General features: G+C 71.4%; 96 protein-coding genes, 2 pseudogenes and 1 riboswitch (2 of these 99 cut by a window edge). Of the genes and pseudogenes, 69 read left to right on the top strand and 29 right to left on the bottom strand.

Going from position 1 to position 114,759, the window contains the following annotated elements; translation table 11 throughout:
- From ACIHIX_RS03900 to ACIHIX_RS03875, 6 genes are all read left to right on the top strand, one after another.
- On the top strand, positions 1-631 hold the 3' portion of the coding sequence (locus ACIHIX_RS03900; RefSeq protein ID WP_194081552.1) for a LacI family DNA-binding transcriptional regulator. 422 nt of this gene lie to the left of the window's left edge; only the last 631 of its 1,053 coding nucleotides appear in the window; its start codon lies beyond the left edge, outside the window; its stop codon occupies positions 629-631.
- 116 nt (positions 632-747) lie between these two features.
- Positions 748-2,103, top strand: a complete 1,356-nt coding sequence (locus tag ACIHIX_RS03895) for an endo-1,4-beta-xylanase (RefSeq protein WP_399949375.1) — start codon at positions 748-750, stop codon at positions 2,101-2,103.
- 73 nt (positions 2,104-2,176) lie between these two features.
- On the top strand, positions 2,177-3,223 hold the full coding sequence (locus ACIHIX_RS03890) for an LCP family protein (RefSeq protein WP_399949373.1): 1,047 nt from the start codon (positions 2,177-2,179) through the stop codon (positions 3,221-3,223).
- 68 nt (positions 3,224-3,291) lie between these two features.
- Positions 3,292-4,671: an FG-GAP-like repeat-containing protein gene (locus tag ACIHIX_RS03885; protein ID WP_399949371.1), complete on the top strand. Its 1,380-nt coding sequence runs from the start codon at positions 3,292-3,294 to the stop codon at positions 4,669-4,671.
- 128 nt (positions 4,672-4,799) lie between these two features.
- Positions 4,800-5,156 carry a YciI family protein gene (locus ACIHIX_RS03880; RefSeq protein WP_399949369.1) on the top strand — a complete coding sequence of 119 codons (357 nt, stop codon included), beginning with the start codon at positions 4,800-4,802 and terminating at the stop codon, positions 5,154-5,156.
- Between the two features lie 45 nt (positions 5,157-5,201).
- On the top strand, positions 5,202-6,482 hold the full coding sequence (locus ACIHIX_RS03875; protein ID WP_399949367.1) for an RNA polymerase sigma factor: 1,281 nt from the start codon (positions 5,202-5,204) through the stop codon (positions 6,480-6,482).
- On the opposite strand, the gene ACIHIX_RS03870 is transcribed toward ACIHIX_RS03875, so the two are convergent.
- Entirely contained in the window at positions 6,470-7,714 is a 1,245-nt protein-coding gene (locus tag ACIHIX_RS03870) for a methyltransferase domain-containing protein (protein ID WP_399949365.1), read from the bottom strand. The genes ACIHIX_RS03875 and ACIHIX_RS03870 overlap by 13 nt on opposite strands.
- A gap of 66 nt (positions 7,715-7,780) precedes the next feature.
- On the opposite strand from ACIHIX_RS03870, the gene ACIHIX_RS03865 reads away from it, so the two are divergent.
- From ACIHIX_RS03865 to groL, 4 genes are all read left to right on the top strand, one after another.
- The gene (locus ACIHIX_RS03865; RefSeq protein ID WP_399949363.1) at positions 7,781-8,668 is read left to right on the top strand and encodes a polysaccharide deacetylase family protein; all 888 of its coding nucleotides are present in this window, start codon (positions 7,781-7,783) and stop codon (positions 8,666-8,668) included.
- A gap of 5 nt (positions 8,669-8,673) precedes the next feature.
- Positions 8,674-9,378 (top strand): polysaccharide deacetylase family protein, encoded by a 705-nt coding sequence (locus tag ACIHIX_RS03860; RefSeq protein WP_399950061.1) that lies wholly within the window; start codon positions 8,674-8,676, stop codon positions 9,376-9,378.
- A gap of 204 nt (positions 9,379-9,582) precedes the next feature.
- Positions 9,583-9,891, top strand: coding sequence for a co-chaperone GroES (gene groES, locus ACIHIX_RS03855; RefSeq protein ID WP_031477499.1), 309 nt, complete (start codon positions 9,583-9,585; stop codon positions 9,889-9,891).
- Between the two features lie 121 nt (positions 9,892-10,012).
- A complete protein-coding gene (gene groL, locus ACIHIX_RS03850) occupies positions 10,013-11,638 on the top strand; it encodes a chaperonin GroEL (RefSeq protein ID WP_399949361.1) in 1,626 nt (541 codons plus the stop codon).
- Positions 11,639-11,705: 67 nt separating this feature from the next.
- Here the strand turns inward: groL and ACIHIX_RS03845 are convergent, their stop codons facing one another.
- Positions 11,706-12,410, bottom strand: coding sequence for an ester cyclase (locus ACIHIX_RS03845; RefSeq protein WP_399949359.1), 705 nt, complete (start codon positions 12,408-12,410; stop codon positions 11,706-11,708).
- 136 nt (positions 12,411-12,546) lie between these two features.
- On the opposite strand from ACIHIX_RS03845, the gene ACIHIX_RS03840 reads away from it, so the two are divergent.
- The 14 genes and pseudogenes from ACIHIX_RS03840 to ACIHIX_RS03775 all read left to right on the top strand — a co-directional run bounded on the left by ACIHIX_RS03840 (position 12,547) and on the right by ACIHIX_RS03775 (position 26,418).
- Entirely contained in the window at positions 12,547-13,242 is a 696-nt protein-coding gene (locus tag ACIHIX_RS03840) for a hypothetical protein (RefSeq protein ID WP_399949357.1), read from the top strand.
- Between the two features lie 99 nt (positions 13,243-13,341).
- Positions 13,342-14,580 (top strand): ATP-grasp domain-containing protein, encoded by a 1,239-nt coding sequence (locus ACIHIX_RS03835; protein ID WP_399949355.1) that lies wholly within the window; start codon positions 13,342-13,344, stop codon positions 14,578-14,580.
- Complete coding sequence (locus ACIHIX_RS03830; protein WP_399949353.1) at positions 14,573-15,820, top strand: acetyl-CoA carboxylase biotin carboxylase subunit family protein; 1,248 nt, start codon at positions 14,573-14,575, stop codon at positions 15,818-15,820. Before ACIHIX_RS03835 ends, ACIHIX_RS03830 begins: the two co-directional genes overlap by 8 nt.
- 27 nt (positions 15,821-15,847) lie before the next feature.
- Positions 15,848-16,611 (top strand): annotated as a pseudogene (gene gntA, locus ACIHIX_RS03825) (guanitoxin biosynthesis heme-dependent pre-guanitoxin N-hydroxylase GntA).
- Positions 16,608-17,384 carry an SDR family NAD(P)-dependent oxidoreductase gene (locus ACIHIX_RS03820; RefSeq protein WP_399949352.1) on the top strand — a complete coding sequence of 259 codons (777 nt, stop codon included), beginning with the start codon at positions 16,608-16,610 and terminating at the stop codon, positions 17,382-17,384. Before gntA ends, ACIHIX_RS03820 begins: the two are co-directional and overlap by 4 nt.
- Positions 17,381-18,412 carry an inosamine-phosphate amidinotransferase 1 gene (locus ACIHIX_RS03815; protein WP_399949350.1) on the top strand — a complete coding sequence of 344 codons (1,032 nt, stop codon included), beginning with the start codon at positions 17,381-17,383 and terminating at the stop codon, positions 18,410-18,412. Before ACIHIX_RS03820 ends, ACIHIX_RS03815 begins: the two co-directional genes overlap by 4 nt.
- Before the next feature lie 5 nt (positions 18,413-18,417).
- The gene (locus ACIHIX_RS03810; RefSeq protein WP_399949348.1) at positions 18,418-19,221 is read left to right on the top strand and encodes a GNAT family N-acetyltransferase; all 804 of its coding nucleotides are present in this window, start codon (positions 18,418-18,420) and stop codon (positions 19,219-19,221) included.
- The gene (locus ACIHIX_RS03805; protein WP_399949346.1) at positions 19,218-20,006 is read left to right on the top strand and encodes an MOSC domain-containing protein; all 789 of its coding nucleotides are present in this window, start codon (positions 19,218-19,220) and stop codon (positions 20,004-20,006) included. The genes ACIHIX_RS03810 and ACIHIX_RS03805 overlap by 4 nt, the downstream gene beginning before the upstream one ends.
- Positions 20,003-21,331 carry a hypothetical protein gene (locus ACIHIX_RS03800; protein WP_399949344.1) on the top strand — a complete coding sequence of 443 codons (1,329 nt, stop codon included), beginning with the start codon at positions 20,003-20,005 and terminating at the stop codon, positions 21,329-21,331. The genes ACIHIX_RS03805 and ACIHIX_RS03800 overlap by 4 nt, the downstream gene beginning before the upstream one ends.
- Before the next feature lie 13 nt (positions 21,332-21,344).
- On the top strand, positions 21,345-22,613 hold the full coding sequence (locus ACIHIX_RS03795; RefSeq protein WP_399949342.1) for an MFS transporter: 1,269 nt from the start codon (positions 21,345-21,347) through the stop codon (positions 22,611-22,613).
- Positions 22,614-22,771: 158 nt separating this feature from the next.
- On the top strand, positions 22,772-24,244 hold the full coding sequence (locus ACIHIX_RS03790) for a PLP-dependent aminotransferase family protein (RefSeq protein WP_399949340.1): 1,473 nt from the start codon (positions 22,772-22,774) through the stop codon (positions 24,242-24,244).
- A complete protein-coding gene (locus ACIHIX_RS03785) occupies positions 24,241-24,879 on the top strand; it encodes a maleylpyruvate isomerase N-terminal domain-containing protein (protein ID WP_399949338.1) in 639 nt (212 codons plus the stop codon). Before ACIHIX_RS03790 ends, ACIHIX_RS03785 begins: the two co-directional genes overlap by 4 nt.
- A 1-nt stretch (position 24,880) precedes the next feature.
- Positions 24,881-25,819: an acetylglutamate kinase gene (gene argB / locus ACIHIX_RS03780; protein WP_399949336.1), complete on the top strand. Its 939-nt coding sequence runs from the start codon at positions 24,881-24,883 to the stop codon at positions 25,817-25,819.
- Positions 25,753-26,418: a hypothetical protein gene (locus ACIHIX_RS03775; RefSeq protein WP_399949334.1), complete on the top strand. Its 666-nt coding sequence runs from the start codon at positions 25,753-25,755 to the stop codon at positions 26,416-26,418. The genes argB and ACIHIX_RS03775 overlap by 67 nt, the downstream gene beginning before the upstream one ends.
- A gap of 19 nt (positions 26,419-26,437) precedes the next feature.
- On the opposite strand, the gene ACIHIX_RS03770 is transcribed toward ACIHIX_RS03775, so the two are convergent.
- On the bottom strand, positions 26,438-27,211 hold the full coding sequence (locus tag ACIHIX_RS03770) for an SDR family NAD(P)-dependent oxidoreductase (RefSeq protein ID WP_399949332.1): 774 nt from the start codon (positions 27,209-27,211) through the stop codon (positions 26,438-26,440).
- A gap of 48 nt (positions 27,212-27,259) precedes the next feature.
- The gene (locus ACIHIX_RS03765; protein ID WP_399949330.1) at positions 27,260-27,943 is read right to left on the bottom strand and encodes an MOSC domain-containing protein; all 684 of its coding nucleotides are present in this window, start codon (positions 27,941-27,943) and stop codon (positions 27,260-27,262) included.
- Between the two features lie 80 nt (positions 27,944-28,023).
- Here ACIHIX_RS03765 and ACIHIX_RS03760 point away from each other — a divergent pair, with 80 nt between their 5' ends.
- Entirely contained in the window at positions 28,024-28,932 is a 909-nt protein-coding gene (locus ACIHIX_RS03760; RefSeq protein WP_399949328.1) for a LysR family transcriptional regulator, read from the top strand.
- 59 nt (positions 28,933-28,991) lie between these two features.
- On the opposite strand, the gene ACIHIX_RS03755 is transcribed toward ACIHIX_RS03760, so the two are convergent.
- Positions 28,992-29,324: a WhiB family transcriptional regulator gene (locus ACIHIX_RS03755; RefSeq protein WP_059192859.1), complete on the bottom strand. Its 333-nt coding sequence runs from the start codon at positions 29,322-29,324 to the stop codon at positions 28,992-28,994.
- Between the two features lie 381 nt (positions 29,325-29,705).
- Here ACIHIX_RS03755 and ACIHIX_RS03750 point away from each other — a divergent pair, with 381 nt between their 5' ends.
- From ACIHIX_RS03750 to ACIHIX_RS03735, 4 genes are all read left to right on the top strand, one after another.
- The gene (locus tag ACIHIX_RS03750; protein WP_003948568.1) at positions 29,706-30,317 is read left to right on the top strand and encodes a response regulator transcription factor; all 612 of its coding nucleotides are present in this window, start codon (positions 29,706-29,708) and stop codon (positions 30,315-30,317) included.
- 252 nt (positions 30,318-30,569) lie between these two features.
- Entirely contained in the window at positions 30,570-31,145 is a 576-nt protein-coding gene (locus ACIHIX_RS03745; protein WP_059192858.1) for a sigma-70 family RNA polymerase sigma factor, read from the top strand.
- 151 nt (positions 31,146-31,296) lie between these two features.
- Positions 31,297-32,805, top strand: coding sequence for an IMP dehydrogenase (guaB, locus tag ACIHIX_RS03740; protein ID WP_399949326.1), 1,509 nt, complete (start codon positions 31,297-31,299; stop codon positions 32,803-32,805).
- Between the two features lie 104 nt (positions 32,806-32,909).
- Positions 32,910-34,034, top strand: coding sequence for a GuaB3 family IMP dehydrogenase-related protein (locus ACIHIX_RS03735; protein ID WP_399949324.1), 1,125 nt, complete (start codon positions 32,910-32,912; stop codon positions 34,032-34,034).
- Between the two features lie 78 nt (positions 34,035-34,112).
- On the opposite strand, the gene ACIHIX_RS03730 is transcribed toward ACIHIX_RS03735, so the two are convergent.
- Both ACIHIX_RS03730 and ACIHIX_RS03725 read right to left on the bottom strand, forming a co-directional pair.
- A complete protein-coding gene (locus ACIHIX_RS03730; protein ID WP_399949322.1) occupies positions 34,113-34,601 on the bottom strand; it encodes a hypothetical protein in 489 nt (162 codons plus the stop codon).
- Between the two features lie 189 nt (positions 34,602-34,790).
- Complete coding sequence (locus ACIHIX_RS03725; protein WP_399949321.1) at positions 34,791-36,002, bottom strand: nucleotide sugar dehydrogenase; 1,212 nt, start codon at positions 36,000-36,002, stop codon at positions 34,791-34,793.
- A gap of 289 nt (positions 36,003-36,291) precedes the next feature.
- On the opposite strand from ACIHIX_RS03725, the gene ACIHIX_RS03720 reads away from it, so the two are divergent.
- Complete coding sequence (locus ACIHIX_RS03720) at positions 36,292-37,998, top strand: glycerol-3-phosphate dehydrogenase/oxidase (RefSeq protein ID WP_399949319.1); 1,707 nt, start codon at positions 36,292-36,294, stop codon at positions 37,996-37,998.
- Positions 37,999-38,093: 95 nt separating this feature from the next.
- Here the strand turns inward: ACIHIX_RS03720 and ACIHIX_RS03715 are convergent, their stop codons facing one another.
- Positions 38,094-39,137 (bottom strand): serine hydrolase domain-containing protein, encoded by a 1,044-nt coding sequence (locus ACIHIX_RS03715; RefSeq protein ID WP_399949317.1) that lies wholly within the window; start codon positions 39,135-39,137, stop codon positions 38,094-38,096.
- A gap of 282 nt (positions 39,138-39,419) precedes the next feature.
- On the opposite strand from ACIHIX_RS03715, the gene ACIHIX_RS03710 reads away from it, so the two are divergent.
- The 8 genes from ACIHIX_RS03710 to ACIHIX_RS03675 all read left to right on the top strand — a co-directional run bounded on the left by ACIHIX_RS03710 (position 39,420) and on the right by ACIHIX_RS03675 (position 54,196).
- Positions 39,420-41,468: a serine/threonine-protein kinase gene (locus ACIHIX_RS03710; protein WP_399949315.1), complete on the top strand. Its 2,049-nt coding sequence runs from the start codon at positions 39,420-39,422 to the stop codon at positions 41,466-41,468.
- Positions 41,469-41,643: 175 nt separating this feature from the next.
- The gene (locus tag ACIHIX_RS03705) at positions 41,644-44,451 is read left to right on the top strand and encodes a protein kinase (RefSeq protein ID WP_399949313.1); all 2,808 of its coding nucleotides are present in this window, start codon (positions 41,644-41,646) and stop codon (positions 44,449-44,451) included.
- Positions 44,452-44,593: 142 nt separating this feature from the next.
- Complete coding sequence (locus tag ACIHIX_RS03700; protein WP_399949311.1) at positions 44,594-46,249, top strand: serine/threonine-protein kinase; 1,656 nt, start codon at positions 44,594-44,596, stop codon at positions 46,247-46,249.
- A 64-nt stretch (positions 46,250-46,313) separates the two neighbouring features.
- Entirely contained in the window at positions 46,314-47,219 is a 906-nt protein-coding gene (locus ACIHIX_RS03695) for a serine/threonine-protein kinase (protein ID WP_399949309.1), read from the top strand.
- A 78-nt stretch (positions 47,220-47,297) separates the two neighbouring features.
- Positions 47,298-48,938 (top strand): serine/threonine-protein kinase, encoded by a 1,641-nt coding sequence (locus tag ACIHIX_RS03690; RefSeq protein ID WP_399949307.1) that lies wholly within the window; start codon positions 47,298-47,300, stop codon positions 48,936-48,938.
- Positions 48,939-48,996: 58 nt separating this feature from the next.
- Positions 48,997-50,649, top strand: a complete 1,653-nt coding sequence (locus ACIHIX_RS03685) for a serine/threonine-protein kinase (protein WP_399949305.1) — start codon at positions 48,997-48,999, stop codon at positions 50,647-50,649.
- A gap of 143 nt (positions 50,650-50,792) precedes the next feature.
- On the top strand, positions 50,793-52,406 hold the full coding sequence (locus ACIHIX_RS03680; protein WP_399949303.1) for a succinic semialdehyde dehydrogenase: 1,614 nt from the start codon (positions 50,793-50,795) through the stop codon (positions 52,404-52,406).
- 11 nt (positions 52,407-52,417) lie between these two features.
- A complete protein-coding gene (locus ACIHIX_RS03675; protein ID WP_399949301.1) occupies positions 52,418-54,196 on the top strand; it encodes a GMC oxidoreductase in 1,779 nt (592 codons plus the stop codon).
- Between the two features lie 78 nt (positions 54,197-54,274).
- Here ACIHIX_RS03675 and ACIHIX_RS03670 read toward each other — a convergent pair whose 3' ends face one another.
- Positions 54,275-55,303, bottom strand: coding sequence for an LAETG motif-containing sortase-dependent surface protein (locus ACIHIX_RS03670; protein ID WP_399949299.1), 1,029 nt, complete (start codon positions 55,301-55,303; stop codon positions 54,275-54,277).
- Positions 55,304-55,530: 227 nt separating this feature from the next.
- Here ACIHIX_RS03670 and ACIHIX_RS03665 point away from each other — a divergent pair, with 227 nt between their 5' ends.
- Positions 55,531-56,637: a hypothetical protein gene (locus ACIHIX_RS03665; protein WP_399949297.1), complete on the top strand. Its 1,107-nt coding sequence runs from the start codon at positions 55,531-55,533 to the stop codon at positions 56,635-56,637.
- Between the two features lie 558 nt (positions 56,638-57,195).
- Here the strand turns inward: ACIHIX_RS03665 and ACIHIX_RS03660 are convergent.
- A pseudogene (locus tag ACIHIX_RS03660) lies at positions 57,196-57,462 on the bottom strand (chorismate mutase); the annotation flags it as partial.
- Positions 57,463-57,802: 340 nt separating this feature from the next.
- On the opposite strand from ACIHIX_RS03660, the gene guaA reads away from it, so the two are divergent.
- Positions 57,803-59,380 carry a glutamine-hydrolyzing GMP synthase gene (guaA, locus tag ACIHIX_RS03655; protein ID WP_399949295.1) on the top strand — a complete coding sequence of 526 codons (1,578 nt, stop codon included), beginning with the start codon at positions 57,803-57,805 and terminating at the stop codon, positions 59,378-59,380.
- Positions 59,381-59,386: 6 nt separating this feature from the next.
- Here guaA and ACIHIX_RS03650 read toward each other — a convergent pair whose 3' ends face one another.
- Both ACIHIX_RS03650 and ACIHIX_RS03645 read right to left on the bottom strand, forming a co-directional pair.
- Entirely contained in the window at positions 59,387-59,860 is a 474-nt protein-coding gene (locus ACIHIX_RS03650; protein WP_399949293.1) for a pyridoxamine 5'-phosphate oxidase family protein, read from the bottom strand.
- A 42-nt stretch (positions 59,861-59,902) separates the two neighbouring features.
- A complete protein-coding gene (locus ACIHIX_RS03645) occupies positions 59,903-60,547 on the bottom strand; it encodes a hypothetical protein (RefSeq protein ID WP_399949291.1) in 645 nt (214 codons plus the stop codon).
- 178 nt (positions 60,548-60,725) lie between these two features.
- Between ACIHIX_RS03645 and ACIHIX_RS03640 the strand changes: the two genes are divergently transcribed.
- Positions 60,726-61,556, top strand: a complete 831-nt coding sequence (locus ACIHIX_RS03640) for a class II aldolase/adducin family protein (RefSeq protein WP_399949289.1) — start codon at positions 60,726-60,728, stop codon at positions 61,554-61,556.
- On the opposite strand, the gene ACIHIX_RS03635 is transcribed toward ACIHIX_RS03640, so the two are convergent.
- Positions 61,553-62,440, bottom strand: a complete 888-nt coding sequence (locus ACIHIX_RS03635; protein WP_399949287.1) for a DUF4429 domain-containing protein — start codon at positions 62,438-62,440, stop codon at positions 61,553-61,555. The genes ACIHIX_RS03640 and ACIHIX_RS03635 overlap by 4 nt on opposite strands.
- A 187-nt stretch (positions 62,441-62,627) precedes the next feature.
- Between ACIHIX_RS03635 and ACIHIX_RS03630 the strand changes: the two genes are divergently transcribed.
- The 3 genes from ACIHIX_RS03630 to ACIHIX_RS03620 all read left to right on the top strand — a co-directional run bounded on the left by ACIHIX_RS03630 (position 62,628) and on the right by ACIHIX_RS03620 (position 64,805).
- The gene (locus ACIHIX_RS03630) at positions 62,628-63,905 is read left to right on the top strand and encodes a hypothetical protein (protein ID WP_399949285.1); all 1,278 of its coding nucleotides are present in this window, start codon (positions 62,628-62,630) and stop codon (positions 63,903-63,905) included.
- Between the two features lie 58 nt (positions 63,906-63,963).
- Entirely contained in the window at positions 63,964-64,167 is a 204-nt protein-coding gene (locus tag ACIHIX_RS03625) for a hypothetical protein (protein ID WP_399949283.1), read from the top strand.
- Positions 64,168-64,268: 101 nt separating this feature from the next.
- Positions 64,269-64,805, top strand: a complete 537-nt coding sequence (locus ACIHIX_RS03620; RefSeq protein ID WP_399949281.1) for a TQO small subunit DoxD — start codon at positions 64,269-64,271, stop codon at positions 64,803-64,805.
- A gap of 22 nt (positions 64,806-64,827) precedes the next feature.
- On the opposite strand, the gene ACIHIX_RS03615 is transcribed toward ACIHIX_RS03620, so the two are convergent.
- The gene (locus ACIHIX_RS03615) at positions 64,828-65,079 is read right to left on the bottom strand and encodes a hypothetical protein (RefSeq protein ID WP_399949279.1); all 252 of its coding nucleotides are present in this window, start codon (positions 65,077-65,079) and stop codon (positions 64,828-64,830) included.
- Positions 65,066-66,601 (bottom strand): PspC domain-containing protein, encoded by a 1,536-nt coding sequence (locus ACIHIX_RS03610; RefSeq protein ID WP_399949277.1) that lies wholly within the window; start codon positions 66,599-66,601, stop codon positions 65,066-65,068. Before ACIHIX_RS03610 ends, ACIHIX_RS03615 begins: the two co-directional genes overlap by 14 nt.
- Positions 66,602-66,755: 154 nt before the next feature.
- On the opposite strand from ACIHIX_RS03610, the gene ACIHIX_RS03605 reads away from it, so the two are divergent.
- The gene (locus tag ACIHIX_RS03605) at positions 66,756-68,084 is read left to right on the top strand and encodes a PspC domain-containing protein (RefSeq protein WP_399949275.1); all 1,329 of its coding nucleotides are present in this window, start codon (positions 66,756-66,758) and stop codon (positions 68,082-68,084) included.
- Positions 68,084-68,785, top strand: coding sequence for a LuxR C-terminal-related transcriptional regulator (locus ACIHIX_RS03600; RefSeq protein WP_399949273.1), 702 nt, complete (start codon positions 68,084-68,086; stop codon positions 68,783-68,785). Before ACIHIX_RS03605 ends, ACIHIX_RS03600 begins: the two co-directional genes overlap by 1 nt.
- On the opposite strand, the gene ACIHIX_RS03595 is transcribed toward ACIHIX_RS03600, so the two are convergent.
- Positions 68,676-69,197: an ATP-binding protein gene (locus ACIHIX_RS03595; protein WP_399949272.1), complete on the bottom strand. Its 522-nt coding sequence runs from the start codon at positions 69,195-69,197 to the stop codon at positions 68,676-68,678. The two genes, ACIHIX_RS03600 and ACIHIX_RS03595, sit on opposite strands and share 110 nt — an antisense overlap.
- A gap of 143 nt (positions 69,198-69,340) precedes the next feature.
- On the opposite strand from ACIHIX_RS03595, the gene ACIHIX_RS03590 reads away from it, so the two are divergent.
- From ACIHIX_RS03590 to ACIHIX_RS03580, 3 genes are all read left to right on the top strand, one after another.
- Positions 69,341-70,138: a helix-turn-helix domain-containing protein gene (locus ACIHIX_RS03590; RefSeq protein ID WP_399949270.1), complete on the top strand. Its 798-nt coding sequence runs from the start codon at positions 69,341-69,343 to the stop codon at positions 70,136-70,138.
- Positions 70,135-70,323 carry a DUF397 domain-containing protein gene (locus ACIHIX_RS03585; protein WP_399949268.1) on the top strand — a complete coding sequence of 63 codons (189 nt, stop codon included), beginning with the start codon at positions 70,135-70,137 and terminating at the stop codon, positions 70,321-70,323. The genes ACIHIX_RS03590 and ACIHIX_RS03585 overlap by 4 nt, the downstream gene beginning before the upstream one ends.
- 237 nt (positions 70,324-70,560) lie before the next feature.
- The gene (locus tag ACIHIX_RS03580; RefSeq protein WP_399949266.1) at positions 70,561-71,445 is read left to right on the top strand and encodes a hypothetical protein; all 885 of its coding nucleotides are present in this window, start codon (positions 70,561-70,563) and stop codon (positions 71,443-71,445) included.
- Here ACIHIX_RS03580 and ACIHIX_RS03575 read toward each other — a convergent pair.
- From ACIHIX_RS03575 to ACIHIX_RS03565, 3 genes are read right to left on the bottom strand one after another with little or no spacing between them, the layout of a single operon-like run.
- The gene (locus ACIHIX_RS03575; RefSeq protein ID WP_399949264.1) at positions 71,435-74,245 is read right to left on the bottom strand and encodes a KGGVGR-motif variant AAA ATPase; all 2,811 of its coding nucleotides are present in this window, start codon (positions 74,243-74,245) and stop codon (positions 71,435-71,437) included. The genes ACIHIX_RS03580 and ACIHIX_RS03575 overlap by 11 nt on opposite strands.
- 5 nt (positions 74,246-74,250) lie before the next feature.
- Positions 74,251-75,978: a DUF4062 domain-containing protein gene (locus ACIHIX_RS03570; protein WP_399949262.1), complete on the bottom strand. Its 1,728-nt coding sequence runs from the start codon at positions 75,976-75,978 to the stop codon at positions 74,251-74,253.
- A 49-nt stretch (positions 75,979-76,027) separates the two neighbouring features.
- Positions 76,028-77,086: an NlpC/P60 family protein gene (locus ACIHIX_RS03565; protein ID WP_399949260.1), complete on the bottom strand. Its 1,059-nt coding sequence runs from the start codon at positions 77,084-77,086 to the stop codon at positions 76,028-76,030.
- Positions 77,087-77,575: 489 nt separating this feature from the next.
- Between ACIHIX_RS03565 and ACIHIX_RS03560 the strand changes: the two genes are divergently transcribed.
- On the top strand, positions 77,576-77,929 hold the full coding sequence (locus ACIHIX_RS03560) for a hypothetical protein (RefSeq protein WP_399949258.1): 354 nt from the start codon (positions 77,576-77,578) through the stop codon (positions 77,927-77,929).
- 13 nt (positions 77,930-77,942) lie between these two features.
- On the opposite strand, the gene ACIHIX_RS03555 is transcribed toward ACIHIX_RS03560, so the two are convergent.
- Positions 77,943-78,926, bottom strand: coding sequence for a tellurite resistance/C4-dicarboxylate transporter family protein (locus tag ACIHIX_RS03555; protein ID WP_399949256.1), 984 nt, complete (start codon positions 78,924-78,926; stop codon positions 77,943-77,945).
- 134 nt (positions 78,927-79,060) lie between these two features.
- On the opposite strand from ACIHIX_RS03555, the gene ACIHIX_RS03550 reads away from it, so the two are divergent.
- Complete coding sequence (locus ACIHIX_RS03550; RefSeq protein WP_399949254.1) at positions 79,061-79,645, top strand: hypothetical protein; 585 nt, start codon at positions 79,061-79,063, stop codon at positions 79,643-79,645.
- 6 nt (positions 79,646-79,651) lie between these two features.
- Here the strand turns inward: ACIHIX_RS03550 and ACIHIX_RS03545 are convergent, their stop codons facing one another.
- Positions 79,652-80,806 carry an NlpC/P60 family protein gene (locus tag ACIHIX_RS03545; protein WP_399949252.1) on the bottom strand — a complete coding sequence of 385 codons (1,155 nt, stop codon included), beginning with the start codon at positions 80,804-80,806 and terminating at the stop codon, positions 79,652-79,654.
- Positions 80,807-80,813: 7 nt separating this feature from the next.
- Positions 80,814-80,985: riboswitch (cyclic di-AMP (ydaO/yuaA leader) on the bottom strand.
- A 240-nt stretch (positions 80,986-81,225) separates the two neighbouring features.
- Between ACIHIX_RS03545 and pcrA the strand changes: the two genes are divergently transcribed.
- Entirely contained in the window at positions 81,226-83,715 is a 2,490-nt protein-coding gene (gene pcrA / locus ACIHIX_RS03540; protein ID WP_399949250.1) for a DNA helicase PcrA, read from the top strand.
- A 98-nt stretch (positions 83,716-83,813) separates the two neighbouring features.
- On the opposite strand, the gene ACIHIX_RS03535 is transcribed toward pcrA, so the two are convergent.
- On the bottom strand, positions 83,814-85,259 hold the full coding sequence (locus tag ACIHIX_RS03535) for a M23 family metallopeptidase (protein WP_399950058.1): 1,446 nt from the start codon (positions 85,257-85,259) through the stop codon (positions 83,814-83,816).
- A 225-nt stretch (positions 85,260-85,484) separates the two neighbouring features.
- Positions 85,485-86,354, bottom strand: a complete 870-nt coding sequence (locus tag ACIHIX_RS03530; RefSeq protein ID WP_399949248.1) for an esterase/lipase family protein — start codon at positions 86,352-86,354, stop codon at positions 85,485-85,487.
- Positions 86,355-86,767: 413 nt separating this feature from the next.
- Between ACIHIX_RS03530 and ACIHIX_RS03525 the strand changes: the two genes are divergently transcribed.
- Positions 86,768-87,184, top strand: a complete 417-nt coding sequence (locus ACIHIX_RS03525) for a cobalamin B12-binding domain-containing protein (RefSeq protein WP_399949246.1) — start codon at positions 86,768-86,770, stop codon at positions 87,182-87,184.
- 311 nt (positions 87,185-87,495) lie between these two features.
- Here the strand turns inward: ACIHIX_RS03525 and ACIHIX_RS03520 are convergent, their stop codons facing one another.
- The 3 genes from ACIHIX_RS03520 to ACIHIX_RS03510 all read right to left on the bottom strand — a co-directional run bounded on the left by ACIHIX_RS03520 (position 87,496) and on the right by ACIHIX_RS03510 (position 90,808).
- A complete protein-coding gene (locus ACIHIX_RS03520) occupies positions 87,496-89,148 on the bottom strand; it encodes a DUF5691 domain-containing protein (protein ID WP_399949244.1) in 1,653 nt (550 codons plus the stop codon).
- The gene (locus ACIHIX_RS03515) at positions 89,145-89,384 is read right to left on the bottom strand and encodes a hypothetical protein (protein ID WP_399949242.1); all 240 of its coding nucleotides are present in this window, start codon (positions 89,382-89,384) and stop codon (positions 89,145-89,147) included. The genes ACIHIX_RS03520 and ACIHIX_RS03515 overlap by 4 nt, the downstream gene beginning before the upstream one ends.
- A gap of 74 nt (positions 89,385-89,458) precedes the next feature.
- Entirely contained in the window at positions 89,459-90,808 is a 1,350-nt protein-coding gene (locus ACIHIX_RS03510; RefSeq protein WP_399949240.1) for an SWIM zinc finger family protein, read from the bottom strand.
- Between the two features lie 154 nt (positions 90,809-90,962).
- On the opposite strand from ACIHIX_RS03510, the gene ACIHIX_RS03505 reads away from it, so the two are divergent.
- The 7 genes from ACIHIX_RS03505 (at position 90,963) to sucD (ending at position 101,540) form a co-directional block, all read left to right on the top strand.
- Positions 90,963-92,093: an AAA family ATPase gene (locus ACIHIX_RS03505; protein ID WP_399949238.1), complete on the top strand. Its 1,131-nt coding sequence runs from the start codon at positions 90,963-90,965 to the stop codon at positions 92,091-92,093.
- A gap of 132 nt (positions 92,094-92,225) precedes the next feature.
- On the top strand, positions 92,226-94,733 hold the full coding sequence (locus ACIHIX_RS03500; RefSeq protein ID WP_399950055.1) for a DUF5682 family protein: 2,508 nt from the start codon (positions 92,226-92,228) through the stop codon (positions 94,731-94,733).
- Positions 94,734-95,247: 514 nt separating this feature from the next.
- Positions 95,248-96,411, top strand: coding sequence for a VWA domain-containing protein (locus tag ACIHIX_RS03495; protein WP_399949236.1), 1,164 nt, complete (start codon positions 95,248-95,250; stop codon positions 96,409-96,411).
- A gap of 162 nt (positions 96,412-96,573) precedes the next feature.
- Positions 96,574-97,431: a hypothetical protein gene (locus ACIHIX_RS03490; protein WP_399949234.1), complete on the top strand. Its 858-nt coding sequence runs from the start codon at positions 96,574-96,576 to the stop codon at positions 97,429-97,431.
- A gap of 168 nt (positions 97,432-97,599) precedes the next feature.
- On the top strand, positions 97,600-99,021 hold the full coding sequence (locus tag ACIHIX_RS03485) for a hypothetical protein (protein WP_399949232.1): 1,422 nt from the start codon (positions 97,600-97,602) through the stop codon (positions 99,019-99,021).
- A gap of 434 nt (positions 99,022-99,455) precedes the next feature.
- The gene (gene sucC / locus ACIHIX_RS03480; RefSeq protein ID WP_399949230.1) at positions 99,456-100,634 is read left to right on the top strand and encodes an ADP-forming succinate--CoA ligase subunit beta; all 1,179 of its coding nucleotides are present in this window, start codon (positions 99,456-99,458) and stop codon (positions 100,632-100,634) included.
- 21 nt (positions 100,635-100,655) lie between these two features.
- The gene (gene sucD / locus ACIHIX_RS03475; RefSeq protein ID WP_329335605.1) at positions 100,656-101,540 is read left to right on the top strand and encodes a succinate--CoA ligase subunit alpha; all 885 of its coding nucleotides are present in this window, start codon (positions 100,656-100,658) and stop codon (positions 101,538-101,540) included.
- A gap of 100 nt (positions 101,541-101,640) precedes the next feature.
- Here sucD and ACIHIX_RS03470 read toward each other — a convergent pair whose 3' ends face one another.
- The gene (locus tag ACIHIX_RS03470; protein WP_399949228.1) at positions 101,641-102,747 is read right to left on the bottom strand and encodes a helix-turn-helix domain-containing protein; all 1,107 of its coding nucleotides are present in this window, start codon (positions 102,745-102,747) and stop codon (positions 101,641-101,643) included.
- Between the two features lie 96 nt (positions 102,748-102,843).
- Between ACIHIX_RS03470 and ACIHIX_RS03465 the strand changes: the two genes are divergently transcribed.
- Positions 102,844-104,802: a DUF6350 family protein gene (locus ACIHIX_RS03465; protein ID WP_399949227.1), complete on the top strand. Its 1,959-nt coding sequence runs from the start codon at positions 102,844-102,846 to the stop codon at positions 104,800-104,802.
- Between the two features lie 3 nt (positions 104,803-104,805).
- Here ACIHIX_RS03465 and ACIHIX_RS03460 read toward each other — a convergent pair whose 3' ends face one another.
- A complete protein-coding gene (locus ACIHIX_RS03460) occupies positions 104,806-105,579 on the bottom strand; it encodes a hypothetical protein (RefSeq protein WP_399949225.1) in 774 nt (257 codons plus the stop codon).
- 266 nt (positions 105,580-105,845) lie between these two features.
- On the opposite strand from ACIHIX_RS03460, the gene purN reads away from it, so the two are divergent.
- Together purN and purH are read left to right on the top strand one after the other, a co-directional pair.
- Positions 105,846-106,469, top strand: a complete 624-nt coding sequence (gene purN, locus ACIHIX_RS03455) for a phosphoribosylglycinamide formyltransferase (protein WP_399949223.1) — start codon at positions 105,846-105,848, stop codon at positions 106,467-106,469.
- A complete protein-coding gene (gene purH, locus ACIHIX_RS03450; RefSeq protein ID WP_399949221.1) occupies positions 106,466-108,034 on the top strand; it encodes a bifunctional phosphoribosylaminoimidazolecarboxamide formyltransferase/IMP cyclohydrolase in 1,569 nt (522 codons plus the stop codon). The genes purN and purH overlap by 4 nt, the downstream gene beginning before the upstream one ends.
- A 184-nt stretch (positions 108,035-108,218) precedes the next feature.
- On the opposite strand, the gene ACIHIX_RS03445 is transcribed toward purH, so the two are convergent.
- A complete protein-coding gene (locus ACIHIX_RS03445) occupies positions 108,219-108,887 on the bottom strand; it encodes a hypothetical protein (protein ID WP_399949219.1) in 669 nt (222 codons plus the stop codon).
- Positions 108,888-109,145: 258 nt separating this feature from the next.
- Here ACIHIX_RS03445 and ACIHIX_RS03440 point away from each other — a divergent pair, with 258 nt between their 5' ends.
- The 6 genes from ACIHIX_RS03440 to ACIHIX_RS03415 form a co-directional block, all read left to right on the top strand.
- Positions 109,146-110,000, top strand: a complete 855-nt coding sequence (locus tag ACIHIX_RS03440; protein ID WP_399949217.1) for a bifunctional methylenetetrahydrofolate dehydrogenase/methenyltetrahydrofolate cyclohydrolase — start codon at positions 109,146-109,148, stop codon at positions 109,998-110,000.
- A complete protein-coding gene (locus ACIHIX_RS03435; RefSeq protein ID WP_399949215.1) occupies positions 109,990-110,457 on the top strand; it encodes a DUF3017 domain-containing protein in 468 nt (155 codons plus the stop codon). The genes ACIHIX_RS03440 and ACIHIX_RS03435 overlap by 11 nt, the downstream gene beginning before the upstream one ends.
- A gap of 220 nt (positions 110,458-110,677) precedes the next feature.
- On the top strand, positions 110,678-111,124 hold the full coding sequence (locus tag ACIHIX_RS03430) for a helix-turn-helix domain-containing protein (protein WP_399949213.1): 447 nt from the start codon (positions 110,678-110,680) through the stop codon (positions 111,122-111,124).
- A gap of 361 nt (positions 111,125-111,485) precedes the next feature.
- On the top strand, positions 111,486-112,703 hold the full coding sequence (locus ACIHIX_RS03425; protein WP_399949211.1) for a DUF2690 domain-containing protein: 1,218 nt from the start codon (positions 111,486-111,488) through the stop codon (positions 112,701-112,703).
- 346 nt (positions 112,704-113,049) lie between these two features.
- Entirely contained in the window at positions 113,050-114,039 is a 990-nt protein-coding gene (locus tag ACIHIX_RS03420) for a malate dehydrogenase (protein ID WP_399949209.1), read from the top strand.
- Positions 114,040-114,164: 125 nt separating this feature from the next.
- Positions 114,165-114,759 carry the 5' portion of a hypothetical protein gene (locus tag ACIHIX_RS03415; RefSeq protein WP_399949208.1) on the top strand. 350 nt of this gene lie beyond the right edge of the window, so 595 of the gene's 945 nt are visible here — the first part of the coding sequence; its start codon is at positions 114,165-114,167; its stop codon lies off the right edge, out of view.

Here is a 114,759-nt window from a genome sequence, read left to right as displayed (position 1 = left end):
GTCCCAGCGCGCCCTGCTGACCAGCCGCTCCATCCCCTTCGTCGTCATGGACCCGGCCGGCGACCCGGGCGCCGACGTGCCGTCCATCGGCGCCACCAACTGGCAGGGCGGCCTCGCCGCCACCCGGCATCTGGTCGAACTCGGCCACACCCGGATCGGCGCCATCAGCGGCCCGTCCCGGATGATGTGCAGCCGCGCCCGTGTCGACGGCTACCGGGCCGCGCTGGAGACCGCCGGGCTGCCCGTGGACCCGGCGCTGATCAAGAACGGCGACTTCCACCACGAGGCCGGCTACCGGCTGGGCCTGGACCTGCTGCGCCGCGAGGACCGGCCCACCGCCGTCTTCGCCGGCAACGACCTCCAGGCGCTCGGGCTCTATGAGGCCGCCCGTGAGCTGGGGCTGCGCATCCCGGAGGACCTGAGCGTCGTCGGCTTCGACGATCTGCCGGTCGCGCCCTGGGTGGGGCCGCCGCTGACGACCGTACGGCAGCCGCTGACCGAGATGGCCGAGGCGGCGGCGAAGCTGGTCCTCGACCTCGCGCGCGAGGAGGGTTCGCCCGCGGCGACGCGGGTGGAGCTGGCGACGAGTCTGGTGGTGCGCAGCAGTACGGGGGCGCCTCCGGCGGTCTAGCGGGCCGCGCGGTTCAGCAGGGAAGAGGCGTTGCTGTATTGACGGGTGTGCCGCGGCACCCCACACTGCCCCGAAGCCAATCGGTTGTTCGACCGAAACTTTCGGAGGCACCCGCAATGAGATCTCTGAGAACCGGCTTATCCCTGGCGTCCCTTCTGGCGACGCTGGGCACCCTCCTGCTGACGGCGCCCGCGGCGCCCGCGGCGCACGCCGCCGACACGCCCCTGCGTGACCTCGGCACCGCCAAGGGCAAGGTCATCGGCACCGCGGTCACCGGGTCCAAGCTCACCGGGACCTACGGCGACATCGCCGGGGCGCAGTTCAGTTCGCTGACCCCCGGCAACGCCATGAAGTGGGGCTCGGTGGAGCCGACCCAGGGCAGTTTCAACTGGGCCGAGGCCGACCAGATCGTGAACTTCGCCGAGGCGCACGGCCAGCAGGTGCGCGGCCACACCCTGGTCTGGCACAGCCAGAACCCGAGCTGGCTGACCAACGGCAGCTGGACCCCGGCCCAGCTCGGCACCCTCCTCGACAACCACATCGCCACCGAGGCCGGCCGCTACAAGGGCCGTATCGCCGCGTGGGACGTGGTCAACGAGCCGTTCAACGAGGACGGCACCTACCGCTCGACCCTCTGGTACAACGGCCTCGGCTCCGGCTACATCGCCCGGGCCCTGACCGCCGCCCGTGCCGCCGACCCGGCCGCCAAGCTCTACATCAACGACTACAACGTCGAGGGCGTCAACGCGAAGAGCACGGCCCTCTACAACCTGGTCAAGTCCCTGAAGGAGCAGGGCGTCCCGATCGACGGCGTCGGTCTCCAGGCCCACCTCATCCTCGGCCAGGTGCCGTCCACGCTCCAGCAGAACATCCAGCGCTTCGCCGACCTCGGCGTGGACGTGGCGATCACCGAGCTGGACATCCGGATGGCGCTGCCGGCGGACAGTACGAAGCTCGCGCAGCAGAAGGCCGACTACAAGGCGGTGACGGCGGCCTGCGTGGCCGTGACCCGCTGCGTCAACCTCACGGTGTGGGGCTTCGCCGACTCCGACTCCTGGGTCGACAGCACCTTCCCGGGCTACGGGGCGGCGACCCCGTACGACGCCAACTACGCGCCCAAACCGGCCTACTACGGCATCGCGGAGGCGCTGGGCGGGACGACGACGCCGCCTCCGACGGGGGCGTGCTCGGCGGCGTACAGCGTGCCGAGTCAGTGGAACACCGGGTTCACCGGGAACGTGACGATCTCCTGCTCGGGTGCCTCGCTGTCGTCCTGGAAGGTGACCTGGACGTACGGCGCCGGGCAGCAGATCACGCAGGCCTGGAACGCGACCTGCACCCAGACCGGCGCGGCGGTCAGCTGCGCCAACGCCTCCTACAACGGGACCGTCCCGGACGGGGGTTCGGTGACCTTCGGGTTCAACGCCAACTGGAGCGGGAGCAACCCCGTACCCACGGTGACGCTGGGCTGAGAAAAGTGAGATTTTCCGAAGAAAGGCGGCCGGGGCAGTGCCCTCGTAATAATTCGGACTTACGTTCCTCTCCGTGAACGGAGACGACGAAGGCAGACCAGTGGGCCGGCGGCGGTCACGCGTGCTGAAAGCCGCCGGCCTCACTCTCGCGGGTGTGCTGGTGGCGGGCGCCGCCGCGGGCGGCTGGGTGTACTGGCATCTGAACAGCAACATCAAGAGCGTCGACATCGACCAGGCGCTCGGTGACGACCGCCCGGCGAAGGCCACCGTGACGCCTGCCCCTTCCGCCTCCGCGTCCGCGAGCCCGCTGCCGACCGAAGCCGTCAACATCCTGGTCCTCGGCTCCGACTCGCGCAGCGGCAAGGAGAACCAGGCCCTCGGCGGCGGCGACAGCTCCGGTGCCCGCTCCGACACGGCGATGGTCGTGCACATCGACGCGGGCCGCACCGAGGCGACGGTCGTCAGCATCCCGCGCGACACCCTCGTCACCCGCCCGTCCTGCCCCCTGGAGGACGGCGGTTCCACGGCGGTGGCGTACAACGCGATGTTCAACAGCGCCTATGCGCTGGGCGGTCCGGTGTGCGCCGTGAAGACCGTCGAGTCGATCACGAACGTCCGCATGGACCACTACATCGAGATCGACTTCTCGGGCTTCGCGAAACTGGTGAACGCGCTGGGCGGGGTCACGGTCACGACGGACGAGAACATCGACGACCCCAGCAGCCACCTGACCCTGAAGGCCGGCACCCACCACCTCGACGGCAAGCAGGCCCTCGCGCTCGCCCGCACCCGGCACGGCATAGGCGACGGCAGCGACCTCGGCCGGATCGGCCTCCAGCAGAAACTGGTGAAGGCCCTGCTGGAGCAGATCTCCTCGACGAACCTGCTCACCTCGCCCACCAGGTTCTACTCCGTCGCCGACGCGATCACCGGCAGCCTCACCACCGACACCGGCCTCGACTCGCTGACCGAGCTGATGAGTCTCGGGCAGAGCCTGAAGGGCCTGTCGGCGGACCAGGTGAGGACGGTCACCATGCCGGTCCTCCCGGCACCCTCGAACCACAACCGGGTGGTGGCGCAGGAGCCGCAGGCGAGCAAACTGTGGAAGTCGCTGAGGTGACCACAACCCCTTGACCCGGCGGCGAGTCAGGTGCGGTGACTGTGTCGCCGTAAGTGAGAGGGTCGCCCATGTTCTCCCTTCGTACACACGGCCGTTGGGCGGTCCCGCTGGCCGCGGGCCTGCTCGCGCTGGGCGCCCTGCCCGCCACCGCCGCCCCGTCCGTCCCGTCCGCCCCGGTCCGCGACGACTTCGACGGCGACGGCTATCAGGACCTCGCGGTCGGCGCCCCGGATGCCACGGTCGGCGGACAGACCGGCGCGGGCTACGTCGTCGTCCTGTACGGCGGCCCGCACGGCCTGACCAAGGACCGGCGGACGGTCATCAGCCGCGCCACCACCGGCATCCCCGGCAGCCCCGCCAAGAACGAGAGGTTCGGCATCCAGCTCTCCAAGGGGGACCTGGACGGCGACGGCCGGGCGGACCTGGTCGTCGGCCATGTCTCCGCGACGCGTTCGGCGGTGGTGGTGTGGGGCGGCCTGTCCGGCGGTACGGCGATCCCCGCGTCGACCACCCAGGCGGGTGACTTCGACGGCGACGGCAAGCTCGACCTGGCCCTCTTCAGGGGCGGCCGGGCCCAGGGCGACGACCCGCTCGGCACGACGGCCACGGTGTGGACGGGACCGCTCACCCGCACCGGCAAGCCGGCGGGTACGCGCGGGCTGGACCGGGAGGGCCTCCAGTACGTCGACGTCCGGGACGGCGCGACGGGCGACGTGAACGCCGACGGCCGCGACGAGCTCGCGCTCCAGGTGTACTGCGGAGACGGCAGTTACTGCACCCGCTTCTACGTCGGCTCGCCCACGGGTCTCGCTCCCGCTCCCGGCGGTACGTTCCCGGGCGGGGGCGGCGGCCTGGCCTTCGGCGACTTCGACGGCGACGGCCACGACGACCTGGCGGTCGGCAACGCGCCGGACTCGTCGGTGACGGTGGCGGCGGGCTCGCCCTCGGGCCTCGCACCGAGCGCGACCTGGCAGCGGTACACCCAGGACACTCCGGGAGTGCCGGGTGCGTACGAGGACGTCGACTTCTTCGGCGCCTCGGTCGCGGCCGGGGACATCAACGGCGACGGCCGCGCCGACCTGGCGGTGGGCGCGCCGGGCGAGGAACTCGGGTACGACGACGGGGCGGGCATCGTCGACGTCCTGTACGGCACGGGTACGGGCCTGACGGGGACCGGCGCTCAGGCGTTCACGCAGAACACGGCCGGGGTGCCGGGGGCGGCGGAACCGGGGGACGGGTTCGGCGGCGCGGTACGGCTCCTGGACATCAACGGGAACGGCTGCGCGGACCTGGCGGCGTCGGCCGCGAGGGAGAACTCCCGTGCGGGGGCGGTGTGGTCACTGCGGGGCCGGCCGACGGGCGTCGTGACGGACGCGGCGTTCGTGGTCGGGGGGAAGTCGGTGGGGGCGCCGTACGCGAAGGCGGCGTTCGGATCCGAGCTGAACTGAAGGCCGGTGAGAGGCGGCTGTAAAAGATCTTCAAGAAAGTTCGGCGTGTGTGTCGATCCCGGTGTCTCCCGATCGACGCATGGTTGAGAGGCCGGAAAGGACCCGGCCCCCGACCCAAGGAGCCACCGATGCCCCGCTTCCTCTCCCTCGTGCAGATCGACGAAGCCAACGCCCCCGCCGAAGGCCCCAGCCCCGAACTGATGGAACGTATGGGCGCGCTGATCGAGGAGATCACCAAGGCCGGGGTCATGCTCGACACCGCCGGTCTGACCCCGTCCTCCCAGGGCACTCGCGTGCACTGGGAGGACGGGAAGATCTCCGTCACCGACGGGCCCTTCACCGAGGCCAAGGAGGTCGTCGGCGGGTACGCGCTCATGCAGTGCAAGGACAAGGCCGAGGCCCTCGAGTGGACCAAGCGGTTCCTCCAGGTCCACGAGGAGTACTGGACCGTCACCTGTGAGGTGCGGGAGATCGTCGAGGGCTGAGTCCGTCCCTGATCCTCCTTGGCGGGCGGCGCCCGCGGGTGTTGCATGGGGGCTGTGAGCCCACAGTCACAGTCCCCCGGCGACACCGATCCGCGTCACGCCATCGAGACCGTCTTCCGTATCGAGTCCCCCCGTGTCGTCGCCGGCGTCACCCGCGTCGTCCGTGACGTCGGCATCGCCGAGGAGCTCGCCCAGGACGCTCTCGTCGCCGCCCTGGAGCAGTGGCCGCGTGACGGTGTCCCCGACAACCCGGGCGCCTGGCTCATGACCGCCGCCCGGCGTCGCGCCGTCGACCTGGTCCGGCGTCGGGAGAACTACGCCCGCAAGCTCCAGGAGATCGGCCGCGAGGTGCCGCAGACGGTCCCGTTCGACGAGCCCGCCGACCCCGACGACATCGACGACGACCTGCTCCGGCTCGTCTTCACCACCTGCCACCCGGTCCTCTCCGCCGAGGCCCGTGTCGCCCTCACCCTTCGTCTCCTCGGCGGGCTGACGACGGCCGAGATCGCCCGCGCCTTCCTCGTCCCGGAGACGACGATCGCCCAGCGGATCGTCCGCGCCAAGCGCACCCTCGCCACCAGGAACGTCGCCTTCGAGGTGCCGTACGGCCCCGAACGCGAGGCCCGGCTCGCCGATGTCCTCGATGTCATCTACCTCGTCTTCAACGAGGGGTACGCGGCCACCGCCGGTGACGACTGGCTGCGGCCGGGGCTGTGCGAGGACGCGCTGCGGCTGGCCCGGGTGCTGGCCGGGCTGATGCCCAAGGAGCCCGAGGTGCACGGTCTCGCGGCGCTCCTGGAGTTCCAGTCGTCCCGTTCCGCCGCCCGTACCGGGCCCGACGGCGAGCCCGTACTCCTCAGGGACCAGAACCGGCGCCGCTGGAACCGCATGCTCATCGCCCGCGGGGTCACGGCCCTGACGCGCGCCGACGCCACCGCGGGCGGCGCGCCCGGCCCGTACGTCCTCCAGGCCACCATCGCCGCCTGCCACGCGCACGCCTACACCTACGAGGAGACCGACTGGGCCACCATCGCCACCCTGTACGGCCTGCTCACCGCCCGCGCCCCGTCCCCGGTCGTGGAACTCAACCGCGCGGTCGCGGTGTCGATGGCGGAGGGGCCGGAAGCGGCCCTGGAGATCGTCGACACCCTGGCCCCGCACCTGCTCGACTACCACCTGCTGCCCAGCGTCCGCGGTGACCTGCTGCACCGCCTCGGGCGTACGACGGAGGCGGCGGCCGAGTTCGAACGTGCCGCCGCCCTCGCCCGCAACGAACGCGAGCGGGAGCTGCTGCTGTCCCGCGCGCGGGAGGCTCAGGCGGGCTGACCGAGCAGCATGGTGGGGGCGCCGGCGACGCGCGTGAGGAAGACGGTCACCGCGGCCTTGCCGTGCGGTTTCGGCAGGGCCTTCTTGCGCAGTTCCTCCGGCTCCACCGCCGACCCCCGCTTCTTCACGGTCAGGATCCCGACCCCCCGCTCCCGCAGCAGCGCCTTCAACTTCTTCACGTTGAAGGGGAGTTGGTCGGTGATCTCGTACGCGGTGGCGTACGGGGTCGCGTGCAGTTCGTCGGCGGTGATGTACGCGATCGTCTCGTCGATCAGCCCGCCGTCCAGGTCCTCGGCCACCTGGGCGACCAGGTGGGCGCGGATGACGGCGCCGTCGGGCTCGTACAGGTAGCGGCCGACGGGGCGGACTTCTGGGTTCGGCAGCAGGGTGGCCGGTGAGGCCCAGAGGCCGGCCTCCGAGGGCAGCAGGACCGCCCGGCGTGCCCCCGGTGTCCGGCCCTGGCCGAACCACAGCACGGCCTCCTTCACGTCCCCGCGGTCCGAGATCCACTCGGCCTCGGCCTCGGCGGGGATCGCCTCGTGCGGGATGCCGGGCGCGATCTTCAGCACGCCGAGCGGTGCCTTGAGCGCGGCGGACACGGCCCAGGACAGGGGCGGGGAGTAGGCCTCGGGATCGAAGATGCGGCCGCGCTTCGACGAGCGCCGCGCCGGGTCCACGAACACCGCGTCGTACGGGGCCGTGTCGATGTCCGTGACGTCCGCCTCGCGCACCTCGATCAGGTCGGCGAGCCCCAGCGCCTCGGCGTTCGCCCGGGCCACGGCGGCGGTGAACGGGTCCCGGTCCACCGCCAGGACCCTGATGCCGGCCCGCGCCAGCGCGATCGCGTCGCCGCCGATGCCGCAGCACAGGTCGGCGACGGACCGTACGCCCAGCGCCTGGAAGCACTCGGCGCGGTACGTCGCCACACTCGTCCGCGTCGACTGCTCCACGCCGTTCGGGGTGAAGAACATCCGTGCCGCGTCCTCGTCCCCGAACTTCGCCACCGCCCGCTGCCGCAGCCGTGCCTGGCCGAGCGCCGCCGAGACCAGGTCCGCGGGGTGGTCGCGGCGCAGCCGGGTGGCGACGGCGAGTTCGTCCGCGGGGGCGGTGCCGCGCACCTCGTCGAGGAGGGCACGGCCGACGGGGGTGAGGAGGGGGGCGAGGTCGTTCACCGCCTCATTGTGGGCCAGTCGGTGGACCGTACGCCTCCGGCGGCGGTGTCGGCCCGGCATCAGGGCGGTGACCTGCGAGGATCCGGCGCCATGGGATCAGTAGTACAAAATGACAAAAGTCGGACCATGCGGGGTTCGACGGGTCTTCGGGGTGCACTCGCCGTCCTGGCCCTCGCCGCCGTCGCCTCCGGCTGTGGCGCGCAGGGTGAGAGCGCCAAGGTCCGTCCGGCGCCCGGCCAGCAGCCCCTGAAGGCGCCCCCGGCCCGTGCCCTCGACGCGTACGCCGGCAAGTTGCGCGCACAGGCGAGGATCGCGAAGCGCTGGGGACTGGCCCGGGCTCCGCTGACGCCGCCCGCCCCGCCCGCGAAGAAGCCGCACATCACCACCCGCAAGGGCTTCGAGGTCGACGGTCACGAGGAGCGGGGGCTGCCGCCCGTCTTCACCACGATCCCCACCGAAGAGAAGATCGTCTTCCTCACCATCGACGACGGCGCCGAGAAGGACCCGGCGTTCCTGCGGATGACGAGCGAGCTGAAGATCCCGTACACCGCCTTCCTCAGCAACTTCCTGATCAAGGAGGACTACGGGTACTTCAAGCGCATGCAGGACCGGGGCGTCGGTCTCAACAACCACACCCTCCACCACCCCTACCTGCCCGGTCTTTCCTACGGCCGCCAGAAGCGCGAGATCTGCGGCATGCAGGACGTCATCGAGAAGCACTACGGCAAGCGGCCCCAGCTCTTCCGGCCGCCCTTCGGCAACTACAACCAGGACACCCTGGTCGCGGCCAAGTCCTGCGGGGTGAAGTACGCGCCGATCTGGAACGAGGAGGTCTTCGTCGACCACTGGGAGTACCGCGAGTGGGACCGGAGGATCCACCCGGGCGACATCGTGCTGAGTCACTTCCGCGGCCGGGGGGAGTGGAAGGGCACGATGCCGGACATGATCCGACGCTTCCTCGACAAGGTCACGGCCGAGGGGTACGCGGTGGCGCGGCTGGAGGACTACCTGTGAAGGCCTTGACGGCCGCTCTGGCGCTCGCCCTGCTCCTGACCGGCTGCGCCCAGTCCGTCGACCCGATCGAACGGCTCGGCAAGAAGGCCGTGACGTACGGGGCGAAGGGGGTGCGGTCCGGGCCCGCGGCCGTTCCCGTCGTCCGGCGGGTCGCCACCTCCGAGAAGGTCGTCTTCCTGACGTACGACGACGGTGCCGAGCGGGACCCGCGCTTCGTCGAACTGGTCCGTCGACGGCGGCTGCCCGTCAGCATGTTCCTCACCGACAGCGTGGTCGGCCCGGGCTACGGCCACTTCGCGCGCCTCCAGTCGGTGGGCGCGTCGATCCAGAACCACACCCTCGACCACACCGCCCTGCGCGGCCTGCCCTACGCCGGCCAGCGCGCCGAGATCTGCGGCCAGCAGGACAAACTCGGCGCCCGCTTCGGCCTCCGACCCCGTCTCTTCCGCCCGCCCTACGGGACGTACGACAGCACGACCCTGCGCGCGGCCACGGACTGCGGCGTCGGGGCGGTCGTCCTGTGGCGGGCGGCGATGGAGGGGGACCGCCTGACCTACGCGTCCGGCACCCACCGCCTGCTCCCCGGCGACATCGTCTCCCTGCCGTCGACGGAGACGACCGGTCCGACACTGGCCGAGCGGACGACACGGCTGCTGCGGGAGATCGAGGGGGCGGGGTTGAGGGTAGGGCGGCTGGAGGACTACGTCTGAGGGGCGGGGCGGTGGCCCGACAAAGGGACGCGATTAGCAGTCCGCTTGACCGAGTGCTAATCGCGGTCATAGTCTCGGGTCTGGCACTCCCCCCTGGAGAGTGCCAATAGCGACGGGCAGGTCCGGCACCCGCGACGACGGATCGACCTGGTCGCCACCTCAGACAGTTAACCCCGTGAGATCTCCGAAGGGGGAGGTCGGATCGTGACGACCGCCAGCTCCAAGGTTGCCATCAAGCCGCTCGAGGACCGCATTGTGGTCCAGCCGCTCGACGCCGAGCAGACCACGGCCTCTGGCCTGGTCATTCCGGACACCGCGAAGGAGAAGCCCCAGGAGGGCGTCATCCTCGCCGTCGGTCCGGGCCGCTTCGAGAACGGCGAGCGCCTGCCGCTCGACGTGAAGGTCGGCGACATCGTGCTGTACAGCAAGTACGGCGGCACCGAGGTCAAGTACAACGGCGAGGAGTACCTCGTCCTCTCGTCCCGCGACGTCCTCGCGGTCATCGAGAAGTAAGACCTCCAAGCACATTCTGCTTTTGAGCTGCGCCCCGGGCCCCCGCGACCTCATGAATCCGGGCGTCAGGGGCGCAGTTCGCTTTTTCACCCACGTTTTCCGAGAGGGCTGAACCGCTCCCATGGCGAAGATCCTGAAGTTCGACGAGGACGCCCGTCGCGCCCTCGAGCGCGGCGTCAACAAGCTTGCCGACACGGTCAAGGTGACGATCGGCCCCAAGGGCCGCAACGTCGTCATCGACAAGAAGTTCGGCGCCCCCACCATCACCAACGACGGTGTCACGATCGCCCGTGAGGTCGAGATCGACGACCCGTACGAGAACCTCGGCGCGCAGCTGGTGAAGGAGGTGGCGACCAAGACCAACGACATCGCGGGTGACGGTACGACCACCGCCACCGTGCTCGCCCAGGCGCTGGTCCGCGAGGGCCTGAAGAACGTCGCCGCGGGTGCCTCCCCGGCGCTGCTGAAGAAGGGCATCGACGCGGCCGTCGCCGCCGTCTCCGAGGACCTCCTCGCCACCGCCCGTCCGATCGACGACAAGGCGGACATCGCCGCCGTCGCCGCGCTGTCCGCGCAGGACCAGCAGGTCGGCGAGCTCATCGCCGAGGCGATGGACAAGGTCGGCAAGGACGGTGTCATCACCGTCGAGGAGTCCAACACCTTCGGCCTTGAGCTGGACTTCACCGAGGGCATGGCCTTCGACAAGGGCTACCTGTCCCCGTACATGGTGTCCGACCAGGAGCGTATGGAGGCCGTCCTCGACGACCCGTACATCCTGATCAACCAGGGCAAGATCTCCTCCATCCAGGACCTGCTGCCGCTCCTGGAGAAGGTCATCCAGGCCGGCGCCTCCAAGCCGCTCCTGATCATCGCCGAGGACGTCGAGGGCGAGGCCCTGTCGACCCTGGTGGTCAACAAGATCCGCGGCACGTTCAACGCCGTCGCCGTGAAGGCCCCCGGCTTCGGTGACCGCCGCAAGGCGATGCTCCAGGACATGGCGGTCCTCACCGGCGCCACGGTCATCTCCGAGGAGGTCGGCCTCAAGCTCGACCAGGCCGGTCTGGACGTGCTGGGCTCCGCCCGCCGCGTGACCATCACCAAGGACGACACGACGATCGTCGACGGCGCCGGCAACTCCGAGGACGTCGTGGGCCGCGTCGCCCAGATCAAGGCCGAGATCGAGAACACGGACTCCGACTGGGACCGCGAGAAGCTCCAGGAGCGCCTCGCGAAGCTGGCCGGCGGCGTGTGCGTGATCAAGGTCGGCGCCGCCACCGAGGTGGAGCTGAAGGAGAAGAAGCACCGTCTGGAGGACGCCATCTCCGCGACCCGCGCCGCGGTCGAGGAGGGCATCGTCTCCGGTGGTGGCTCCGCGCTCGTCCACGCCGCCAAGGTCCTCGAGGGCGGTCTGGGCAAGACCGGCGACGAGGCCACCGGTGTCGCCGTCGTCCGCAAGGCCGTCGTCGAGCCGCTGCGCTGGATCGCCGAGAACGCCGGCCTTGAGGGCTACGTCATCACCTCCAAGGTCGCCGAGCTCGACAAGGGCCAGGGCTTCAACGCCGCCACCGGCGAGTACGGCGACCTGGTCAAGGCCGGCGTCATCGACCCGGTCAAGGTCACCCGCTCCGCCCTGGAGAACGCCGCCTCCATCGCCTCCCTCCTGCTGACGACCGAGACCCTGGTCGTCGAGAAGAAGGAAGAGGAGGAGCCGGCCGCCGCCGGTCACGGCCACGGCCACTCCCACTAAGGCTCCGCGAGCCTGAGTGAAGCCCCCGGTCCGCTGCGGCGGACCGGGGGCTTCCCCGTGTCCGGACTCACTGCTCCAGGTCGTCCAGTGCCCCCAGCTGCCCCATCAGCCCCATCCGGTCGTACTGCCACCAGCCCTCGGCGATCCTCCCGTCGGGACCGCACCGGTGGATGGTGGTGCCGGTCATGGACACCCGCTTTCCGGTCGCCGGCATCCCCATGAAGTCACCGGTGTGCGTACCGTGCCAGGTCCAGCGGGTGCACACCCGGTCGCCCTGGGCCAGCTGATCGTCGACGGTGAAGTCGAAGTCGAAGCCGGTCTTCCACGCCTCGACCTCTTCGCGCACCGCGTCCAGCCCGATCACGTCCTGATCGTTGGACGGATCATGATCGTGGTAGTCCTCGGCCAACAGCCCCTCCAGCGGCGGCGTCTCCTTCCCGCCCAGCGCCTCGAAGAAGCGGCGTGACGTGGCGGCGTAGAGCTGCTCGTCCCGTACGACGTCGAGATCCGTGAACGTCGGCATCTCGTCGCAGAGAGCGACCATCTCCTGGAAGATCTTGTCCGTCTCGGGCAGGTTCGAGTTCCGCATCGCGTCCTCGTACGACGGGAACTCCACGATCTGAAGGAAGTGCGACGCGTCGGAGCGGTCCTTGCCGACGAGGTCGTGCGTCGCGGTCCGTTTCCCCTTGGTCTGTTCGACCCACCGGTCCATCAGCCGGTTCATCTCGTCGAACCGGCTGGTCTTGCAGTCGATGAGCTGTACGAAGGTCATGGCACGCCTCCGGCCCCCTGGGTCCGGTAGTACGGGACCATTCTCCTCCCATGGGGCCACGATCTGCATATTGGCCCTGTGGCTCCACTCGCGATCAAGCCAGACTCATGACCGATCCAAGGAGGAGGAATCCGTAATGACGAAGCTTGATCGGTCCCGACTCGAGAGCCTGGCCGAGGAATTGATGGAGAAGCAGTTCCAGCGCGTCACCAAGCTGCGCGAACTGCACGCGGGCGAATGGACCGACCGGGACTACTACATTCGTCACATCACCGAGACGGTTCTGCGTATTCGGCTGAACAACGAGGTCGACACCTACGCCCTCTTCAAGGTCGGCTCGAAGGACGACAGCCTCGCCGCCAAGCTCGCCCAGTACCTGGCCGAGGAGTTCGGGCACGAGGGCATGTTCACCCGTGACCTCAACAAGTTCGGCTTCACCAGCGAGCAGCTGGAGGCCACCGACGTCTTCCCGGCGACCAAGCAGCTCATGGGCTATCTGCGCCTGGAGGCCGACAAGCGCGGCCCGGCGCCGACGACGGTCTGGGACTGGTTCGTCGAGTGGTACTCGGACCGCTACAACCAGATCATCACCAACAAGGCGGCCGAGGAGTTCGGCACCGAATTCACCCAGGGCACCCAGACGCACCTGGACTTCGACGAGTCGCACGACCATGACGAGCTGATGTTCCGCACCGTTTCCCAGGCGGTCGAGGGATTCGGCTCCGCGGAGCAGGCGTACACCGATCTCGCCACGTACATCGAGCTGATCGGTGATTACTTCCAGGAGCTCTACGACACCACCGTCGGCGCCCGGGAACTGGCCTCCGCCTGATTCGGCAGAACGTTTGACGGACGGCCCGGTAATTGCAGTTCAGCGATCTCGGAGTAATTCCGGGCCGTCCGTCGGGCAGAGCGGAGAAACAGAATCCCCATGTCTGCAACCAGAATTCTGGTCGTCGAGCCGATGTCCTCGGCGAACGGTCTGATCCTCGCCGCCCACGAACAGGGTTTCGAGGTCGTGGTGGCCTCCCACCACAGCGGTGACCGCACGATCCCGGACACCCTGCTCCAGCACGTCGACGAGCTGCTCGTCGTCGACACCAACGACGAGGCGGCGCTCACCGAGGCGGTGATCGCGGCCCACCGGCGGCGCCCGCTGACCGGCATCCTGCCCGGCTTCGAGTTCTACGTGGACAGCGTCGCCCGCCTCGCGCACCGGCTCGGTCTGCCCGGCCTCCCGGTGGACACGGTCGCGGCGCTGCGCGACAAGTCCGTCATGCGCGCCCGCGCCGAGGCCGCCGGTCTGCGCGTGCCGCGCTACGCGGAGGCGTCCGGCCTCGACGAGCTGCTCGCCGCCGCGGCGCACGTGGGCTTCCCCGCGGTGCTCAAGCCCGCGGCCTCGGCCGGCAGCGTGCACGTCAGCCGGGTCGACGACGAGGACGGGCTGCGCCGTGCCTACGACTGGCTGGTCTCCGACACCCGCACCGATGCGGGCCGCGGTCTGGACGGGCGGGTGCTCCTGGAGGAGTACGTGGCCGGTCCCGAGATCAGCGTGGAGGGGTACGTCACCGACGGCGAGGTCGTCGTCTCCGCCCTCACCACGAAACTGCTCGGCCCCGAGCCGCACTTCGTCGAGATCGGCATGGTCGTCCAGCACGAGACCGACCCGGAGACCCGGGCCAGGATCGAGGCGTACGTCGTCGACCTGTGCCGGGCGCTCAACCTCCCCCTCGGCATCTTCCACTGCGAACTGCGGCTGCCCGAGGGCGACCCGGTGCTGATCGAGATCGGCGCCCGGCTCGCCGGACACCGCATCCCGCACCTGGTGGAGCTGGCCACCGGTACCTCGCTGACCCGGATCATGCTGGCCCACTACACCGGCCAGGACCCCGCCGAGCTGGGCGCCTTCACGGCCCCGCGCGCCAAGACCGCCGCCATCCACTGCTTCACCGCGGAGGGGCTGGAGGTCTTCCACCGCGTCGTCGGCGTCGAGGAGTTGCGGGAGAGCGCCGATGTCCTGGAGGTCTCCGTCTACTACCGCGAGGGCGAGGAGGTCCCGCCCGCCGAGGACTTCCGGGCGCTGCTCGGCCATGTGGTCTTCGCGGCCGAGTCGCACACGGCGGCCCTGGAGCGCATCGCGGCGCTCGGCCGGGAGGTGCGCGTTGAGTAGCAGCCCCGGGGCGGCCGTCCCCACCTACCTGGTGCTCAACCGGTACGACGACGAGTTCGGCGAGTACCACCGCTTCGTCGAGCCGGGCAGTTGCCGACTGGCGTACGTGACCCTGCCGTACGGTCTGCCGGTCCTGGACCGTGACGGCGCCCTGGACCTGGTCGTCGCCGACGATCTGGAGTTCGACACGGTCCTGCCGATCGCCCGGCGCCTGGAGGAGCGGTACGGCGCCTTCGACGGTGTGGTGGGGCTGTCGGAGTACGACGTGCTCACGGCGGCGCGGCTGCGTGTCGAGCTGGGCGCGCCGGGCTGGCGACCCGAGTTCGTGACCGCCTTCCGTGACAAGCCGCGGATGAAGGAGCTGGTCGGCGCCGCCGGGCTGCGGGTGCCGAGGTTCCGCGACCTGGACGCGGCCACCACGGCCGAGGAGATCGCCGGCGAGCTCGGGCTGCCGGTGATCCTCAAGCCGCGCGACGGCTGGTCCTCGCGCGGGGTGGTGCGGGCGGACGACGTGCCGGCGCTGGCGCGTGCGCTGGCCGAGGTCGATCCGGCGGCGTACGAGTGCGAGGAGTACATCGAGGGCCGGGTCCTCCATGTGGACGGCATCCGGCGCGGCGGGAAACCGCACTTCGTCAGCGCCTCCGGTTATCTCAACACCTGCCTGGACTTCCTCGACGGCCTGCCGCTCGGCTCGGTGCTCCTCGACGCCGGGCCTGAGCGTGACCGGGTGACCGGCTTCGCCGACGCCTGCCTGGAGGCGCTGGGCCTGGACGACGGGCCCTTCCATCTGGAGCTGTTCGCCACCGAGCAGGGGGAGTTGGTCTTCCTGGAGGTGGGGCTGCGGCCCGGCGGCGCCGAGGTGGGGTTCGTGCACCGGGACCTGTTCGGCATCGACCTGTTCGGCGAGGCGTTCCGCGCCACGCTCGGGCTGCCGCCGCTGAAGGCCGCCGAGGAGTACGACAACACGCCGGGCGGCGGCTGGGTCAGCGTGCCCGAACCGCGCCCGCTGCCCTGCCGGGTGGTGTCCGTGACACCGCTGCTCGGCGAGGTCCCGGAGGTCTACGCGGAGGTCCTGCCGGACATCGGCACGGTCTTCGACGGCACCGGCGGCTACGACCACATCGGCGGCCGGTTCCGGCTGCGCGGCGCCGATCACGCGACCGTGCGCGAAGCGGCGCTGACGGTCATGCGGACCTACCGGGTCGTCGCCGAACCGGTACCGCAGCAGCAGGAGATATAGGCAGCAGGGGAAACAAGGGGGATACCAGTGCTTGGCACCAGCCGTCGTCCGACGGGGGAAGTCGGGGAGGGGTCGGCGGCGAACCCGCCGGCCGATGTCGCGGAGGACCGGACGGAGAACCCGTCCGAGCAGGCCGCGGCGCAGCTGACGGAGAAGCTGCTGGGGCCGGAGTTCTCCTGTGTGGCCGGCAAGAGCGCGCAGCTGCGCGGCACGCTCGTGCACCGGCACTTCGGCCGGCTCGCCGAGCCCGCCACGACCCGGGAACTGCACGCGGCACTCGCCGACTTCGCAGCGCGGCGCGAGGACATCGACCCGCTGATGGCGACGTTCGCGGCCACCTTCTCGGGACCGGCGGACACGGACGAGAACCAGTTCGAGGAACTGCTGTGGCGTCAGCTCCAGGCCCTGCACGACCTGGACACCGGGCAGTACCCCTGGGACCCGCTGGTCGACCCCGACCCGGCGTCCGAGCGGTTCGGCTTCAGCGTCGGCGGCCACGCCTTCTTCGTGGTGGGCCTGCATCCGGGCGCCTCCCGGATCACCCGCCGGTCCCGCTGCCCACCCTCGTCTTCAACTCCCACCTCCAGTTCGGGCGGTTGAAGGAGAAGGGCATCTACCAGCGCATCCAGGGCCAGGTCAGGGAACGCGAGCTGGAGCTCCAGGGCTCGCTCAACCCCAACCTGTCCGAGTTCGGGGCGGCCTCCGAGGCGGCGCAGTACTCGGGCCGGGCCGTCCCCGAGGACTGGATGTGCCCCTTCCACCCCGCCCCTCAGGAGAGCAGGACCCCATGACCAAGTGGACCGTGATCACCGGCGGTACGGCCGGGATCGGGCGGGCGGTGGCGGAGCGGTTCCTCAAGGAGGGGCTGCCGGTAGCCGTGCTCGCCCGGCGGGTGGAGCGGCTGGACGACCTGGTGGCCGCGTTCGGCCCCGAGCTGATCCGGGTCGAGCGGGCCGACGTACGGGACGGCGACTCGGTCGCCCTGGCCGTCGACGCCCTGCTCGCGGACGGCGGCGACATCGCCGCGCTCGTCAACAACGCCGGGCTCTCGCTCGGCCTCGGCGCCTTGCACGACGGGGCCGTCGAGGACTGGGACACGATGATCGACACCAATGTCTCGGGTGTCCTGCACGGCATCCGCGCCGTGCTGCCGGCGATGCGCCGCACCGGTGCCGGGCACATCATCAACCTCGGCTCGCTGGCCGCGGAGTACCCCTTCTTCGGCGGCAACGTGTACGCGGCCACGAAGGCGTTCGTCCACCATCTGTCGGCCAACCTCCGCGTCGACGTGCAGGGCACCGGCATCCGGGTGACCTGTATCGCCCCCGGCATGGTGCGCAGCGAGTTCGCGCTGGTCCGCTTCAAAGGCGACCAGGACCGCGCCGACGCGCTCTACGACGGCATCCGCCCGCTCGCGCCCGACGACGTCGCCGACACCGTGCTCTGGGCCCATCGGACGCCCGCGCACGTCAACGTCAACTATGTCGAACTCATGTCCATTGACCAGCCGTTCGGTCTCTCGCTGACCCGTCCGGCACCGGCACAGCGAAAGGAAACGCCGTGAGCTCCGTCAGGTCGTTCAACGACTTCGGACAGCTTGAGGAGATCGTGATCGGAAGTGCCGAGCACTTCCACATCCCGGACGCGGACGCCTCGCTGCGCCACTTCTTCGGTCTGCCCGAGGACCACACCGGCGACCAGGTCACCGAGGCCGACCTGGCCCGGATCATCGACGAGACCCAGGAGGACCTCCAGGCGCTCGCCGACACCCTGACCTCCTTCGGTGTCACCGTCCGCCGCCCGGCCCCGGCCGTGCACGGCTCCCCGCTGACCGTCGCCGACTGGACCACCACCGCCAACCACTCGCTGATGCCCCGCGACTGCCTCCTGGTGGTCGGCGAGAACATCATCGAGGCGCCGATGCCGGTCCGCGCCCGCTACACCGAGACCTTCCCGTTCCGCGGACTGCTCTCCGAGTACTTCGCCTCAGGCGCCAACTGGCTCGCCGCCCCGCGCCCCCGCCTCGCCGACGCGACCTACGCCTACGACGGCGACACCCCCGTACTCGCCGAGATCGAGCCGCTGTTCGACGCCGCGAACCTCCTGCGGGCCGGCCGTGACCTGTTCTTCAACGTCAGCAACACCGGCAACCGCACCGGCGCCGCCTGGCTCCGCCGGGTGCTCGGGTCCGAGTTCACCGTCCACGAGATCTCGATCTGCGACGACCACGTGGGCACCACCGTGCACATCCTGCGCCCCGGCGTGCTCCTCGCCAACGCCGGCCGCCTCACCCCGGAGACCATCCCGGCGCCGCTGCGGAACTGGAAGATCATCTGGTTCGACGAGCCCGAGGACGACGGCTACGGCCTCACCTGGCCGCGCGCCTCCACCTGGATCGGCATGAACATCCTCTCCGTCAACGAGGAGACGGTCATCGTCCCGGCCCGCCAGACCGAACTGGCCCGCCAGCTGGAGAAGGAGGGCTTCACCGCCGTACCCGTGCCCTACCGCCACGGGCGCACCTTCGGCGGCGGCTTCCACTGCTGCTCCCTGGACGTACGCCGCCAGGGTTCCCTCGAGTCCTACGTGTAGCGGCCATGCCCATCAACCTGAACACCAGCAAGGTGATCGACGTCGCCCTGAGCCGGGGCGGTGACGAGTTCGTCGACGTCCGGTTCCGCCGGGCCCGCGTCGAGGACGCCGAGGCGATGTACCGGCTGTCGCTGCCCTTCATGGACACCGGGCAGCTCCTCGTCCGTGAACGCGCGCTGTTCGAGACCCTCTCCGAGGACTTCCGGGTCCTGGAGGCCGACGGCGAGGTCGTCGGCTGCGCGGGACTGCGCGGCTTCGACACGCTCGCCGAGATCTACAACGTCGCCGTCGACGAGAACCGGCACGGCCTCGGCCTCGGCCGGCTGCTGCTGGCCAGCATGGTCGGCGCGGCCCACGCAGGGGGCTACGGGCAGGTGCTGGTCTTCTCCAAGACCACCTCCGCGTGGTTCGCCCGCTACGGCTTCCGGCCCGTCGACTCCGCCGGGCTGCCCGCGGCCCGCCTCGCCCTGGTGGACCCCGCCCGTGAGTCCGTCGCCCTGGGCCGCGCCACGGTCGGCGGCTACGACGGGGTGGAGGTCCTCGCGGCGCTGACCGAGCTGCGGATCACCTTCGACCGCAGCTCCGCCGAGTTCGGCTGGGACGGCTCCTACGACTCCCTGCTGCCCTTCGCCGACGACAACGGCGTCGAGACCAAGTCCCTGTGCTGGGCGGGCGTCTGCGGCACCTGTGCCGTACGGCTCAAGCGCGGCACCGTCCGCTACCACGTGCCGCCCCAGGGCGACCCCGACGAGGGAGAGGTGCTGCTGTGCATCTCGCAGCCGGTGACCGACCTGGTGCTGGACCTGTGAGCGCCGCGCTGCCCGTCGTACAGCTGTGGCGCTACCCCGTGAAGTCCATGGGCGGCGAGCGGGCGGACCGGCTGTTCCTCGGGCCCAGCGGGGTGGTCGGTGACCGTGAGTTCGCGGTCGTGGTCGCGGCCACCGGCCGGGTGCTCACCGCCAAGCGGGAGCCGCGGCTGCTGGACGCCACGGCCCGCCGCCACGAGGCCGGGGCCGAGCTGACCCTGCCCGACGGGCGGCGGTTCACCACCGCCGACCCGGACGCGGACGCGATCCTCGGCGACTGGCTCGGCCAGGCCGTGCGGCTGCGCCGCCAGACCGGCCGGGTGCACACGGTCGAGGAGTACCGCGCGGACCCGGCCGAGCCGTCGTCCCTGTCCACCTTCGACCTGCCCGCGGGCAAGTTCGTCGACGAGGCCCCGGTGCATCTGCTGAGCGAGGGCGCCCTGCGCGCGGCCGGCGCCCGTCACCCCGACGGCAGCTGGGACGTGCGCCGCTTCCGGCCCAACGTCCTGCTGGGCACACCGGACCACGGACCGGCCGAGGACGCCTTCCTCGGCACCCGCGCCGCGATCGGCAACGTCGTCCTCGACGTCACCCAGGCCACCCAGCGCTGCGTCATGGTGACCCAGCCGCAGCGGAACCTGCCCAAGGACCGCGAGATCCTGCGCTCCCTCGTGCAGGCCTCGGCCGGCACCTTCGGCGTCTACGCCACGGTCGCCCGCCCCGGCACCGTCCTGCTCGGTGACACCCTCGCAGCGGAGAACATCGGCGCGAGGGAGCTCGTGCCATGACCGACGCGATCACCCGGGCCTACAACGAGTCCGTACGCCCCGACTCCGCGGCGACCCTGCGCAGGGCACCCTCGCTCGCCGACTGGCCCGGTGAGTACCTCTCCCGCCCCCTGTTCGTGGCCAAGGACCAACTGCACGGTTTCGCGGCCGACCTCGACCGCATGCTGGCCCTGCTCACCTCCCTGCCCGAGCGGCTCTACGACGGTGATCTCGACGCCTTCTGCACCGCCCTGGGCCTGGACGAGCGGCGTGGCGCGGTGATGCGCAGGCTCGGTGGCGGCGCCCCGCCGCACGCGGGCCGGGCGGACGTCTATCACGACGGCACGGCGTTCAAGCTCCTGGAGTTCGGCATCGGCAGCGAGGTCGGCGGCTGGGACCGGGCCGGGGAGATCCCCCGGGTCCTGCTGGAACAGGACGACGCCTTCGCGTCCTTCGCCGCCGAACACGGCCTCGGCTACACCCACACCGGTCGTGCCCTCGCCGACGCGCTGCGCAAGGCGGGGGCGGCCGTGGCGTCGGGCGGCGACCCCGTGGTGGCGCTGCTCGAAGGGCCCGGCGGGCTCGACCGGTGGGGCGCGACCTGGCAGCCGCTGCGGGAGCTGATGCGGGGCTTCGGCCTGGACTTCCGGATCGGGGAGATCGGCCGGATCGCCTTCCGCCACGGCAAGCCGTACCTGGACGGCACCCCGGTCGACGTGGTCTACCGCTGCTTCGAGGCGGACCAGGTCTATCTCGACCCCGAGGCGATGGCCCTGGTGGAACCGCTGTGCCGGGCCCACGAGGAGGGCACCGTCGTCCTGTGGACCCCGCTGGAGAGCAACCTCTACTGCGAGAAGGGCTGTCTGGCCCTGCTCTCCGACGCCCGGTACCGGGACCGGTTCAGCGCCGACGAGCAGGCCCTGATCGACCGGGTGCTGCCCTGGACGCGGGTGCTGCACGGCGACGGCTTCCTGGCCGACGCGGAACTCGTCGCGCGCTGCCATGACCGCCGTACCGAACTGATCCTCAAGCCCAACGGGCTCTACGGCGGCAAGGGCGTCGTGGCCGGCTGGGAGACCGACGCGGGGGAGTGGTGGCGGGCGGTCCGCGAGGCCGCCGAGGGCGGCTGTGTGCTCCAGGAACGCGTCACGCCCCGGCCGGAACCGGTCATCGACCCGTCGACCGGCGTCGTGGCGGACTGGCAGGCGGCCTGGGGCTTCTTCTACCTGCCGCAGGGACACGCCGGCGCCTACGCCAGGGTGCTGCCGGCCGGGGACAGCGCCGTCATCGGCATCAGCGCCAACGACAAGACCCGGACGGCCGGCGTCTTCCACCACGCGACGTGAGGATCAGCCTGTCATGAGCGAGTTGTCCGTACCGGACGCGCCCGACGCGGCGGAGGCCGAGGCCGAGGGCAGGAGCGGCGCCCAAGGCAAGGGGATGGGACGGGAGTTCAGGCTCCTGTGGTCGGCCGACCTGATCGCCACCCTCGGCGACGGCGCGCTCGTGGCGGCGATCCCGCTGCTGGCCAAGTCGCTCACCAGCGACCCGAGCCTGGTGGCCGGTGTGGCCACCGCCCGCACCCTGCCCTGGCTGCTGCTGGCCCTGATCGGCGGCGCGCTCGTGGACCGCTTCGACCGGCGCCGGCTGATGGTCGGCGCCCAGGCCGCCCAGGTGGTCCTGGTCGTGGTGGTCGCCGTCATCGCCACCTTCGACCTGGCGCAGATCTGGATGCTCTACGTCCTGGCCTTCGGAGTGGGCTGCGCGGAGATCCTCTTCACCGGCGCCAGCCAGGCCCTGGTGCCCACCCTGGTCAAGTCCGACCACCTGGAAGCAGCCAACGGACGCCTCGTCGCGACCGCATCGGTTTCCCGAGAATTTGCCGGCCCGCCGCTGGGTGCGGCACTGTTCGCGTTCGCTATTCCGCTGCCGTTCTGGCTGAATGCCGTCGCGTTCTTCCTGTCATTGCTGCTGTTGTCTCGAATTCGCGCCACCGGTCGGCCGCCCCGCCCCGAGAAGCCGACCGCGATGCGCACCGAGATCGGCGAAGGGCTGCGCTGGCTGGCCAGGAACCGGCTGCCGCGCACCCTCACCCTCATCGCCGGCTCCGGCAACTTCTGCGAGTCGATGGCCCTCGCCACGCTGGTGCTCTTCTCGCACGACGTCCTCGGCATCGGTGACCGCGGCTACGGTCTGCTGCTCGCCGCGATGGCCATCGGCGGCGTGATCGGCGGGCTCGTCAGCAACCGGGTCGTGGACCGCTTCGGCGCCCGGCAGGTCGCCATCGGCGTGCAGATCGTGTGCCCGCTGGCCTGGCTGGCGATCGGCCTGGTGGGACGCGACCCGGTCACCGTGGTGGCCCTGTTCACCCTCTTCTCGATCGCGCTGTCCATGTGGAACGTCGTGTCCTGGTCGGTACGCCAGCGGCTCATCCCCAACGAGCTGATGGGCCGGGTGAGCGGCGCCGGGCGGATGTTCGCCTTCGGCGCGATGCCGCTGGGCGCGCTGGTCGGCGGATTCGTCGCCGACTGGCTGGGACTCGTCGCTCCGTGGATCATCGGCGGCGCCCTCTCCCTGCTGGTCGCGGTATTTGCACTGCCCGCTCTCCGCAAATGGGACGGTGCGTGACAACGTTGGCCGGAATATTTCCCGATCGTGAAAACTTTCCAAAAGATCTTGTAGTGGCGCTGTTCTCGGCCAAGACTCCCGCTGGCAGGAAAAAGAACCTGACTAGCGGGGGGACCGCAATGAGGGACGACGTTGCCCAAAAGGTGAACGCGGACCAATTGGCAAGACTGCTCGGCGACTGGCGACAGGGCACCGCGTACATGGACCTGGCGCAGGCGCTCAAGGCACTGATCCTGGACGGCCGCCTCTCGGTGGCGGCCAGGATCCCGGCCGAACGCACCCTGGCCGCGTCCTGGGGCATCAGCAGGAACACCGTGGCCTCGGCCTACCAGCGGCTGCGCGAGGAGGGCTATCTCCGCAGCCGGCAGGGCGCGGGAAGCTACGCGGCCCTGCCCGACGGCGCCGAACGGGCGCCGCGCGCCCTGTCCTGGGTGCCGGGTCAGGCCGTCGACACGCACATCGACCTGACCTGCGCGTCGCTGCCGGCACCGGAACCGGCGTTCAGTCTCGCCGTAGCCGAGACCGCGACCCGGATGGCCCGGCACTCCGACGGCCACGGCTACGACCTCGTCGGGCTGCCCGCCCTGCGCCAGGCCATCGCGGACCACTACACGGCCCGCGGCGTGCGCACCAGCGCCGACCAGATCATGGTCACCGTCGGCGCCCACCACGCCTGGGGGCTGCTGCTCCGGCTCCTCGTCCGGCCCCGGGAACCGGTCCTGATCGACAGCCCGACCTACCCCAACGCCCTGGAGGCCATCCGCAGCCACGGCGCCCGGCCGATGCCGGTCGGTCTGGACGACGCCGGCTGGGACGTCGACCTCATCGAGAGCGCCGTGCGCGGCACCCGGCCCGCCGTCGCGTACCTCATGCCCGACTTCCACAACCCCACCGGCCTCGTCATGCCCGACGCGGCCCGGCGCGCCGTCGTCGACGCGGCGCTGCGCAGCGGCACCTACGTGGTGGTGGACGAGACGCTCTCCGAGGTCAACCTCGACGCGGGCCCGCTGCCGCCCCCGATGGCCGCGTACGGCAGGTCGGGCGCCGTCATCAGCATCGGCTCGCTCAGCAAGACCGTCTGGGCCGGGCTGCGGGTGGGCTGGGTCCGGGCCTCCAAGTCGGTCATCTCGCGCCTGGTCGCCGTCCGCGGCCCCAGCGACCCCGGCAACCCGCTGGTGCAGCAGCTCATCGCCTGCCGCCTCTTCGAGACGTACGACGACCTCCTGCGCGCACGCAGCGAGGAACTGGTCGCCCAGCGCACCGCCCTGACCGACGTGCTGCGCGCTCAGCTGCCCCAGTGGCGCTTCACCGTGCCGCGCGGCGGACTGTGCCTGTGGGTGGACCTCGGCGCCCAGCTCAGCACCAAGCTCTCGCTGGCCGCCGGCAGACACGGCGTCCAGGTGCTGCCCGGCCCGCGCTTCGGCGCCGACGGCACCCTGGAGAACCGACTCCGCCTGCCCTTCGCCCTCGACGCGCCCACCCTCGCCGCCGGGGTCGCCCGACTCCGCGAGGCCTTCGACGAGGTCACAGCCGAGCCGCCCACCCCACCCCGCCCCTGGACCCGCACCCGCATCCCCGCGCCGCACCTTCCCGCTACGCGCGTCAACTCCACGGAAAGAATGCCCCGATGACCCGGATCACCGGCGCGTACCTCGATGCCGCGGACGTCGCGGTGGAGCTGTTGAACCAGCCTGCCGTCGCCGAGCGCTGGGAGGAGCCGAGTGCGCTGGCCGAATGGAGCGTCGGCGGGCTCGCCGGGCATCTCGCCTGGCAGGTCTTCTTCATTCCGGCCGTCCTCGACGAACCCGCCCCCACCCAGCAGGTCATCGGGCTCGACGACTACTACGCCCGCGTCCGCTGGATCGACGCCGGTCTGCACGACGAGGCCAACGCCCGGATCCGGCGCGGCGGGGAGGACGCGGGAGCGGAGGGCGTGAGGCCGCTGGCGGACCGGGCTGCCGACACCGTACGAGCCCTGCGCACCCGCCTGCCCGCCGAGCCCGACCGGGCCGTACGGCTGCCGGTGTGGGGCGACTACGCGCTGAGCCTCGACGACTTCCTGACGACCCGTCTGATGGAACTGGTCGTCCATACGGACGACTTGGCGTCCAGCGTCGGCATCCCGACCCCCGAGCTGCCCGGGCCCGCCGTCGAGGCGAGCGTCGGCCTGCTGACCCGGCTGGCCCTGCGCCGGCACGGCCAGTCCGCCGTACTGCGCGCACTGAGCCGTGCGGAACGGGCCCCGTCCAGCGTCGCGGCGTTCTGACGTGGACGACATCCCTGACCTCACCCCCTTCCGCGGCCGTACCGTCGTCGTCAAGCTCGGCGGCAGCGCCATGGCGGACCGGACCCTGCTGCGCACCTTCGCCCACGACGTGGCCCGGCTGCACCGCGCCGGCGTCCGGCTGGTCGTGACGCACGGCGGCGGCCCGCAGATCAACGCGCACCTGGAGAAGCTCGGCCTGCCCGTCACCTTCACGGCCGGCCTGCGGGTCACCACCCCCGAGACCATGGACGTGGTCCGCATGGTCCTCGCAGGCCAGGTGCAGCGCGATCTCGTGGGCCTCCTCAACGAGGACGGCCCGCTCGCCGTCGGCATCACCGGCGAGGACGCCCGTCTGCTCACCGCCGCCAAACGCCTCGCCGTCCTGGACGGCGACGAGGTGGACATCGGCCTCGTCGGCGACGTCAGCCACGTCGACACCCGCGTCCTGCGCGCCCTCACCGACAGCGGCCTGGTCCCGCTCGTCACCGGCATCGGCCGCGGCACGGACGGGCAGGTCTACAACATCAACGCCGACAGCGCCGCCGCCGCCCTCGCGGCCGGCCTGCGCGCGGACCACCTGGTGATCCTCACCGACGTACCGGGCCTGTACGCCGACTGGCCACGCCGCGACCGGATCGTCGAACGTCTGACCGTCACCCGGGCGGCGGAACTGCTGCCCACCCTGTCCGGCGGCATGGCCCCGAAACTCGAGAGCTGTCTACGGGCCGCCCGGGCCGGCGTCGGCCGCGCCCAACTCCTCGACGGCAGGGCGCCGCACGCCCTGCTGCACGGCTCCTTCGGCACCGGGCACACCGGGACCTCCGTCGTGCCCGACCCTCCCCACACCCCGCTCAACCACCTGGAAGACGACACATGCGCCTCATCACCTCCCCGTCCGCCCGCCTCCTCGGCCTGCACCACGTCCGGGTCTGGAAGCTGACCTCCGACCAGCCCCTGCTGCGCGCGGACGACGGTCTGAGCGCCGAGGCCGCCACCGGGGCGTGGGAGCGGGACGCCCCGGAACTGCCCGCCGGATACCGCAAGTTGCTCGCCGACCTCGGCTACGAGGGCACGACCCCCGCCGGTGAGCGGCTCCGCGAGGGCGTCCGCACCCGCGGCTGGCGCTCGCACGGCGCGGTGGTCGACGCGGTGAGCGTGGCGACCCTGCGGCACGGCGCGGGCATCGGACTGCACAGCCTCTTCAAGGAGGACGAGGGCAGCGATCTCGTCGTCACCCGGGCGGCCGGCACCGAGCGGATCGTCCCCGCCTTCTCCACCAAGTCCAAGCCCGTCCCGGCCGGTGACCTGCTCTACGGTCTGGCGGACCCCGACGGTGCCGTCGAGGAACCCTTCGCCTGGCTGGGCCGCCGCGACTGCGACGCCGCGAGCCGCCAACTCGCCCCCGACAGCGGGGAAGCGCTCCTCGTCGTGCTCGGCTGCCCGGGCGAGGACGCGGCCCACAGCGAGGCCATCGGCACCACGGTCGCGACCCTCCTCGCCGACCTCCGCCCGGACGTCACCCTGACGCCGGTGGCGTAAGCGGCCCTCACCGGGACCCTTACTGCGGGCCGTACTTGCGCCCCGTCCTGGAGGTGATCCCCCCGAGCAGCCCTCGGGGCACCACCTTCACCACGCCCATCAGCGCCTTGTACCGGGGGTCGGGAATCGACAACGTCTTCCCCCGGGCAAGGTCGCCCAGCGCGGACGCCACCAGCTTGTCCGCGTCCAGCCACATCCACCCCGGGATGTTGTCCGTCCCCATCCCGGCCCGCTCATGGAACTCGGTGCGCACGAACCCGGGCGCGAGCGCCATCAACCGCACCCCGCTGCCCGCCAGATCCTTGGCCGCGCCCTGCGTGAACTGCACGACCCACGCCTTGGAGGCGCCGTACGTCCCGCGCGGCACGAAGGCGGCCACGGAGGCGACGTTGACGACACCGCCCCGCCCGCGCTCCCGCATCGCCTCCGTCGCGGCCGACGTCAGCCGGAGCACCGCCTCGCAGTGCACCTTGAGCATCCTCAGCTCGTCGGCCATGGAGACGTCGAGATAGCGGCCCTTGTTGCCGAAGCCGGCATTGTTGACGAGCAGGTCGACGGGGCTGCGGCGGTCGGCGAGCCGGGCCGCCACCGACTCGATGCCCTCGTCCGTGGCCAGGTCCGCGGTGAGGACCTCCACCTCGACGCCGTGCCGGTCGTGCAGCTCGGTGGCCTGGTCGCGCATCCGCTGGGTGTCGCGGGCCACCAGCACGAGGTTGTGCCCGTCAGCCGCCAGCCGTCGTGCGAACGCGGCACCGATGCCCGCGGTCGATCCCGTAATCAATGCCGTTGTCATGGCGCAAGGTTAGTGACCCGGACCGACAGCGTCCGATTGCCGTCGGACCTAGCATTCCGCGTCCTTCGCCCCGTACTTCTCCACATACTCGCGCGCCGACCGGAGCACCTCCGGATGCAGCGCGTCACCCGCCGCCAACATCCGTGGCAGCAGTGCCCGCTCGGTGGTCGTCGCCCGGAAGGCCAGCGCGACCGTCACGTCGTGGTCGGGCCGGTGCACGATCTCGACCGGATCCCCTGCCCGCACCTCACCCGGCTCGATCACCCGCAGATACGCGCCCGGCGCCCCCTTGCGGGTGAACCGCTTCACCCACCGCTGCTCGTCCATGTGGCCCTGGAAGGTGCCGCACGGAATCCGCGCACTGGTGATCTCCAGCACCACCTCGGGCCCGATCCGCCAGCGCTCGCCGATCAGTGCCCCGGACACGTCCAGACCGAGGGTGGTGAGGTTCTCCCCGAACGCGCCGTCGGCCAGTGTCCGTCCCAGCTCGCGCTCCCAGTCGTCCAGGTCCTCGCGCGCCACGGCGTACACCGCCTGGTCGTCCCCGCCGTGATGCTGCCGCTTGCACACGTCGTCCCCGGCGAGCCCGCTCCCGCCGATCCCCTTCGGCCCGGGCGCCGCCACCCGCACGGGCCCCGCCACCGGCTGCTTGTCGATACCGGTCAGCCCCTCCGGGTTGTCCGTGTACGCCACGGCCTTCGCCCGGCCCAGGTTCACTGACAGAAGCTTCATGCACGGCACGGTAGGCGCCGGCCGTCAAAGCCGCCACGCATTATTCAGCGCCGTGTCAAAGGCTGGCTTATCCTCGAAGAGTGATCGAAGCCCGCCATCTGCGCGTCCTGCGTGCCGTCGCCGCCACCGGCTCCTTCTCGGCCGCCGGCCGGGAACTGGGCTGCACCCAGCCCGCGGTCAGCCAGCAGATGAGGGCCCTGGAGTCGTCCGTCGGCACCCCGCTGCTCATCCGCAGCGGCCGCGAGATGCGCCTGACCCAGGCGGGCGAGGCGCTCGTCCGGCACGCCGCCGGGATCCTCTCCGGACTCACCGCCGCCGAGGAGGAGGTCGCCGCCATCGCCGGCCTGCGCGCCGGGCGCGTGCGGCTGGTCTCCTTCCCCAGCGGCAGCTCCACCCTCGTCCCCACCGCCCTCGCCGCCCTGCGCGCCGCGCACCCCGGCACCCGCGTCTCCCTGGAGGAGGCCGAACCGCCGCAGTCCGTCGAGATGTTGAGGGAAGGTGACTGCGACGTCGCCCTCGCCTTCCGGTACGAAGGCGCCACGCGCGGCGGCGACGAGTGGGAGGACCTCGTCGTACGGCCCCTGTTGCGGGACCGGCTCGTCGCCCTCGTACCCGAACGGCACCGGCTCGCGCGGGCCGGGTCCGTCGCCATCGGGGACCTCGCGCGCGAACCCTGGATCGCCGGATGCCCGCGCTGCCGCGGCCAGTTGGTGGAGGTGTGCGAGGGCGCCGGGTTCACCCCCCGGATCGACTTCGCCACCGACGACTATCCGGCGGTGGTCGGGCTGGTGGGCGCGGGCCTGGGCGTCGCCGTGCTGCCGCAGCTCGCCATCGAGTCCGTACGGCCCCGGGGCGCGCGCACGGTCACCCTGGAACCGGCCGTGCGGCGGGAGATCGTCGCGCTGACCCTGCCCGACCTGGCCCAGGTGCCTGCCGTGGCGGCGACCCTGGACCGGCTGGAGCGAGCGGCGGGGCGCAAGCAGCCGTAGCCGTGGCCGCAGAAGCGAAGAGGCACGCGTACGCGTGCCTCTTCCGAAGAAACGTTCCTTCAGTTGTTCGAAGCGGCGTGTCCGCCGCTCGACGACGATGCCGTCACCAGGCGGTTGCGCGCCCGGCCCATGAGCTCTTCGCGCTCGTCCTCGGTCAGCCCGCCCCACACGCCGTACGGCTCTCTCACCGCCAGCGCGTGCGCCGCGCACTGCGCGCGCACCGGGCACCTCATGCAGACCTCCTTGGCCGAGTTCTCACGAGCACTCCGCGCCGCACCGCGCTCACCCTCCGGATGGAAGAAGAGCGAACTGTCGACCCCGCGGCAGGCAGCCAGGAGCTGCCAGTCCCACAGGTCCGCGTTCGGTCCGGGAAGGCGGGAGAAATCTGCCATTGCGTGACCCCTTGTAGCCGTTCTGCGGCGGATACGGTGTCCACGACCGTACATCTACGATCTAAGGAGATGAAAATATGACTCATTGCGAATCTAGCCTCAGACACCAGCAAAAGGGAAGAAATAGGGCTAAATGGGGCACCGGTTGTGATGAAACGTTGTGGGTCCGCCGCGCATGTCTGCACCGTGTCCGCACCCTCACGTAGAGTCCCGAAGACGGCGCACGGCCCCGTAACTCTTTCGAGTGACCGTCGTTGAGAGTGCGGAGGCGGTTGAAGCAACAAGTGCTCGGGCAGGCGTCCGGGACGGTCGACCGCACAGGTGACATTTCGTACCAGCCTGGAGGCTCAAGGTGACGTGCATCAGCTGCGGAGGGCGGCCATGACATCCGTCCTCGTCTGCGACGACTCCCCGCTTGCCCGAGAGGCGCTCCGCCGCGCGGTCGCGACCGTGCCCGGCGTCGAGCGCGTGACGACCGCGGCCAACGGCGAGGAAGTCCTCCGCCGCTGGGGTGCGGACCGCTCGGACCTGATCCTGATGGACGTACGCATGCCCGGACTGGGCGGCGTCGAGACCGTGCGGCGGCTGCTGTCCGCGGACCCCGGTGCGCGGATCATCATGCTCACGGTGGCCGAGGATCTGGACGGGGTCGCGCTGGCCGTCGCCGCCGGCGCCCGCGGGTATCTGCACAAGGACGCCTCGCGCGCGGAGCTGCGGGCGACGGTGACACAGGCCCTCGCCGACCCGACCTGGCGACTCGCTCCCCGACGACTGCGGTCCGCCGAGATGGGCGCCGCGCCCACGCTCACCGCGCGTGAGATCCAGGTGCTCGAAGGGATGAGCCACGGGCGGTCCAACGCGGAGATCGGGCGGGAGCTGTTCCTGTCGGAGGACACCGTGAAGACGCACGCTCGGCGACTGTTCAAGAAGCTGGGTGCCTCCGACCGGGCGCATGCCGTGGCGCTCGGGTTCCGCTGGGGCCTGGTTCGCTAGGAGCCCGGCTGCGGGTCGTTCTTGGCTGGTCGCGCAGTTCCCCGCGCCCCTCTGGGGCGCGGGTATTCGTGCCCGGTGCTTGTTTCGTGGCGGATGCCGCATCCTTGAGGTGTGGAGTCTCTCGGGGACGAGTCGGTCGAGCGGAAGGGGAGGGCGCAGGAGATGAGTTCCGGCGCACCTGCTCATAACGCTTCGGTGCACAACATCGGGCGTGGTGCCGCGGATGAATCGGCCGCAAGGCACCATGGACCGATGCGCGAGGACGAGACGACGGTGATCGGTGGGCTTGTCCATCGCGCCGTCGACGGGGATGAGCAGGCGACACACGACCTGCTCGCCCACGTCCACCCGCTGGCGCTGCGCTACTGCCGTACGCGGCTGTCGCGGCTGCCCGGCGATGCCCGTCACTTCGTGGAGGACCTGGCCCAGGAGGTCTGCGTCGCGGTGCTGCTCGCGCTGCCTCGCTACCGGGACACCGGTCGGCCCTTCGAGGCCTTCGTCTTCGCCATCGCCGCTCACAAGGTCGCCGACCTTCAGCGCGCGGCGATGCGGGGCCCCGGCTCCACGGCGGTGCCGTCGGACGAGATGCCGGAGCGGCCGGACGACTCGCTCGGCCCGGAGGAGCGGGCGCTGCTCAGCAGCGACGCCGAATGGGCCAAGAAGCTGCTGGCCAACCTCCCCGAGAACCAGCGGGAGCTGTTGTTGCTGCGGATCGCGGTGGGGCTGACGGCCGAGGAGACGGGCCAGATGTTGGGAATGTCACCCGGCGCGGTGCGAGTGGCCCAGCACCGTGCGCTGAGCAGGCTGCGGGCGCTGGCCGAGCAGTAGGCGCCGCTGTTTGTGGCTTCGGTGAACAGCTCCTTGCCCGGTTCCGTACGAAGATACGAAGCCGGTAGCAGGACGGAACCGTGGAATTCGGGACCCTTCCTTCCCGTTAGCATGGACATCCGCACCGATCAAGGCCATTGGGGAAGGTGTCATGACTGCAAACGTCGACGGAGTGCCCGCCAAATTCGCGACGCTCGGGCTGACCTACGACGACGTGCTGCTGCTGCCGGGCGCGTCGGACATGGCTCCCGACGAGATCGACACCGCCTCGTACGTCTCCAAGAACGTGCGGGTGAACATCCCGCTGCTGTCCGCCGCCATGGACAAGGTCACCGAGTCGCGCATGGCGATCGCGATGGCCCGCCAGGGCGGCGTCGGCGTACTGCACCGCAACCTCTCCATCGAGGACCAGGCCAACCAGGTCGACCTCGTCAAGCGGTCCGAGTCCGGCATGGTGGCCGACCCGATCACGGTCCACCCGGACGCCACGCTCGCCGAGGCCGACGCGCTGTGCGCCAAGTTCCGCATCAGCGGCGTCCCGGTCACCGACCCGGGCAAGAAGCTGCTCGGCATCGTCACCAACCGCGACATGGCCTTCGAGAGCGACCGCACCCGCCGGGTCCGCGAGGTCATGACGCCGATGCCGCTGGTCACCGGCAAGGTCGGCATCTCCGGTGTCGAGGCCATGGAGCTGCTGCGCAAGCACAAGATCGAGAAGCTTCCGCTGGTCGACGACGAGGGTGTCCTCAAGGGCCTCATCACCGTCAAGGACTTCGTCAAGGCCGAGAAGTACCCGAGCGCCGCCAAGGACGCCGAGGGCCGCCTGCTCGTCGGTGCCGCGGTCGGTGTCGCCGGTGACGCCTTCGAGCGTGCCCAGGCCCTGATCGAGGCGGGCGTGGACTTCATCGTCGTCGACACCGCGCACGGCCACTCCCGGCTGGTCGGCGACATGGTCGCCAAGATCAAGTCCAACCACACGCGCGTGGACGTCATCGGCGGCAACATCGCCACCCGTGACGGCGCCCAGGCGCTCATCGACTCCGGTGTGGACGGCATCAAGGTCGGCGTCGGCCCCGGTTCCATCTGTACGACCCGCGTCGTCGCCGGCATCGGCGTCCCGCAGGTCACCGCGATCTACGAGGCCGCGCTGGCCGCCAAGGAGGCCGGGGTCCCGGTCATCGGCGACGGTGGCCTCCAGTACTCCGGCGACATCGCGAAGGCGCTTGTGGCGGGCGCCGACACCGTGATGCTGGGCTCGCTGCTGGCGGGCTGCGAGGAGTCCCCGGGCGAGCTGCTGTTCATCAACGGCAAGCAGTTCAAGTCGTACCGCGGCATGGGCTCGCTCGGCGCGATGCAGTCCCGCGGCGACCGCAAGTCCTTCTCCAAGGACCGCTACTTCCAGGAGGGCGTCGCCTCCGACGAGCAGCTGGTCCCCGAGGGGATCGAGGGCCAGGTGCCCTACCGCGGCCCGCTCTCCTCGGTCGTCCACCAGCTGGTCGGCGGTCTGCGCCAGTCGATGTTCTACGTCGGCGGCCGCACCGTGCCGGAGCTCCAGGACAACGGCCGGTTCGTCCGGATCACCTCGGCGGGCCTCAAGGAGTCGCACCCGCACGACATCCAGATGACGGTCGAGGCGCCGAACTACAGCCGCAACAAGTAGTCACCGGCTTTCCGAGGGCGGTCCCGGAGCATCCGGGGCCGCCCTTGTCGTACCCGTCGGGGATACTGGAAGGCGCTGCAACGCATCAGGGAAAGGCCACACACGTGACTGAGATCGAGATCGGGCGCGGCAAGCGCGGCCGCCGGGCGTACGCCTTCGACGACATCGCCGTCGTCCCGAGCCGTCGTACGCGCGACCCGAAGGAGGTCTCGATCGCCTGGCAGATCGACGCCTACCGCTTCGACCTGCCGTTCCTGGCCGCCCCCATGGACTCGGTCGTCTCCCCGGACACCGCGATCCGCATCGGCGAGCTGGGCGGCCTCGGTGTGCTCAACCTCGAAGGCCTGTGGACGCGGTACGAGGACCCGCAGCCGCTTCTCGACGAGATCGCCGGGCTGGACGCGGAGACGGCCACCCGCCGCCTCCAGGAGATCTACTCCGCCCCCATCAAGGAGGAGCTGATCGGCGCGCGCATCAAGGAGGTGCGCGACTCCGGCGTGGTCACGGCCGCCGCGCTCTCCCCGCAGCGCACGGCGCAGTTCTCCAAGGCCGTGGTCGACGCGGGCGTGGACATCTTCGTCATCCGCGGTACGACGGTCTCCGCGGAGCATGTCTCCGGTTCGCACGAGCCGCTGAACCTGAAGCAGTTCATCTACGAGCTCGACGTCCCGGTGATCGTCGGCGGCTGTGCCACGTACACCGCGGCCCTGCACCTCATGCGGACCGGTGCCGCGGGTGTCCTGGTCGGCTTCGGCGGCGGCGCGGCGCACACCACGCGCAACGTGCTCGGCATCCAGGTCCCGATGGCGACCGCGGTGGCGGACGTGGCGGCGGCCCGCCGCGACTACATGGACGAGTCCGGCGGCCGGTACGTGCACGTGATCGCCGATGGTGGCGTGGGCTGGTCGGGCGACCTCCCCAAGGCCATCGCCTGCGGCGCGGACGCCGTGATGATGGGCTCTCCGCTCGCCCGCGCCACGGACGCGCCGGGTCGCGGCCACCACTGGGGCATGGAGGCGGTCAACGAGGAGCTGCCGCGCGGCAAGAAGGTCGACCTCGGCACCGTCGGCACCATCGAGGAGGTCCTGACCGGCCCCTCGCACATCCCGGACGGCTCCATGAACTTCTTCGGCGCGCTGAAGCGGGCCATGGCCACGACCGGCTACAGCGAGCTCAAGGAGTTCCAGCGCGTCGAGGTGACGGTCGCCGACTCACAGCACAAGCGGTAGGTCGTACGGCGGTCCGTACGACACAAGGGCCCGTCCACCGGGGAGGTGGGCGGGCCCTTCGCCCTGCGTGACGCGTGCTTACGCGACGGCCTTCTTCGCGCCGGAGAACGCGGCGGCTGCGCCGATGGCCAGGAAGGCGAAGGTCAGGATGTCGGCGTCCTCGCTCCAGACGTCCGTGACCAGGCTGAAGTGGTCGGTGAGGATGGTGCCGATGTTCATGCCGGACTCGTCGGCGCCGATCATGGCGATGCCGAGGATCTGGCCGGCGTAGACCGCGCCCAGGGACAGGACGGCGCTCACGATCGGGAGGACGGGGTTCGCGCCGCCGATCTTGCCGGCGACGTAGCCGACCGCGAAGCCGACGCCGACCGCGACGTAGCCGATCTCGTGCTCGGTCGACTTCAGGATGGCGCCGTAGACGAGCGCGGTGACCAGGGCCACGACGACACCGGCGAGGATGCCGAGGGCGACGTTGCCCTGGGCCGGGGCGGCGGGCGGTACCGGGGCGGGCGCCTGGGCGAACGGGTTGCCGTCGGTGGGCTGCTGTGGCGGAGTTGGCTGGGTCATGACAGAGATCCCCCCATGGGACAGGCTGAGCGAGCGGTGTGGGGTGTGCGCACGACTGTGCGACGAGGCCCGCCGGGAGGCGAGTCGCCGAAGAGTAGCAGGCACACCGACCGCCTCCACCAGCCGTTTTTGCCGCCCGTTCTCGTCCCGGGGGCGGCCACTTTTGCCGCGTGACCGGGCGGCTTCCGCTCAGAGGCGGTGCGCGGCCCCGGTCGGGGTGGCGCCCCGGGTGTCCAGCAGGAGCTGGGCCTTCACCGACAGGCCCTGGAGGTCGTACGTGCGGTGCTGCTGGAGCAGGATCGTCAGGTCCGCGTCGGCGGCGGCCTCGTAGAGCGAGTCCGCGCGGGGGACCGGGCGGTCCAGGACGTTCCAGGAGGGGACGTGCGGGTCGTGGTAGCTGACCGAGGCGCCGAGCTCCATCAGCCGGACCGCGATCTCACGGGCGGGGGTGGCCTGTTGGTCGGCGAGGTCGGGCTTGTACGTCACGCCGAGCAGGAGCACGCGCGCACCCCGCGCCGACTTGCCGTGCTCGTTGAGGAGAGTGGCGGCGCGCTGGACGACGTAACGCGGCATCTGGCTGTTGACCTGCTGGGCGAGTTCCACCATGCGCAGGCCACGGCCGGCGGGCGCGCCGGTCAGGTCCTGCGGGACCGCGTGGCCGCCGACGCCGGGGCCGGGGCGGAAGGCGTGGAAGCCGAAGGGCTTGGTCTCCGCGCAGCGCACCACGTCCCACAGGTCGACGCCGAGGTCGTGGCAGACGACGGCCATCTCGTTGACGAGGGCGATGTTGACGTGCCGGAAGTTGGTCTCCAGGAGCTGGACCGTCTCCGCCTCGCGCAGTCCACGCGCGCGTACCACCTTGTCGGTGAGGCGCGAGTAGAACGCGGCCGCGGACTCGGTGCAGGCCGGGGTCAGTCCGCCGATCACCTTGGGGGTGTTGGCGGGGGTGAAGTCACGGTTGCCCGGGTCGACCCGGCTGGGCGAGTAGGCGAGGTGGAAGTCGCGGCCCGCGCGGAGCCGGGAGCCCTCTTCGAGGAGGGGGCGGAGAAGGTTCTCGGTGGTGCCCGGGGGGACGGGCGACTCCAGGATGACGGTGGTGTGCGGGCGCAGCTGCGCCGCGAGGGTGCGGGCCGCGGCCTCCACCTGGCTGAGGTCGAGGCCGCCGTCCGCGCCGCGCGGGGTGGGCGCGCAGATGACCGCCGTACGCACCCGGCCGAGCTCGGCGGGTGAGGTGGCCGGCCGGAAGCCCCCCGAGAGCATCCGGCGCAGTTCGGCGGGGCTGAGCGAGCCGGTCTCGGGGCCGGTGCGGTAGCCGAGGGTGGGGATGCCGGCGGCGACGGCCGCCTGGGCCAGGGGCAGTCCGTAAGGGCCGAGTCCGATGACGGCGAGATCTGCGGGCATGGCGAGGACCGTCCTTCCCAGTAACCGAAGCGGGACAGGTGCGCAAGCCCGGTGGACAGGATGGGCGAGCGCAATGTCAGACTAGGAGGAAATATGACTGATATGCGGCATTGATTCCGTGTGTCTTCCTGTGAGGCCTGGGGTTCGGTCCATGTGTCCTGGAAGTTGTCCACAGGCTGGGGGCGACTGGTGGCTGAAGTCGGGCAAGCCGGTCAGAATTTGGGCATGAGGGATACGGACCGGGCCACTCCTCAAGAGTGACCGGCGTGACCGACAGCGGGAGGCAGCGGTGAGGACAGCGACACTGGGGCCGGCGCAGCGCGCCGAGGCACTCGCATCAATGGCCGAGCGCGAGCTGGACCTACTGGTGGTGGGCGCCGGCGTGGTCGGCGCGGGCACCGCCCTCGACGCGGTGACGCGGGGCCTGTCCGTGGGCCTCGTCGAGGCGCGTGACTGGGCGTCGGGCACGTCGAGCAGGTCGAGCAAGCTCATCCACGGCGGCCTGCGCTATCTGGAGATGCTCGACTTCGCGCTCGTCCGGGAGGCGCTCAAGGAACGCGGGTTGCTGCTGGAGCGGCTCGCCCCGCACCTGGTGAAGCCGGTGCCCTTCCTGTACCCGCTCCAGCACAAGGGCTGGGAGCGGCTGTACGCCGGTTCGGGCGTCGCGCTCTACGACACCATGTCGATGGCGCGCGGGCACGGACGCGGGCTGCCGATGCACCGTCACCTGAGCCGCCGTCACGCCCTGCGCGTCGCGCCCGCGTTGAAGAAGGACGCCCTGGTCGGCGCCTTGCAGTACTACGACGCCCAGATGGACGACGCCCGCTTCGTCGCCACGCTCGTGCGCACGGCGGCGGCGTACGGCGCCACGGTCGCCAACCGCGCGCGCGTGACGGGCTTCCTGCGCGAGGGCGAACGGGTCGTCGGCGCGCGCGTCCAGGACGTCGAGGCGGGCGGGGAGTACGAGATCCGCGCCAAGCAGATCGTCAACGCGACGGGCGTGTGGACCGACGACACCCAGGCCATGGTGGGCGAGCGCGGCCAGTTCCACGTACGCGCCTCCAAGGGCATCCACCTCGTCGTGCCCAAGGACCGGATCCACTCGACGACCGGACTGATCCTGCGGACCGAGAAGTCCGTCCTGTTCGTCATCCCCTGGGGCCGGCACTGGATCATCGGCACCACGGACACCGACTGGGACCTCGACAAGGCGCATCCGGCCGCGTCCAGCGCGGACATCGACTATCTGCTGGAGCACGTGAACTCGGTGCTCGCGGTGCCACTGACGCGCGACGACGTCCAGGGTGTCTACGCGGGCCTGCGACCGTTGCTGGCCGGCGAGTCGGACGCCACGAGCAAGCTGTCCCGCGAGCACACCGTGGCCCACCCGGTGCCGGGGCTCGTGGTGGTGGCGGGCGGCAAGTACACGACGTACCGGGTCATGGCCAAGGACGCGGTGGACGAGGCGGTGCACGGACTGGACCTGCGGGTCGCCGAGTGCGTCACGGAGGACGTGCCGCTGCTGGGCGCCGAGGGATACCGCGCGCTGTGGAACGCGCGAGCCCGGATCGCCGCCCGCACGGGACTGCACGTGGTGCGGGTGGAACACCTGCTGAACCGATTCGGCGCACTGGCCGAGGAGGTCCTGGAGCTCATCGCCGCGGACCCCACGCTGGGCGAGCCCCTGCAGGCGGCCGAGGACTATCTGCGCGCCGAGGTCGTGTACGCCGCCTCGCACGAGGGGGCACGGCATCTGGACGACGTGCTCACCCGGCGGACCCGCATCTCCATCGAGACCTTCGACCGGGGCACCCGCAGCGCACGCGAGGCCGCGGAGCTGATGGCGCCGGTGCTGGGCTGGGACAAGGACCAGATCGAGCGGGAGATCGAGCACTACGAGAAGCGGGTCGAGGCCGAGCGGGAGTCACAGCGCCAGCCGGACGACCTGACGGCGGACGCGGCGCGGCTGGGGGCGCCGGACATCGTGCCGTTGTAATCGGACGTCGTGCCGTTGTGAGAGGCGGCGGGATTCGGTGAAGGTCACTCGAACGAGTGTCGTGAGCCGGGATCTTCGTTCGGAACCCGGGCGTTCTACGAGGTGCGGGGGCAGAACTCGGCGGCGAGCAGGGCCGGTTCGAGGGCGGGGTATGCGATCGCGGTCGTGTTCACACGGAAGGTGAGGACCCGACGTCCGTCGACGGTGGCCGCGGTGCGCACGTAGCTGCCGGTGATACGGCCGTTGTGCCCCCACACCGTCGTGCCGCACGGCAGCTTCACCGGAAACAGCCCCATGCCGTACAGGCCGTGTGCGGCGCGGGTGTCGAGCATCTCGCGCAGCCACCGCGAGGGCAGCAGCCGGCCGCCGAGGAGCGCCGCGTAGAAGCGGTCCAGGTCGGCCAGCGTGGTCACCAGCTCGCCCGCGGCCCCGGCCACCCGCGGGTCGAGCTCGGTGACATCGGTGCCGTCGCTCGCGTGGGCGCGGCCGTGCGGGGAGGGCAGCGAAGTGCGCGAACCAGGGAAGGAGGTGCCGGTCAGGCGCAGGGGAGCGAGGATGCGGCGCTCGGCCTCGAAGGCGTAGGAGTGGCCGGTGACCTGTCTGATCACCATGCCGAGCAGCACGTAGTTGGTGTTGGAGTAGACGTAACGGCCGCGGCCGGTCGGGGGGTGGGTGAGGGCGATGCGCAGGGCCTGACGAGGGGTGAGCGGGACCAGGCCCCGGGTGTCCGCGGTGAAGTCGCTCAGACCGCTGGTGTGGGTGAGCAGCGCGCGCAGCGTCAGGGTGCGGCCGTCGTTGCCCGCGCCGCGCACCACACCCGGCAGATGCCGGTCGACGGTGTCGGACAGGGCCAGCCGGTGTTCCGCGGCCAGTTGGAGGATCACCGTCGCGATGAAGGACTTCGTGATGCTGCCGGCGCGGAAGTGGTCGGCGCGGGCGATACCGGGTCCGGCCTCGGCGTAGCGGGTCCCCGTCTCCTCGCGGGCCAGCAGGGCGGCGGCCGGTGCCTTGCCCGTGGTGAGCAGCAGGGGGAGGACCGCGTCCGTCGGCGGTGCGGCGGGGGCGGAGGAGGCGGCCGGGGCCAGGGCGAGCAGCGCCAGGGACACGGGTACGGCCAGCAGGGTCCGAAACGGCGGCACGGCGGGTCCTCCTGTTCGGCACGGCGGTTCCTCCGGTGGCGCGCCCATCATCCACGGTGGCCGGAACTCGGCGTCGGGTGGTCGCCGAAGTGCGGGTGCGGGGCGGGCGCGGTGTGCCTTTGAGGTGGCTTTGGGCCGCCTTTGCGGCGCGTGGCCGCCACGCGCTGTGAGGGCTCGGTCGCCCTGATGGTCGGCTTGTCGTCAGGGGCACCCTGGGCGTCGGGCACTTGTCGGGTGAGGGACAATGGAGGCTCTGTCAGGGCGGGTTGTATGAGGGGACGCATGTCGGAGGCGGAGCGGGCGGGGGCATCCCGTCAGGACAAGAGCGAACGTCTCCTCGCCGGGCGGTACCGGTTGGGAGCAGTGCTCGGCCGCGGCGGCATGGGCACGGTGTGGCGTGCCGAGGACGAGACCCTGGGCCGGATCGTCGCCGTGAAGGAGCTGCGGTTCCCCTCCAGCATCGACGAGGAGGAGAAGCGCCGGCTGATCACGCGCACGCTGCGGGAGGCCAAGGCCATCGCGCGGATCCGCAACAACAGCGCGGTGACGGTCTTCGACGTGGTCGACGAGGACGACCGGCCGTGGATCGTGATGGAGCTCGTCGAGGGCAAGTCGCTCGCCGAGGTCATCCGTGAGGACGGGCTGCTGGAGCCGAAGCGGGCGGCGGAGGTCGGGCTCGCGGTGCTCGACGTGCTGCGTTCGGCGCATCGCGAGGGCATCCTGCACCGGGACGTGAAGCCGTCCAACGTGCTGATCTCCGAGGACGGCCGGGTCGTGCTCACCGACTTCGGCATCGCCCAGGTCGAGGGCGACCCGTCCATCACCTCGACCGGCATGCTGGTCGGCGCGCCCTCCTACATCTCCCCGGAGCGTGCCCGAGGGCACAAGCCGGGGCCCGCGGCCGACCTCTGGTCGCTGGGCGGGCTGTTGTACGCGTCGGTGGAGGGCGTGCCGCCGTACGACAAGGGGTCCGCGATCGCGACGCTCACCGCGGTGATGACCGAGTCGCTGGAGGAGCCGAAGAACGCGGGGCCGCTGAAGGACGTCATCTACGGGCTGCTCACCAAGGATCCCGACAAGCGGCTCGACGACGCGGGTGCCCGCGTGATGCTCAACGCGGTGATCCACGCACCCGAGCCGAAGCCGGACGACCCGGCGTCGGCGCCGGACGCGACGAAGGTCGTACCGCTGCCTCCGCAGCCCGACCGGGGTGAGGGCGGGGAGCGGCTGCGGGGGGCGCTGCGTTCCGTGCGGAAGGCCGCGGTGGCGGCGGGGGCTGCCGGGACCGCGGCTGCCTCGCGGGCCAAGTCCGGCACGGGGAAGAGCGGTTCGGGGGCCGAACCGGCTTCCGGCACCGCTGGTGCTGGTGGCGCTGCTTCCGGTGCGGGGGCTGGTGCCGCTGTCGGTGGTGGGGTTGCCTCCGGGTCGCGTTCGGTTGGGGTGAGCGGTCCCAGGACCGGCGGCGGGGCCGGGGCGGCGGGTGCGGGGAGCAACGCGGGTCAGGGCGGGCCGAGTTCGGGGTGGCCCGTGATGACGCCGCCGGATCTGCCTCCGCGGCCGGTGCCGAGGGCGCCGATCACCGATGTGGTGCCGCGGCGGACGCTGGTGATCATCGCCGTGGTCGTGGTGCTCGCCGTGGTCGCGGCCGTGCTGGCCCTCACGCTCGGCGGGGACGACGACGCGTCCGCCGACTCCGCGGGCGGCGGCGCCAAGGCCTCGGCCAGTGCGAGCCCGAGTGCGAGTGCCTCCACCAAGGAGGACAAGGGCGGTGGCGCCGCTCAGACGGACGGTCGGGCCAGCGCCTCGGCGGAGACCGGAGCCACGTCCGGGAGCACGCCGAGCAACAGTCCCAGCGCGACCGGCGGTAGCGAGGCGGGCGGTTCGGCCGACGAGGGCAGCACCGCGGTGAAGCAGTACAAGGGCGGCCAGGGGTACTCGATCGGGCTGCCCAAGGGGTGGAAGTTCCAGTCCTCGGGGTCGGCGGGGGATCGTTTCACCGGCCCCGACGGTCAGAAGCTGCTGGTCGCCTGGACGTCCACGCCGAAGGGCGACCCGGTGGCGGACTGGAAGAACCAGGAGCAGTACATGGTGCGCTCGGCGTACCAGCGCGTCCGCATAGCCGAGGTGGATTACCGGGGCTGGCTCGCGGCCGACTGGGAGTTCACCTACACCGAGGGCGGGACCAAGTACCGGACGACAGACCGGGGGTTCGTCGTGAACGACCATCTCGGATATGCGCTGATGTACACGGCGAAAGCCGCCAATTGGGGCACCGAGCTGCGCAAGGACACCTGGCGGACGCTCGCGAAGACGTTCGAACCGAAATCGTGAAGTGACCGTGCGGTGACCGGTCCCGCGTTTCGGACATGAGATCTGGCATCCCCTCTTTGCGGGTTGCCTCCGGCACGTATCGTGAGTGCTTGCGGACCGTACGCATCCAGGTAGGGGTGCGGAACGGCACGTGAGGCGAACGGAATTGACCGACCGGGCTGCCGGGGGAGGCAACGTGGACGACTATGCGGGACGGGTACTCGCCGACCGCTACCGCCTGCCGCTGCCGCCCTCCGATGAGTACGAACTCGCCGAGACCCGGGCCTTCGACACCTACAGTGGGCAGGAAGTCCTGGTCAGGCAGGTGCCGTTGCCCGAGGTCGTCGAGGCGGAGGTGCTCGACGCGGAGGGTCTGCCGGACGGTTTCACGGCAAGGGACCCCCGGAACAGGGGAGTTCGACGCTCCGGCTCAGCGGCTCGGGGCAGTACGCGCCGGCCGACCGATCCCGCCGTGCGGCGCGCGGTGGAGGCCGCTCAGGCCGCTGCCTCGATCCCCGACCATCCGCGGCTCGACCAGGTCTTCGACGTGTTCGCCGAGGGCGGGTCGCTGTGGATAGTGAGCGAGTTGGTGGCCGCGCGGTCGCTGGCCGCGCTGCTCGCGGAGAAGCCGCTGACGCCGTACCGGGCGGCGGAGGTCGCCTCCGACGTCCTCATGGCCCTGCGGGTGCTGCACGCCCACGGCTGGGTGCACCGGAACATCACCGCCCGCACGGTGCTCGTCTGCGACGACGGCCGCGTGATGCTGACCGGCCTCGCGGTCGGCGCGGCGGAGGAGGCGCTGTGCGGGTACGACCCGGTGCCGGCTCCGGAGAGTGACGGGGGCGCCGGACGCGGGAGCGGGGCGCCGGGTGGGCCGGGTGTGTCAGGCGCGCCCGACGTGCCGGGGACCTTCCGGGGCGCGGCAGCGGTGAGTGGTCCCGCGAGCGCGATGGATCCCGAGGCCGCGCGGCGGGCCGCGATCGAGGCTCGGGAGGCCGGTGGGCTGCCGGGGCTCGGCGGCGACACGACGAACGGCGGGGGTGGGTCGGGCGGTTCGGGCGCGGTGGCGCGCCGGGCCGTGGAGACGACCGGCGGGGATGTCCGGGCGGCGCGGGCAGGGGCGATCGCCGCGTATCGCGCGGGGGCCCGGGCCGCCGCCCGCGTCCAGGAAGCCCAGCAGAACGGCCACGCGGCCCTGCCCGGCGCCCTCCCGGCGCCCGAAGGGGAACCCGCGACCGGCGCAGGTGTCGGCGCCGGTGCCGACGGCGGGCCGACGCCGCCGTACGGCGCGACTGGCGGCGCCCGGATCGTGCCGGGCACCCCGCGCCCCGGTGAGACGGGGTGGGCGGTGCCCGGCCCCGGGCCCCTGGGTGGGGCCGTCACGCCCGGCCGGGAGGAGCCCCGGCGGCCCGGGGCCACGCCTCCCGGGCAGATAGCCGACCCCTACGGGGTGCGGGCCGACTCCTGGCCGGGGGCGGGTCCCCGTGCCGGTGGCACGGGCGCTCCCGGCGTTGGCGGCGCGGGCGCACCCCGCGCTGGTGGCGTCGCGTTGCCTGGCGGACGGCCCGGCGCTGGTGGTGCCGCATTGCCCGGTGGAGGCCCTGGCGCTGGTGGTGTCGCGTTGCCCGGTGGAGGCCAGGGGCGTACCGCCGCACTGCCCCCCGGGGCCGGGCCCGACTCCTCGCCCGCGCCCGGTCGTTGGGACGAGCTCGCCGCCGCCGTGCCCGCGTCCCGTGGTCCCGCCACCGCGCTGGCCGCCGAGCGGGCGCGGCAGGCGAGGATGGCCGTCGTCGGGCCGGTGACCGAGCGGTGGGCGCCGGAGCAGGCCGGACCCGTCCACGAGAACTGGCAGCTGGCCGCGCCGATCGGGCCCGCGACCGACCTGTGGGCGCTGGGGGCGCTGCTGTTCCGGGCCGTGCAGGGGCATGCGCCGTACCCGGAGGAGTCGACCGCCGAGCTGGTGCAGATGGTGTGCGCCGAGCCGCCGGCCTTCGCCGAGGAGTGCGGGCCGCTCCGTCCGGTCGTGGAGTCGCTGCTGCGCCAGGACCCCACCGAGCGGCTGGACTTCGAGGAACTGCGGGGCTGGCTGCGCTCGCTCGTGCGGTCCGCGCCGGAGCCGGAGGCCGGTGCGTATGTCGTCGCCACGCCGCCCGTGGAGGGCAGCCGGCTGCCCGTCGTACGGCGGCGGGGCGAGCTGGTGCGCAGGCGGCGCGCCGGCCTGCCCGCGACCAGTGCGCACGGCCGCCACAAGCGGGCCAAGGCCGCCCGGCAGGAGGAGGCCTCCCCGCGCAGGCTCGGCCGCACGCTGCTTCTGCTGGTGCTGCTGCTGATGGCCGGGGCGATCGCGTACGCGATGCTGTTCATGCCGAAGTCGGACTCGGCGGACGGCGCCGGCGGGACCGGAGCCGGCGACCGGACCGGTGCCGCCGGTGAGGTCAGCGAGGCGCCGCAGCAGGACGCCAGCAGTGAGCCCCGGCCCGAGCAGACCACCCCGAAGGCCGACGACAGCAGCAGTTCGGCCGAGCCGCAGTCCGGCGACGGCCCCGACGTGGCCGACGGCTTCACCCTGCGCTCCGACGCGGCCGGCTTCCGCGTCGCCGTGGCCGACGGCTGGGACCGTACGCCGAAGAACGGCCGCGGTCAGGTGGTGTACTCGCACGGCGACTTCGACCTGATCCTCGTACCCGGACGGGACAGCGCGGACGAGTACGGCGAGGACCCCATGGCCTACCAGCGGGAGGACGAGCGGGAGCTTCAGCCGTACCGCGACTCCAGCTGGGCCAGCGCCTCCGGGCTGAAGACGATCTCGGTGGGCGGGCGGACCATGGCCGAGGGGCAGTTCACCTGGACCGACAGCGCGGGGCGCGAGCTGTTCGTGCGCAACCTGGCGATCCTCGTCGGCGGGAAGTACCACGTGGTGCAGGTACGGGGACCGGAGGCGGAGCGGGACGAGGTCACGCGGCTGTACGAACAGGCCTCGGCGACCTACGAAGTGACCGGCTGAGCGCGCTCGGTGACGGTTGCGTCCGGCTGGTGAAAGCGACAACTGTCACAGTGCCGTTTCCTTGGCGCCCCCGTGGTTCCCTGCGTACGGACCGGTCCTTACGCTGACCTTGTCAAGACCATTGCGGGGCAACGTGAATCAGATGCAGGGCCTGCTCATCGCGGGCCGCTACCGGCTCGCCGACACCATCGGCAGCGGTGGCATGGGCCGCGTGTGGCGGGCCCACGACGAAGTGCTGCACCGGGCTGTCGCCATCAAAGAGCTGACCGCTGCCCTGTACGTCTCCGAGAGCGACCAGGAGCGGCTGCTCCACCGCACCCGCGCCGAGGCCCGTGCGGCGGCCCGGATCAACCACTCCGCCGTCGTCACCGTCCATGACGTCCTCGATCACGACGCCCGTCCGTGGATCGTGATGGAGCTGGTCGAGGGCCGCTCGCTGGCGGACGCGGTCAAGCAGGACGGCCCCATCGAGCCCGCCGAGGCCGCCCGTATCGGCCTGTGGGTGCTGCGCGCGCTGCGCGCCGCGCACGACGCCGGTGTCCTGCACCGCGACGTGAAACCCGGCAACGTCCTGCTCTCCCACGACCGCCGCGTCCTGCTCACCGACTTCGGCATCGCCCAGATCGAGGGCGACACGACGATCACCCGCACCGGCGAGGTCGTCGGCTCCGTCGACTACCTCGCCCCCGAGCGGGTCCGCGGCCACGACCCGGGCCCGGCCTCCGACCTCTGGGCCCTCGGCGCGACCCTCTACACCGCCGTCGAGGGCCGCTCGCCGTTCCGCCGCACCTCTCCGCTCGGCACCATGCAGGCGGTCGTCGAGGAGGAACCGGCCGTGCCGGCTCACGCCGGTGCGCTGGGTCCTGTCCTCACGGCACTGCTCCGCAAGGATCCGGCCGAGCGGCCGACCGCGGCACAGGCCGAGCAGATGCTCGCGGAGGTGGCCGAGGGGCGGCGGTCCAGCGCGGCGCAGGTGCCGACGCAACACGGGCCGTACGGGACCGGGACCACGCCACAGACGTTCGGCGCGGCGCCGGCCTTCGGCACGAGGTCGCAGGCGGCCGACACGCCGTATCCGTCGGCCACGGCCACGCCGTACCCGCCGGTCACCGTGGGCTCTGCCCCGGCCGCTCCCGCGCCGAGGCGTCGCCGGGGCCTGCGTACGTTCGCCCTCGTCGTCGCCGTCGCGGCGATCGTGGGGGCGGGGGGCGCGGTCGCGTTGCAGCAGTTCGGCACGGACGGTCCCAGCGGCTCCGCCGCCACCTCGCCGGATCCGAGCGCCAGTGGCTCTCCCAGCGGGGGAGCCGACCAGGGGACGGTTCCCGCCGGTTGGGAGAAGCGCGAGGATCCCGCGGGCTTCACCGTCTACCTGCCGAAGGGCTGGTCACGGACCGTCTCCATCAACCAGGACGGCCTCCAGCAGATCGACTACTCGCCCGACAACGGCAAGCACCTCGTACGGGTCGCCGTCGACACCGCGCCGGACTTCGACACCTCGTACCGGCACATGAGTGACCTGGAGGTCAAGGTCTCGGGGTTGCGGCACTACCAGCGGCTGACCCTCAAGGAGGAGCTCTTCCGGGACCGGCCGGGATCCCGCTGGGAGTACACCTGGGACGCGCTGGCCAAGGACCCGCCGCACTACTTCGCGGCGCCGTACCGCGCGATCGACGTGGGCTTCATAGACCGCGACGGCATCGAGTACGCCATCTACGCGTCCGCCCCCTCGGCCGACTGGGCCACCACCAGCAAGCAGTTCGACTTCATCCTGCGCAGCTGGCAGCCGAACCCGGCCTGATCCGCTTGAACTTGGCCGGTCACCGCCCCGGAAGCGGCCCGTCCGGCGCGGCATCATGGGGCTCATGGGGACCCAGGGGGACAACTTCCGTGTCATAGCGGGGCGTTATCGCCTGGAGGTTCGGCTCGGGCGGGGTGGCATGGGTGTGGTGTGGCGGGCCACCGATCTGCTGCTCGGGCGGCGGGTGGCGGTCAAGGAACTGTCCCTGGACGAGACGCTGTCGCAGGCCGAGGCGCGTTGGCAGCGGGAGCGGACGCTGCGGGAGGCGAGTGCTGTCGCGCAGTTGCGGCACCCGCACATCATCGGCCTGCACGATGTCGTCGAGCACGATGAACGGCCCTACCTGGTCATGGAGTTGGTCGACGGAGGCTCCCTCGCCGACCGGATCGCCGGGCACGGCCCGGTCGATGCCGTCGAGGCCGCGCGGATCGGCGCCGATCTGCTGGGCGCGTTGCGCGCGGCGCACGCGGCCGGGGTCCTGCACCGGGACATCAAGCCCGCGAACGTCCTGCTGGAGGCCGGTACGGGGCGCGTCGTGCTCACCGACTTCGGTGTCGCGCGGGTCTCGGGCGCCACGACGCTCACGGAGGCCGGTTCCTTCGTCGGCTCGCCCGAGTACACCGCGCCGGAGCGGATCTCCGGGCTCAGCACCGGCCCCGCGTCCGACCTGTGGTCGGTGGGCGCGCTGCTGTGCGCGGCCGTCAGCGGTGAGTCGCCGTTCCGGCGTGACTCGTTGAGCGGCGTGCTGCACGCCGTCCTCGCCGCCGAGCTACGGCCGCCCGCGCAGGCCGCGCCGATTCTGCCGGTCGTACGAGGGCTGCTGGAGCGCAATCCGGAGCGGCGGCTGGACGCGGAGTCGGCGGAGCGGATGCTGCGGACCTTTCTGGAGACGGGACAGATGCCGGGCGTCGAGCGGCGTTCGCTGCGGGGCGCGCTGACGGCGGTGCTGCGCGCGCGTCGACGGCCATGACAGGGATTGGTCACGGGTCTGTGACCGGCAAGCGTTCTGGCTGGATACCTGAGCGCCTGCCGCGATATGAACGGACCCATGAGCAGCAACGGGGGAGCCCCTCACGGGTCCGACGAGCCCACGAGTTTCGGTCTGCGACCGCCGAACCCGCCCATGGCGGTGCCGCACCCCGACAACCCGTACGCGACCCCCACCCAGGTCGTGCCGCAGCAGACGGCGCCCCTACCCGACCCCGGCACCGGCCGGTTGATCGCCGGACGCTACCGCCTGCTGGCCAAGCTCGGGCACGGCGGCATGGGGACGGTGTGGCGGGCCAAGGACGAGACGGTGGACCGTGAGGTCGCCGTCAAGGAACCCCGCGTACCCGACCACCTTCCCGAGCGGGAACGCGCCAACGCCTTCGAGCGGATGCGGCGCGAGGCGCGGGCGGCGGCCCGTCTCGATCACCCGGCGGTCGTGAACGTCCACGACGTCGCGATCGTCGACGGCCGGCCGTGGATCGTCATGGAGCTGGTGCAGGGACGTTCCTTGGGCGACGCCTTGCAGGAGGGCACCCTCGGGGCGCGCGAGGCGGCGAGAATCGGCCTGGAGGTGCTGGCGGCACTGGAGGCCGCGCACGCGGCGGGCATCCTGCACCGGGACGTGAAGCCCGCCAACGTCCTGCTCGGCACGCACGGCCGGGTCGTCCTCACCGACTTCGGCATCGCCCAGATCGAGGGCGAGACCAATCTGACCGACACCGGCGGCTTCGTCGGCTCGCCGGAGTACATCGCCCCGGAGCGGGTGCTGGGGCAGCGGCCGGGCCCGGCGTCCGACCTGTGGTCCCTGGGCGTCGTGCTGTACGCGGCGACGGAGGGCGTGTCGCCGTTCCGCCGCAGCAACACGCCGGCCACCCTCCAGTCCGTCCTCAACGCCACGCCCGCCGCGCCGGCCGCCGCGTCCGGACCGCTCGCCGAGGTCATCACCGGGCTGCTCCAGAAGGAGCCGGGCCGCCGCCCGAACGCCGCCCAGGTGCGGGCGCTGCTGGAGAAGGCCGCCGCCCCGCCGGCTCCGGCGCCGACGCAGCTCGTGCGGCTGGCCGAGGGTTCCCCGAAGGGCATCCGGCTGGGCCGCAGGACGCTGATCGGGCTCGGCGCGGTGGTCGTCGCCGCGGCGGTGGCGGCGTGTCTGGTGATCGCCGACCCGTTCGCGGGGCCGTTGCCGGACGGCTGGAAGACGGTGCACGAGAAGGACGTTGCCGCGTCGCTGGCGGTGCCCGCGGAGTACCAGCCGGGCTACCCCGACCGGAAGACCGACGAGGCGCACTGGGTCACGTACACCGACTGGAGCGGCAGCATCTGGATCGGCCTGCGACTGGACAAGAAGGCCGAGGACACCAGCGACAGCATCGCGGACTCCGCCGCCGCCGAGATGTACGAGGACAACAAGCAGTTCAAGGACAACGGCGAGTACGAACTCCAGATGCCGGAGAACCCGACGACGAAGACGGACGGCGGGGTCTCGTACCAGGGCAAGCAGGCCGCCCAGAACACGATCCAGTACACGACCGACGACACGCAGAACCCGCGCCCCCGCGAGATGCAGATCTTCTACTACAAGACCTCCAAGGGCGACATGTACAAGCTCACCATCAGTTACCCGCGGAAGGGCGACTTCGCCGCCCGTGGCCAGGAGGTGGCGAAGACCGCCATCGCCAACCTGGACGTCGACGTGCTCTAGCCTCACCGCGGCCGCCCCGCGTCGACAACCCACCGCGCCGCACGGTACTGATGGGGACATGAGCAACGACGGGGGCGGCGCGAGCCCCAAGGGACGACTCATAGGCGGGCGTTACCGGCTCGTCGAGCGCATCGGGTCGGGCGGGATGGGTACCGTCTGGCGGGCGCTCGACGAGCTCGTGGACCGTGAGGTCGCCGTGAAACAGCCGAGGTTGCCCGGCGACCCGGAGGACGAGGCCCATCAGCGGGCCTCGCACCGGCTGTACCGCGAGGCCCGTGCCGCGGCCCGGGTCGACCACCCCGCCGCCGTCTCCATCCATGACGTCGTCGTGGAGGACGGACTGCCCTGGATCGTCATGGAGTTGATCCGGGGCGAGTCCCTGCACGAGGTCCTCCAGCGCGGGCCCGTGACCCCCGCCGAGTCGGCCCGTATCGGCCGCGCCGTCCTCGGCGCCCTGCGCGCCGCGCACTCCGTCGGCATCGTCCACCGCGACGTGAAGCCCGCCAACGTCCTGCTCGGCACGCACGGCCGGGTCGTCCTCACCGACTTCGGCATCGCCCACGTCCAGGGGGAGGAATCCCTCACCGTCAGCGGGGAGTTCGTCGGCTCGCTCGACTTCGTCGCGCCCGAGCGGATGTCCGGCAAGGGCGCGGGCCCGTCGTCCGACCTGTGGTCCCTGGGTGTGTTGCTGTACGCCGCCGTCGAGGGGGAGCCGCCCTTCCGGCGTACGACGGTGGAGTCCACCCTCGCCGCGGTCCTCTCCCACGAGCCGCCCGAGCCGGCACGGGCCGGGTCCCTCGGGCCGCTCATCACCGGGCTGCTGGCGAAGGACCCGGACCGGCGGCCGGACGCGGAGGAGGCCGCCGAGGTGCTGGACGCGGTGGCCGAGGGATGGCCGGTGCCGTCGCTCACGCAGACACCGGTCGTCGCCGTCCAGAATCCCGACCGCATAACCGAGTTGGGCGAGGACTCGGGCACCGTACGCCTCAAGAAGTCCGAGCCGGCCGCACGCCCGGACAGCACCGTCGTACCGGAAGCGCGGCCGGACACCACCGTCGTACCGCTCCCGAGGCCGAAGCCGCGTCTGCTGCGCCGCCCGCTCCCCGCCGCCCTGCTCGGTGCCGCGCTCGCCGGTGGCGTGGGGCTCGGCGCGTCCTATGTCCTGGCCGAACCCGAACCCGCGCCCATCAGCGTCGCCGAGCCCCAGTACGGCTCCGCCCCGGCCGCCGCCGCCACGGACGTCGCCGACGAGTCCTGGAGCCGGACCCGGGAGAAGGACATGGAGGCCGTCCTCTACGTCCCGAGCCGGTACCAGGAGGACCACCGGCAGGGCGACGCCACCGACCAGCCGCGGATGGTGATCTATGAGGGCGGTGAGGTGCAGCTCCGCCTCAGCGAATGGGACGCGGCCCCCGCCACGCCCATGGGCCGGGCGAAGCAGCAGGCCGACGAGTGGGCGAGGATCGGAGCGGCGGACACCCAGTTCACGGAGACCAGCCTTCAGGGCCGGCCCGCCGTGGTCGCCGACACCACCTACGACGCCGAGGAGGGCCGCCCCACCCGGGTCATGCAGCTGGTCGTCACCACCGGCGACGGCCGGATGTACGAGCTCCGCGTCGACATGCCCAAGGGCACTCCGGACGAGAAGGAGGGGACCTCGGTGTTCAAGGCGGCGCGGGACCGGCTCGAAATCGAGAAAGCCGCCTCTTGAGGTGACAACGTCCGTGATCGTCCCCGCACAACGCCCTGATCAGCGCGTTTGCAGCCAGTGATCGCTGGCGCCGTGTGTGCGGTCGGTGAATCCCTGTTACCGCCGGGTACCCAAAGTCCCCGACCCGGCATACCCTGCGCGTCATGACGGACTCGCAGGCCCCGGAACTGACCGGCACCAATCCCCTCGCCCCCGCCCCGGAGGGCGCCCGTACCGCCGCCGACGTGGTCACCCCGGAGCTGGTCGCGCAGCTCACCAAGGGCGTGGTCGGCTCCGGTCGCACCGCCAACCACACGCCGTTCACCGGCGAGAAGCTGGCCGACCTGCCCGAGTCGACGCCCGAGGACGTGGCGAAGGCCTTCGAGGCGGCCCGCGCGGCACAGGCGGTGTGGGCGCAGACTCCCGTACGGCAGCGCGCGGCCGTGCTGCTCCGCTTCCACGACCTGGTGCTCGAACGCCAGGCCGAGGTCCTCGACCTCATCCAGCTGGAGACCGGCAAGGCACGTCTGCACGCCCATGAGGAGGTGCAGGCCATCGCCGTCGCGGCCCGGCACTACGGCCGTAAGGCACCTTCCTATCTGCGGCCGAAGCGGCACGCGGGCGCCATGCCCACGCTCACGCGCGTCACCGAGCTCCGTCATCCGCGTGGTGTGGTCGGCCAGATCGCCCCCTGGAACTATCCGCTGGAACTGTCGGTCGGCGACGCCATCCCCGCGTTCGTCGCGGGCAACGCGGTCGTCATGAAGCCCGACACCGAGACCTGCCTGACCGCCCTGTGGGCGCGCGACCTGCTCATCGAGGCGGGTCTGCCCGCCGACGTCTTCCAGGTCGTCCTCGGCGAGGGCCCCGTCGTCGGCCCCGAGGTCGTGCGGCACGCCGACTACGTCTCCTTCACCGGCTCCACCCGCACCGGCCGCGAGGTCGCCCAGGGCGCGGCCGCCCGCCTCGTCGGGGTCTCCCTCGAACTCGGCGGCAAGAACGCGATGTTGGTGCTCGAGGACGCGGACATCGAGAAGGCCGCGGCCGGCGCCGTCCGCGCCTGCTTCTCCTCCGCCGGCCAACTCTGCATCTCCATCGAGCGGTTGTACGTCCACGAGTCGGTCGCCGACGCCTTCCTGGCGCGCTTCGCCGCCCGCACCAAGGCCATGCGGCTCGGCAAGTCCCTCGCCTACGGCGCCGACATGGGCTCCCTGGTCGGCGAGCGGCAGCTGGAGACCGTCACCCGGCATGTGGAGGAGGCCGTCGCCAAGGGCGCCGAGGTCGTCGCCGGAGGCGTCGCCCGCCCGGACATCGGCCCCTACTTCTTCGAGCCGACCATCCTCGACGGTGTGACCGAGCCGATGGCGATCTGCGCCGAGGAGACCTTCGGCCCGGTGGTGTCGATCTACCGCTTCAAGGACGAGGAGGAGGCCATCACCCAGGCCAACTCCACCTCGTACGGCCTCAACTCCTCGGTCTGGACGAAGGACGGCCGACGCGGTCGTGAGGTCGCCGCCCGGCTGCGCACCGGCACCGTCAACGTCAACGAGGGCTACGCGCCCGCCTACGGCAGCGTCCAGTCCCCGATGGGCGGCATGAAGGACTCCGGCCTCGGCCGCCGCCACGGCTCCGAGGGCATCCTCAAGTACACCGAGGCCCAGACGGTCGCCCAGCAGCGGCTGCTGCCGATGGCTCCGTCGCTGGGGATGGACGACGAGAAGTACGCCCAGTTCATGAGCCGCAGCCTGAGGCTCATGAAGGCGTTCCGGTTCCGGTAGGGAGAGCACACGTGCCACAGGACGACTACGACTACGACGTCATCGTCGTGGGTTCCGGATTCGGCGGTTCGGTCACCGCTCTCCGCCTCACCGAGAAGGGCTATCGCGTGGGCGTCCTGGAGGCGGGCCGCCGGTTCACCCCCGGCACCCTCCCCAGGAACTCCTGGGACATCAAGAACTACCTCTGGGCCCCCAAGCTCGGCATGTACGGCCTCCAGCGCATCCATCTGCTGGGCAACGTCATGGTGCTGGCGGGCGCGGGGGTGGGCGGCGGCTCGCTCAACTACGCCAACACCCTCTACGTACCGCCGAAGCCGTTCTTCGAGGACCCGCAGTGGCGTGACATCACGGACTGGGAGGAGGAGTTGAAGCCGTACTACGACCAGGCGCGGCGCATGCTCGGCGTACGGCTCAACCCGACCACGACCCCCTCCGACGTCCACCTCAAGGCCGCCGCCCAGCGGATGGGCGTCGGTGACACCTTCCACATGGCGCCCGTCGGGGTCTTCTTCGGCGACGGCCAGGACGCCGACGGCTCGGTGCGGGCCAAGGCGGGTGAGCAGGTCGCCGATCCCTACTTCGGTGGCGCGGGACCGGCCCGCAAGGCCTGTACGGAGTGCGGTGAGTGCATGACCGGCTGCCGCCACGGCGCGAAGAACACCCTCAACGAGAACTACCTCCATCTCGCCGAGAAGGCGGGCGCGGTCGTGCACCCCATGACGACGGTCGTCTCGGTCACGGACGACTCGCAGGGCGGCTACGCGATCGCCACCCTCCCGACCGACCGGAGGAGGACGGGGGAGGGGCGGACCTTCAAGGCCCACCGGGTCGTCATCGCCGCCGGCACCTACGGCACCCAGACGCTGCTGCACCGGATGAAGGCGAGCGGCCAACTGCCGTACCTCTCGGCCAAGCTGGGCGAGCTGACCCGCACCAACTCCGAGGCCCTGGTCGGCGCGCAGACCGACAACCGGCGCTATCGCAAGGTGACGGGGGAGAAGCGGGTCGACTTCACCCGGGGCGTCGCCATCACCTCGTCCATCCACCCGGACGAGAACACCCATATCGAGCCCGTCCGCTACGGCCGGGGCTCCAACTCGATGGGCGGTCTGTCCATCCTCCAAGTGCCCTACGCCGAGGGCTCGTCGCGGGTCCTGGGATGGGTGGTGAACGCCGCCCGGCATCCCGTCCTCGTGCTGCGGTCCCTGTCCAACCGGCGGTGGTCGGAGAAGACCATCATCGGGCTGGTGATGCAGTCGCTGGACAACTCCCTGACGACGTACCTGAAACCGGACGGCGTCGGCAAGGGCCTGCTGACCGCCCGGCAGGGCCATGGCGCACCCAACCCCAAACAGATCAGGGCGGCTTCGGAGGCCGCGTCCGCGATCGCGGCGGAGATCAACGGCTTCGCCGGTTCGAACGTCGGCGAACTGATGGGCACCCCGCTCACCGCCCACTTCCTGGGCGGCTGCCCGATCGGCGCGAGCCCGGAGGAAGGGGTCATCGACCCGTACCACCGGCTCTACGGCCACCCCGGCATCTCGGTCGTCGACGGCGCCGCGGTCTCCGCCAACCTCGGCGTGAACCCGTCGCTGACGATCACCGCCCAGGCCGAGCGGGCGATGTCGTACTGGCCCAACAACGGCGAGGCCGACCCGCGTCCGGCCCAGCACGAGGCATACGTCAGGCTCGGCGCCGTCGAGCCCAAGTCACCGGCGGTCCCGGCGGACGCCTTCGGCGCACTGAAGCTGCCGTTCCTCGGAATGCCGACGGTGCCGCCGAAGTCGTAGCCCGCACAGCGGACATGGAGAAGGACCTGCACCCCCCTCCGAGCGCAGGTCCTTCTCTGTTCTTGCAGCCGGCTTGTGTTACGCCTGCGCGCCGGCCTTACGACGACGCACCGCGAAGACGGCACCCGCACCGGCGACGATCGCGACACCGCCGACGAGACCGATGGTCGGCAGCGCGGAGCTGGAGCCGGTCTCGGCGAGGTTGCCGGTCGGCAGTTCGGAGACGTCGCCCTGCGGCTTCTTCACCGAGTCCTTGGAGCCGTTGTCGCTCGGGGTGGCGTCGCCCGGGTTCGGGTTCTCGGAGCCGGCCTTGAGGACCGAGAAGTCGTACTGGGCCCAGCCCTCGGCGATGCAGTCCTGACCGTCGACGTTGTCGAGGTAGGCGCCGGAACCGAAGGAGTAGGCGTCACCGGCCGGGGCCTTGGCGTCGATGCTGACGCGCAGGTTGACCGACTGGCTCTTGCCCGCCTTCAGCTCGTCGACGAAGAAGAAGTAGTCGCCGGCCCACTCGTCGTTGCCGATGCGGTCCCAGGAACCCGTCTCGGGGTTCTTGAACTCCAGGTCGACGTACGGGCTCAGGAACTTCGCCTCGTCGAGCTCGTAGTTCTCGATCTCGGCGTAGAAGGCCACGCCGTCGACCGTCGTGCCGGACTCGTTGGTGACGACCAGCTTGAAGCTGTGGAAGCCGTCACCGGCGACGATCTTGCCCGGCAGGCCCTTGATGTCCGCGGACACCTTGGCGTCCGTGAAGTCCTCGTCGAGGTCCTCGCAGTACGGGACGTCCGGGTCGGTCGGCTCCTCGCTCGGCTCGGCCGAGTCGGTGGGCTCGGGCTCGCCCGTGTCGGTCGCCGTGGCGGTGGGTGAGGTGGTGTCCGTGGCCGTCGCGGTGGGCGAGGCGGTGTCCGTCGGCGAGGCGGTGTTGCTGGGCTCCTCGGTCGCCGTCGGGGAAACGGTGTCGCTGGGGAGCTCGGTCGGCGTCTCCGTCACCGTCTCGGTGGGGGTGGGCGTCGACGTCTCGTCCGCGAACGCGGCAGGCGCGGACAGCAGCGCGAGCGGTCCTATGACAGCCGTCGCAGCCGCTGCGGCCATGGCACGGCGAAGCTTCATGAATGACCTCAAGAAGTCCGGTGTGCTGCGCGTCGCAGCACGCGAGTGGGGCGGTGGGACCCCGCGTGTGGGGCGCGGCTGTGGCCCTTGGTACGCATGGTTTGATCCACGAGGGGTGTGAACGGTTGCACTCGCATTCACAGAATTTTTATGTGTCCTGAGTCACATTCGGATCCCGCCTGATTGTCCTTGTGAAGGCGCTTTCCGAACCCCTAGAACTGAGGCTCGTGTCTGACAAGCCTGCCGAGGACTCCTCCTCGACCCCCGAAGTCCCCGACGAGGTCTGGGAACAGTTCGTTCGCGCCAATGAACAGGCCGCTCCCAAGGAGCCCTCGGCCCGCGCCCGCATGGTGACGGACCGGCTCCGGCAGCAGGAGGCGCGGGGTGAGCTGCCCGAGGGGTGGCGTACCGGCCCCGCCCGGCAGGAGAAGAAACGCGGTCGCGCGGTGTGGAAGGCCCTCGGCGTGCTGCTCGCCGTGGCCGTGGCCGTCGTGGCGATCAAGCCGTCGCTGCTGCCCGGCGACCCCTTCGGCTCCGGCGCCGCGGACGAGGCCACCGAGACCCTGCCCGCGGAGACGGCGGCGCCGACCGGTCCGCCGCAGTCCGCGGCTGCCGGCACTCCGACCCTGGACGATCCGTTCGCCGGTTCCCCGGCCAAGCGCTGGGCCGACGGCGAGGCCGGCATCGTCGTACCGAAGGCGAAGGCGGTCGGCGCGCAGTCCGCGGCGAAGGTCGAGCAGACGCTGGAACTGACCCGCGAGCTCCTGATCGAGTCCAACCTCGACAAGGCCACCCTCCGGGGCGGGACACCCACGGCGGCCCTGAACCTCCTCGACCCCGAGCAGGGCGTCAGGAGCGAGCTGAAGGAGGCCCTGAGCCGGCCGAGCAAGGACAACGACCCGCTGACGATGTTCAGCCGCTTCGACCCCGACGAGATCCGGCTGGTCGGCGACGTGGTCAAGGTCCGGGGCCGGATGACCTTCAAGCAGGGCGAGCACGCCTCCGTCGCCGTGCACGCCGACTACACCTTCGTCTACCCGGTGGTCCGCACCGACGGCACCACCGAGGTGACCCGCACCATCGTCCGCCGGGTCCTCGACGTCGAGATACCCGACCCGGCGAAGTACCGGGCCACGGCCGGCAAGCTCACCGTCCTGCGCCGCGACGAGAGCGCGGGCAACTCCTCCTGCGACGTGGACGACGGCTTCCTGCACCCGGAGTTCCCCTCGTCCCAGCCCACCGGCACGCCTCCGTCGGGGCCGACGACGGACCCGTACGACCGCAGCAAGGACATCGGTGACGAGAAGGACTGCGGCACGGTGTCCCGCACCTGACACGGCTGACCGGCATGCGAAGGGCCCCGCGGGACGGAACCGCGGGGCCCTTCTTTCGTCAGCACCGGCGTCAGGGCAGCGCCGGTGCCTGGGGAGCGGCGCCGGGGGGTTGCGCCGCTGGTCCTGAGGGACTGCGCGCCTGGCTTGTGCCCGGGGTCGGCGCCCCGGCGTGACCGGGACGTGCGGATGGTCTGGACCTCTGGCAGTGCCGAAACGCACAGACAATGTGGGTGTGTACAGGGGGACTTGGGCTTTGTAGGCATCGTGCTGGATGGATCCGGCCTCCGCAACCGTTTGACCCAGCCTTCTGTCCCGTCGGTCGGCCCCGGGCGTCCCCGGAGCCGACCGTTCTCTTGGGTGACCGGGCTGCTGTCCCCTGCCGTCCGGTCACTTACCTGGAGCGAGGTCCCACGACGTACGGCAAGATCCGAACGTCTCATCGCCCCAGCGAGCCACGCGTGGTTCTTTCGGGCCCGCCCCTGGCTGACGCGGACACCACCACCAACGAAGCGGTTCGCGACGCGGTCACGCGCCGTACGGGTGAGACGGGGTCCGAACTCAGATGCGACCCCTGCACAGTTCGAGCAGCGTCATCGCGAGGGACGTGCCCGGCTTGCCGAGCGCCTCGCTGAAGTGGTGGAGGACCTCCATCTCGCGCGCGAGGTGCACACGCCGCCCGCCGGAGGCGATACGGGTCTGCTGTACGACGGCGGAGACGGCCGCGCGTTCCTGGATGAGGCCGATGATCCGGTCGTCGATGGCGTCGATGCGCTCGCGGGCGTCGGCGATGACCGCTTCGGGCGTGGTGGTGGTCACGGGGGGCTCCTCGTGGTGTCTGTGGTGTCTTTTCGAGGGCTGCCCCGGAGCGGCAAGATCCGGAAGGAAACGACAGGCGCCCCGGACCTTGTCGGCCCGGGGCGCCTGGGAAGTCGCTTGTCAGTAGCTCAAGCAGCACGACCATGGCAGCCGGCGGGCCGGTTGCCATAGGTAAAGAGGAAGGTCGGGTGCGTGAGCATGGCAGCAGTATGCACGCGCGCCGGATCCTGTCCAACCGGGGTCCATCCACCGGACGGGAGGGGGCGGGCTCACCGCTCGGGACGGGGCGCGGCCGCACCCCGTTAGAATCGGTCCCACAGCCCTCGCCCAAACCGCCGGAAGGCACCCCGTGTCATCAGCGACCCCCGCCGCCGCCCCCGACACCGTCCTGGTCGTCGACTTCGGCGCGCAGTACGCCCAGCTCATCGCCCGTCGCGTCCGCGAGGCGCGGGTCTACAGCGAGATCGTGCCGAGCACCATGCCGGTCGAGGAGATGCTCGCCAAGAACCCGGCGGCGATCATTCTCTCCGGCGGCCCCTCGTCCGTGTACGAGGAGGGCGCCCCGAGCCTCGACCGCGCCATCTTCGAGGCCGGCGTCCCCGTCTTCGGCATGTGCTACGGCTTCCAGCTGATGGCGCGCTCCCTCGGCGGCACCGTCGACAACACCGGCGCCCGTGAGTACGGCCGCACCGATCTGCACGTCTCGAAGTCGTCCTCCACCCTCTTCGAGGGCACCCCGGACGAGCAGCACGTGTGGATGTCGCACGGCGACGCCTGCTCCGCCGCCCCCGAGGGCTTCTCCGTCACGGCCTCCACGGACGTCGTCCCGGTCGCCGCCTTCGAGAACGACGAGAAGAAGCTCTACGGCGTCCAGTACCACCCCGAGGTCATGCACTCCACGCACGGCCAGCAGGTCCTGGAGCACTTCCTCTACCGGGGCGCGGGCCTCAAGCCCGACTGGACCACCGGCAATGTGATCGAGGAGCAGGTCGCCCTCATCCGCGAGCAGGTCGGCGACAAGCGCGCCATCTGCGGGCTGTCCGGCGGCGTCGACTCCGCGGTGGCCGCGGCCCTCGTCGCCCGTGCCATCGGCGACCAGCTGACCTGCGTCTATGTCGACCACGGTCTGATGCGCAAGGGCGAGACCGAGCAGGTCGAGAAGGACTTCGTGGCCGCGACCGGCGTGAAGCTGGTCGTCGTCGACGCGGAGGAGCGCTTCCTCACCGCGCTCAAGGGGGTCTCGGACCCCGAGGAGAAGCGGAAGATCATCGGCCGTGAGTTCATCCGGGTCTTCGAGCAGGCCCAGGTGGAGATCATCGCGGACGCGGGTCCGGCGGTGGAGTTCCTCGTCCAGGGCACGCTCTACCCGGACGTGGTCGAGTCCGGTGGCGGTACCGGCACGGCCAACATCAAGTCCCACCACAACGTCGGCGGCCTCCCCGAGGACCTCGAGTTCCAGCTCATCGAGCCGCTGCGCAAGCTGTTCAAGGACGAGGTCCGGATGGTCGGCCAGGAACTGGGCCTGCCGGACGAGATCGTCCAGCGCCAGCCGTTCCCGGGCCCGGGTCTCGGTATCCGCATCGTCGGCGAGGTGACGAAGGAGCGGCTCGACCTGCTCCGTGACGCCGACGCCATCGCCCGCGAGGAGCTGACGCTGGCCGGCCTCGACCGGGACATCTGGCAGTGCCCGGTGGTCCTGCTCGCGGACGTCCGCTCGGTCGGCGTCCAGGGCGACGGCCGCACCTACGGCCACCCGATCGTCCTGCGCCCGGTGTCGTCCGAGGACGCGATGACGGCCGACTGGTCGCGCCTGCCGTACGAGGTGCTGGCGAAGATCTCCACGCGGATCACCAACGAGGTGGCGGACGTCAACCGAGTCGTCCTCGACGTGACCTCGAAGCCGCCGGGCACGATCGAGTGGGAGTAGGTCTTCCTAGGTCCGTTTGAGAGTCCGCACCGGCTCTCCGGGCTTCCAGACCTGGACGACGAGGTACGTGTCGTCCTCGACGTAGGTCCTGACGACCTCCGTCAGCTCGGTGCGGAAGAGGTGGAACGGCTCCGGCGGTTCCACCTCTTCGCCGTACGCGGCCTTGGTCGCTGCGTCCACGACCTCGATCGCCCGCCCGCTGATCCGCACATCACCGCCGCCCAGACTCTGCCCCTCCCCGGGATTCGCCTGGAGCGCGAAGCGCGGGTCGCGCAGCAGATCGAGCGCCTTGAGCGACTTCGGCATCATGCCGAGCCACAGCTCACCGTTCAGGAACCGCACCTCCAGGCCGCTGGTGCGGGGTGAGCCGTCCTTGCGGAGGGTCGCGAGGGTGTGGTGCGTGAAGGCGCCGAAGCGTTCTTCGACGACCTTGGCGAGATCGGGTTCGGCAGCGGTGAAGACGGACCAGTTCGCAGTCATACGACGAGTGTGGCGCCGATACCCGACATGTGCTGTCCGGTATTACGCGGCCTGCGTGCCCTGCGCGGCGTACGGCAGCGGGCGCACGTACCGCTCCCGTCCCGCGTCGTCCCGTACCCGCGCGCAGCCGCCCGCCGTGAGCTGCGCGGCCAGCTTGGCGCGGCGGACGGTGTTGATGCGGAGCGCGCCGTACATGAACGCCGGCATCAGCACGGCGAGCGGCAGGAGGACGGCGTACTTGCCGGTCAGCGGGGCCATCAGCAGAAACAGGGCGGCGGCGCCCCAGCCGATGGTCCTGAGCTGGCGGGGGTTGCCCGCCTCGACCAGGGCGTCGTACTTGATGAGCGCGATGATCAGGTCGATGTCGGCCTGGGCCTCGGGGACCGGCGTGAGCGAGTTCAGGTACATACCGGGAACCGTGCCACCCACGCCGACCTGCGGGAACGCGGCGAGGTTCGCGGCGGCGCGCTGCTGGGCCGCGGGGTGGGTGTCGCGGACCAGATGGACGTGGAGGATCTTGTGGCGGCCGACGAGGCGGACACCGGCGTAGCGGAAACCGAAGCACTCGGCGACGTAGACCAGCGCCCCGAACAACTTGTGCTCGGCGAAGGGGTGGACCAGCTCGACGTGGTCCTGCGTGGCGAGCTGCCGCATGAGGGAGCTGAGGTGACGTTCGACGAGGCTCAAGGAGGGCTCCGGGTGACTGAAAACAGGTGCTGAAGTGTCGGGAACTTGAGGTTCCGCACAGCAGACAGCCGAACCCCCGGAACGGTTGCACACGGCATCGTTACCTCAGACTCCTGTTCTCCTGCGCTGACCGACGGTAACTTCCGCCCCGTGAAGCCACCCCAGTGCTGGAGGACCGATGCACGGGACGTATGAACCGGGACCGACCCCGCCCGCCCCCCTGCCCACCGACAGCCTCCGGTTCGCGATGCCGCCGATGCACGACTCGGTGGAGGACGAGCGCCGGCACCGCAAGGAGAGGCTGGCGGGCGCGCTGCGGATCTTCGGGCGGCAGGGCTTCGAGGACGGGGTCTCCGGTCACATCACCGCGCGCGACCCGGAGTTCACGGACTGCTTCTGGGTCAACCCGTTCGGCATGCCCTTCCGGCACGTCACCGTCAGCGACCTGGTCCTCGCCAACACCGAGGGGCAGGTGATCGAGGGCCGCTACCACGTCAACCAGGCCGCCTTCACCGTGCACGCCCAGGTCCACGCCGCCCGCCCCGACGTCGTCGCGGTCGCCCACTGCCACTCCGTGCACGGCCGCGCCCTCTCCGCCCTCGGTGACCTCCTGGACCCGATCACCCAGGAGAGCTGCGCCTTCTACGAGGACCACGCGGTGTACGACGCCTACTCGGGCGTCGCCGTCGACACCGCCGAGGGCCGCAGGATCGCCGCCGCCCTGGGCTCCGGGAAGGGCCTGGTCCTGCGCAACCACGGACTGCTGACCGTCGGCGACTCGGTGGACGCGGCGGCCTGGTGGTTCCTGTCCATGGAACGCTCCAGCCAGGTCCAGCTCATGGCCAAGGCGGCCGGCCGCCCGATCCTCATCGACCACAAGGCGGCGGTCGCGACCAGGGAGCAGTTGGGCGGCGACCTGGTGGCGTGGATCAACTACCAGCCGCTGTGGCAGGACATCAGCCGCAGCGAGCCGGATCTGCTGAGCCAGCGGGCCGCTGCGCGGGGCTAGAAGCCCCGCAGCACCACGGCCTTGGTCATCGCGAACTCCTCGTCCGTCAGGACGCCTTCGCGATGCAGCTCGCCCAGCTCCCGCAGTCTGCGCAGGAGTACGTCGTGATGGTCGGCCTGGGGTGGGATCGCGGACGGCAGCCGGTGCGGTCGGTCCGGGTCGTCGGTCGCCGAGCGGGTGGAGGGGTGCGGGAGACGGGCGGTGACCGCGGTGGCGACCAGGGCCGTGAGCAGGTCGCGGCGGGCGCTGCCCCACAGGTCGAGGGCGTACGGGTCCTTCTCCGGCGGGAGTTTGGAGAACGCCGTCTCGCGGGTCACGAAGCGCAGGAAGCCGTCCTCGTAACCGGAGTTGGGCAACCACTCCACGCCCGCCAGGTCGGTGAGCGCGATGATCCGCGGGCCGGTCGCCCGTTTCACCCGGTCCGAGGTGTCGGTCCAGTCGATACGGACCTGGAGGCCGTCGAAGGAGACCGTGCCGTCGGAGGAGCGGACGGAGACCGGGACCGGCGGCCCGGACAGCAGATACGTCTTCGTCGGCTCCTTCGGGATCTGGTCCAGCAGCAGCGCCCGACGGATCTCCTCCGCCACGTACTCGGCGACCCCGGCCCGGTCGACGTCCACCGCCAGCCGGTACGGGTCCGCCGCGTCCGGCAGCCGTCCCCCGGTCGCCTGCAACAGCGGATCCGCCCCCTCCCGCAGCCGCATCCGCAGCCGCCCCCGCTTGCGTTCGGGCTCGAAGACGACGCCGGAGACGGCCTCCAGGGGCACGGCGATCTCCCCGTACGTCTGCCGGAACAGCGGCACCGAGCGATGAAGTCCCGGTGTGATCCTGACCGTCGTGCCGTCGAAGGCCCAGGTCCCGTCGCGCTGGATGATCTCGGCCATAGAGAAATTCTCGCAGCCAGGTCAACACGGCGGCCCCGGCTTCACCCGCCCTGACCAGACCTGCCGGACGAGCCCCCCGTGGCGTAGGGCACAATTCGCTGTCATCGCACGGGAGTTGCAGAGCGGCGGCCGAGACCTCGGCAGAGGCCGCGCGTCGTGGAGATCGCGGGGAAGGCGGGCGTCGGGCGTGGCGGTGCAGGAGGCGAGACAGAGCGGGGAAGCGGGCGCGCACGGAGGCGGCTGCACCTGCGGCGACTGTCCCCACGGAGCGCGGGAGGGCCATCGGCGGGCGGTCGCCGAATTCCTCCTGCGACGGGACGAGTTCGCCGCCGGTCAGGGCCTGCCGGCCGCCGTGGCCCACTCGGCCTCGGCCTCCCGCCAGTGGGTGTCGGAGGAGCTGACCCAGTCCGCGGAGCTGGTCGCCGAACGCGGCCGCGCCGAGGGCGAGGCCTGGCTGGCCCGCCTGTGGAGCCGTACCGCCTGCACGGTGTGGGCCGGCGTGGTCGTCCTCCTGCTCGTCCAGGCACTGACCGCCATCGGTGCGGGCTGGACTTCCGCCCGCACCGCCGGGCTGCTGGCCGCCCTGCTGACGGCCGGTGCCCTGACCGCGGCCTCCTGGTTCCACCGCGCCCGGGGCGGCGCGCTGGCCCCGGTCATCGGCGAGGACAACCGTCTCTCCACCTCCCGCGCGATCGCCGTGGCCTGGGTGCTGTTCGTCGCGTACGCGGTGCTCGTCCTCGTCGGCCGGCTCGCCGCCGCGTCCGACCCGGCCGAGCGCGACGCGCTCATCTCCGGCCTCGAACTCGCCCGCGGCGCCGGTGTGGTGACCGTCCTCGCCGTGGTCTGCGGGATCGCTGTACTGGTACGGCGCGTGGTCGGGCTGCGGGTGCTCGGGCAGCGATTGCAGAAGGTGCGCGCCGACCGCCCCAGGGCCGCCGACCTGCTCGCCGACGACGCCGGGCGCGGCACCTTCGCCGACATCCAGTACGTCGTGATCGGCGCGGTGGCGCTGCTGTTCGCCGCGGTACGGCTGGCCCGCCGCCCCGACCAGCTGCCCGACCTGCCCTGGGGGCTGGCGGTCGTGGTCCTGATCTCGGCGGCGACCTATGTGGCCGGCAAGTACGCCGAGGGCGGTCGCCCCGTCATCCTCTCCGTCGTACGCGCCCGCGAGGCCGGTGACCTCGACGCCCCGATCCGCACCGGCGACGACATCGAGATCCGCGGCGCCGGCTTCGTCCCGCCGGGAGCCCAGGACGCGGAGCGGCTGTCCCGTATGACGGTCCGGGTGGGCACGGTCCATGTCCACGTCCCCCTCGTCCCCGTCATCGGCGGCTTCAGCAACCCCACGGACGCCGTCCTGACCGTCCCCGTCCCGGCGGACGTGGAACCGGGCCGGGTGGAGGTGCAGGTCATCACCGCGGCGGGTGTCGAGACCAACCGCTACGCGATCGACGTGACGGACTGAGCGATGGACGATCACCGGCGACACCTCTCCCTTCACTGACAACGCCAAGGTCCGAACCATGAGCGACGACGTCCTCTCCGTCGTCCCGACCGACCCGTACTGGCAGCCCGAACCCTCGGCCGCCGACCGGGCCGGCACCCTGGTGACTGCCCTGACCGGAGGCCAGGCCGCCCCGGAGACGGACGGGCTCGGCGACGAGGAACTGGCCGCTGTTGGCGAGGTTCTGGGCCACCCCGTGCGCCGGATCCGGGCGCACATCTGAGTTGTTGAAACTTGTCGCTCCGGCATTGAGCGGCTTCTCCCTTTCGTGCGTATCGTCTTTTGAGGGGTCACGGCACGCTGGGTGAGAGGCGGCTAGGAGCGATGACTCACGGTTTTCGTACGGACACGCACACCCCCTACTTCGACGGCGGCGGCGGTGGCCGGAGCTGGCGCGACACCGCCACCCACTACGCCCTGCTCCCGCTCCGCGTCTTCCTGGGCGTCACCTTCATCTACGCCGGCCTGGACAAGATCACCGACAGCGCCTTCATGAAGGACTCGGGCGCCGGCTCGATCGGTGACCAGATGCGCAACGTCAAGCAGTCCTCGGCGATCCCCGCCATGGTCGACATGGCCCTGAACAACCCCGTGGGCTTCGGCTACGCCATCGCCTTTGGTGAACTGGCCGTCGGTCTCGGCACCCTCCTCGGCCTCCTGGCCCGCCTCGCCGCCCTCGGCGGTGCCCTGATCTCCCTCAGCCTGTGGCTGACGATGAGCTGGGCCGCCGAGCCGTACTACTACGGCAACGACCTCGCCTACCTCATGGCCTGGCTGCCGCTGGTCCTGGCCGGGGCGCCGTATCTGTCACTGGACGCGATGATCAGGGGCCGACGCCGACAACCCGCGGGAGCGTACTGACGCCGCGTCCAGTCGTCGGTGCCTATCGAGGTATCTCCGTGGGAGGGGCGTCCTGTGTTCCCCGGGTGCTGCCCGCCGTTCCGCGGCGGCGGCGTATCGAGTGGCTCAGGAACCCCACCGCGCCCGCCAGGCAGAGGCCGGCCGTCACCACGGGGATGATCGCGAACCACGGTGTCTCCCAGGCGCCGCCCGCGTCACCTGCGTAGATGACGCCAGCGAGGGCCAGGAAGAACCCGGCGATCAGCTTTCCGGGCCGGAACTCATGACGCAGCACGGCTCACCTCCGCCTGTCCGACACCGACCTGGAGATCGATGTCGAGGGTGCCGGAGGCCTTGACGCCCTTGGCCGGTGCCAAGGTCACCTCCTTGTACTTGCCCGGTTCCACGTCCACGTCCTCCTTGTCGTCACCGGGCAGCTGGATGTCGCCCACGCCCACGTCGATATGGACCTTCACCGTCGCGTTCTTCGGCACGATCACCTTCACCTTGCCCACGCCCACCTCGACCTCGGTCTCCAGGGCCTGCCCCTTGGCGAGGTCCAGGCCGCTCAGATCGAGCGTGCCGACGCCGGTGCCCAGGTCGTACTTCCGCTCGACGTCCGCCACCGCGGTCGGCCGCCAGTTCTCACGGACCCAGTCCGTGCCGATGTTCTTCGGCACGGCCGTCGCCCCGGCGAGCAGTCCCGCCGTGAGCACCGCCAGGAAGATCGAGCCCGCCCCCGTGCGCCCGAGGAACGAGCTGACCATGATGCCGAGGCCGAGAACGATGAGCGCGCAGGCCAGACCGGTCTGAAGGCTGGTGCCTAGCGGGTGCTCCTCCCAGGTCAGACCCGTACCGAGACCGCCCGCGAGGAGGGCGAGCAGGAAGAGCCAGCCGCCGATCCAGCGCGGGCCGCGCTGCCGGGGCGGCTGCGGGCGCGCGGCCCGTATGTCCGCGCCGGCATGGCCGTAGCCGGGGGCCAGGCTGAAGTCGATGGCGTCCGCGATGTCCCGGGTGCGGGCATCGCCCGGGCCCCAGAGATAGCCCGTGCCGCCCTCGTGGGTGCCGTCCTTGACGATGGGGTCGCGCCACCACGAGGGATACGTGGCGCTGACCGGCGGGGCCTGGGCCTCCGGCGGGGCGTCGGCGGCGGCCTGGGCGGCCAGCGGGTCGGTGTCGGGGGTGCCGCGCTGCCGCGCCCAGTACCCGGAGCCCGCGAGGAGCAGGGAGACGATGACGGCGAAGGTCAGCACCGTCCCGTTGTTCAACATCGTCAGGAACACGCCGCAGCCGACCAGCGCGAACAGCACGGCCGTCAGGGCCTGGCCGTCGACACGGCCGGTCAGCAGCTTGCGGACCTCGTTCTCCTCGTCGTCCTCGTACGGCACGAAGAGCCAGGCGAAGCCGTAGAAGATGAGGCCGATGCCGCCGGTCGCGGAGAGCACCGCGAGCGTGATCCGGAAGATCACCGGGTCCATGTCGCACTGTCGCCCGAGTCCGGCGCACACCCCGGCGAGCACCTTGTGCCGCCGGTCGCGGCGGAACCGGGCGGGCGGCGCGGACGCCTCGGCGTCGGTCTCGGTCTTCGTCCCGCCGCCGGGAACCCGGGAGCTCTCACGGGCGTTGCCCGGTCGTCCGGCCGCGCCCGGATCCCGCTGTTCTTTCCGCGCGTCCGCCTGCTCGTGCGCGTCCGCCTGCTCGTGTGCGCCCACCCGCTCGTGTGCGCGCGGTTCCTCACCGGCGGCGGTCGCGGAGGGCGCGGCGGACGAGGGGCCCTCGTCGGGCACCCGGTCCGCGGCGTGCTGGTGATCTGTCATGTGTCCATGGTGACGGGCGAGCTGCCGCGACGGGAGTCGGAACGACCCTGGCCGGACCCTGATATCGCCCCTGACCCGAGGCCGGGGAGACGTTCGAGGGCCTCGCCGCTCCGGCCCGTTTCGAAGATCAGGGGAGTCTAGGGGGCCGACCCTGATGCCCGGGCCGTCGCGCCGTGTGAACATCGATGGCATGCCGGATGCAGCCGCAGCAGCGCCACTCGTCGAACCGCGGCCGCCGCGCAAGCTCTACCGCAGCAGTGACGGACGCTGGCTCGGGGGGGTGGCGCGGGGGCTCGCCGGGCATCTCGGGCTGCCCGTGATCTGGGTGCGGCTCGTCTTCGCCGGTCTGTTCATGGCGGACGGCCTGGGCGCCCTGTTGTACGCCGCGTTCTGGTTCTTCGTGCCGCTAGGCGTCGGTGGCGTGAGCGGGCAGAAACCCCCGTCCTTCGTCACCACCGAGACCTCGCCGGACGGCCGCCGCCGCCTCGTCGCCCGCAGACCCGACAAGGGCCAGATCGTCGCCCTGCTCCTCATGGTCGTGGTGGCCATGGTCTTCGTCGGCAATGTCAACGTGGGCACCGGCGCCAAGGCCTATCTCTGGCCCGCCGTCCTCGTCGGCGCCGGAGTGGCCCTGGTCTGGCGGCAGGCGGACAACGCCCGCAGGGCCCGCTGGGCCGAGGTGGGCCGCCGCAGGCGGACCCTCAGCCTGCTGCGCGCCGCCGGCGGTGTCCTGCTCGTCACGGCAGGCGTGTCCGGCATCTTCGTGATGCAGGGCTCGGCCGCGCACCTCGGCTCGGTCCTCCAGGCAGCCCTCGCTGTCCTGGTCGGCATCACGCTCCTCGCCGGCCCCTATCTCGTGCGCATGACCCAGGACCTCTCCGAGGAGCGCCTGATGCGCATCCGCGCCCAGGAGCGCGCCGAGGTCGCCGCCCACGTCCACGACTCCGTGCTGCACACCCTGACCCTGATCCAGCGCAACGCGGAGAACGCGAACGAGGTGCGCCGCCTCGCCCGAGCCCAGGAGCGCGACCTGCGCACCTGGCTGTACAAACCCGAGGGCACCGGCAAGGACGAGGCCGACGAACCCGACACCCTCGCCGAGGCGGTACGGCGCAACGCGGCCGAGGTCGAGGACAAGCACGGCGTCCCCCTGGAGGTCGTCATCGTCGGCGACTGCCCGCTCGACGAGCGCATCGGGGCACAGATGCAGGCCGCGCGCGAGGCGATGGTGAACGCCGCCAAGTACGGTGGCGAGGGCGGCGCGGTGCAGGTCTACGCCGAGGTCGAGGGAAAGACGGTCTTCGTGTCGGTCCGGGACCGCGGTCCCGGCTTCGACCCGGAATCGATACCCGCCGACCGCATGGGTGTCAGAGAATCGATCATCGGCCGCATGGAGCGTCATGGCGGCACGGCCCGCCTGCGCGCGGTGCCGGGCGGCGGCACGGAGGTCGAACTGGAGATGGAGAGGGCGGAGAACACGTGATGAGCGACCCGACCGAGGCGAACGACACTGTGACGGGCGAGCGCCGGGTGCGAGTGGTGCTCGTCGACGACCACCGTATGTTCCGTACGGGAGTTCAGGCCGAGATCGGCCAGACCGAGCAGACCGGCGTGGAGGTCGTGGGCGAGGCCGCCGACGTCGACCAGGCGGTCACGGTCATCACCGCGACCCGCCCCGAGGTGGTCCTCCTCGACGTCCACCTCCCGGGCGGCGGCGGCGTCGAGGTCCTGCGCCGCTGCGCCCCGTTGATGGCGGACGCGGAGCAGCCCGTCCGCTTCCTGGCGCTGTCGGTCTCGGACGCGGCGGAGGACGTCATCGGCGTGATCCGAGGCGGAGCGAGGGGTTACGTCACCAAAACCATCACCGGCACGGACCTGGTCGACTCCATCTTCCGCGTCCAGGACGGCGACGCGGTGTTCTCCCCGAGGCTGGCCGGCTTCGTCCTGGACGCCTTCGCCTCGACTGACGCGCCCCCGGTGGACGAGGACCTCGACCGCCTCACCCAGCGTGAGCGCGAGGTGCTGCGACTGATCGCCCGCGGCTACGCCTACAAGGAGATCGCCAAGCAGCTGTTCATCTCCGTGAAGACGGTGGAGTCCCATGTGTCGGCGGTACTGCGGAAGTTGCAGTTGTCGAACAGGCATGAGCTGACGCGGTGGGCGACGGCGAGGCGGCTGGTGTAGTCGCGTCGAGGTCCAGGTCGAGCGTGAACCAGATGGTCTTGCCGAGACCGTTCGGGCGAGGCTCCGTGCCCCATTCGTCGGCGAGCAGGGTGACCAGGATCAGGCCGCGCCCCGACTCGTCCTCCGGGGACGGGTTCCGGAACGTCGGCATCGTGTCACTCGCGTCCGTCACCGAGACACGAAGCCGGCGACCGTCGTCCTCCAGCGTGCAGCGCGTACGGATCTCGCGTCCGGGGGAGACGCGGGCGTGCCGATAGGCGTTGGTCATCAGCTCGCTGAGCAGCAGCACGGCCGTGTCGGTGACGTCGTCCGGGAGTTTCCAGTCGGCGGCCTGCTCACGAAGCCGTGCGCGGGACCGGCCCACGCTGCGGGGGTGGCGGGGCAGTTGCCACTCGACTGCTTCCTCGGGCATGCGCGCGTCTCTTTCGTGCGGGTGCTTCTCCGTCGTTTGCCGTGATCAGGCTGGTGGTTGACGCGTAACCTCGGGGAGTGGCGGAGTGTGTACAGAGGGTGCGTGTACACGGGGTGTCGGCGGGAGACGGGTGGGCGCGAACGATGACTCAGCCGAACTGGCGGTACTGCGGCGGGCAGGTCAAGCTCTGGCGCGAGGAGGCGGGCGTCGGTCGACAGGCGCTCGCCGAAGAGGCCGGGTACGACTACGAGTACGTCAAGTCGATGGAGTGCGGGCGCCGACGTCCCACCCTGCGGTTGTTGCAGGTCGCGGACCAGATGTGCGGGGCGCGGGGGAAGTTGCTCGCGGGGCATGAGTTTCTGAAGCCGGAGCCGTTTCCTGCGCGGTCGCAGGAGTACATGGAGTTGGAGGCCGAGGCGATCGCCGTGCACGACTATTCGCTGGGGCTGGTTCCGGGTTTGTTGCAGACGCGGGAGTACGCGGCGGCGTTGATCGGCGAGAGCTGTCCGCCACTGGACGACGAGACGGTGGGGGAGCGGGTTCGGGGGCGGTTGGCGAGACAGGAGGCGTTGAGGCGGCGGGCGGGCACGGTGTACGGCTTCGTCATCTATGAGGCCGCGTTGCGCACTGGGGTCGGCGGGCCGGAGGTCATGCGAGAGCAGCTGCTCCATCTGCCCGAGGTGGGTGCGCGGCGCAACGTGTCCATCCAGGTGTTGCCGTTCGGTAAGTGCGGGGGTCTCGCGCTCAACGGGTCGTTCATTCTGCTGGAGACGGCTGATCACGAGCACTTCGCCTACGTCGAGAGTCCGGAGACCAGCGCACTTCATGCTGATGCGCACAAGGTCAGTGACCTCGCACAGGCACATGGCATGATCCGCATGCAGGCTCTCGGAGTTGAGGAGTCGGCTGCGTTCATCAGGAAGGTGGCACAGGAGCTATGAAGACTGAGCTGACGTGGGTCAAGTCCAGCTACAGCGACTCCCAGGGCGGCGCCTGCCTCGAAGTCGCCCTCCACCCCCACGCCACCCGCGTCCGGGACTCGAAGCTCGGCCCCCAAGGCCCTTGCTTCGACGTGCCTGCCGACGCCTGGGCTGCCTTCATCGCCCACGCCTCCCGCGAGGCCTGAGCTCCGGGCTTCGGACGTCGAGACCCGAGCTCCTCTTTCAAGGAATGGGCGGAAAGAATCCACCCACCCTCCCACCCCTCATGTGCGCCAACTTCCGCACATGGCAGCGGAGATGACTTTTCGTGATCAGGTTGCGACGCACAGTCGCGAACCTCTAGCGTTCGCGACAACAAACAACCCCGGTCGGGTGTTAGCAGCACCCGCCGGGGTCTCGCCCTCAAGATCAGGACCGATCTCGTGGCTTACGAAAACTCTAACGCTGCCCTGCCCGCCCCCGCAGCCCATCCCATGGCCAAGCCCGGCTACGGCAAGCGCTCCGCCCCGGACCAACAACGGCGGAAACCCGCCGACTTCCAGCACCTCTCACCCCGCGAGGCCTATCTCGCGAGCCTCATCGACCAGCTCCCCGAGAACGCGGCGATGGACGCCAAGACCCTCGCCAAGGCGCAACCCCTCTACGGCCAGCAGGCCGTGCGCTCGGCGCTCAACGAGCTCGGGCGCGCGGGGCATCTGCGGCGCGTACGGCGTCGTATCCCTCCCGCCCAGGGCGAGACCGGCACGCGGTGGGTGTTCCACACGTTCTGGTCACGTACCGCACGTGACGACGAATGGTGGGCCGGGACGCTCGAAGGTGACGTGACGCCGCCCGAGGCCGGGACAAAGGCAGTCGTGGCCGACGTACCGCCACCGTCCGAGGCCTACGACACCCTCGCCCGCCTCGGTCTCCGCGACCCGCGCCTCGCCCTGTCCGCCGCCGACTGCACCGCGCTCGAAGAGCTGGCCGGTGAATGGCTGGCCCGGGGCACGTCGCCGGACCAGTTGTCTCAGGTGCTGGTCGCCGGGCTCCCGGACCAGGTGCACTCGCCACGCGCCTTCGTGCGGCGTCGGCTGGTCGACCGGATGCCGCCGGAGCGTCCTGCCGCTCCGGCTGTGCGAGTAGCCCGGCTCCTGGTGGAGTGCATCGACTGTGGGGTGCCGGGGCGGGCCGAGGCGTTGCCGGGGGGTCTCTGCCGGGCCTGTGCAGGGCGGGACGGGGGCGCGGAACCGGTTCCGACGGGAAGACAAGTCCGGGATGCCCAGGCATGGGTCGAGGAAATTCGGGCCGGTCTGATCAGAGCGTGAGGGAGCGGCGTTCGCGTCTGGACAATCGCGTCGTCCAGGCCCAACCCAAAGCCGCCGCGGCTACCGTGTCCACGGCCAGTAGCAAGGTCGTCAGAGTGTCCATGGGCATGTAGTAGCCGAGAGCAGCGACTGCGAGCCCGACAGCGAACAAAGCGATGGCGGTCAGCGTGGCTGCCAGGCGCCTCCTCCTGGCATCAGCCCGTGAAGCCGCCAAGAAGTCCTTCTCCAGTTCCCCGAGCATCAGTCTGCCTGTGATGGAGTCCTCAACGGCTGCCTGACTCCGCTCGCTGAGAAGTCCTTCGGGTGTTTGCCCGGACGCCAGCCAGTCCGCGGCGGCCTCGGACAGCATCTGGCGTAGCCGGAGTGCTGAACCCGCCTCCAGCATCCATGCGTGGAATCTCGGCCAGCTGTCGACGAGAGCCTGGTGGGCGAGCTGTACCTGAGGTTGACCAGTCCTGGTGGGGTACCCGGTGACCAACAACCGCCGTTGCAGCAGTTGTTCGCACAGATCGGTGGCTCCCGTCGCTGCGATGGTCTCGGTGGGCACCGCTCGCCGCAGCGGCTCGCCGTCGGATCCGATGGTGACCAGGTGCAAGAGGAGTTCGCGGGCCCTGTGCGCGTCGTCGTCCGACAGCGAGTAGAACCATCCTTCCGCGGCAATGGCCAGACTTCCCTGTACGCCGCCCATGTCCAGGTATCCGTCATGGGTGAGGTAGCCCTCGCTCCGGCGCGTCCACATGTTGTGGAGAGCGGACTGCAGGAGTGGCAGGGCCCCGGGTTCGCCGCCCACGTCGGCGAGCAGGCGGTCGCTGAGGCCCGGTTCCAGCTGAAGCCCCACGTATCGCGCCGGCATCTCCACGGCCTGCCGGAGTTCCTCGGGGCTCATGGGGGTGACGTGCACCCGGTGCTTTATGAAGGAGACCGCGTGATCCTGAGCCTGGGTCAGGAAGTCGGCGCGCAGGACGGTCAGCGGGAGGAACGCCGAATCCGGCGCGCGCATGAGCGTCCGCAACAAGTCGAGGGGGTGACTGCGGCCGACTGGCTCACGAGTGAGGAGTTCTTCGAACTGGTCCAGAACGACGACCACCTTGCGGGAGTTCTCGGGCAGGTCGGCCAGCGAACGCAGCACTGCCTCCAACTCCGTCGCACGGCCGTCCCCGTGGACCCGGACGATCGGCCAGAGTTCGCTGCCCGGCAGCGCTCCCGCGCGAAGAGCCGGGAGCACACCGGCGTTCACGAGGCTCGTCTTGCCGCTTCCCGACCCACCGATGACCGCGCACGTCCCGTGGCGCGCCAAGGTGTTCAGGACCTCGGCCGCCAGTTCGTCACGCCCGAAGAACACCGGCGCGTCGGACTCCGAGAAGGGCATGAGCCCGGGATACGGCGCCGGATCGGCATTCTCCGTGAAGGTGTTCCTCGTCTTCGACTGTCTGAGGCCCGCCTGCACGGTCTCCAGCAGCCGGTCCGCGTCCAGCCCGTCGCTGAAGTCGAGGCATGTGTAGTCCCGCAGTTCCTGCGGCATCCGGATGATGCCCGGCAGCAGGACGGGCAGCACACGTGCCTCAACGGCGGCCAGGGCATCCAGTTCGGCCAGCTGCCCAAGACTCAGTTTCCCCGGCGGGCTGACCAGGACCAGATTGACCTTGGCCGGTCGGATGCCCATGTGCCACCGCTGGCCGGCCACGGGTTCGGCGACCCTGAGGTTTCCTCGCAGGGTGAGCAGCTCCCGGATCTGATCTGCTGCCCCTCGGCCCGTGCGGCTGTGCGACACCGAGACATCCGGCGTCGCGAATCGCGTCGTAGGGTCATATCGGGTCTCGACCGGCTCTCTGCCGACAGCGCCCGGCGTCGGCCGCAACGCCGCGATCGGGTTCCGGTCAGGGGCCAGCAGAGCGATCGCGTTGCGCAGGTTGTCGTACGCCCGTACCAGCGCTCTGCGGTCATCCGTCCGCCCCGGATCCGTGATGACCTGCTCGTCGAAAGCGTAGGCGGGCACATACGGCACCTGGAGTTCCCAGAAGGTGAGGCCCGCCTCGTCCAGCGCAGAGGGAGTGAATCGGCCGAACGTCCGTGCGAAACGCTCGGTGAAGTCCGCCAGGAGGCCAGGGTCCTGTTGGTCCACCCGGGACGGGACCACCAGAACCTCCAGTGGACGGTCGCCGCGCACTGCCTTCACCTGCGGGGACAGGAAGTGCCGGACCATCCATGCCGTGCCCTCCATGTTCTGGAGGTTGGGTGCGCACAGGGCGACGACGGCATCGGCCAGTTGGTAGGCACAGACCCCGCCGAGCTCCGTCACTCCTGTTCGGCTGTCGACCAGGACGACGTCGTATTGATCGGCACACGTCCTGCGGAACCACTCGAAGAACAGCTCGCCCGACCAGACGTAGTAAAAGTCCTGCCAGTCGAAGCGACGCAGTTCGCTGCCGTAGCGTGTGATCTGCTCGTCGGTCTGGCGCAGGCCCGCCGCGAGCAGGTCGAGACGGCCGCCGTCCGAGCGGCGGGGGTAGACGCTGCAGATGTAGCGGTCCAGGTCGCGGTAGGCGTCCTCCTCGCCCTCCTCGGCGGACGAAGCGGCCACGGACATCGCGTACTTGAACGCCAGGAGCAGGTCCAGTAGGCCTTCCCGGCCGCGTACCCGCTCGTGTTCGATCGGGAAGAAGTGTTCCAGGCCCGGTGCCTCCAGGTCGAAGTCGACCATCAGGACGCGCATCCCGCTTCTAGCCAACTGGTCGGCGATGTTGGCCAGGGCCATGGAGCGGCCGACGCCCCCCTTGTAGGAGTAGAACGTGACGATCACGTCGCTCAGCCTTCCGTGACGAGCCGGGCCATGGCGCCGGTGGGGCGGGTGCCGAGTTCCGCTTCCAGGAGCCGGGCCTTGTCGGCGCTCGGCCGGGCGTTGCGGTAGGCGTCCAGGGTCTGGGGGAGGCTGGCGCGGAGCCAGCGGTCGAGGTGGCGTCTGCTGGCCACGTTCATCTCGCAGAGGGGGTCGAGCGCGTCGTCGAAGCGGTAGTGGGGGTGGTGGAGGCGTTCGGCCAGAACCTGTCGGATCAGCTCGTGCGGAGTGCCCGTGGCCGGGTCACCGGGGGAGAGGGTGATCAACGAGATCTGGGGGCCTTCGTAGAGCGGGGAAGCCCGGAACGCGTCGTGCAAGTCCGGTTGGAGCAAGGAGAGTTCGTCGGCCACCACCAGGCAGCCATTGCGGGAGACGTCCTGGAAGACGAGGGAGTGGGCGAGGTCGTAGGAGAGCAAGTCGTCGAAGAGATACGGCTGGAGTCGGATCTGCCGGCCGCGCAATCGCAGATCGGGGTCGCTGAGGCCGGACACCGCGCTCTCCAGGACCTGGGCGATGAGCAGGCCCTCGGCGCCGAACGGTTTCCAGTTCGTTCGTGTCGTGCCGTACCGGGAGCGGATCGACTCCGGGGGCAGACCGAATCCTTCGATGATCTCCCGCACCTGCCCGGACGCCGTACCGAGCAGGCCGTCCGCTTCTGTGTCGGTCATGGCCACCACCACGACCGGCAGGCCTATCTCGTGGTCGGGGCGCTGGAGTCCGACGGTTTGCAGGAGCGCCGCGTGCAGGCGGTTCGGCAGCGTCAGGGTCGCGGACTCGGCGAGTGTCTCGGTGATGCCCCACTGGAGGGCTTCGGCGGCAAGCGCGTCGGGGTCCGAGCCCGGTGCGACGATGCCGAGCAGGGGATGTCCGGTGCGGGCGCGGGCCAGGTTCAGGACGCGATGGGTGCGGTCGGGGTTCTCGGCGAGCACGGTCATCAGCGGCGGGGACAGCAGGAGGCCGACCGTGCGGGCCGCGGTCACGGCACGGTCCAGGGTGAGCATCTCCTGGGGGGTGGTGGTGAGGAGGTCCGTGGAGGACGTGGTGACGTTCCACATCGCCCCCACCGCCGTGGCCAACTGGTCCGCCGCCTCACGGTCCTTGAGCGCGTGCAGCAGATGGACGTCGTGGACCAGCTTCCGGGGATGCGGTGGCTCCGCCACGGGTCTGGGCGGGGCGAGGGCGCCCGGCGGCAGTTGGAGGTCGGCCGCCACCGCCGACACCACGTCCGCGGCGAGGTCGCCGGGGTTGGTGAACCAGCCGACGCCGTGGACCTTCTTCAGCTCGTCACGCAGGCGTTTGATGCCGGTGGCCGACGACGTGCCGGGGGCGGTCAGCGCGTCGACGTGCCCCATGGGCCACGAGGCGTCGTCGTCGACCAGGAAGATCAGCCGCTTGCGGCCCGACTCGCCGGCCTTGCGGTACTCCAGCTCGGTGATCGACTGCCCGTCCGGGTTCTGCGGACCGACCTCGGGGACGTACCCGTAGCGAAAGGCGAAGAGGCCGACGTAGACATCGCAACTCGCCACGTCGGCAAGACACTTCTCCAACGGCCGTTCGTCGAAGGCCGCGTAGTCCTCCATGGCGACGACGTCCAGTGGCAGCTTGCGCAGCCTGGCCAGTACCGCTGCACGGTACTTCTCCAGGTCGGACACTGTGGACGACAGATAGACCTTCACCCTGCGTACCTCGCTCCTCACGCGGTGAGGACAAGGTACAGGCGGCGAAGCCGGAGGGAGGTCCGCTTGGTCACACCACCCGCGTCGCCCCCGCGAACGGCATCTCGTCAATGGGCGCGATCCGTACCGGCGCCGTCGGGTTCGGTGCGTGGATCATCTGGCCGTTGCCGATGTAGATGCCGACGTGGGAGATGGCGGAGTAGAAGAAGACGAGGTCGCCCGGCTGGAGTTCGGAGCGGGAGACGCGGCGGCCGGCGTCGATCTGGGCGTAGGTGGTGCGGGGGAGGGAGATGCCGGCGGAGCGGTATGCCGCCTGGGTGAGGCCGGAGCAGTCGAAGGCGTCGGGGCCGGTGGCGCCCCAGACGTAGGGGCTGCCGAGCTTGGTGTAGGCGTAGGAAACGGCTGCGGCCGCGCGGGAGTTGGGGGCCTGGGCGGTGGAGCCCGTGGTGGGGGTGAGGGTGTCCCGGGCGCCGCCCGTGCTTGAGCCCCGCGACGTGTGCTGGGTGTCGGTCGCGCGTTCCTCCGCCGGGAGCTGGGCCAGCAGGCGCCGCGCCGCGTCCAGCTTTCCCGTGATGGTCTTCTTGTGCCGCTTCAGCTCCGCCTGGCGGGACTTGAGGGAGGTCAGTTCGACGTGGGCGGCGCCTCGGAGTTGTTCGATCTCGCGTAGTTGCCTGCGCACGCTCGCCACCGACGCCGCCTGCCGTGTGCCCGCGCGGTCCACGAACTCCGCGCTGTCCAGGTAGTGGTCGGGGTCGGAGGACAGGGCCAGTTGGAGGGACGGGTCAAGCCCGCCCTCCCGGTACTGTGCCGCCGCCATCGAACCCAGCGCGTCCCGGGCCGAGTTGAGCTTGTCCGTCTTGCGGGCCGCCTCGTCGCGCAGCGTCTTCAGGCGCTCCTCGGCCGCGTCCGCCTTCTCCTTCGCGCCGTTGTACTTCTCGGTGGCGACCTCCGCCTCCTGGTACAACTTGTCCACCTTCGCCTTGACCTGAGCTGGCGTCAGGTTCGGGTCGGCGTGCCCGATCCCGTCGAAACCCGTCGCGGTCGCCGCGCCCGCGAGGGCGATCGTCGCCGCCGTACGGGCCGTGTTGCCGCCGACCGAGCGCTGTCTGGGCTTGCGGTGCGCTGCCACGTGGACTTGCACGTCCTTTCGTACGACCGCCTCGACCGGAGGAGCCGGTGGTGGCCGCCCCGGGCCGTCACCGGCCGCGCCGACGCCAGGGGGAGCGTCGTACGGCCGCCCGGGGCGGTTTACGCGTCCGGCGGCGGCCCGCACAGGGGGAGCGGGCCGCCGCCGGACCTTCTCGGCGGTGGTGATCGACTGCCGCCCCTGGCCCGGGCGGCGGTGGGGAGCCGGTCACCTGGTGGAGGACGCTAAACCTGTGTGTGTCGTGGGGGTAACGGGTTGCGCGGAACTGCTCCCAGGCGGCCGCCGGTTGACCGGATACGACCATGAGCCCGTTGCCTCGCCGCCGACTTCGCGCGGGGTGATGACCGAAGTGCGGATTTCCCGATATGGGTGGGTCGCCGAGTGCTATGGCGCATATATGCAAGTCCGCCAGAGGTGGGTGACGGGGCGGTCCAGGGTTACTCAAGGGGGCCTGAAATAGGCTCCGGGCCCATGGACGTACTCATCTCTGTCTTCCTCGTTCTGCACTTCGTCGGCATAGTCGTGCTGCTCGGCGGCTACCTCACCCAGGTGAAGGCGATGAACCAGGGGACCGCCCGATTCAACCCGCTGATGCTCCGTGGCGCGCTGGCCATGCTGGGGACCGGCGTGCTCCTGGTCGCCCTCAACAAGGCGGACGACCAGTCCCTCAACAGCGTCAAGCTCGCCGTGAAACTGGCCGTGCTCGTCGTGATCCTCGGCCTCGTCTATGTGAAGCGGGACGAGGAGCGGGTGGACAAGGCGCTGTTCAGCGCGGTTCCCGCACTCGTCGTGGTGAACATCCTCATCGCCACGCTGTGGAGCTGAGGGCGCCAGGGGCTCAGGGGGTCCGCAGAGCGCCGACGCCGGCGCGAGCCGCCACCACGGCCCCCGCCGCGACCGCCAGCCACACCGCCACGGCGATCCACAGCAGCACCTCGCCGGGCGTCCTCAGCCAGGACACCTCCAGGGCGGCGGCGACGGACAGCGTCGCCACCGCCGTCATCCCCATCGGGAACACGGTCGCCCAGCGGCGCGCGTCGTAGTGCGGGCGCCGCCACCCGATCTCGGCGAGCAGCAGAACGACGTACCAGGACAGGTCGAGGACGAGCAGAGCGAGGGTCACGGCACGCAGGACGCCACGGTCGTCGTCGTTCCACAGATACAGGCGCGCGCTGTCGGCCGCGATCAGCTTCGAGCCCGCCAGCGCCGAGATGGCCATCGCCCCGCCGGCCACCCAGTGGTCCCCGGCGCCCTGCGTGACCTGGCGCAGATCGAAGTGGGCCAGGGCCAGCCCGTAGGCCACCAGACCCAGCCAGAACATCACCAGCGCCGCCCGCGCGAGCCAGGACGTCGGCAGCGCCCCGGCCAGCGTCGCGCCCAGTACGGCCAGCCCCTGCGTGGCGACACAGGCCAGGAACACCGCCCCGGGCATCCGCCGCTTCCAGTGCCCGACCACCAGCACGATCAGTACCGGCCACAGCAGCGTCGACAGCGCCAGCAGCGCCTCGGCGAGGGTCTGCCAGCCGAGCGCGGAGAAGCGGGTGCCGAGCACGGTGGTCGCCGCGACGGCCGTGAGCGCGCCCGGCGTCTCCGCCTCCGTCACCCACCGCGACCGCTGCCACAGCAGTCGTACGACGAAGTCGGCGGCCAGCGCCACCCAGGCCACGCTCGCCAGCGCCAGCGCGACGCGGGACACCCCCTCGTACCCCGTCAGATGGAGACCGATCGACAGGATTCCGGTCGCCATCACCGCGGAGCCCGCGGCGGGCGGCCGCTGCGCCCACCAGGTACGGAGGGGGGAGGTACGGGGTGTATCGGGCATGGGGTGATGCTATGGAGCGGGGTGGGGGTTGAGAGCGGGGCACGCGCGCGTGGGGGAGAAAAACGCGCGGGGTGAGGGCAACTGAGTAGTTGCGCTCATGACAGGGGGAGAGGGGGGTGGGGAGACTGCGGCACATGTCCTACCGACGATCAGTCGCCCTGGCCGCCCTCGCTGTGCTCGCCCTTGCCGCCTGCGGAAGCGAACGAGCCGGGGAGCAGTCCGCGGGCGCGCCGACGCCCACGCCCTCCTACCCGCCCCCGCCCACATGCGCCCAGGCCGCCGAGACGCCCCCGCCCGCGCCCTCCTCGCCCGTGCCGAGCGCGACCACCTCGCGGGGCGAGGGAGCCGGAGACCAGCCCCCCAACTACGCCGACAACCACGCGTACCGCATGCAGGCGTCCCTCAGTGCCGAACGCGAGGCCAGTGGACTGGCCTCGGCCGGGCTCATCCGCAAGGAACTGGAGAAGGTGCGGGCGGCAGGCGGGGCGGGGGCCTACGGGGTCTACGGGGACGAGCGGGTCGAGGCGGCGCTCCAGCGCCTCGGCTGCGGACCGGAACACGGGGTCTTCGTCGGGAACGGGTTCTACGCCGTCTACACCGGCCTCGCGTGCGTGTCCGGGCGGGTGACCGCGGACGAGCTGACCACCGAGGTGCACGGTGTCTACGCCGAGCCCCAGCCCGGGGCGGGGCCCTGCGTAGAGAACCGCGGAGGTCACTGACCTGCGTCAGGCCGGGCGGACCACACTGTGGATCGCCGACTCGCCGTCGTAGTAGATCGACTCCTCGCGGACGTACGCCCCGGGCTTCGGCGCGTGGATCATCATGCCGTTGCCGATGTAGATGCCGACGTGGCTGACATCGTCGTAGAAGAAGACGAGATCGCCGGGCCGGGCGTTGGCGAGGGAGACCGTGGTGCCGAAGTTCACCTGGTCGTAGGTGGTGCGGGGGAGGGAGATGCCGGCGGCGTTCCAGGCGGCCTGGGTGAGGCCGGAGCAGTCGTAGGAGTCGGGGCCGGTGGCGCCCCAGACGTACGGCTTGCCGATCTGGGAGCGGGCGAAGGCGAGCGCCTTGTCGGCCTTGGTGGCGTACGAGGAGTCCGTGGAGGTCTCCGAGGACGAGCCGCTCCCCGTCTCCTCGGCCGCCGCTGCTTCCTGCGCCGCCTTCTGCTCGGCGGCCTTCTGCTGCTCGGCCAGCTCCGCGGCCTTTCGGGCGGCCTCCTCCTGCTTCTTCTTCTCGATCGCCGCGAGCCGCGCCTTCTCCTCGGCGGTCAGCTGCGACAGCAGCTCGCGCGCGTCGGAGAGCTTGCGCTGGACGGTCGCCTTGGCGGTCTTCAGGTCGCTCTGCGACTCGGTGAGCGTCTCCAGGCTCTTGGTGGCCTCCTGGCGCTTCTTCATCGTCGCCGACTGCGCGCTGACGTAGTCGTCGACCGCGCCCTTCTGACGGTCCGTCATGCGACCCATCAGCTGCGTCTGGTCGAAGTAGTCCTGCGGGGTGTCCGCGAGCAGGAAGGTCGCGGTGTCGGGCGCGGAGGCGCCGGTGCGGTACTGGGCCGCGGCGAAGGAGCCGAGCTCCTCGCGAGCCTCGTTGAGCTTCTGGGTGCGCTTGGCGACGTCGTCGAGGAGGGTGTCGACCTGCTCGCGCTGCTGTGCGGTCTTCTCCTTCGCCGAGTTGTACTTCTCGGTCGCCGACTCCGCCTGCCGGTAGAGGTCGTCGACCTTCTTCTCGACTTCCTCCAGGCTCGGCTTGTCATCGGTCGAGGGTGCGGCGGTGGCCGTCTGGGAGAGCAGGGCCACGGAGGTGAGGGCGGCCGTTGCGAGCGCGGGGGTGCGTATGCCTGCTACGCGCGTTCCCGCAGGACGCGGCTTTGCGTGCGACGCCAAGGGAGGCGACTCCTTCCACGTTCCGCCTACCGAGTTAGCTGTCGGGTTCGGGCGGGTGGTTCGGAAGGTGTGCCCTACGGCCGCTCCCGGGAGGGAGTCGGGCCGATTCACCCCAAGGTCGGTGTGGGTCCCCGGCTCCGGCTGCCATGGCGGCGCACCGGACTCGGCGGAGGCCGCGCGGCCCGGCGACGTTCGCCGGTGGGGGTCGTACGGCCTGTCCGGCACGGTAGCCAACTGGTGTGGCCCCTGTGAAGGTTGATGTCCGATAGGCCCGATACATTTTCGTGACCTTGGGTGGCCAGAGGAGGCGATCACTCGATTTCTCACGGAACGTGACGAGGTGGTCCTGGAGGGTGAGAGGGTCCGACTTCTCGGGGCGGCGGCGGGCTGTCAGTGGGGAGCCCTAGACTCGGAGGGCGATGACAGGCCTCTTTGACGACAGCTTCCTGGCGAACCTCCAGGCCCCCCAGGGGCACGAGGAGGAACCCCCGCCGCCGCCCGAGGACGAGCAGGATCACGGGCCGGGATCCGAACCCGTTCCGGACGATCTGTTCGGCGGGAAGTTCGACGTGCCCCCGGACCGGGACGCCTACTACCGCGACGGCGCCCCGCGCCCCGCCCTGGACGCGGCGGCGCTGATCGAGGGGCTCAACGAGAACCAGCGAGCGGCCGTCGTCCACTCCGACACCCCGCTGCTCATCGTGGCCGGCGCCGGCTCCGGCAAGACGCGCGTGCTCACGCACCGCATCGCCTACCTGCTGGCCGAGCGCAGCGTGCACCCGGGCCAGATCCTCGCGATCACCTTCACCAACAAGGCCGCGGGTGAGATGAAGGAGCGCGTCGAGCAGCTCGTCGGCCCGCGCGCCAACGCGATGTGGGTGATGACCTTCCACAGCGCGTGCGTGCGGATCCTGCGGAGGGAGTCGAAGAAGCTCGGCTTCACGTCCTCCTTCTCGATCTACGACGCCGCCGACTCCAAGCGCCTGATGGCCCTCGTCTGCCGTGACCTGGACCTCGACCCCAAGCGCTTCCCGCCCAAGTCCTTCAGCGCCAAGATCAGCAACCTCAAGAACGAGCTGATCGACGAGGAGGACTTCGCAGCCCAGGCCACCGACGGCTTCGAGAAGACCCTCGCCCAGGCCTACGCCATGTACCAGTCGCGGCTGCGCGAGGCCAACGCCCTCGACTTCGACGACCTGATCATGACGACGGTCAACCTGCTGCGCGCCTTCCCGGACGTCGCCGAGCACTACCGCCGCCGTTTCCGGCATGTGCTCGTGGACGAGTATCAGGACACCAACCACGCGCAGTACGCGCTGGTCAGGGAGCTGGTGGGTACTTCCGAGCACCCGGTCGACGTACCCCCCAACGAGTTCGACGTCCCGCCCGCCGAACTCTGCGTCGTCGGTGACGCCGACCAGTCGATCTACGCCTTCCGGGGCGCGACGATCCGCAACATCCTCCAGTTCGAGGAGGACTACCCGAACGCGACGACGATCCTGCTGGAGCAGAACTATCGCTCCACGCAGACCATTTTGAGTGCGGCGAACGCGGTCATCGAGCGCAACGAGTCCCGCCGCCCCAAGAACCTGTGGACCAACGCGGGCGCCGGCGCGCGCATCACCGGCTACGTCGCGGACACCGAGCACGACGAGGCCCAGTTCGTCGCCGAGGAGATAGACCGACTGACGGACGCGGGCGACGCGAAGGCGGGCGATGTCGCGGTCTTCTACCGCACCAACGCCCAGTCCCGAGTCTTCGAGGAGATCTTCATCCGCGTCGGCCTGCCCTACAAGGTCGTCGGCGGTGTCCGCTTCTACGAGCGCAAGGAGGTCCGGGACGTCCTGGCCTACCTCCGGGTCCTCGCCAACCCCGAGGACTCGGTGCCGCTGCGCCGGATCCTCAACGTCCCCAAGCGCGGTATCGGCGAGCGCGCCGAGGCGATGATCGACGCCCTCTCGCAGCGGGAGAAGATCAGCTTCCCGCAGGCCCTCAAGCGCGTCGACGAGGCGTACGGCATGGCCGCGCGGTCGACCAACGCCGTGAAGCGGTTCAACGTGCTGATGGAGGAGCTCCGTACGATCGTCGACTCCGGCGCGGGACCGGCGACGGTCCTGGAGGCGGTGCTCGAACGCACCGGCTATCTCGCCGAGTTGCAGGCCTCCACCGACCCGCAGGACGAGACCCGGATCGAGAACCTTCAGGAACTCGCCGCCGTGGCACTGGAGTTCGAGCAGGAGACGGAGGAGGGTGAGGAGTCCCCCGGGCTCGCCGCCTTCCTGGAGCGCGTCGCGCTCGTCGCCGACTCCGACCAGATCCCCGACGAGGACGAGGACGGCTCGGGCGTCATCACCCTGATGACTCTCCACACCGCCAAGGGACTCGAGTTCCCGGTCGTCTTCCTCACCGGCATGGAGGACGGCGTCTTCCCGCACATGCGCTCCCTCGGCCAGACCAAGGAACTGGAGGAGGAGCGGCGCCTGGCGTACGTCGGGATCACGCGCGCGCGGGAACGGCTCTATCTGACCCGCTCCTCACTGCGCAGCGCATGGGGTCAGCCGTCGTACAACCCGCCCTCACGCTTCCTGTCGGAGATCCCGGAGCAGCACGTGGAGTGGAAGCGCACGGGCGCGACCGCCGCTCCCGCGGGCCCCGTCTCGGGTGTCGCGTCCTCGCTGTCGTCCTCCCGCTCCTCGGCGCGCGGTGCGTCCGGCTTCGCCACGAGTCGTGCGTCTGACAAGCCGGTTGTGTCGCTGGCCGTTGGTGACCGGGTTACGCATGACCAGTTCGGGCTGGGCACGGTCATGGCGGTGAAGGGCACGGGTGCGAACGCGGAGGCGACGGTCGACTTCGGCGAGGCCAAGCCGAAGCGGTTGCTGTTGCGGTATGCGCCGGTGGAGAAGCTGTAGTAGTCCGCTGCGGGGCGGTGGGGGCTGGTCGCGCCCCGCGGCGGAGCCGCTGATCGACACAGCCCCGCGCCCCTGAAAGCCAAAAGCGGGCGTTGCGCCTACGTGGGATCCAGGCCGTGGCTCCTCAGCCACGGCAGCGGGTCGATCGCCGAGCCGCCCGCCGGGCGCACCTCGAAGTGCAGGTGCGGGCCGGTCGAGTTGCCGCTGTTGCCGCTGTACGCGATCGGGTCGCCGGCCTTGACCGTCGTACCGGAGGCGACGCGGTAGCTGGAGAGGTGGCAGTACCACGTCTCCGTGCCGTCCTTCGCGGTCACGATCATCATGTTGCCGTAGGCGCTGTTCCACTGCGTCCGTACGGTGCCGTCGGTCGCGGCCATCACTGTCGTGCCGTACGAGACGGGGAAGTCGATGCCGGTGTGCACGGACATCCAGTTGACGCCGGCCTGACCGTAGTAGGCACTGAGGCCGTGCTGGGCGACCGGGAGGGCGAACTTGGGGCGCAGCCGCTCCTTGCGGGCCGCCTCCTCCGCCGCCTTCTTCTTCTCGGCCACCTGCTGGGCCTTGAGGTCGATGCGTTCCTGCGTCCGGCTGGCCCGATCGGCGAAGTCGTCGGCGCCCGCGGAGAGTGACTCCAGCTGGGTGTCCAGCTTGTTGTTCGCGGCGGACGGCTTGACGGACTTGGTCGTGGCGTCGGACGCGCTCGCCGAGGTGTTCTTGTCGTCGCTCAGGCCGCCCACGGAGGCGGCGGCGATCCCGGTGACCCCCATGACGCACGCGGAGGGCACGGCGATCTTCATCAGCGCGGAGCGCTTGGCGGGCGGGCGGCGGCGGGAACGGCCCGCGTTGCGGGCGGCCATGCGAGAACCCGGGGCGGGGGCGAAGTCTTCCTGGTCGTCGAGGAGCGGGGCGGCCCCGCCATCGGCGTCGGAGAGGGCGGGCAGCTCGCCGGTGGCGCTCAACTCGGCGTCGTGCTCGGCCGGTTCCTCGTACGGGACCTGCTCGAACATCGCCGTCGACCCGTGGTCCACCGGCTCCTCGTGGAGCTGAGCGGCGTCACCGCTGTCGGAGTTCCACTGGGTGGCGTCGTACGCGCCGGTGTCGAAGGCCTGCGTGCCCCATTCCCAGTGCTGGGTCTGGTCGGCCGGGCCTGCCGACTGGTCGGGCTGGACCCAGGCGTTGGCGTCCCACTGACCGCTCGCGTCCACCGCGCCGACCTGCGGCGGGATCGCGGAGAGCTGGTGATGCTCGCCGGTCCAGGCCGTCGTGTCGTACGCGCCCGTGTCGTAGGCGGCGTGGTGCTGGGCCGCGTACTGGTCGTAGTTCAGGGTCTGCTGACTGCCCGTGACCCACTGATGGGCGTCGTACGACCCGGTGTTGTCACCGGGGAGACTGCCGAACAGGGGGTCGGTGTCGAAGTGGGCGGTGGTGGCGTGCGCGCCCGTGTCGTAGTGATGGCTCGCGAGGTCGCCGTACTGGGCCTCCTGCGTGCCGTACGACGCGTAGTGCGCCGACGAGGCATCAGAAGCCGGAGCCGGGGTGGTCATGGTCCCCGACGTGTACGGGTCGTTCACCAACTTCTCTTTCGCCTCGACAACAGGGGCTGCCAGAGCAGTGCGGCGACTGTACCCGGCGGTATGCGGGCACGACAATCTTCCGTAGGTTTCGTGCCCGAAGGAAACGGGCATTCGGCCGTGTTTCGGGGGACTGCGGGCGCGACTTTGGCTTTGTGTTCGAAGGTTGTTCGATGTCGGACGACTGTCCCGGGGCTGTCACGCCACTGTGAGACCCCCGGTGGCGGCATCGGCCGTGGCACCCGGCCTCGTCGTGTCGAGCGCCTGCCGTATCCCCGTCGCGACGGCCGGGTGCACGGGCAGGGCGAGATGCCCGATCCCGCTCACCTGGACGTTCTGCGCCAGCAGATCGGGATGGTCGATACAGGCGGTCTCCAACGGGTCCATCAGATGGTCGAGGTCGCTCCAGAAACTCACGAACTGCGTACGGCAGCCCGGCGCGGGCCGGCTCAGCTCCTCCAGGACCGCCGAGCCGGGGCGCATCTGCCGCACGATCGGATGGGCGTCGGCCAGCGGGACCACCCTGGTCCCGGAGTGCGGGGTGCCGAGCGTGACCAGGGTGCGGACCCGGAGGTCACCGCCGAGGCGCTGCACGTAGTAGCGGGCGATCAGGCCGCCCAGGCTGTGTCCGACGACGTCGACCTGACTGCTGCCGGTGCGCTCGCAGATCTCCTCGATGTGCCGGCCGAGCAGCTCGGCCGCGACACGGATGTCGCAGGTCAGCGGGGAGTAGTTGAGTGACTCGATGGGTCGGTGCCCGTGCTGGGCGAGGCTGCGGCGCAGCAGGACGAAGACCGAGCGGTTGTCGATGAAACCGTGCAACAGGACGACCGGCGGCCTGGCCTCGGTCGGCAGCTGCGCGGTGCCGTCACCGGGCGCGGGGAGCGGCGGGGCCGGTGACCGGCGCTCCTGGGCGATGCCGGAGGGGTAGAGGAGGAGGTGTCCCGCGAGGATCGCCAGCTCCAGGGCGGTGGCCTTCAGCAGCGCCACGGACAGGCCGGCCAGTCTGCCCGGGAGCAGGCGCTGACAGAGCGGAACGAGGGGCTGCACTGCCCGGGTGACCTTCATGGCCGACCTCCTGTCGGCACGCTGGAGGACGCCTCTGTCCCCCGTGTGCCCTCGTGGGATGCCGGGCTCGCGGTGGGCGGCGGGGCCTGCGGACGCCTTGTCGGCCCTGCCTGCCCTTCCTCCCGCCGTCGGCACACCGCACCGCCACGGCGCGCGGCCCGCGGCGCGGTGGTACGGAGACCTCGTTGCGGCTCCCGTTGCGCTTGCTCCCGCTGCGGTACGGGGGCCGCAGGGTGCTGCGGTCCAGGTGCCGCAAAGACTCGGAACGGTGCGCGGCTGACGTGTCCCACCGTGTGATTTCCCCCTCGGTCAGCACCGCGAAACTGCCGGTTGCGGGATGCTGGAGATAACGTTCGTTCACTTCCTCGCACACTGTGGTGTGAGGAAGCCGAAGGCGCTTCATGGAGGCAGTGATGGGTGTGGCAGCCGGTCCGATCCGCGTGGTGGTGGCGAAGCCGGGGCTCGACGGCCACGATCGCGGGGCGAAGGTGATCGCGCGGGCGCTGCGCGACGCCGGTATGGAGGTCATCTACACCGGCCTCCATCAGACGCCGGAGCAGATCGTCGACACCGCGATCCAGGAGGACGCCGACGCGATCGGCCTGTCCATCCTCTCGGGCGCCCACAACACCCTCTTCGCCGCGGTGATCGAGCTGCTCAAGGAGCGCGAGGCCGAGGACATCCTCGTCTTCGGCGGCGGCATCATCCCCGAGGCGGACATCGCACCGCTGAAGGAGAAGGGCGTGGCGGAGATCTTCACGCCCGGCGCGACCACCCAGTCGATCGTGGAGTGGGTCAGGGAGAACGTGCGGGAGTCGGCGGGGGCGTAGGCCGCCGCCGGCGACGACCGGCACGGGGCCGCGGGGGCGCGGCATTGCGGCTGGGAGGCGTCGGCTGGGCAATTCGGCTGAGGCGCGCCGCGGCATGCCGGTTGAGGCGCGTCGGCGGGGTATTTCGGCTGAGGCGCGTCGGCGCGGCATGTCAGTTGGGGCGTGTCGGCTGGGCAATTCGGCTGAGGCGCGCCGCGGCATGCCAGCTGAGCCGCTCCGCGGCATGCCGGTTGAGGCGCGTCGGCGGGGTATTTCGGCTGAGGCGTGTGGGCGCGGCATGTCAGCTGAGGCGCGTCGGCGCGGCCGAACGGCTACGCCGGTCCCAGTTCGTCCAGCATCGCCGCCCGCAACCGCAGCGTCGTGCCCAGCCGCTGGAACGCCTCCGCCCAGTAACCCCCGGCCCCCGGCGACGCGTCCTCCGTCTCGTCCGGCACCGCGAGCAGCCCGTCCAGGCGGCTCGCCTCCGCCGGATCGAGGCATCGCTCGGCCAGCCCCATCACCCCACTGAAGCTCCATGGATAACTCCCCGCGTCCCGAGCGATGTTGAGCGCGTCCACCACAGCCCGCCCCAGTGGCCCGGCCCACGGCACGGCACACCCTCCGAGCAGCTGAAACGCCTCCGACAGACCGTGCGCCGCGATGAAACCGGCCACCCACTCGGCCCGTTCGCCCGGATCCAGCGTCCCGAGCAGCTTGGCGCGCTCGGCCAGCGACACCGCCCCGGGACCACCGGCCTCGGGCGCGGCGGGAGCCCCGAGCAGGGCCCGCGCCCAGCCTGCGTCCCGCTGCCGGACCGCCGCCCGGCACCACGCCGCGTGCAGCTCGGACCGCCAGTCGTCCGTCACCGGCAGCGCCACGATCTCCACGGGTGTCCGCCCGCCGAGCCGCGCCGACCACGTCCCCAACGGGGTCGCCTCCACCAACTGGCCCAACCACCACGACCGTTCACCCCGTCCCGCCGGAGCCTTGAGTACGACACCGTCCCGCTCCATGCTCGAATCGCACTCGTGGGGCGCCTCAACGACGATCCACGGCGCCTCGCGCGTACGGTCCACCGCCACACACGCCGCCGCCCGCACCGCCATCCGCGCGGCGAGCGCCGACCCCGGCAGCGCCGAGAGCAGCTCGGCGGCCGTCGCCCGGACATTACGACTGCGGTCCGACAGCGCCTGCTCCAGGAACGGCTCGTCGTCCGCGCCCAGCCCCGTCCGCAGCGAGTCGAGGAACATCAGCCGGTCCTCCGCTCGTTCCGTCGCCCAGGTCGCCGACAGCAACTCCCGTGCGACGGCGGGCTCGCGGGCCCGTATCGACGCGAGCAGGGCGACCCGCTCGGCGAACAGGCCCTCCTGCCACAGCTGCCGGACCCGCTCCCCGTCCCGCGGATGCGGCAGCGCCGCGTCGCCGCCCGGTGCCGCGCGCAGGGCGAACCGCCAGTCCGGGCTCAGTCGCGCCAGCCACACCGCGCGCGGCCCGGCGAACGCCAGCGCCGACGGCCGCAGGTCCGTACGCCCCCGCGCCGCGTCCAGCAGCGCCGGCAGCATCTCGGGGGGCGCCGCGAACCCCCGGGCGTTGGCCGCCGCGAGCCACTGCGGCAGCAGCTCCATGAGGTCCGGCGCGCTGCCCCTGCGGCCACCGCCGCCGGTGCCGGGACGGTCGGCCAGCAGCAGCGCGAGCCTGCGGGCCGCGGCGGCGGGCAACGCGGGGCGCGGGTCCGCGGGCGCCGGTTCGGGACGCGCCGCCGCCCGCGCGGGCCGCAGCCCGGCACGCCGTCGTACGGTCTCCACCGCCGCCGCGTCCAGCAGTGCGACCGGCGCCTCCCGCCCCGCCGCCCCGACCGCCGACGAGCGCCGGTCGGTCCCCAGGAGCGCCGCGGTGACGAGCTCTTCCCAGACGATGACGGGGGCGGCCGGCGGCCGGGTGGGCGTGGGGGTGGGTGAATTCACCGGCGTGGGCGTCCTGTTCATGCGAGTGCCTTCCGTCGGCGGGCGCGTGCGGTGGCGTGGGCGTTGCCGCCCGTGTACGTGATGTGGACGTTGTCGTCGTCCTCGTGGGCCTGGCTGCCGGCGTAGGTGGCGTGGACGTTGTCGTCGTCGTGCGTGGAACGGACGGTGAACGTGGCGCGGCCGGTGGTGTACGTGTGCGCTCCCAGGTCGGTCGGGTACGGCGATGAGGTCACGGTCGGGTAGGTCGGCGAGGTCACGTCGGTCGGATATGTCGATGAGGGCGCGTCGGTCGGATGCGCCGGTGAGGGCGCGTCGGTCGGAGCCGGCGGTGTCAGCACAGTCGGACCGGTTCGCCCGGGCCCTGCGGCCAGGCCGTCAGCGGGGTGAAGCCGCGGTGGCCGCACTCGCCGAAGACCTTGACCGGGGCGCCGCCGGACAGGGCGACCAGGCGCCACAGGCCGGGGCGGGAGCGGGCGGTGGCGGTGAGCGGCAGGGCGGCCTCGCCGTCGGCGTCCGCGAGCTGCCAGCTGTCACCGTCCGGCGTCGGGACGACCTGGTCCAGGGTCACCGGGACCGACTCCAGCCACGGGTCGTCGCGGAGCGCCTCGCCGTAGCGGGCGGCGGCCCGGGTCGTCGTCATCCCCGGCGGACGTATGGAGGAGGGAGCAGGTGGCGCGAACTGTTCGGTCAGGGCCGCGCGTTGTCGCCCGGCGCCCGGGTACGCGGAGATCTCCGCGTCCAGGGCCAGGCCCACCGGCAGGGCGAGTTCGGGGGCGCGGCCCGCGGCGCCGTAAGAGAGGAGCAGGGCGCTGCGGCCGGAGTCGGCGCCGTGCAACCAGATGCGGCGGGTCGTCAGACGGGTGTCCGCCGTGTCGTACTGGGCGAGCACCAGCCAGTGGTCCCGTACCGCAGGGCCGTCCGGGGAGGCGGGCAGGCCGATACGGGAACGGACTGTCGCCGCCAGGCCGTCCGGCAGTCGGTCGCGATGCAGCCAGCCCTGGTCCAGGAGATGGAGGAGAGCGCACTCCTCCAGCAACCGCACCGGCCAGCCGGGTCCCGAGGACGGGATCGCCCCCAACTCCCGCACTCGCGCCGCGAGTCCCGACGCCTGGGCGTCGACCATGCGGGCCGCCGTCTCCTCCCACAGCCCGTACCCCGTCTGCTCCGCACCGGCCAGCCCCCCACGCAGCAGATCCATGAGCCGCTGCTCCAGCTCCGTCGCCCCCGCGGTGATCCGCTCGGCCCGGCGCTCCGCCCGGCGCCGCGCCGCCTCCGGATCACCCGAGCCGGACGGCGACGCCCCCGCGTCCTTCTTCTCCTCCGCCCTCTTCCTTCTCCCCTCCATCCACTGCTCCGCCCAGTCCGGCGCCGACCCCCGCGGCACCGCACCGTCCTCGCCCGCCCAGAGCAGCAGCAGCCCGAGCGCGTGCTTGCACGGGAACTTCCGGCTCGGGCAACTGCACTTGTACGCGGGCCCGGACACGTCCGCGATGTCCACGACCGTCTGATACGGCTTGCTGCCACTGCCCTTGCACAGCCCCCACACCGTCCCCTCGTCGGAACTCCCCGCCTCGGACCACGGCCCCGCCGCCCCGAGTTTGCTTCCCGCTTTGCGTGACGATGCGTCAGGCGCCAGTGCCAGCACCTGGTCCGCCGTCCAGCGCACCCCCTGCTGAGTCATGTCTTCGACGGTAGATCCCACCACTGACAATCGGTCCGCCGAGCGCTACTGCGAGTGCGTTTTCGCAGGTCAGAGCGATTGTCAGTGGTGTGGTGCAAGGTGGGTGCCAGATCCGAGAACGGCAGAACCGGCCGAGCTGGAGGGGGACTTCGTCATGTCTGTGTCCGTTGAGCCCATGCCCGTGGAAACAGGGGAGACGACGCCTGCCCAGGCGTTGCGACCGCACGCCGAGGACGCCTTCGCCGCAGAACTCCTCGCACTGGCCGCCCAGGACGACCGCCCCCGCCCGGCCCGCTGGAAACTGTCGCCGTGGGCGGTGGCGACGTACCTGCTCGGTGGCACCCTGCCCGACGGCACCGTGATCACCCCGAAGTACGTGGGCCCGCGCCGCATCGTCGAGGTCGCCGTGACCACCCTCGCCACCGACCGCGCCCTGCTCCTGCTCGGCGTGCCCGGTACGGCGAAGACCTGGGTCTCCGAGCACCTGGCCGCGGCGGTCAGCGGCGACTCGACCCTCCTGGTGCAGGGCACGGCCGGCACACCGGAGGAGGCGATCCGGTACGGCTGGAACTACGCGCAGCTGCTGGCGAACGGCCCGAGCCGCGACGCGCTGGTGCCCAGCCCGGTGATGCGGGCCATGGCCGAGGGAATGACGGCACGGGTCGAGGAGCTGACCCGCATCCCCGCCGACGTCCAGGACACGCTCATCACCATCCTGTCCGAAAAGACGCTGCCGATACCGGAGTTGGGGCAGGAGGTGCAGGCCGTCCGTGGCTTCAACCTCATCGCCACGGCCAACGACCGCGACCGCGGGGTCAACGACCTGTCCAGCGCCCTGCGCCGCCGCTTCAACACGGTCGTGCTGCCACTGCCGGAGAGCGTCGAGGCCGAGGTCGACATCGTCTCGCGGCGCGTCGACCAGATCGGCCGCTCCCTCGACCTGCCGGCCGTGCCCGAGGGGATCGACGAGATCCGTCGTGTGGTGACCGTCTTCCGCGAACTGCGCGACGGGGTCACGGCCGACGGCCGGACGAAGGTCAAGTCGCCCAGCGGCACGCTGTCCACGGCGGAGGCCATCTCCGTCGTCACCAACGGCCTCGCGCTGGCCGCCCACTTCGGGGACGGCGTGCTGCGCGCCGGGGACGTGGCCGCGGGCATCCTCGGCGCCGTCGTCCGTGACCCGGCGGCCGACCGGGTCGTCTGGCAGGAGTACCTGGAAGCGGTGGTCCGTGAGCGCGACGGCTGGACGGACTTCTACCGCGCCTGCCGCGAGGTGAGCGGATGAGCGGCGAGGACCTGGGATGGGGGAAGCCCGGCGGGGGCGAGGGAGGCGGCGGCTCGGGGGGCACGGGCACAGGTGGCACGGGTGGGGGACAGGGGTCGGCGTTTCCTGAGGGGAGGGGATGGTGTGACCGGGATTGACGGGAGTGAGGGTGAGGTCCGGGTGACTGGTGGGGCGCCGTTGCTGCTCGGCGTACGGCACCACGGGCCCGGGTCGGCACGGGCGGTGCGGGCGGCGCTGGACGCGGCCCGGCCGCGGGTCGTGCTCATCGAGGGACCGCCTGAGGCGGACGCCCTGATCCCGCTGGCCGCCGACGCGGACATGCGACCACCGGTAGCCCTCCTGGCACACGCCGTGGACGAGCCCGGCCGGTCCGCGTTCTGGCCGCTGGCCGAGTTCTCGCCGGAGTGGGTGGCGATCCGGTGGGCCCTGGAGCGTGGGATCCCGGCCCGGTTCATCGACTTGCCGGCGACGCACTCGCTGGCGTGGGGAAGCGACGAGGCGGCTCACGGGACGGACGGCACGGGTGGGGCGGACGGGACGGGCGGATCGGAGACTGCCGAGTCGGTCGACGTCCGGGTCGACCCCCTCGCCGTGCTCGCCGAGACGGCCGGCTACGGCGACCCCGAGCGCTGGTGGGAGGACGTCGTCGAGCACCGGAGCGGCGGCCAGGGCGATGTGTTCGGCCCGTTCCTCGCGCTGGAGGAGGCCATGGGGGCGCTGCGCGAGACGTACGGGCACGGGGGTCATGACAAGGACCTCGTGCGGGAGGCGTACATGCGGCTCCAAGTACGGGCGGCACAACGCGAGTTCGAGGGCGACGTGGCCGTCGTGTGCGGGGCGTGGCATGTGCCCGCGCTACGGCAGAAGGCGTCCGTCGCCGCCGACCGGGCGCTGCTGAAGGGGCTGCCGAAGGTCAAGGCGGACATGACGTGGGTGCCGTGGACGCACCGCAGGCTCTCCCGGGTCAGCGGTTACGGGGCGGGCATCGACTCGCCAGGGTGGTACGGGCATCTGTTCACCGCGCCGGACCGGCCGATCGAGCGGTGGATGACCAAGGTGGCGGGGCTGCTGCGGGCGGAGGACCGGCTCGTCTCCTCGGCGCATGTCATCGAGGCGGTGCGGCTGGCGGAGACGCTCGCGGCCATGCGCGGGCGCCCGCTGGCCGGGCTGAGCGAGACCACCGACGCTGTGCGGGCGGTGATGTGCGAGGGCTCGGACGTACCGCTGGCGCTGGTCCACGACCGGCTCGTGGTCGGGGACGTGCTCGGCGAGGTGCCGCAGGGGGCGCCCGCGGTGCCGTTGCAGCGGGACCTGGAGCGGGCGCAGCGCCGACTGCGGCTCAAACCGGAGGCGCTGGAGCGGGAGTTGGAGCTCGATCTGCGCAAGGAGACCGACGCCGGACGCAGCAGGCTGCTGCACCGGCTGCGGCTGCTGGGCGTGGCATGGGGTGAGCCCGTGGCGTCGCGGGGGAGCACGGGCACGTTCCGGGAGACGTGGCGGCTGCGCTGGGAACCGGAGCTGTCGGTGCGGGTCGCGGAGGCCGGGGTGTGGGGCACGACCGTGCCGGCCGCGGCGACGGCCAAGGCGGAGGCGGATGCCGTCGGGGCGCCGAGCCTCGCCGACGTCACCGCCCTCGCGGAGCGCTGTCTGCTCGCCGAACTCCCGGACGCGCTCCCGGTGGTGATGCAGGTCCTCGCCGACCGCGCGGCACTCGACGCGGACGTCGGCCATCTGGCCCAGGCTCTGCCGGCCCTGGTCCGCTCCCTGCGCTACGGCGACGTCAGAGGCACCGACACCCACGCCCTCACAGAGGTCGCCGAGGGCCTCGCCGAACGGATATTCGTCGGCCTCCCCCCGGCCTGCGCCGCCCTGGACGCGGATGCCGCCGAAGAGATGCGACGCCATGTGGACGCGGTGCATGGGGCGGTGGGCTTGTTGGGGGAGACGGGCGCGGTGGAGACCGCGGCCGATCGCGGAGACGTGGCCGTGGAGGGAGCGGGGGGCGAACCGGGGGGCGCGGTTGCGGCGCGAGGGGTGGTTGCGGCGCGGGGGGTTGTTTCGGCTTGTGGGCCCGGTGGGCTGCGTGGCCGTTGGCACTCCGTGCTGAGGGTGCTGAGCGAGCGGGACAGCGTGCCCGGGGTCGTCCGGGGGCGGGCCGTGCGGTTGTTGCTCGACGACGGGGAGTTGGGGCAGGACGAGGCGGCGCGGCTCATGGGGCTCGTGCTGTCGCCGGGGACGCCACCGGCGGACGCGGCGGCCTGGATCGAGGGATTCGTCGGAGGGGGCGCCGGGGGCGGGATGCTGCTCGTGCACGACGAGCGGCTGCTCGGCCTGGTCGACGCCTGGCTGACCGGGGTTCCGGCGGACGCCTTCACGGATGTGCTGCCGCTGCTGCGGAGGACCTTCTCGGCCTACGAGACGGGGGTGCGGCGGACGCTCGGCGAACTGGTCCGGCGGGGACCGGGCGAGCGACGCGGCGGAGTGCCGGGCGGCGGTGCCGGCGTCCCCGGTTTCGCCGCCGAGCTCGATGCCGCGCGGGCGGACGCGGTACTGCCGGTGGTGCGGCTGTTGCTGGGGCTGGACGGCGTTCCTGTTCAGCGGGGCGCCGACGACAACGACCTTGCGGGGGTGGCGGGATGACGACCGAGTGGATGAGCGGACCGGGGGAGAACGCCGAGGGGGCGGACGCGGTCGCGGACGGGCAGGGGGTGGAGCCGGCGGCGACGGGCGTGCGGGTTGTGCCGCTCTGGGCGCGGCCTCTGGGGGAGCCGGAGGAGCCGGGGTGGTCCATGGCGGGGCGAGCGGGGGTGGGTTGGAGCGCCACGAGCGGCACGAGTGCCACGCTGCGTGGTCCGGCCACGGAGCGACCGGCGACGGGCCGACTGACGACCGGCCGACCGGTGACGGTAGGGGCGGCGACGGGACGGGCGGCGACCGGCGGGGTAGCGACGGTGCCGGCGGCGAGTGGTCCGCCGCCGACGGTGCGGGCCGCGGGCGGTCAGCCGCGGTCCGGGCAGTCGGCATCCGGGCCGTCAGCATCCGGGCAGTCGGCATCGAGGCAGTCGGCGTCGGAGCGGCCGGCGTCGGGACGGCCGGGGCACGGGGCGGCAGCCCGGCAGGCTTCGACGGGTCGGTTGCGCAAGGGGGCCGGCGTATGACGGACGCGGTGACGGACCTGGCGCAGGAGCGCCTGCGGCGGTGGCGGCTGGTGCTCGGTGGGGACGCGGCGGACGGGACCGGGTGCACGCTCTCCGGGCAGGACGCCGCCATGGACGGGGCGCTCGCCGCGCTGTACGGGAAGGGGGACCGGCAGGGGCAGTCGGGGCGGGACCGTTCGGCGGGTCTGGGGGCCTCGGCGCCGTCCGTGGCGCGCTGGCTCGGCGACATCCGGACGTACTTCCCGTCCTCGGTCGTCCAGGTGATGCAGCGCGACGCCATCGACCGGCTCGGCCTTGCCGCGCTGCTGCTGGAGCCGGAGATGCTGGAGGCGGTGGAGGCCGACGTGCATCTCGTCGGCACGCTGCTCTCGCTCAACAAGGCGATGCCGGAGACGACGAAGGAGACGGCTCGGGCCGTCGTCCGCAAGGTCGTCGAGGATCTCGAGAATCGGCTCGCCACCCGGACCCGGGCCACCCTCACCGGCGCCCTCGACCGCAGCGCCCGGGTCAACCGGCCCCGCCACCACGACATCGACTGGAACCGCACGATCGCGGCCAACCTCAAGCACTACCTGCCGGAGTACCGGACGATCGTGCCCGAGCGGCTCATCGGTTACGGGCGGGCCTCGCAGTCGGTGAAGAAGGAGGTCGTCCTCTGCATCGACCAGTCGGGGTCGATGGCGGCGTCGGTCGTGTACGCGTCCGTGTTCGGGGCGGTGCTCGCCTCCATGCGGTCCATCGACACGAGACTCGTCGTCTTCGACACCGCGGTCGTCGACCTCACCGACCAACTGGACGACCCCGTCGACGTCCTCTTCGGCACCCAGCTCGGCGGCGGCACGGACATCAACCGGGCGCTCGCGTACTGCCAGTCGCAGATCACCCGGCCCGCGGAGACGGTCGTCGTGCTGATCAGCGACCTGTACGAGGGCGGCATACGCGACGAGATGCTCAAGCGGGTCGCGGCGATGAAGGCGTCGGGCGTGCAGTTCGTGGCGCTGCTCGCGCTGTCCGACGAGGGGGCGCCGGCCTACGACAGGGAGCACGCCGCCGCGCTCGCCGCGCTGGGGGCGCCGGCCTTCGCCTGTACGCCGGACCTGTTCCCGGAGGTCATGGCCGCGGCGATCGAGAAGCGGCCGATTCCGGTGCCGGAAGGGTGATTTGTCGATCCATTGACCACTGACACGGACCAGCAAAACGGACATGAGTACCCATCGGTAACAGGGGGCTTGCGCAACCTCCGCACTCCCGTGCGAGTATCGACGCCTCTTCTAGCTCGCTACGCGTGATGTGTTCCGCCGTACGGGGAGGACCCGCCCGTCTTGACCTGGTCAGCCGCACTGCCCGGTGCCGCCCTGCGCGTGTTGCGCACGGCGGTGGGGCGGCGTGCGCTGCAAGTGGTCGTGCTGGTGGGCGGGTTGTTCGCGCTCGGGTTCCTCTGCGGGGAGCGGGCGAGCGCGGCGGAGGGGCTGCCCACGGCGACGTCCGTGGTGACGTCCGTGACCTCGGCGACCGGCACGGGCGGTACGTCCGAGGACAAGGTCCTTCGCCCGGTGACCGAACAGGTCGTCGGAGCCGTGGACAGCAAGGTCGTACAGCCGGTCGGTGACCTGGTCGAGACGGTCACCGATGGGCTGGCCGAGGTGCCGGAGCAGGTGCCGCCGCTGTCGACGTTGCCGAGCCTGCCGTCTTTCCCGTCGGCGCCCGAGCTGCCGGTGGTGCCGGTGTCGCCGGTGCAGACCCTGCCGGTGCCGGTCGCGCAGACGCCCCGGCCGGACGGGCCGGAGCGGGGTTCGACCGACGGACATGGCTCGATCGCTGGGCACGACTCCGGCAAGGCGGCCAAGGCCGCGACCGCAGCCACGCGTACGGCCGTCGGCGACTACGGCCCGCCGTCCGTCGCCGGTTCCCCCGTGACGGGTACGCCGTCCCGGGCGCACGGGCATCGTGCCGCCGCGTCGGCCGGGTACCTCCCCGTGCAGCAGGCGCCCGTGGGTGACCAGGGCTGGGCGCTGGGCCATCGGCCCGGTGTGGACAACGGCTCGTCGCGGCACGGCGACGCCCAGGCCGTGTCCCTGAGCGACCGGGCACCGCTGCGGCTCGCGCCGGGCGGCATCGTGCGGGCCGACGCGGACGGCACGCGGGACAGGCACCGGGACATTCCGGTTTCCCCGGCCTAGGCAGGCGCTTCCCCCGCCGCCGACCTGCCGCGCGGGGGCGGACCAGGTCTGCCCGCCGGTCCGGACCGCTTCTCTGCGAAGCGCCGCCGGACATGTCCCCAGCCATCCGAAGCCGGCCCGCACCCCCAGGGCCTTCGGACCTCCAGTTCCCGAGGATCTGACGTACTCATGAACAAGAACATCCGCCGCTCCATCGTCATAGCCGCCGGCGTCACCGGCGCGTGGGCGCTCGGCTCCAGCGTCGCGAGCGCCGACGAGCTGCCGGCCTCCTCCCTCTCCGTCTCGGACACGACGACGGACCTGACGAACGGCGTCACCGACACGGTCGCGGACACGCTGACCGGCGTGACCGACACGGTCGACGGCGTCGTCTCCGGCGTGACCTCCACGGTTGAGGACCCGCCCGCGGACACCACGACAGAGGCCACCACCGCCCGCCGGACGAAGCCGACCACCGCCGCCGCGACCGTTCCGACCTCCAAGGCGTCGAAGATCAAGGGCGCCGCGGCGATCCAGGGCGCGAAGGCCGCCCGAGCCGCGCAGGCCCAGGCCAAGACGACGGCCACCGAGACGGTCAGCACCACTCGGACGGCCACTCGGACGACCGCCCAGCCGACCGCGCAGTCCGCCGCCCGAACCTCCCTCTCCGACGCCGGCGCCCCGCAGGACGAGGTCGACTACCTCTTCGGCCCCCTCATCGCGTTCGCCCCGGAGCTGGAGCGAGCCCTCGCCGGTGCGCAGACCAGGCTCCAGGGCGCCCAGTCGGCGGCGCGCACCCAGGCGCAGGGCGTCGACGGCGTCGTACGGACGAAGGCGCAGCAGGTCGTGGCGGGTGCGGGCCGCACCACGTCGGCCACGAGCGCCACCGCGCACACGACACTCACCGGCGCCGAGGGCCGAGTGGCCGACGCACAGCAGCATGCCCTCGGCGCCGCCACCGCCCTCCCCGCCACCCTCGCCCCCATCGCCGACGAGACCGCGGCCGCAGCCGTCCCGCCCCTGGCGACCACGGCGGTGAACGGCGTCCGTCCGGTCGCCGCCGCCGCGGTCGCCGGTGTCCGCCAGGTGGCGGCAGGTGTCGTTGCCGACATGCCTCCGTACGCCACCGGTCTCGTGGGGGAGGCCGCCGGGGATGCCACCGGGGCCGTGCTCCCGCCGGTGGTGAACAGCGCCGTGCGTGGGGTGGTGCCCGTCGTGGGGCAGGCCGTGGTCGACGCGGGGGCGCTGGCGTACGGCGTCACGGGGGACGTGCGGGAGACCGTCGGCGGGGTGGCTCCGCTCGTCAACGGGGTGGCCGGGCAGGCCACCGCTCTGGCGTACGGCGTCACCGGCGCCGTCCAGCCGGTCGTCGAAATCGTGCAGCCGGTCGTGCGGGGAGTCGGCGGCAGCGCCGAGACCTTCGCGTACGGCGTGACGGGCGACGCGTGGCAGACCCTCGACGCCGTCGCGCCCGTCGTCGAACACACGGTCGACGGTGTGGCTCCCGTCGCCGCGAACGCCGTCACCGGTGTCCAGGGCGTCGCCGAGTCGGCCACCCCGGGATACGCCCAGCACGCCCAGCAGCTGTACGGGGCGCCGTACGGCGTCTGACCCCCGACTCCGCGAGGGCGCACGCTCGGACGGCCGAAAGCCATCGGTTTGTCCGGCGTGGCCCCTCGCGGTCGGAGCCGGGCGGTCCCCATTGGGGTGGGGATCAGCGGCTCTGTGCCCCTAAGGGGCTGTTCAGGGGCCTCACCGGGTCAACCCCAGCCCGGTGAGGCCCTTTCGCCTGTGTTCCGAAGGCCTCACTTCCGGCACGCCGTGCCAGTGAGGGCGGCATCATGTGACAGGTATCACCGCTCAGGTGTGACCCTCGATTTAGGGGCCCTCCGCAACCAGCGATAACCTGCGAGACGGACATGCCGCGCGCTCGGACACCGTGTGCGCCTCCCTTGTGACACAGACAGTGGTCGGACGTCACGTTGCCCTCGCGGCACGCCCACGCAGACAACGAACCGCGAGATCACTGATAGGGACGGAAGCGCGTGGACCTGTTCGAGTACCAGGCGAGGGACCTCTTCGCCAAGCACGATGTACCGGTGCTGGCCGGTGAAGTCATCGACACGCCTGAGGCGGCCCGCGCAGCCACTGAGCGTCTCGGTGGCAAGTCCGTAGTCAAGGCCCAGGTGAAGGTCGGCGGCCGTGGCAAGGCCGGTGGCGTGAAGCTCGCCGCCACCGCCGACGAGGCGGTCGAGCACGCGACCAACATCCTCGGCATGGACATCAAGGGCCACACGGTCCACAAGGTGATGATCGCCGAGACGGCCCCGGAGATCGTGGAGGAGTACTACGTCTCCTACCTCCTGGACCGTGCCAACCGCACCTTCCTCTCCATCGCGTCCGTCGAGGGCGGCATGGAGATCGAGGAGGTGGCGGAGACCCGCCCCGAGGCCGTCGCCAAGACACCGATCGACGCCAACGTCGGTGTGACCCCCGAGGTCGCCCGCCAGATCGTCGAGGCCGCGAACTTCCCGGCCGAGGTCGCCGACAAGGTCGAGAACGTCCTGGTCACCCTGTGGAAGACCTTCATCGAGGAGGACGCCCTCCTCGTCGAGGTCAACCCGCTGGCCAAGGTCGCCTCCGGTGACGTCATCGCCCTGGACGGCAAGGTCTCCCTCGACGAGAACGCCGAGTTCCGTCAGCCGGAGCACGAGGCCCTCCAGGACAAGGACGCGGCCAACCCGCTCGAGGCCGCCGCCAAGGAGAAGAACCTCAACTACGTCAAGCTCGACGGCGAGGTCGGCATCATCGGTAACGGTGCCGGTCTGGTCATGTCGACGCTGGACGTCGTCGCGTACGCCGGTGAGAACCACGGTGGCGTGAAGCCGGCCAACTTCCTCGACATCGGCGGTGGCGCCTCCGCCGCCGTCATGGCGAACGGCCTGGAGATCATCCTCGGCGACCCCGACGTCAAGTCGGTCTTCGTCAACGTCTTCGGTGGCATCACCGCCTGTGACGAGGTCGCCAACGGCATCGTCCAGGCGCTTCAGCTGCTCGCCGACAAGGGCGAGGAAGTCACCAAGCCGCTGGTCGTCCGGCTGGACGGCAACAACGCCGAGCTGGGTCGCAAGATCCTCTCCGACGCCAACCACCCGCTGGTCCAGCGCGTGGACACCATGGACGGCGCGGCCGACAAGGCCGCCGAGCTCGCGGCTGCGAAGTAAGGGAAGAGGGACAGAACAGCCATGGCTATCTTCCTGAACAAGGACAGCAAGGTCATCGTCCAGGGCATGACCGGCTCCACGGGCATGAAGCACACCAAGCTCATGCTCGCCGACGGCACGAACATCGTCGGTGGCGTGAACCCGCGCAAGGCGGGCACGACCGTGGACGTCGACGGCACGGAGATCCCGGTCTTCGGCACCGTCGCCGAGGCGATCGAGAAGACGGGCGCGAACGTGTCCGTCCTCTTCGTACCGCCGGCCTTCGCCAAGGCCGCCGTGGTCGAGGCGATCGACGCCGAGATCCCCCTCGCGGTCGTCATCACCGAGGGCATCGCGGTCCACGACTCGGCGGCGTTCTACGCCTACGCCGTGTCGAAGGGCAACAAGACCCGCATCATCGGCCCGAACTGCCCCGGTCTCATCACCCCGGGCCAGTCCAACGCCGGCATCATCCCGGGCGACATCACCAAGCCGGGCCGCATCGGCCTGGTCTCGAAGTCCGGCACGCTGACGTACCAGATGATGTACGAGCTCCGTGACATCGGCTTCTCGTCGGCCGTCGGCATCGGTGGCGACCCGGTCATCGGTACGACGCACATCGACGCGCTCGCCGCGTTCGAGGCCGACCCCGACACCGACCTGATCGTGATGATCGGTGAGATCGGTGGCGACGCCGAGGAGCGCGCGGCCGCGTTCATCGCGGAGAACGTGAAGAAGCCGGTCGTCGGCTACGTCGCGGGCTTCACGGCTCCCGAGGGCAAGACCATGGGCCACGCCGGCGCCATCGTCTCCGGCTCCTCCGGTACGGCCGCCGCGAAGAAGGAGGCCCTTGAGGCCGCGGGCGTCAAGGTCGGCAAGACGCCGACCGAGACGGCGAAGCTGGCGCGCGAGATCCTCGCCGGCTGAGCAGGTACCCGGCTGAACGTTGATGGGCTCGCTCCGGGATCGGGGCGGGCCCATCGGTGCGTTGCGGGGAACTGCGCGATCAGCCCCCACCGGCCCGCGCCTAACGACTCAGCGGTAGCACCCTCTGCGGACCGCTCGTCAGCCCGCCCCGCAGCTTCTCCCGCAACTCCACCTCCGCATCCGACAGCGGCCCCTGCGCGACCCGAGGCGGCACCCCTTGGATCTCCGCCCCCGGCGCGATCGGCGGCTCATAGTGCGTGGGTGCCGTCCGGACCGTCAGTGCCGTCGTGCCGATCAGTGCCACCGTGAACGCGATCGCCGCCCGGGTCCAGAAACGGGCCCGGCGTTCGCTTCCCGTCCGTACCACCGGCGGCCTCGCCGCGCGCAAGCGCTCCGTGGAGGCGAGTCCGGTCAGCCGGCGGTGCAGCTCGGCGGGATCGGAGAGGTCCGGCAGACGCGCGGCGATCGCCTCGCGCGCGTTCATCAGCCGCCCGGCCGCCGCCGGCGTGCTCGCCTCCGTCTCCGCCGCCGTCTCCGGCAGGTCGAGGCCGACACCGTCGTACAGCACGAGCGTGCGCCGCTGGGGTGTCGGCAGACGCAGGAGTACGGCCAGCAGGGCGCGGTCGGAGGCGTCGGCGGGCGGGGCCTCCGGGTGGCGGTAGCGGGGGCGGAAGCGGTGCCAGGGGGAGAGGGCGTACTCGTACGCCGTGGCCCGCACCCAGCCCGCCGGGTCACGGTCGACCGCCACCTCCGGCCAGCGCTGCCAGGCCAGCTGGAACGCCCGCTCGACCGACTCACGGGCCAGCTCGCGCCGCCCGGTGAGCAGATAGGCCTGCCGGACGAGTGCGGGGGCGCAGAACGCGTAGAGCGCGTCGAAGGCCTGAGCGGGGGTCAGGGGAGGTGAGGGTGAGGTCGGTTCGGCGGCTGGTTCCTGAGGCTCCGGTTCCGGTACCTCCGGTGCACTCTCCTGAGATGCCGTCACCTCGGGCTGCCGGGGCTCTTCTTCCTCCACCAAGGTGCTCAACAGTCTCGCGTACACCTCCCGCTTGCGGCCGCGGGGGTTCGTACGGCCGGACTCCCACGCGCGGACCGTCTCCCGGGTGACCCCCACCCGTTCGGCGACCTGAGCCTGCGTCAGGGACCCGGCCTCGCGCAGGCGTCGGCGTTCCTTGGGCGAGGGGAGCGGGGTTGCAGGGCTCTGCGTCACAGGGCGCCCCTTCGTACGAAAAAGTACATAGTCGTATATTGAGCGACACGGCAAGAGTTCGCCTGTTACGACGGGAAAGCGCGTGTCGTTGGGACCATGGCGGTCGTGATCCAGATGACCCTTCGCCGAACGCCCCTGTCGTCCCTGCTCACCCGGTGGCGCGACCGTTCGCCCGGACTGGCCGCGGGCCTGCTCGGCGGGGCGCTCGCGGCGGGGCTCGGACTCGGCTCGCTCGCCGTGCTGGTGATGGTGCTGTGGATCAGCTCGCCGTATCCGGACAGCGGGCCGGGTGGGGCGCTGCATGTCGCGGCGGGACTGTGGCTGCTCGCGCACGGCACGGAACTGGTCCGCACGGACACGCTGTCCGGGGTCCCGGCACCGGTCGGCGTCACTCCGTTGCTGCTGCTCGTCCTGCCGGTGTGGCTGGTGTACCGGGCGGCGCGCGACGCGGTCGCCGACGACGAGGATCTGGCCGCCGTCTCGGGACGGACGGCGTTCACCGGTGTCGTCCTCGGCTATCTGGCCGTCGGCACCGGGGCCGCGCTGTACGCGGCGGGCGGCGAGCTGCGGCCGTCGTGGGCGTGGACCGGGGTGTGCGTGCCGCTCGTGGTGGCGACGGCGGCGGGCGCGGGCGTCTGGACGGCGTACGGCCGCCCGCGCGACCCTGTCGACAGCGCGCTGCTCCTGTTGCCGGCGTCGGTCCGCCGGCTCGTCCTCGGCCCGGACGCCCGGCAGCGGCTCGGGGTGGCGGCGCGGGCGGCCGGGGCCGGGGTCGCCCTGCTCGTCGGCGGCGGTGCGCTGCTGCTGGCGTCGTCGTTGGTGTGGCACGGCGGGGAGGCGCGGGCCTCCTTCCTCCAGTTGACGGAGGGCTGGTCGGGCCGGTTCGCCGTACTGCTGCTGTGTGCGGCGCTCGTGCCGAACGCGGCCGTGTGGGCGGTGTCGTACGCCGTCGGGCCCGGGTTCGCGCTGGGCGCGGGGCATGTTGTCGGCCCGCTCTCCTCCGCACCGGCTCCGCTCCTGCCGCCGTTCCCGCTGCTGGCGGCGGTGCCGGGGACGGGGCCGGGGACGTGGCTCAACTGGGCTGCGGGGGCGGTGCCGTTGGTGGCCGGGGTGACGGTGGGGTGGTTCGTGGCGGGGGCGGCGAGCGGTTTTGTGGTCCCAGGCGGTGTCGACACGCGGCGCGGGGGAGCGGGAACGATGGGCGGCCGTCAGGAGAAGGGGGCGCGTGCGGCGGCCGGTGGAGCACGGGTGGGCCAGGGCGCCGATCCCTGGTCGCGAGGGCGGACGGCCGGCACCGCCGGGCTCGCCGCCGCGCTCTGCGCCGCCTCGGTCGCGGTGCTCGCCGCGCTCGCGGGCGGACCGCTCGGGGTGGCCGCGCTGGCCTGGTTCGGACCGGTCTGGTGGCTGACCGGAACGGCGACGCTGCTGTGGACCGCGACGACGGCGATCCCCACGGCACTGGGACTGCGGGCCTGGCGGTGCCGGGAGCGGCGGGATCGAGGGGCACGCCGGACGCGGGCGGCCAAGGCAACCGCGTCTCAGGGAGAAGTACCGGGGTCGCGGGGACAGGCGTCGGAGTCGCGGGGCCAGGTGTCCGAGGCTGGGGCGCGGGAGCCGATGGGCTTTGCGGGCGCTGGGGGCTCCGCGGGCGCCCCGGGGTCTGCGGGCGCCCCAGGCTCTATGGGCTCTTCGGGGTCTGCGGGCGCCCCGGGGTCCGCGACGGCCCCACGGGCCACCTGGGCCGTAGGGGCTGAGGCGGGGCCGGAGACGACGCCGCCGGCGGCGGCGAGGCGCTGGTTCGGGCGCCGAAAGCGTGCCGGTCGGCCCGCGGCCCCCGGCAGCCATGTCCCCCAGGCGTCTGTCTCACGGGCGCCCACCGCCCAGGCGCCGCTCCAGCAGACGTCCGCCCCCGAGACGTCCGTCGACTTTCCGCCCGCCGACCCCCACCGGCCCGCGTCCCCGGGCGCCCCGGTGGGCCAGAGCGCCTGGCACGACGACGACGCCTCCCGTGAGGCCCGCTGGGCGGCGCTCAGGGAGGCGTCGGACAACGAGTGAGGGTCAGCCGGTGCCCAGGATTCCGCGCAGTTCCTTGGGCAGCAGGTCGCTGCACGAGTCCTTGGCCTGGTTGGTCAGGGCGTCGCTGGTGCAGGTGTAGTAGTCGCTGTAGACGAGCTGGGCCGTGAAGCCGGCGCCGACCAGGACGATCGCCAGGGACGCGGTGACCAGGCCGCTGATCGCCGCCGTGGTCTGGGGGCGGGAGCCCGAGGTGTCCGGCGCGGGGGTGTCGGGATCGGCGGCGCGGGGCTTGTTGCGCAGGGCGCTGACCCCCCAGTACAGGGAGAGCGCGCCGAGCAGCAGGGCCACGTACGGCCAGCTGAACAGGGCGAAGAAGAACGCCCACATACCGCTCAGGAGCGAGTAGCGCGCCCGGCGCTGGGTGGGGTCGGTGGGGTCCCAGCGCATGCCCGTGCCGGGACCGCCTCCCTGGCCGCCCTCGGGGCCGGAGCCGCCGGGGCGGTCGCCGAAGCCGCCGCCGGAGGAGCGGCCGGGCTGGCGGTCGCTCCACTGGCTGCCCCACGGCGAGTCGGAGCCGTCGCCGCCACCGGAGGAGTCGTCGCCCGCCGGGCGGCGCGGCTGCCACGGGCGGTCCGGGGTGCCTTCGGGCGGCGGGGCGAAGGGGTTGTCGTCCTCGGCCGGCTTCTCGGCCGGCTTCTGGTCCGACGGGGCGTCGGGAGGTGACGCGGGGCGCTCCCGCAGCAGCACGCCGCGGCGCTCCCCTCCCTGCACCGACTGCGGGGGGAGCGTGAGGAGTCGCAGGCTGCGGTCCGGCATCAAGTGAGCGTCTTCCCCTAGGTGATACGGCTGATACGGCTGTCTGATGTGAGCCTTCGCTTGGGAAACGCACCGCACGACGACCACGTTCCCGAGTCGGGCCCTCCCAGACGCTACCTTCCGGCCACGCCCCCGTCCCGTGGGGGCCGTCAGGAGTGCCGGTATCGTTGCTGGCGTTCGGCCGCTTCGTAGACTTCCCCGTATCCCGGGGCGCGAAGCATTCGTACGAACGTACAGAGTGAACGTTCCCCGAGAAAGGGCCCCTCGTGGCTAAGCGCCTCGTCGTGCTGGTCTCCGGCTCCGGCACCAACCTCCAGGCGCTCCTCGACGCCGTCGCGGCGAGCGGCACCGAGGCCTATGGCGCCGAGATCGTGGCCGTAGGAGCCGATCGCGAGGGCATCGAGGGGCTCGCCCGGGCCGAGCGGGCCGGCGTCCCCACCTTCGTGTGCAAGGTCAAGGAGTACGGGACCCGCGAGGAGTGGGACGCCGCGCTCGCCGAGGCCGTCGCCGCGTACGAGCCCGACCTGGTGGTCTCCGCGGGGTTCATGAAGATCGTGGGCAAGGAGTTCCTCGCGCGCTTCGGCGGGCGGTTCGTGAACACGCACCCGGCCCTGCTGCCCAGTTTTCCCGGCGCCCACGGCGTCCGTGACGCGCTCGCGTACGGCGCCCGGGTCACCGGCTGCACCGTCCACTTCGTCGACGACGGCGTCGACACCGGCCCGATCATCGCCCAGGGCGTGGTCGAGGTCCGGGACGAGGACTACGAGGACGAAGGTGCCGCTCTGCACGAGCGCATCAAGGAAGTCGAGCGCAAGCTGCTCGTCGAGGTCGTGGGGCGGCTCGCCCGCAACGGCTATCGCATTGAGGGACGAAAGGTAGTTATCCAGTGACCGCCGAGAGCAACGCCAAGCGGGCCATTCGCCGTGCACTTGTCAGCGTCTACGACAAGACCGGTCTCGAGGAGCTCGCCCGTGGGCTGCACGAGGCCGGCGTGGAGCTCGTCTCCACCGGGTCCACCGCCGGACGTATCGCCGCCGCCGGGGTCCCGGTCACCAAGGTCGAAGAGCTGACCGGCTTCCCCGAGTGCCTGGACGGCCGCGTCAAGACGCTGCACCCGCGCGTGCACGCCGGCATCCTCGCCGACCTGCGCCTGGAGGACCACCAGCGGCAGCTGGCCGAGCTGGGCGTCGAGCCGTTCGACCTGGTCGTCGTCAACCTGTACCCGTTCCGTGAGACCGTCGCGTCCGGCGCCTCGCCCGACGAGTGCGTCGAGCAGATCGACATCGGCGGCCCCTCGATGGTCCGCGCGGCGGCGAAGAACCACCCGTCGGTCGCGGTCGTCACCAGCCCCGCGCGGTACGCCGACGTCCTGAGCGCCGTCCAGAACGGTGGGTTCGACCTCGTCACCCGCAAGCGGCTCGCCGCCGAGGCCTTCCAGCACACGGCGTCGTACGACGTGGCCGTCGCCTCCTGGTTCGCGTCCTCCTACGCGCCCGTGGACGAGTCGCGGTTCCCCGACTTCCTGGGCGCCACCTGGGAGCGCGAGAACACCCTCCGCTACGGCGAGAACCCGCACCAGCCGGCCGCCCTGTACGTGGACGCCTCCGGTGCCGGGCTGGCCAAGGCCGAGCAGCTGCACGGCAAGGAGATGTCGTACAACAACTACACGGACACGGACGCCGCCCGCCGTGCCGCGTACGACCACGACGAGCCGGCCGTCGCGATCATCAAGCACGCCAACCCGTGCGGCATCGCGGTCGGCGCGGACGTCGCCGAGGCGCACCGCAAGGCGCACGCGTGCGACCCGCTGTCGGCGTTCGGCGGCGTGATCGCCGTCAACCGTCCGGTCAGCAAGGAGATGGCCGAGCAGGTCGCGGAGATCTTCACCGAGGTCATCGTCGCGCCGGACTACGAGGAGGGGGCCCTGGAGGCCCTCGCCAAGAAGAAGAACATCCGGGTGCTGAAGGCCGAGGGCGCCCCCGCCAACCCGGTCGAGGTCAAGCCGGTCGACGGTGGCGTGCTCCTCCAGGTCACCGACCGCCTCCAGGCGGACGGCGACGACCCGGCCAACTGGACGCTGGCGACGGGCGAGGCGCTGTCCCCGGCCGAGCTCGCCGAGCTGGCCTTCGCCTGGAAGGCCTGCCGCGCGGTCAAGTCCAACGCGATCCTCCTCGCCAAGGACGGCGCCTCGGTCGGCGTCGGCATGGGCCAGGTCAACCGCGTCGACTCCGCGAAGCTGGCCGTCGAGCGGGCGGGCGCCGAGCGCGCGCAGGGGGCGTACGCGGCCTCCGACGCGTTCTTCCCCTTCCCGGACGGCCTGGAGATCCTCGTCGAGGCCGGCGTCAAGGCCGTGGTCCAGCCGGGCGGTTCGGTCCGTGACGAGCTGGTCGTCGAGGCCGCGAAGAAGGCCGGCGTGACGATGTACTTCACGGGCACGCGACACTTCTTCCACTGAGCCGCACGCAAGTGACGAGGGCCCGCCGGTCGTGACCGGCGGGCCCTTCGGCAAGCGGTCGCGGACGCTCGGCGCGGCGCCCGGCGTCAGCGGATCGCCCCGGTCGGCGCGGGGGCGACGCACCAGGGCCGTGTCCCCTCGCACGAGAGGGACACGGCCCTTGGACCGGAGGAGCGTCGGCGGTTCAGTACCGCGGACGCGCGAACCAGGCGGTACCGCTCGGCACCACCGGGGCGGCGGTGATGATGGCGCCGAACACGACCCACAGCAGCGGGAAGATGACCGCGGACGCCATGCCCGAGTCGAGGCCGACGAAGAGGCCGAGCAGACCGACGATCGTGCCGAGCGCGCCGTAGATGACCGTGGTGATACGGACGCCCTGGCCGCCGCGGCCGAACTTGACGGCCAGCGTGATGGAGAGCGCCGCCAGCGCGAGCACGAAGATCGCGATGCCGGCGATGAGGCCGGCCGCGGCGTCACCGATGTCGCTGAGATCGCTGAACGGGTCGTCGGAGGACGAGCTGAGGGAGTCCGCGGAGTCCGAGACGTCGTTCACGAACGCGGCGACGTACAGATAGATCAGGCCGAAGATGATCTGCACCGCGGAGATGATGTAGAGGAAGACGCGGGCCGTCACCAGCAGGCCCGGCATCGACTGCGGGACCATGTTGGCGCCCGGGTAGCCGGGGTACGCCGGTGCCTGCGGATAGGCGCCGTAGGGCTGCTGGGGAGCGCCGTAGGGCTGCTGCGGCGGGATGCCGGGCGGGGCCTGCTGGGGGTAGCCGTAACCGGGAGCGGCCGGCGGCTGCTGGGGCGGGGGCCCGTAGGGGTTGTTCGGATCGCCGAAACTCATGGCGGTGTTCCTCCGTTTGCCGAATGTGCGGGGACGACGAGCGGCACGGTCGGAGGAAGGTTCTACAGATGCGGTTCGTCCCCCCGGTACAGCCCGCGGCACTGTGCCGACAATCGTTCTTCAGTGGCTGGTTCGTTGTCCAGCCGCATTCCATATGTGTTGTGCAAGTGCAACAGAAGCGATCATGGTCGGATACGGCGGACATCCCCCGGGGACCCGGATTGGAACCGGGGCCCGGTCATCCGCGAGGATGGGGGCATGACCGCCCAGATTCTCGATGGCAAGGCCACCGCAGCCGCGATCAAGTCCGATCTGACCGCCCGCGTGGCGGCGCTGAAGGAGAAGGGCGTCACGCCCGGCCTCGGCACGATCCTCGTCGGGACCGACCCCGGCAGCCAGAAGTACGTAGCCGGTAAGCACCGCGACTGCGCCCAGGTCGGTATCGCCTCCATCCAGCGCGAACTGCCGGAGACGGCCACGCAGGAGGAGATCGAGGCGGTGGTGCGCGAGCTGAACGAGGACCCCGCCTGCACGGGATACATCGTCCAACTCCCGCTTCCCAAGGGCATCGACGAGAACCGCATCCTGGAGCTGATGGACCCGGACAAGGACGCCGACGGTCTGCACCCGATGAACCTCGGCCGCCTCGTCCTGGGCGAGCCGGCCCCGCTGCCCTGCACGCCCAACGGCGTCCTCACCCTGCTGCGCCAGTACGGCGTGGAGATCAAGGGCGCCGAGGTCGTGGTCGTCGGCCGCGGTGTCACCATCGGCCGCCCGATGCCGCTGCTGCTCACCCGGCGCAGCGAGAACGCGACCGTCACCCAGTGCCACACCGGCACCCGCGATCTCTCGTCCCACCTCAAGCGCGCGGACATCATCGTCGCCGCCGCAGGCTCGGCCCACCTGATCCGCCCCGAGGACGTGAAGCCGGGCGCCGCCGTCCTCGACGTCGGTGTCTCGCGCAGCGCCGAGGGCAAGATCGTGGGCGACGTCCACCCCGGTGTCGCCGAGGTGGCCGGCTGGATCTCCCCGAACCCCGGTGGTGTCGGCCCGATGACCCGGGCCCAGCTGCTGGTCAACGTGGTCGAGGCGGCGGAGCGCAGTGTCGGCTGACCGCGAGGAGAACGACATCGAGGTCCGGGACCCGATCAGCGCGCCCGACGCCGAGGGCAGGCCGCGGCGCGTCACCCGCCGCTTCCCGCTGTTCACCAGGGACACCGCCCGCCCCGAGGGCGGCGGCCGGGCCGCGCCGCGGGACGCCCCGGCGCCTGCCCGGCAGTGGCCGATCCTCGCCGTGCTGGCCACGGTCGCGGTCGGTCTGCTGGTGATCGCGACCGACCAGTTCCGCGTCGGTTCGCTGCTCATCGGCGCCGGTCTGCTGGCCGGCGGAGCGCTGCGCTGGCTGCTGCCGGACGTCGGCATGCTCGCGGTCCGCTCCCGGTTCACCGACATCGTCACGTACGGCGTGCTGGGCACCGCGATCGCCCTGCTGGCGATGATGGCCCAGCCGAACCCCTGGCTGGTCATCCCGTTCCTGAAGGACGCGCTGCACTTCACGGTCAGCAGCTGACCCGGTGGCCTCATGACGGCGGCCCGTCCTCTCCCCCGAGGAAGGACGGGCCGCCGTCCGCGTCAAGCCTGGTGCACGGCGAACGCCCTGTTCAACGGCTGTCAGCGCGCTGTGCCGCGGAAGTGACCGTTCCGCTACGGTGTCCGGGCCCTGTCACAGCGGCCAGTGCGCGCGGAACCGATCACCGGCCGGGTGTCGTCCGACACCGTGGAGGTGGGTGATGGGCGCCTGGCAGTCGCTGCCGGAGGAGTTGCCGCCGGAGGTGCGGCACCTCGTGGAGCAGCTGCGGAGGCTGAAGGACACGACGGGCCTCAGCCTGGCCGCGCTCGGCGCGCGCACCGCGTACAGCAAGTCCTCCTGGCACCGCTATCTCAACGCCGGCCAGCCGCCGCCCCGGCAGGCGGTGCTGGCGCTGAGCAGGATCGCCGGTGAGGACCCCGCGCGGATCAGCGTCCGCTGGGAACTCGCCATCCAGGCCTGGCCCCGCCCGGCCAACCTGCCCGAACGCCCCGCCGGGGCCGAGGAGTACGAGGACGATCCCACGCTGCCCTGGTGGGAGGAGCCGCCGCCCACGCCGCGCGGTCCGCACCGGATGCTGCTGGCCGCCGTACTCCTGCTGCTCGTGCTGGTCCTCCTCGCGGTCGTCGGCGCCGTGGCGCTTGGGTGAGCCTCGTGCCCGAGGGGCGCGCGTTACGGGCGATGTGCACCCCATGTGTCGATGTATTGACAAGTTCGCGCATGTGCAACGAATCCGTTCGACAAGAGGGCTAGCGTGACCGATCGGGACGGTCCGGGACGTCCTGTCGCTGAAGGACTGGACCGCGACCGGGTGGGCGTGCGACGGTGCATGCCCTCGGCCCCGATGCACCCGTGCGCCCCCACCCCGGGAACTGAGATCCTTGTCCGGCGCATCCCTGTGGGTAGGCCGAACGGGGACTCGGCAGAGGGCAACCACGCACGGGGAAACGCAGCAACAGCCAGCACGACCGGGGGGAAAGAGGGGGGAAGCAATGCCTCGTTGGAGGGCCTTGCCGGATGAACTGGATCCGCAGGTCAGGGAGTTCGCCAGCCAGTTGCGGCGGCTCGTGGACCGCAGTGGACTGAGCATCGCGGCGGTGGCCGACCGCACGGGCTACAGCAAGACGTCCTGGGAGCGTTATCTCAACGGCAGACTGCTCGCGCCCAAGGGCGCGATCGTGGCGCTGGCCGAGGTCACCGGCACCAATCCCATTCACCTGACCACGATGTGGGAACTCGCCGAGCGCGCCTGGAGCCGCTCGGAGATGCGCCACGACATGACCATGGAGGCCATCCGCATCTCCCAGGCGCGCGCCGCGCTCGGGGAGTTCGGAGCGCCGCCGGCCAATGCCAAGGGCGGCAAGACCGCCCGCAAGAGCGGCAGCGCCACGGCGACGCCGGGCGTGGCCGGGCCCGCGGGCGTGGCGCCGACGGTGCCGCCGCAGCCGGCGTCGCCGGATGTGCGGGACGCCCAGGTGTCGCAGGCCGCGCAGTCCGCGCCGGGCGCGCGGGGCGAGTCGGCGCAGGGAAGCCGGGAGAGCGGCGTCAACTCCTGGGGCCTCGCCGGCTACTCCGGGCCTTCGCCGACGGGCGGACGCGCCCCCGACGGACCGGCCTGGTCACCGAACGCGCAGACGCCGTACGGCGACCCCGCGCAGAGCCAGAGCCCGCGCCCGGCCGCCGGGTCCGGCACCGGCGCACCCGGCCCGGCCCGGCCCGGTTCCGGCGCGCCGCGGGGCAAGCGGCGGCTGACGATGTTCCTCGCGGGGGTCGTCGGCGTGCTCGTCGTCATAGCCGCGGCCTACTTCCTCACCGATGGCGGCGGGGACAAGAAGAACGAGGGCGGCAAGGCCTCCCCGAGCCCGACCGCCTCCACTCCGGCGGACCTCCCGGCCGGGGTCAAGTGCAGCGGTGACTCCTGCACGGGCAAGGACGCGGAGAGCATGGGGTGCAGCGGCGACCTGGTGACCACCGCCAAGACCGCCACCGTCGGCACCACCGTCGTGGAGGTCCGCTACAGCAAGACGTGCGGTGCCGCCTGGGGCCGTATCACGCAGGCCGTGCAGGGGGACGCGGTCGCGGTGACCGTCGGCAAGAGCAAGCAGACCGGCTCGATCACCGCGGCCGGGGACACGATCGCGTACACGCCCATGGTGGCGGTGAAGGACGCGGGCGAGGCGAAGGCCTGCGTGACGCTGGCGGCGGGGACGAAGGGGTGCACTCCGTAGCCGCCCGCGGCTGAGAGGAAAGAATTTCGGGGCGGCAGGCATGGCCGGGCGAATCGTGGGCACGCGAACCGTACCCCCACGGGAGTCCGGCCAGGTCGGTACCCCCCATACGGCGGCCGCCTCGTCCCACCTCTCCCGGACGGGCGGCCGTCGCTCTTTGCGCGGGGCGGGTTTCCGGTCGGCTTCGCGGCTTTGTGTGCTGGGCCACAGGGACCCGGCCATCCGAGATCCCGGATGCGCGATAGCCTGACCGGTGGATCTCTTGATGCCAAGAGATCGATCATTTGTACGTCCCGCACCCCGGGGGCAGGGACGCCCCACCGACAGCTGTCATACGGAGAACGCCATGACCCGCACTCCCGTGAACGTCACCGTCACCGGCGCGGCCGGCCAGATCGGTTACGCCCTGCTCTTCCGCATCGCCTCCGGCCAGCTGCTCGGCGCGGACGTGCCGGTCCGCCTGCGCCTGCTGGAGATCACCCCGGCGCTCAAGGCCGCCGAGGGCACCGCGATGGAGCTGGACGACTGCGCGTTCCCGCTTCTGCAGGGCATCGACATCACGGACGACCCGAACGTCGCCTTCGACGGCACCAACGTCGCCCTCCTCGTCGGCGCCCGCCCGCGCACCAAGGGCATGGAGCGCGGTGACCTCCTGGAGGCCAACGGCGGCATCTTCAAGCCGCAGGGCAAGGCCATCAACGACAACGCCGCGGACGACATCAAGGTCCTCGTCGTCGGCAACCCGGCCAACACCAACGCCCTGATCGCCCAGGCCGCCGCCCCGGACGTACCGGCCGAGCGCTTCACCGCGATGACCCGCCTCGACCACAACCGCGCGCTGACCCAGCTCGCGAAGAAGACGGGCACCACGGTCGCCGACATCAAGCGCCTGACCATCTGGGGCAACCACTCGGCCACCCAGTACCCCGACATCTTCCACGCCTCGGTCGCCGGGAAGAACGCCGCCGAGGTCGTCAGCGACGAGAAGTGGCTGGCCGAGGACTTCATCCCGACCGTCGCCAAGCGTGGCGCCGCGATCATCGAGGCGCGCGGTGCCTCGTCGGCGGCCTCCGCCGCGAACGCCGCCATCGACCACGTGTACACGTGGGTCAACGGCACCGCCGAGGGCGACTGGACCTCCATGGGCATCCCGTCGGACGGCTCCTACGGCGTCCCGGAGGGCCTCATCTCCTCCTTCCCGGTCACCACCAAGGACGGCGTCTACGAGATCGTCCAGGGCCTGGACATCAACGAGTTCTCCCGCACCCGCATCGACGCCTCCGTCGCCGAGCTGGCGGAGGAGCGCGAGGCGGTTCGCGCGCTCGGCCTCATCTGAGCCACGCGCTTCGCGTAACAAGCCTGCACGGGCCCTGTTCCGGTTTCTTCCGGGGCGGGGCCCGCGCCCGTTTTCACCGCTACCGTCAAGAACGTTACCCGCCAAGGTGATTCGGGGGGTTCGCGATGAACAGCGGATGGCACGGGAACGGTTACAGCTCGGGTTCCGACGAGCACGAGCCCAGCGAGGACAGCGGCCAGGCGGCCTGGGGAGCACAGGGGCAGGACGGTGGCGGCGCGCTGCCGCCGTGGGCGTCGGCGGAGACGCAGACGTCGTACACCCCGCCGTGGGCCACGCCTCCGCCGCAGCCGCACGGGCCCCCGCCCCAGCCGTACGTCACCCCGCCCCAGCCATATGTCCCGCCGCCGCCTCCGCCGCCTCCCGGCGGCCCGCGCCGTCTGCTGGTGGTCCTCACCGTGATGGCCGTGCTGGGCTCGGGAGCCGGGGCCGGTGTCTGGTTCCTGACCCGCGACGGCTCGGTGGGTGCCGGTGCCACCCCGGAACCGAGCGTGGTCGTCACGACGTCCGCGTCGACGTCGGCGCCGGCGCCGGCGCCTCCGGAGGCCACCCCCTCGGTGACGACGTTCGAGTCGCCTCCGGCGTCACCGAGCCCCGCGGCCGGCTACCGCCTCGCCGAGGACCCGGTCGGCTACACGATCGTCGTCCCCGAGGGCTGGACCCGCAGACAGAAGCAGGGCGAGAAGGCCGCGGTGGTCTTCT

The sequence above is a fragment of the Streptomyces sp. NPDC051913 genome (assembly GCF_044593635.1).
GTDB lineage: Bacteria > Actinomycetota > Actinomycetes > Streptomycetales > Streptomycetaceae > Streptomyces.
The sequence above is the reverse complement of the archived record's forward strand: the minus strand, read 5'-3'. Positions and strand labels throughout refer to the sequence as shown.

What these genes read in the sequence shown, in the direction of transcription:
- ACIHIX_RS03895 (WP_399949375.1), top strand. Translation starts at nt 748, where the DNA reads ATGAGATCTCTGAGAACCGGCTTATCCCTGGCGTCCCTTCTGGCGACG.
- ACIHIX_RS03885 (WP_399949371.1), top strand. Translation starts at nt 3,292, where the DNA reads ATGTTCTCCCTTCGTACACACGGCCGTTGGGCGGTCCCGCTGGCCGCG.
- ACIHIX_RS03880 (WP_399949369.1), top strand. Translation starts at nt 4,800, where the DNA reads ATGCCCCGCTTCCTCTCCCTCGTGCAGATCGACGAAGCCAACGCCCCC.
- ACIHIX_RS03875 (WP_399949367.1), top strand. Translation starts at nt 5,202, where the DNA reads ATGGGGGCTGTGAGCCCACAGTCACAGTCCCCCGGCGACACCGATCCG.
- ACIHIX_RS03870 (WP_399949365.1), bottom strand. Translation starts at nt 7,714, where the DNA reads ATGCCGGGCCGACACCGCCGCCGGAGGCGTACGGTCCACCGACTGGCC.
- ACIHIX_RS03865 (WP_399949363.1), top strand. Translation starts at nt 7,781, where the DNA reads ATGCGGGGTTCGACGGGTCTTCGGGGTGCACTCGCCGTCCTGGCCCTC.
- groL (WP_399949361.1), top strand. Translation starts at nt 10,013, where the DNA reads ATGGCGAAGATCCTGAAGTTCGACGAGGACGCCCGTCGCGCCCTCGAG.
- ACIHIX_RS03845 (WP_399949359.1), bottom strand. Translation starts at nt 12,410, where the DNA reads ATGACCTTCGTACAGCTCATCGACTGCAAGACCAGCCGGTTCGACGAG.
- ACIHIX_RS03840 (WP_399949357.1), top strand. Translation starts at nt 12,547, where the DNA reads ATGACGAAGCTTGATCGGTCCCGACTCGAGAGCCTGGCCGAGGAATTG.
- ACIHIX_RS03835 (WP_399949355.1), top strand. Translation starts at nt 13,342, where the DNA reads ATGTCTGCAACCAGAATTCTGGTCGTCGAGCCGATGTCCTCGGCGAAC.
- ACIHIX_RS03820 (WP_399949352.1), top strand. Translation starts at nt 16,608, where the DNA reads ATGACCAAGTGGACCGTGATCACCGGCGGTACGGCCGGGATCGGGCGG.
- ACIHIX_RS03810 (WP_399949348.1), top strand. Translation starts at nt 18,418, where the DNA reads ATGCCCATCAACCTGAACACCAGCAAGGTGATCGACGTCGCCCTGAGC.
- ACIHIX_RS03800 (WP_399949344.1), top strand. Translation starts at nt 20,003, where the DNA reads ATGACCGACGCGATCACCCGGGCCTACAACGAGTCCGTACGCCCCGAC.
- ACIHIX_RS03795 (WP_399949342.1), top strand. Translation starts at nt 21,345, where the DNA reads ATGAGCGAGTTGTCCGTACCGGACGCGCCCGACGCGGCGGAGGCCGAG.
- ACIHIX_RS03785 (WP_399949338.1), top strand. Translation starts at nt 24,241, where the DNA reads ATGACCCGGATCACCGGCGCGTACCTCGATGCCGCGGACGTCGCGGTG.
- ACIHIX_RS03775 (WP_399949334.1), top strand. Translation starts at nt 25,753, where the DNA reads ATGCGCCTCATCACCTCCCCGTCCGCCCGCCTCCTCGGCCTGCACCAC.
- ACIHIX_RS03770 (WP_399949332.1), bottom strand. Translation starts at nt 27,211, where the DNA reads ATGACAACGGCATTGATTACGGGATCGACCGCGGGCATCGGTGCCGCG.
- ACIHIX_RS03765 (WP_399949330.1), bottom strand. Translation starts at nt 27,943, where the DNA reads ATGAAGCTTCTGTCAGTGAACCTGGGCCGGGCGAAGGCCGTGGCGTAC.
- ACIHIX_RS03755 (WP_059192859.1), bottom strand. Translation starts at nt 29,324, where the DNA reads ATGGCAGATTTCTCCCGCCTTCCCGGACCGAACGCGGACCTGTGGGAC.
- ACIHIX_RS03750 (WP_003948568.1), top strand. Translation starts at nt 29,706, where the DNA reads ATGACATCCGTCCTCGTCTGCGACGACTCCCCGCTTGCCCGAGAGGCG.
- ACIHIX_RS03745 (WP_059192858.1), top strand. Translation starts at nt 30,570, where the DNA reads ATGCGCGAGGACGAGACGACGGTGATCGGTGGGCTTGTCCATCGCGCC.
- guaB (WP_399949326.1), top strand. Translation starts at nt 31,297, where the DNA reads ATGACTGCAAACGTCGACGGAGTGCCCGCCAAATTCGCGACGCTCGGG.
- ACIHIX_RS03730 (WP_399949322.1), bottom strand. Translation starts at nt 34,601, where the DNA reads ATGACCCAGCCAACTCCGCCACAGCAGCCCACCGACGGCAACCCGTTC.
- ACIHIX_RS03725 (WP_399949321.1), bottom strand. Translation starts at nt 36,002, where the DNA reads ATGCCCGCAGATCTCGCCGTCATCGGACTCGGCCCTTACGGACTGCCC.
- ACIHIX_RS03710 (WP_399949315.1), top strand. Translation starts at nt 39,420, where the DNA reads ATGTCGGAGGCGGAGCGGGCGGGGGCATCCCGTCAGGACAAGAGCGAA.
- ACIHIX_RS03700 (WP_399949311.1), top strand. Translation starts at nt 44,594, where the DNA reads ATGCAGGGCCTGCTCATCGCGGGCCGCTACCGGCTCGCCGACACCATC.
- ACIHIX_RS03695 (WP_399949309.1), top strand. Translation starts at nt 46,314, where the DNA reads ATGGGGACCCAGGGGGACAACTTCCGTGTCATAGCGGGGCGTTATCGC.
- ACIHIX_RS03690 (WP_399949307.1), top strand. Translation starts at nt 47,298, where the DNA reads ATGAGCAGCAACGGGGGAGCCCCTCACGGGTCCGACGAGCCCACGAGT.
- ACIHIX_RS03685 (WP_399949305.1), top strand. Translation starts at nt 48,997, where the DNA reads ATGAGCAACGACGGGGGCGGCGCGAGCCCCAAGGGACGACTCATAGGC.
- ACIHIX_RS03680 (WP_399949303.1), top strand. Translation starts at nt 50,793, where the DNA reads ATGACGGACTCGCAGGCCCCGGAACTGACCGGCACCAATCCCCTCGCC.
- ACIHIX_RS03670 (WP_399949299.1), bottom strand. Translation starts at nt 55,303, where the DNA reads ATGAAGCTTCGCCGTGCCATGGCCGCAGCGGCTGCGACGGCTGTCATA.
- ACIHIX_RS03650 (WP_399949293.1), bottom strand. Translation starts at nt 59,860, where the DNA reads ATGACTGCGAACTGGTCCGTCTTCACCGCTGCCGAACCCGATCTCGCC.
- ACIHIX_RS03640 (WP_399949289.1), top strand. Translation starts at nt 60,726, where the DNA reads ATGCACGGGACGTATGAACCGGGACCGACCCCGCCCGCCCCCCTGCCC.
- ACIHIX_RS03635 (WP_399949287.1), bottom strand. Translation starts at nt 62,440, where the DNA reads ATGGCCGAGATCATCCAGCGCGACGGGACCTGGGCCTTCGACGGCACG.
- ACIHIX_RS03625 (WP_399949283.1), top strand. Translation starts at nt 63,964, where the DNA reads ATGAGCGACGACGTCCTCTCCGTCGTCCCGACCGACCCGTACTGGCAG.
- ACIHIX_RS03620 (WP_399949281.1), top strand. Translation starts at nt 64,269, where the DNA reads ATGACTCACGGTTTTCGTACGGACACGCACACCCCCTACTTCGACGGC.
- ACIHIX_RS03610 (WP_399949277.1), bottom strand. Translation starts at nt 66,601, where the DNA reads ATGACAGATCACCAGCACGCCGCGGACCGGGTGCCCGACGAGGGCCCC.
- ACIHIX_RS03605 (WP_399949275.1), top strand. Translation starts at nt 66,756, where the DNA reads ATGCCCGGGCCGTCGCGCCGTGTGAACATCGATGGCATGCCGGATGCA.
- ACIHIX_RS03600 (WP_399949273.1), top strand. Translation starts at nt 68,084, where the DNA reads ATGAGCGACCCGACCGAGGCGAACGACACTGTGACGGGCGAGCGCCGG.
- ACIHIX_RS03595 (WP_399949272.1), bottom strand. Translation starts at nt 69,197, where the DNA reads ATGCCCGAGGAAGCAGTCGAGTGGCAACTGCCCCGCCACCCCCGCAGC.
- ACIHIX_RS03590 (WP_399949270.1), top strand. Translation starts at nt 69,341, where the DNA reads ATGACTCAGCCGAACTGGCGGTACTGCGGCGGGCAGGTCAAGCTCTGG.
- ACIHIX_RS03585 (WP_399949268.1), top strand. Translation starts at nt 70,135, where the DNA reads ATGAAGACTGAGCTGACGTGGGTCAAGTCCAGCTACAGCGACTCCCAG.
- ACIHIX_RS03560 (WP_399949258.1), top strand. Translation starts at nt 77,576, where the DNA reads ATGGACGTACTCATCTCTGTCTTCCTCGTTCTGCACTTCGTCGGCATA.
- ACIHIX_RS03555 (WP_399949256.1), bottom strand. Translation starts at nt 78,926, where the DNA reads ATGCCCGATACACCCCGTACCTCCCCCCTCCGTACCTGGTGGGCGCAG.
- ACIHIX_RS03550 (WP_399949254.1), top strand. Translation starts at nt 79,061, where the DNA reads ATGTCCTACCGACGATCAGTCGCCCTGGCCGCCCTCGCTGTGCTCGCC.
- pcrA (WP_399949250.1), top strand. Translation starts at nt 81,226, where the DNA reads ATGACAGGCCTCTTTGACGACAGCTTCCTGGCGAACCTCCAGGCCCCC.
- ACIHIX_RS03535 (WP_399950058.1), bottom strand. Translation starts at nt 85,259, where the DNA reads ATGACCACCCCGGCTCCGGCTTCTGATGCCTCGTCGGCGCACTACGCG.
- ACIHIX_RS03530 (WP_399949248.1), bottom strand. Translation starts at nt 86,354, where the DNA reads ATGAAGGTCACCCGGGCAGTGCAGCCCCTCGTTCCGCTCTGTCAGCGC.
- ACIHIX_RS03525 (WP_399949246.1), top strand. Translation starts at nt 86,768, where the DNA reads ATGGGTGTGGCAGCCGGTCCGATCCGCGTGGTGGTGGCGAAGCCGGGG.
- ACIHIX_RS03520 (WP_399949244.1), bottom strand. Translation starts at nt 89,148, where the DNA reads ATGAACAGGACGCCCACGCCGGTGAATTCACCCACCCCCACGCCCACC.
- ACIHIX_RS03510 (WP_399949240.1), bottom strand. Translation starts at nt 90,808, where the DNA reads ATGACTCAGCAGGGGGTGCGCTGGACGGCGGACCAGGTGCTGGCACTG.
- ACIHIX_RS03505 (WP_399949238.1), top strand. Translation starts at nt 90,963, where the DNA reads ATGTCTGTGTCCGTTGAGCCCATGCCCGTGGAAACAGGGGAGACGACG.
- ACIHIX_RS03495 (WP_399949236.1), top strand. Translation starts at nt 95,248, where the DNA reads ATGACGGACGCGGTGACGGACCTGGCGCAGGAGCGCCTGCGGCGGTGG.
- ACIHIX_RS03485 (WP_399949232.1), top strand. Translation starts at nt 97,600, where the DNA reads ATGAACAAGAACATCCGCCGCTCCATCGTCATAGCCGCCGGCGTCACC.
- sucD (WP_329335605.1), top strand. Translation starts at nt 100,656, where the DNA reads ATGGCTATCTTCCTGAACAAGGACAGCAAGGTCATCGTCCAGGGCATG.
- ACIHIX_RS03465 (WP_399949227.1), top strand. Translation starts at nt 102,844, where the DNA reads ATGGCGGTCGTGATCCAGATGACCCTTCGCCGAACGCCCCTGTCGTCC.
- ACIHIX_RS03460 (WP_399949225.1), bottom strand. Translation starts at nt 105,579, where the DNA reads ATGCCGGACCGCAGCCTGCGACTCCTCACGCTCCCCCCGCAGTCGGTG.
- ACIHIX_RS03445 (WP_399949219.1), bottom strand. Translation starts at nt 108,887, where the DNA reads ATGAGTTTCGGCGATCCGAACAACCCCTACGGGCCCCCGCCCCAGCAG.
- ACIHIX_RS03440 (WP_399949217.1), top strand. Translation starts at nt 109,146, where the DNA reads ATGACCGCCCAGATTCTCGATGGCAAGGCCACCGCAGCCGCGATCAAG.
- ACIHIX_RS03430 (WP_399949213.1), top strand. Translation starts at nt 110,678, where the DNA reads ATGGGCGCCTGGCAGTCGCTGCCGGAGGAGTTGCCGCCGGAGGTGCGG.
- ACIHIX_RS03420 (WP_399949209.1), top strand. Translation starts at nt 113,050, where the DNA reads ATGACCCGCACTCCCGTGAACGTCACCGTCACCGGCGCGGCCGGCCAG.